Consider the following 114,544-nt stretch of genomic DNA (forward strand, 5'->3'; position numbering starts at 1 on the left):
GCGCCGCCGAACAATTTTTTGGAGGACCCTCGGTCCCAGCGTTCAGCTGGGGCTGAGGGTCCTTTTTTGTTTTTCCATTTTGTTTTGCCGCAGCGCGGGAACCCGGCTGCGCGACGATGATCAGCGGTACCGAAGACTAGGAGTCACCGATGTCCCCCAACTCTCCCGACGAGCGCCCGGAGCGCGAGCCACGCCGCCGGGACGGTGGCGACCGTGGTGACCGTGGCGGTTACCGCAGGGACGACCGTGGTTCGCGTCAGGGCGGCGGCGACCGCGGTGGCTTCGGCCGGCGTGACGACCGCGGCGGTGACCGCGGTGGTGACCGAGGCGGCTTCCGCCGGGACGACCGCGGTGACCGTGGCGGCTTCGACCGTCGTGACGACCGTGGTCCCCGCCGGGACGACCGTGGTGGGTTCGACCGTCGTGACGACCGTGGGCCGCGCCGTGACGACGACCGGGGCGGGTTCCGTCGGGACGACCGCGGTGGTGACCGCGGCGGTTTCCGTCGTGACGACCGCGGCGGTGAGCGTGGCGGGTTCCGTCGTGAGGGCGGCGACCGGCCTGGGTTTCGTCGGGACGACCGTAGTGGTGACCGCGGGGGCTTCCGCCGCGACGACCGCGGTGGCGAGCGCGGTGGTTTCCGTCGTGACGACCGCGGTGACCGCGGTGGGTTCGACCGTCGTGACGACCGTGGGCCGCGCCGTGACGACGACCGGGGCGGCTTCCGCCGGGACGACCGCGGTGGCGAGCGACGGGAGTTCGACCGTGGCGGGTACCGGGGTGGCCGGGACGAGCGTCGTTCCGACGACCGTGGTGACCGGGGCGGGTTCCGTCGGGACGACCGTGGTGGTGACCGCGGCGGGTTCCGCCGTGACGACCGTCGGGACGACCGCGGCGGTGACCGTGGTGGCGAGCGTGGCGGCTTCCGTCGTGACGACCGCGGGGGCGAGCGTGGCGGTTTCGAGCGCCGCGACGACCGCGGGGGCGAGCGCCGCGAGTTCGACCGTGGCGGGTACCGGGGTGGCCGGGACGACAGCCGTGGCGAGCGTCCGCAGCGGAGCGACTTCCGGGGCCGTGACGATCGTGGCGGTGACCGGGGCGGGTTCCGCCGCGACGACCGCCGCGACGACCGCCGCGACGACCGCCGCGACGACCGTGGCGGCGAGCGTGGTGGCTTCCGCCGCGACGACCGTGGGCCGCGTCGTGATGACGACCGGGGCGGGTTCCGTCGGGACGACCGCGGCGGGCGCCCTGGTGGTGACCGCGGTGGCTTCCGCCGTGACGACCGCGGTGGCGAGCGTGGCGGGTTCGACCGTGACCGTGGCCCGCGTCGGGACGACGACCGGGGTGGTGAGCGCGGCGGCTTCCGCCGCGACGACCGGGGCGGGCGCCCTGGTGGTGGCTTCCGGGGTGGACGTCGTGACGACGACCGCGGCGGTTACCGCGGACGGGACGACCGGCGCGGTGGCGGCGGTGGCGGTGGCGGACGGTTCCGTGAGGAGCGCGAGCGGGAGCGGGACCGCGAGCCCATCAAGCGGCTGCCGATCCCGGAGGACGTCACCGGCGACGAACTGGACAAGGACGTCAAGCAGGAGCTCCAGAGCCTGCCGAAGACGCTCGCCGAGGACGTCGCACGCAACCTGGTGATGGTCGCCCGGCTGCTCGACGAGGACCCCGAGGGTGCCTACGGCTACTCCCGGGTCGCCCTCCGGCTGGCGTCCCGTGTCGCCGCCGTGCGTGAGGCCGCCGGCTTCGCCGCGTACGCCAACCAGAAGTTCTCCGAGGCGCTGGCCGAGTTCCGTGCCGCGCGCCGGATGACCGGCACGGTGGACCTGTGGCCCGTGATGGCCGACTGTGAGCGCGGCCTCGGCCGCCCGGAGAAGGCGCTGGAGATGGCGGGCGCCCCCGAGGTGCACCGCCTGGACAAGGCCGGTCAGGTCGAGATGCGCCTGGTCGCGGCGGGTGCCCGCCGCGACATGGAGCAGCTCGACGCGGCGATCGTGACGCTGCAGAGCCCGGAGCTCGCCTCCAGCGCGGTGCACCCGTGGACCGCGCGCCTGCGGTACGCGTACGCCGACGCGCTGCTGGAGGCCGGTCGTGAGGCCGAGGCACGTGAGTGGTTCGCCAAGGCGGTCGAGTCGGACCGCGACGGCAGCACCGACGCCTCGGACCGGCTGGCCGAGCTGGACGGCGTGGAGTTCGTGGACGCGCTGGACGAGGACGCCGCCGACGAGGGCGAGCCGGTGATCGAGACCGCCCCCGAGTCCGCCTCCGAGACCGCCCCCCGGGCCGACGAGGACGCCGACGAGGACGACGACGTTCAGGCCGAGGAGGCCGAGGCGGAGGACGTCGAGGCCAAGGACACGCAGGACGGGGCCGGGCGGAAGAAGACCTCCGAGCCGGTCGAGGACGGCGACGAGGTCTGACGGCAGGTCACCGTGCGCCGACCGCACCGGTGAGGTGTGTGTGAGGCGCGGGTGAGAAGAGGAAAGGGCGGGGCCGGACGGCCCCGCCCTTTCTCATTCCCCGGCCCCTCTCACTCCCCGACCAGGCGCAGCACCAGCCCGGAGGCGGGCTTCGGGCCGAAGGAGGTGGACTTGCGGGGCATGGTCACGCCCTGCTCGGCCAGTTCGCGCACGACCTCCTCGCGCACCGGGTGCAGCAGCACGGCCGTGCCGCCCTCCCGTTCGGCCTGCCGCACGGTGGCCTCGGCGTCGTGGATGTAGGTGATCTGCTCCGGCGAGTCCTCCGGGACGTTCCACACGTCGTCCAGCAGCGCGCGGTGCAGGACGGTCGCGTCCAGCGAGCGCCACGCCTCGGGCGGGCCGGAGGGGACCGTGCGGGCCAGCAGGTCCGGGTCCGGGCGGTCGACCAGGTGGAAGGCGCCGTCGCCGGCCAGGAGGAAGGCGTTGCCCCGGCCGGCGGCGGTCGCGAGGTGCTCCAGGGCCTCCGGCAGGGCGGCGTCGAGACGGCGGACGCGGAAGAGGCCGGTGAGCGCCGCCAGGGCCTCGGGCACCGGCAGACGGCGTAGCAGACGGTGGATGGCGCGGACCCGCAGCGGATAGCGGGAGCTGTCCACCAGCAGCACCAGGCCGTGGTCCCACGGGCCGGGGGAGGGCCGCTTGGAGTCGCGCAGCAGCAGGTACGTCGCCCAGCGGTGGTGACCGTCGGCGATGAGGGCCCGGTGCCCGAGCAGGTCCTCCTGGGCGGCCGCCTGCTCGGCCGGATCGGTGACCGCCCAGAGGCGGTGGGCGACGCCGTCCTCGGAGACGGTGGACAGCAGCGGTTCACGGCCGGCCGCCGCCTCGACGACGGCCGCGGCGCCGGAGACGTCCCCGTCGCCGCGGTAGCTCAGCAGCAGCGGCTCCAGGTTGGCGGAGGTGGCCTGCATCAGGGCCGCCCGGTCGGCCACCACGTGGGGCATCACGTCCTCGTGGGGGAGGACGACCCCCTCGGCGGGGTCGGTGAGGCGCAGGGCGCCGATCAGGCCGCGCTGCAGGAGGCCGTCGACGCCCCGCTGTTCGTAGACGTAGAGCGCGGGCCGCTCCTCGACGGTGAGGACGCCCTCGGCGAGCCAGCCGCGCAGGGTCTCCGCGGCGCGGGCGTTGCGCTCGGCCGGGTCGAGGGCCTGCGGGAGGATCAGCCGGACGATGTTGTGCGGGTCCAGTGCCTCCAGGTGGTGCAGTCCGTCGGGGCGGACCACCACGTCGTAGGGCGGAGAGGTGACGGCGGCCAGGCAGCGGACCCGCTCGGCGGCGTAGCGCAGGCCGCGGAAGGGGCTGAGTTCGAGTCCGGGCCGCCCCTGCTCCCCGTGGTGACCTGCTGTGCTCATTAGGGCATCGTATGTGCGCGGCCCGGGTGAGGGATCATCGGGGGAACGGGGGATGCCCCGGTGGCGCAGGAGGAGCGATGCACATGAGTCAGACCGTCAGGACACGGCCGGACGGCAGCGGCGGGCAGGTGCTGCGCGAGGCGTACGACACGGCCCTGCTCGACCTGGACGGCGTGGTCTACGCCGGGGGCGAGGCCATCGCGCACGCCGTGGACTCGCTGGCCACGGCGAGGGAGGCCGGGATGCGGCTCGCCTACGTCACCAACAACGCGCTGCGCACGCCCGGCACGGTGGCCGAGCACCTGACGGAGCTGGGGATACCGACCGAGGCCGGTGAGGTGATCACCTCGGCGCAGGCGGTGTCGCGGCTGGTCGCCGAGGCGCTGCCGCCCGGCTCCCGGGTGCTGGTGGTCGGCGGCGAGGGACTGCGCGTGGCGCTGCGCGAACGCGGCCTGGTGCCGGTGGAGTCGTCGGACGACGACCCGGCCGCCGTGGTCCAGGGGTACGGGGGACCGGACATCACCTGGGGCAGGTTCGCCGAGGCCTGCTACGCCATCAGGCGCGGGCTGCCGTGGTTCGCGTCCAACACCGACCTGACGGTGCCGACGGCGCGGGGCATCGCGCCCGGGAACGGTGCGGCGGTCGAGGTGGTGCGGATCGCCACCGGGGCAGAGCCGCGGGTGGCGGGCAAGCCGTTGCCGCCGATGCACCGGGAGACCGTCCTGCGCACCGGGGCACGGCGGCCGCTGGTGGTGGGCGATCGGCTGGACACCGACATCGAGGGCGCGTTCAACGGCGAGGTGGACTCGCTGCTGGTGCTCACCGGGGTGACCGACGGCGTCCAGCTGCTGGCCGCGCTGCCGGAGCACCGGCCCACCTACGTCGACCTCGACCTGCGGGGCCTGCTCGCGCCGCAGCCCGAGGTGACGGCGGACGGCGACGGATTCCGCTGCGGCGGCTGGAAGGCCGTCGCGGGGCAGGAGGAGCTGTCGCTGAGCGGGGAGGGCGAGGCGCTGGACGGGCTGCGGGCGCTGTGCGCGGCGGCCTGGACGGCGGCCGGCGAGAACTCCTGCCGACTGGACGGCGGGAAGGCGTTGGCCCTGCTCGGGCTGTGACCGGGCGGGCGGCCCCGGGACCGAACCGTGAACAGGCGATCGAGCCGGCGAGTGGTTAGGTTAACCTAACCGGGTGTTCGTAGACACTCCCTCCAAGCAGCGTGTCGCGGAGTCGCCCGCCGGGCCCGCGCGGCAGCGGCGGCGCTCCGCCGTGAAGGCCGTCGGTCTGCTGGCCGCGCTCGCGCTGCTGGTCCTCGTCGCGACGGCGAGCATCGCGGTCGGCGCCAAACCCCTGACCATGGGCCAGGTCTGGCACGGCCTGTTCGCGGACACCGGAACCTACGGCGACGTCGTCGTGGGCGAGCGGCTGTCGCGGACCGTGCTGGGGCTGCTCGCCGGGGCCGCGCTCGGCCTGTCCGGAGCGGTGCTCCAGGCACTGACCCGCAACCCGCTCGCCGACCCCGGCCTGCTCGGCATCAACGCCGGGGCCTCGGCCGCGGTCGTCACCGCCATCACCTTCTTCGGGGTCACCTCCATCGGCGGCTACGTGTGGTTCGCCTTCGCCGGCGCCATGCTGGTCGGCGCGCTGGTGTGGTTCCTCGGTGGCAGCCGGGGCGCGACGCCCGTGCGTCTGGCGCTGGCGGGCATGGCGATCGCCGCGGCGCTCCAGGGCTACCTCCAGGCGATGATGATCCTCGACGAGGCGGCGCTGGGCCGGATGCGGTTCTGGACCGTCGGCTCGCTGAGCTCGGCGTCCTGGAGCAGCATCGGGCAGGTGCTGCCCTTCATGGTGACCGGCACCTTCCTGGCCCTGGCGCTGGCCCGGCCGCTCAACGCGATGGAGATGGGCGACGACACCGCCCGCGCGCTCGGCGCCCACCTCAACCGGACCCGGGCGCTGTCCATGCTGGCGGCGACCCTGCTGTGCGGGGCGGCCACCGCGGCGTGCGGGCCGATCGTCTTCGTCGGCCTGATGGTGCCGCACGTGGTGCGTTCCTTCACCGGCCCCGACCTGCGCTGGATCCTGCCCTACGCCACCGTGCTGTCGCCGGTGCTGCTGCTGGGCGCCGACGTGATCGGCCGCGTCGTGGTGCGGCCCTCGGAGCTCCAGGTCGGCGTCGTCACGGCGGTCATCGGCGGACCGCTCTTCATCTTCCTGGTCCGACGGCGGAGGACGGCGCAGCTGTGACAACCCCCAAGACCACCCGGCAGCCCGTGCTGCGGATCGGCGGGCGCCTCTCGCTGCGGATCCGGGTCCGCTCCGTGGCCGTGGTGCTGCTGCTCGCCGTCGTCGCCCTCGCCTCGGCGGTGGTGCTGATCGGCACCGGCGACTTCCCGATCTCCTTCGCCGACGTGCTCTCCGTGCTCCTCGGCTCGGGCCATCCGGCCGACGAACTGATCGTGCGGGAACTGCGGCTGCCGCGGGTCCTGGTGGGGCTGCTGGTCGGTGGCGCGTTCGGACTGGCCGGGGCGCTGTTCCAGGCGGTCTCCCGCAACCCCCTCGGCAGCCCCGACATCCTCGGCCTCGGCCAGGGGGCGACGGCGGGCGCGCTGACGATGATCGTGCTGTTCTCCGGCAGCGCCACCGCCGTCACGGCCGGCGCGCTGGTGGGCGGCCTGGTCACCGGCACGGCGATCTACGTGCTGGCGTGGAAGCGCGGCGTGCACGGATACCGGCTGGTGCTGGTCGGCATCGGCGTCAGCGCGGTGATGACCGCGGTCAACAGCTACCTGATCACCAAGGCCGACATGGTCGACGCCGCGCGGGCCGTGGTCTGGATGACCGGCTCGCTCAACGGCCGCGACTGGACGCAGGTGTGGCCGCTGCTGGCGCTGTGCGCGGTGCTGGTGCCGCTGGCGCTGGCCAACGAGCGGGGCCTGCGGATGACGGAGATGGGCGACGACGCCTCCTACGCGCTGGGGGTGCGCGTCGAGCGGCTCCGGCTGGTGCTGCTCGCCTGCGCGGTGCTGCTCGCCTCGGCGGCCACGGCGGCGGCCGGGCCGGTGGCCTTCGTGGCGCTGACCGCGCCGCAGCTCGCCCGGCGGCTCACCCGGTCGCCCGGGCCGAACCTGGTGCCGTCCATGGTCATGGGCGCGGCCCTGCTGATCGTCGCCGACGTGCTCTCCCAGCGGGCCTTCGGCTCCGACCAGCTGCCGGTCGGCGTGGTCACCGGCGCGCTGGGCGGCGTCTACCTGCTGTGGCTGCTGGTCACCGAGCGGAAGGCCGGGCGGGTATGAGCGCGCGCCCCGGCGTCGGAAGAAACGACACGTTGAAGCGAAAGAGGAGCACCGGCGCCGTGAACCGACTGTCGGCCGAGAACGTCACCCTCGCCTACGAGCAGCGCGTCATCGCGCGCGAGCTGTCGGTGGAGATACCCGACAACTCGTTCACCGTGATCGTCGGCCCGAACGCCTGCGGCAAGTCGACGCTGCTGCGGGCGCTGTCGCGGATGCTGCGGCCCAGCGAGGGGCGGGTGCTGCTGGACGGGCAGGTCATCCACTCGCTGCCGGCCAAGAAGGTGGCGCGGACGCTGGGGCTGCTGCCGCAGTCCTCGGTCGCGCCGGACGGCATCACGGTCGCCGACCTCGTCGCCCGCGGGCGCTACCCGCACCAGGGGCTGCTGCGGCAGTGGTCCCCCTCGGACGAGCGGGTCGTCCAGGAGTCCATGGAACGCACGGGGGTCGCCGAACTGGCAGACCGGTACGTCGACGAGCTCTCCGGCGGTCAGCGGCAGCGGGTGTGGATCGCGATGGCGCTCGCGCAGGAGACGCCGCTGCTGCTCCTCGACGAGCCGACCACCTACCTGGACATCCAGCACCAGCTCGACGTGCTGGACCTGTGCGCGGAGCTGCACGAGGAGCACGGGCGGACCCTGGTGGCGGTGCTGCACGACCTCAACCACGCGGCGCGGTACGCGACCCACCTGGTCGCGCTGCGGGGCGGTGAGGTCGTCGCCCAGGGGGCGCCGCGGGACGTGGTGACGGCGGAGCTGGTGGAGCGGGTGTTCGGGATCCGCTGCCAGGTGATCGAGGATCCGGAGACGGGGACGCCGCTGGTGGTGCCCGCCGCCCGCAAGGCCCGCGCGACCACCCCGTGACGCCGCGCCCCTCTCCGCCCCGCCCCTGAGTGGCACGGATGCCCGCAGGACGGGGCTGTCCGGCGGGTCAGAGGAGGGTGCGGAGGTGGAGGAGGTCGCGGAGGGGGGCGTCGAGTTTCAGGCGGCCGGTGGCCCAGGCGCGGGGGAAGGGGAGGGTCCCGGCGACCAGGGCGAGGAGGTCGTCGCCGGTGGTGGAGAGGCGGATCCGGAAGGATTCGGCGGGCCGCCCCCGCACCACGTCCAGAACCTCCAGACGGCCCCCGGCCAGCCGCCCCGTGAAGGTGACGTCCAGATCGGTGACGTGACAGCTGACGCTGCGCTCCTGCGCCGCCGCCTCGCGCACCGCGCCCGGCGCCGACGCCAGACGTCCGGCGAGCTCCTCCAGTGCCGCCCGGCACTCCTCGATCGTGGCCATCGCGACAGACGGTACCCCCGTTCCACGCGGTAGCGTCGTGCCATGAGCGACACACCACCCGGACCGGCGGCCGGGGAACCCGGCGCGGCGCAGGCGACGGCAGCCGAGGATCCGGCCGCCCCCGCCCCGCTCGGGGTTCCGCGCACGCCCACCGGCGACGCCCGGGTCGACACCGCGCTGGAGCGGCTCACCGACGCCGACCACCTCGCGGCCGACGGGCACGTCGAGGTGTACGAGGATGTACACCGGGCGCTGCGCGAGGCGCTCACCGCGCTGGACAACCCCATCGCGTCGACGCCGCACGACAACAGGAGCTGAACCGAACGTGGCAGGAGTGGCACGCCGCCGTCTCGACGCCGAACTGGTGCGCAGGAAGCTGGCCCGCTCGCGGGAGCACGCGAGCCAGCTGATCGCCGCCGGGCGGGTCACCGTCGGCAAGGCCGTGGCGACCAAACCCGCCACACAGGTGGAGACGGCCGCCGCGATCGTGGTCGCGCAGGACGACAGCGACCCCGAGTACGTGTCGCGGGGCGGCCACAAGCTGGCCGGCGCGCTCGCCGTGTTCGTGCCGCGGGGCCTCGAGGTGAAGGGGCGGCGGGCGCTGGACGCCGGCGCCTCCACCGGCGGGTTCACCGACGTGCTGCTGCGCTCCGGCGCCGGGCACGTGGTCGCCGTCGACGTCGGATACGGGCAGCTCGCCTGGTCGCTGCAGAGCGACGAACGGGTGACGGTGAAGGACCGCACGAACGTGCGCGAGCTGACGCTCGAGCAGATCGACGGCGTGCCGGTCGACCTGGTCGTCGGCGACCTGTCGTTCATCCCGCTCGGCCTGGTGCTGCCGGCGCTGGTGCGGTGCTCGGCGCCGGACGCCGACCTGGTGCTGATGGTGAAGCCGCAGTTCGAGGTGGGCAAGGAGCGCCTCGGCAGCGGAGGAGTGGTGCGCAGCCCCGAGCTGCGCGCCGAGGCGGTGCGGGAGGTGGCGCGGCGGGCGGGCGAGCTGGGGCTCGGAGTCCTCGGCGTCACCGCCAGCCCGCTGCCCGGACCGTCCGGGAACGTCGAATACTTCCTGTGGCTGCGTGCCGGGGCGCCCGCCCTGGACCCGGCCGACGTCGAACGCGCAGTGGCGGAGGGGCCGCGTTGACCACAGAAATCACCGACGGGGGGACGGGCGGAGCGGGCCGGACCCGTACGGTCTTCCTGCTCGCCCACACCGGGCGGCCCGCCGCCATCCGCAGCGCCGAACTGGTGGTCCGCGGGTTCCTCGACGCCGGGCTCGGCGTGCGGGTGCTGGAGTACGAGGCGCAGGACCTGCCGCTGCCGGACAGCGTCGAGCTGGTCGCCGAGGCCACGCCCGACTGCCTGGACGGGTGCGAGCTGCTGGTCGTGCTCGGCGGTGACGGGACGCTGCTGCGCGGCGCGGAGTTCGCCCGCGCCTCCGGGGTGCCGATGCTCGGCGTCAACCTGGGCCGCGTCGGGTTCCTCGCCGAGGCCGAGCGGGACGCCCTCGACCAAGTGGTCGAGCGGGTGGTCGCCCGCGACTACGAGGTCGAGGAGCGGATGACGGTCGACGTGGAGGTGCACCGCAACGGCAGCGTCGTGCACACCGACTGGGCGCTCAACGAGGCGGCCGTCCAGAAGGTCTCCGCCGAGAAGCTGCTCGAGGTCGTCCTGGAGATCGACGGGCGGCCGGTCACCGGCTTCGGCTGCGACGGGATCATCTGCGCCACGCCCACCGGATCCACGGCGTACGCGTTCTCGGCCGGCGGGCCGGTGGTGTGGCCCGAGGTCGAGGCGCTGCTGATGGTGCCGATCAGCGCCCACGCGCTGTTCGCCAAGCCGCTGGTCACGTCGCCGGACTCGGTGCTGGTGGTGGAGGTGCTGCCGCACATCCCGCCGGGAGTGCTCTGGTGCGACGGGCGGCGCACGGTGGAACTGCCGCCCGGGGCGCGCGTCGAGGTCCGCCGGGGAGCCGTCCCGGTGCGGCTGGCGCGGCTGCACCACGCGTCGTTCACCGACCGGCTGGTGGCCAAGTTCGCCCTCCCCGTCTCCGGCTGGCGGGGCGCGCCGCACTGACCGGAGCGGGTGCCGGACGGCACGCCCGGGGCGGGGGCGCGTCGCGATCATGGCCCGGGACCTCGTAAGGTCGGGGGCGTGTTGGAGGAGATGCGGATACGGTCGCTCGGGGTCATCGACGACGCGGTCGTGGAACTGTCACCAGGTTTCACCGCGGTCACCGGTGAGACCGGGGCGGGCAAGACGATGGTCGTCACCAGCCTCGGTCTGCTGCTCGGCGGCCGTGCCGACCCCGCCCTGGTGCGGATCGGCGCCAAGAACGCCGTGGTCGAGGGCCGCATCGCCCTGCCCGCCGACGCGCCCGTGGTCACCCGGGCCGAGGAGGCGGGCGCCGAGCTCGACGACGGCGCCCTGCTGATCAGCCGCACGGTCTCCGCCGAGGGCCGCTCCCGCGCCCACCTCGGCGGCCGCGGGGTGCCCGTCGGGCTCCTCGCCGAGCTGGCCGACGAACTGGTCGCCGTGCACGGGCAGACCGACCAGCAGGGCCTGCTCAAGCAGAACCGCCAGCGCCAGGCGCTCGACCGGTACGCCGGCGCGGCCGTGGCCGGCCCGCTGGAGAAGTACACGGACGCCTACCGGCGGCTGCGGACCGTCGCCGCGGAGCTGGAGGAGATCACCACCCGGGCCCGCGAGCGCGCCCAGGAGGCCGACCTGCTCCGGTACGGCCTGGAGGAGGTCAACGCCGTCGAACCGCGGCAGGGCGAGGACGTCGAGCTGGCCGCCGAGGCGCAGCGGCTCGGGCACGCCGAGGCGCTGGCGCAGGCGGCCACCGCCGCCCACGCCGCGCTGGCCGGCGACCCCGAGGACCCCGAGGGCGTCGACGCCGGTTCCCTCGTCTCGGGCGCCCAGCGCGCCCTGGAGGCGGTCCGCTCGCACGACCCGGCGCTGGCCGCGCTGGCCGACCGGGTCGGCGAGATCGGCATCCTGCTCGCCGACGTCTCCGGCGAGCTCGCCGGCTACGCCGACGGCCTCGACGCGGACCCGCTCCGGCTCGCCGCCGTGGAGGAGCGCCGGGCTGCGCTCACCCAGCTCACCCGCAAGTACGGCGAGGACGTCGACGCCGTGCTCGCCTGGGCCGAGCAGTCCGCCGCCCGGCTCATCGAGCTCGAGGGCGACGACGACCGGGTCGGCGACCTCACCGCCGAGCGCGACGCGCTGCGCGCGGAACTGGGCTCCCTGGCGCAGCAGTTGACCGACGCGCGGACGGAGGCCGCGGAGCGGTTCGCCGCCGCGGTCACCGAGGAGCTGGCCTCGCTGGCCATGCCGCACGCCCGGGTGTCGTTCGCGGTCCGGCAGACCGAGGATCCCGAGGGCGTCGAGGTGGGCGGGCGTACGGTCGCCTACGGGCCGGCCGGCGCGGACGAGGTCGAGCTGCTGCTCGCCCCGCACCCCGGGGCGCCGCCGCGGCCGATCGCCAAGGGCGCGTCCGGTGGTGAGCTGTCGCGGGTGATGCTCGCCGTCGAGGTGGTCTTCGCCGGTACCGACCCGGTCCCGACCTACCTGTTCGACGAGGTCGACGCGGGAGTCGGCGGCAAGGCCGCGGTCGAGATCGGGCGGCGCCTCGCCCGGCTCGCGCGGACCGCGCAGGTCGTGGTCGTCACCCATCTGCCGCAGGTCGCCGCCTTCGCCGACCGGCAGCTCCTGGTGGAGAAGACCAACGACGGGTCGGTCACCCGGTCGGGCGTCAAGGTGCTCGAGGGGGAGGACCGGATCCGTGAGCTGTCGCGGATGATGGCCGGGCAGGAGGACTCCGAGACCGCCCGGGCGCACGCCGAGGAGCTCCTCGGGACGGCGGCCGCGGCGCGCGCCGAACTCTGAGCCGGGCTCGGGCCGGGCATGGGCCGGGTACCGGCCGAGCGCCGGGCCGGGCACTGGGCCGAGCCGGGGATACCGGCGGGAGGGCGGTCGGCGGGCCGCCCGGGCTCTGGCATCCTAGGCGGCGACGAACGTGCCCGGACCGGGCGGCGGTACCCACGAGGCCCCGTCGTCCGGCACCGCGCCGCCCGGTGAACCGCACGAAGCCCGTACGCCGCCCCGACCAGGAACCCAGGCGCCCGTGACCCCTGTGAGCAGCCCCGCCTCGACCGGCCTCACGCCGCTGCGCACCGTCCAGGTGACCGGCGGCAGCGCGGTCGGGAGCACCCATGTGCGGTCGCTGACCGCCGGCCTGGTCGCCAGGGGCGTGCGGGTGACGGTGTGCGCCCCCAGTGACACCGAACACACCTATGGTTTCGCCGCGGTCGGGGCCCGGCACGTGCCGGTGGCGCGCAGCAGCGACCCGGCGTCGGTGGCCGCGCTGCGGGTCGCCTGCGCCGACGCCGACGTGGTGCACGCGCACGGGCTGCACGCCTCGTTCCGCACGGCGCTGGCCCTGGGCGGGCGGAGCACGCCGCTGGTGGTCACCTGGCACAACCGGACCCGCGCCGAGGGCGCGGCGCGGGCCGCGGTGCTGAAGGTGCTGGAGCGGCGGGTGGTCCGGGCGGCCGCGGTCGTCCTCGGCGTCTCGTCCTCCCTGGTGGACCGGGCGCGTCGCCGTGGCGCGCGGGACGCGCGGCTGTCCGCGGTGGGGCTGCCGCGGGCCCTTGCGGCGGGCGGGGCGGCGCGGGCCGTCACCGGTGCCGGCGGTGGTGACGGCGACCTCGACCGGCGGGCCAAGCTGCGGGCCGAACTCGGCTCCCTCGGGCGGCCGTTGATCCTCGCCGTGGGCGCGCTGGAGGAGGGCCGCGGGCATCGGCTGCTGCTGGACGCCGCGCGGCGGTGGCGGGACGAGGAGAACACGCCGCTGGTCGTGGTCGCCGGAGAAGGGGCGCTACGGGGCGAGTTGCAGCGGCGGATCGAGGACGAGGCGCTGCCGGTACGGCTGTTGGGGCGGCGGGAAGACCTCGGGTGCCTGCTGACGGCGGCGGACGTGGCGGTGGTCGCGGACTGCGCGGAAGGCCGCTCGCTGCTCGCGCAGGAGGCGCTGCACGCGGGGTTGCCGCTGGTCGCGGCGGACGTTCCGGGCATGGCGGAACTGGTCGGCGACGGCGCGGAGCTGGTGCCGGCGGGGGACGCGGCGAGGCTTGCCCACGCGGTGTCCGCGGTGCTGGCCGATCCGTCCCGGCGCGAGGGCCTGGTGCGGCGGGGGGCGTGGCAGGCGGGGGTGTGGCCCACGGAGGACGAGACGGTGGCGCAGGTGCTGAGCGTCTACGACGAGCTGACGCAGCCGCTGCCACTCGCCTGACCCCGGCTGCCACCGCCGCCGTGCCGCTTGGACGCCCTGCGCGGCCCTGGCCCGGCCCCACCCGTGCGGTCGTGCCGCCGCGCGGTGCGCAGACGAAGCCCTCCCCTCTGCGGGCAATCGTGCCGCTGGGGCGATGGGGGTGCCCCCTGCTCGAGCGAAGTCGAGAGCTTGGGGGAGGGTGGGCGCAGGCCTCACGTTCCCACGTGACGGCTCGCTCCGCGAAACGTAAGCCCCTCTGGGAAGGGGGCGGGTCGGGGGATGAACGGTGCTGTCCGCCGAGGCTCCGGCTTGTGCGCGCCGCAGTGAGGTCCCGTGCGTACGGTGCCGCAGGGCTTGCGCGTGGTGGAGCGGACCGCTCGCCGCGGAGGCTGGGGCCTGCGCCCGCCCTCCCCCAAGCTCTCGGCTTCGCTCGAGCAGGGGGTACCCCCATCGCCCCCTGGGCGGCCCAGCCGCCCGCAGCGGGGAGCGGGTAGGCGTTCGCAGGGACGGCGGGGCAGGCGCCTGAGGGGCGGGCGAGGCGCTCGCGGGGTGGTGGAGGGTCGCGCTGCGTGCCGCAAGGGGCGGCAGGTCGTGGGGTCCCGTCCGCCGGGGGTGGGGCCCCGGGGACGGGGTGGGGTCAGCCGCCGTAGGCGCCGGAGGCGGTGAGGCGGAGGGCGGTGTCGATCAGCGGGACGTGGCTGAAGGCCTGCGGGAAGTTGCCGACCTGCCGCTGGTGCTTGGAGTCCCACTCCTCCGCCAGCAGCCCCAGGTCGTTGCGGAGCGACAGCAGCTTCTCGAACAGCCGCCGCGCCTCGTCGACCCTGCCGATCATCGCGAGGTCGTCCGCCATCCAGAAGGAACAGGCGAGGAACGCCCCCTCGTCACCCGCCAGCCCGTCGACGTTGTCGTCGCCCGCATGGGTCGGGTAGCGCAGGATGAACCCGTCCGGGGTGGACAGCTCCCGCTGGATCGCCTCGATGGTGCCGATCACCCGCTTGTCGTCCGGCGGCAGGAAGCCCACCTGCGGGATCAGCAGCAGCGACGCGTCCAGCTCCTGGGAGCCGTACGACTGGGTGAAGGTGTTGCGCTCCGGGTCGTAGCCCTTCTCGCAGACGTCGCGGTGGATGTCCTCCCGCAGCTCCCGCCACCGCTCCAGCGGCCCCTCCGCGTCCCCGGACTCCACCAGCTTGATGGTGCGGTCCACCGCGACCCAGGCCATCACCTTGGAGTGCACGAAGTGGCGCCGCGGCCCGCGCACCTCCCAGATGCCCTCGTCCGGCTGGTTCCAGTGGTCCTCCAGGTAGCGGATCAGCTTCAGCTGGAGCTGCGAGGCGTAGTCGTTGCGGGACAGCCCCGTCATGTGGGCCAGGTGCAGCGCCTCGATGGTCTCGCCGTAGACGTCCAGCTGGAGCTGGTGCGCCGCGCCGTTGCCGACCCGGACCGGGGCGGAGTTCTCGTACCCCGGCAGCCAGTCCAGCTCCGCCTCGCCGAGCTCGCGCTCGCCGGCGATGCCGTACATGATCTGCAGGTTCTCCGGGTCGCCCGCCACCGCGCGCAGCAGCCACTCGCGCCAGGCACGGGCCTCCTCGCGGTAGCCGGTGCGCAGCAGCGAGGAGAGGGTGATCGCCGCGTCCCGCAGCCAGGTGTACCGGTAGTCCCAGTTGCGGACGCCGCCGATCTCCTCGGGCAGCGAGGTGGTCGGCGCGGCGACGATGCCGCCGGTCGGCGCGTAGGTGAGCGCCTTCAGCGTGATCAGCGAGCGGATCACGGCCTCCCGGTAGGGGCCGTGGTACGTACACAGGGCGACCCACTCGCTCCAGAAGTCGTCGGTCGCCGCCAGTGCCTGCTCCGGCTCCGGCAGCGACGGCGGCTCCTTGTGCGAGGGCTGCCAGGAGAGCGTGAAGGCGATCCGGTCACCCGCGGAGACGGTGAAGTCGGTGTAGGTGGTCAGATCCTTGCCGTAGGTGGTCAGCTCCTCCTCGCGGCCCAGCACGGCGGTGTCGTACCAGACCGAGTCCGGCCCGGCGATGCCGACCAGCCGGTCGTCGCGACGGTGCACCCAGGGCACGATCCGGCCGTAGGAGAACCGCATCCGCAGCGTGGAGCGCATCGGGACCTCGCCCGAGACGCCCTCCACGATCCGGATCACCTGCGGGGCGCCGTCACGCGGCGGCATGAAATCGGTCACCCGGACGGTGCCGTCCGGGGTGTCCCACTCCGACTCCAGGACGAGCGAGTCGCCCCGGTAGCGGCGGCGGGTGGCGTCGGGCGCTTCGGCCTCCGGCGCGTGGGCGGGCCCGACGCGCCAGAAGCCGTGATCCTCGGTGCCCAGCAGGCCGGCGAAGATGGCCTGAGAGTCGAAGCGGGGCAGGCACAGCCAGTCCACCGTGCCGTCCCGGCAGACCAGGGCGGCGGTCTGCATGTCTCCGATGAGTGCGTAGTCCTCGATACGCCCGGCCACGTGCAACTCCAGTCGAACGGCCACATCGTCCCGGCAGGGACGGTCGCTCTCTTGCGGTCAAGTCAAAGGGGAGTGAAGCGGAAAAAGACAGTTGTTCGCTTGAGTATGAGCTGACGCTCCCGTATGTCCGGTGTATCCGGGACACGGCCTGTGACACGGGCTTGGGTGGAGCCGTCCTGCCCGGCCGGGCTGTCAGCGAGTGTCCGAGCAGGATACGACGCGGGATGATGATGCGCGCGATGCTCGGGACAACAAGAGTGGTCCGAACGGGTGGGCGGCCGGTGACGGCGGGAAGTCGCAGGTCACAGCGGTGGGCCCGGTGCGCGGACGCCTTCGGTCCCGCGCGCTGATACCCTGGTAGCCCGTGGCCGGTGGGAGAAAAACCCCGGCACCGCAGCGACGGCCCCCCCGGCGAAACCGGGTCGGCAAGCCGCTCCGCATCCCCAGACACCGCCACCACGGGAGCCCCCCTTTGGCCATGCCCGCTGCTTTCCGAAACAGCAACGCCACGACGACCAAGCACATCTTCGTCACCGGGGGTGTCGCCTCCTCGCTCGGGAAGGGCCTGACGGCGTCCAGCCTCGGCATGCTGCTCAAGGCCCGTGGCCTGCGTGTCGTCATGCAGAAGCTCGACCCCTACCTGAACGTCGACCCCGGCACGATGAACCCCTTCCAGCACGGTGAGGTGTTCGTCACCAACGACGGCGCCGAGACCGACCTGGACATCGGCCACTACGAGCGCTTCCTCGACCGCGACCTCGACGGCTCGGCCAACGTCACCACCGGCCAGGTCTACTCCACGGTGATCGCCAAGGAGCGCCGCGGCGAGTACCTGGGCGACACCGTCCAGGTCATCCCGCACATCACCAACGAGATCAAGCACCGCATCCGCCGCATGGCGACGGACGAGGTCGACGTGGTGATCACCGAGGTCGGCGGCACCGTCGGCGACATCGAGTCGCTGCCCTTCCTGGAGACGGTCCGCCAGGTCCGCCACGAGGTCGGCCGCGACAACGTCTTCGTCGTGCACATCTCGCTGCTGCCCTACATCGGCCCCTCGGGCGAGCTGAAGACCAAGCCCACCCAGCACTCGGTGGCCGCCCTGCGCAACATCGGCCTCCAGCCGGACGCCATCGTGCTGCGCTGCGACCGTGAGGTCCCCACCGCCATCAAGCGCAAGATCTCGCTGATGTGCGACGTGGACGAGGACGCCGTGGTGGCCTGCCCGGACGCCCGGTCGATCTACGACATCCCCAAGACCATCCACGGCGAGGGCCTGGACGCCTACGCGGTGCGCAAGCTGGACCTGCCGTTCCGCGACGTCGACTGGACCACCTGGGACGACCTGCTGGACCGCGTCCACAACCCGGACCACGAGATCACCCTGGCGCTGGTCGGCAAGTACATCGACCTGCCCGACGCCTACCTGTCGGTGACCGAGGCGCTGCGGGCCGGCGGCTTCGCCAACAAGGCCCGCGTCAAGATCAAGTGGGTCACCTCCGACGACTGCCGTACCCCGGCCGGCGCCGCCCAGCAGCTCGCCGACGTCGACGGCATCTGCATCCCCGGCGGCTTCGGCGACCGCGGTGTCTCCGGCAAGGTCGGCGCCATCCAGTACGCCCGGGAGAACGGCGTCCCGCTGCTGGGCCTCTGCCTCGGCCTGCAGTGCATCGTGATCGAGGCCGCCCGCAACCTGGCCGGCATCCCCGACGCCAACTCCACCGAGTTCGAGCCGGCCACCGCCCACCCGGTGATCTCCACCATGGCCGAGCAGATGGACATCGTCTCCGGCGAGGGCGACATGGGCGGCACGATGCGCCTGGGCATGTACCCCGCCAAGCTGGCCGAGGGCTCCGTGGTCCGCGAGGTGTACGACGGCAAGGAGTACGTCGAGGAGCGCCACCGTCACCGCTACGAGGTGAACAACGCCTACCGCGCGGAGCTGGAGAAGAAGGCCGGCATCCTGTTCTCCGGCACCTCCCCGGACGGCAAGCTCGTCGAGTACGTGGAGTACCCGCGGGAGGTCCACCCCTACCTGGTGGCCACCCAGGCCCACCCGGAGCTGCGTTCCCGTCCGACCCGCCCGCACCCGCTCTTCGCCGGTCTGGTGAAGGCCGCGGTCGAGCGCCGGCAGAAGGCCGGCGCCGCCGGCGCCGAGTGACCGGCGGCACGGTGATCGGGTGACGATACGGTTGCCGGGGTACGCGCGTTTCGAGGCGCGTGCCCCGGCTTCGCCGTTTTCGCGCGCCGTCGTGTGCGGGGCGTTCCGGCGGTCCGGCGTTTCTCGCGTGTTCACGTGTTCCGCGCGCGCACGCGTGCCGAGTGTTTCGTTGTGTCGACCTGTGGAGAGGACTGCTGCCCGATGACCGACCCGGTGATCAAGGACGCCCCGGAGGAGTGGGAGATCCGCTCGTCGAGCACCCCGTTCACGGGCAACAAGACCTCCGTGCGGACCGACGAGGTGGTGATGCCCGACGGCAGCGTCGCGGGCCGCGACTACCAGGTCCACCCCGGTTCGGTGGCCGTCCTGGCGCTGGACGACGAGGACCGGGCCGTGGTGCTGCGCCAGTACCGGCACCCGGTGCGCCAGAAGCTGTGGGAGATCCCGGCCGGCCTGCTCGACGTGCCCGGCGAGAACCCGCTGCACGCCGCCCAGCGCGAGCTGTACGAGGAGGCCCACGCCAAGGCCGAGGACTGGCGGGTGCTGGCGGACGTCTACACCACCCCCGGCGGCTGCGACGAAGCGGTGCGGATCTTCCTGGCCCGCGGGCTGTCCGACGCCGAGGGCGACCGGTTCGAGGTCGAGCACGAGGAGTCCGACATGGAACTGGCCCGGGTCCCCGTCGCGGACCTGGTGCGCGGTGTCCTGGCGGGCGAGCTGCACAACAACTGCCTGGTCGTCGGCGTGCTGTCACTGGTGGCAGCCCGCGCCGGGGAGGGACTGGACGCCCTGCGGCCCGCCGAGGCGCCGTGGCCCGCCCGGCCGTTCGAGGCGTAGCTCCCTCGGGCCCACACCGCCCCGCGTCCGGTCGGGGGACCGGCCGGGTGTGGTCCCCGGTGGTGCCGGTCTCCCGTGAACTACGCTCGTGCAAGGCCCCGCTGACGGGGTGGTGCGCGCGTGCAGGACGGGAGTGTGGCCCGTGACGGACCAGGCGGTGGACACCGGGACCCGGGTGCCGGAAGCGGAGCGGACGCCCTCCGGCGAGCCACCCGCGCCGGCGCCGCGGTCCGCCCCGCCGCCGGCGTTCCTCGGGCGGACCCGGGAACTCAAGGAACTCCTCGCCGACATCGAACGGGCCGGGCTCAACACCATCGCCGGCCGCAAGGCCCCCCGCGCCCGGGTGCTGCTCGTCGCCGGCCGCCCCGGCTCCGGCCGCACCGCGCTCGCCGGTGAACTGGTCCGGCGGATCGCCGGCCGCTACCCCGGCGGCGTGCTGCGTGCCCGGCTCGGCGAACCCGGCGGCGACCCGGTCCCCGCCGGGACCGCGGCCCGGCGCCTGCTGGAGAGCCTGCCGGGCGCCGGGGCGCCGCCCGGCGCGGGGCGGGACGAGCTGGCCGAGGCGCTGCGCGACGCCCTTGCCTCCCGGCGGGCCCTCCTGCTGCTCGACGACGCCAAGGACGCCGAACAGGTCGACGAACTGGTCCCCGACTCCCCCGACTGCCTGGTCGTGGCCGTCTCCCGCGGCCCGCTCACCGGCATCCCCGACGTGCGGCCCTGCGTGGTCGGCGGTCTGGACGCCCGCTCCGCGGTGCAGCTGCTCATCCGCCGGATCGGCCCCGTCCGGGTCACCGTCGACCCCTGTGCCGCCCAGGAGCTCGCCGAGGAGTGCCACGGAGAACCGGCCACCCTGCTGCTGGCCGGCGGCTGGCTCGCCGACCGCCCCGAGGTGGCCGTCGCCGACCTGGTGGCGCAGCTGCGCGCCGACCCGGCGGCCGACCCGCTCGAGCGGATGCTGGGGCTGGTCCACGACGGCCTCCCCGCCGCGGTCGCCAGGATGCTGCGGCTGTTCTCCCTCGCCCCCGCAGGGCTGGTCGACCCGCACACCGCCTCCGCCCTGGCCGGCTGCTCCCCGCAGGCCGCGGCCGAGGCCCTGGAGAGGTTCGAGGGCATGGCGCTGCTGCACCGGGTGCCCGCCTCCGAGCCGCTCCACGAGGTCCCCGGCTGCCTGCACCCCCTGCTGGCCGACCTCGCCGCCCGGCTGGACCGCCCGGCCGAGCTGCGGCTGGCGCGGGCCCGGATGCTGGAGCGGACCGTCCGCGTGCTGCACGCCTGCAGGATCGCCGCCGAGACCGGCGAGGCCGCCCGGACGCGGCAGCAGGCCCTGCCGCGCGCCCTGCGCTTCCCCGGGCCGGAGGAGGCCGCCACCTGGCTCGACGAGCGCCGGGCCGCCCTCCTGGCGGCCGCCCGGCTCGCCGTCGCCGACGGGGAGCTGGACACCCTGGCCCGGCGGCTGATGGCACAGCTGGTGCGGGCGCTGGTCGCGCACGTCGGCCCCGAGGGGGCGGCCGACGACCTCTACGCCGTCCACGGGCTGGTGCTGGACGTCGCAGAGCGGCGCGGCCTCGCCCGAGAGAAGGCGGCCGCCCTGCTCAACCTCGCCGACCTGGACGCCCGCACCGGGCGCACCGCCGAGGCACTGACCCGCTACCGTGCCGCCCTGGACGCCGGACGCCAGGCCGCGGACCCCTACGCCGTGGGCCGGGCCATGGAATCCCTGGGCGGCGCCCACCAGGAACTCGGCGACCTCGACCGGGCCGCCGACTGGTACGGCCGCGCCCTCGCCGAGCGCCTCGCCCGCGACCAGCGCGCCGACGCGGCCCGGCTCTACGGCCGCATCGCCGACGCCCACGCCCGCGCCGGCCGCCCCGAGGAGGCGCTGCGCCACTGGCGGGCCGCCTTCACCGAGCACCGGCGCGGCGGTGACGTGCCCGCCTGCGCCCGGGCGCTGGGCGAGCTGGCCCGCGCCCAGGAGGACACCGGGCGCCGGGAGGAGTCGCTGCGCACCTGCCGGGAGGCCGTCGCCTGGGCCCGCCGGGCCGGGGACGAACGGCTGGAGGCCGGCCTCCACCTGCGGCTGGCCGGCACCCTGGAGCGCCTGGGGGACCCGGCCGCCGCGCGCCTGCACCGCGAGACCGCCGGCCGGATGCTCGGCGACGAGCCGCCGCCGGGGCGGTCACCGCAGCGGTGACGGTCCGGAGCGGGCCATCACCGTATGCCTGCCGGAGCCTAAGAATTCAGTGGCGTATCCCGCAGATGCCGCTTGTTTTACAAGGCTAGACAGCGGGGATTCCTTCATTAGACTGGCTGCGTCGCCGGTTCTCCGGCGTGTATCCGGTGTGCTCACAAGTGACCGGGTATATCCGTGCATGCCCCGGTGTCACCACGCCGCCGTATGCGCTCTCAAGCCCCCGACTGCAAGGACCGTGATCGACGTGAAGGTCGGCATCCCCCGCGAGGTCAAGAACAACGAGTTCCGCGTGGCCATCACCCCCTCGGGCGTCCACGAACTGGTGCGCCACGGCCACGAGGTCGTCGTCGAGCGGAACGCGGGCCTCGGCTCGTCGATCACCGACGAGGAGTACACCGCGGCCGGCGCCCGGATCCTGGAGACCGCCGACGAGGTCTGGGCCGCCGCGGACATGATCCTCAAGGTCAAGGAGCCCGTCGCCGAGGAGTACCACCGCCTCCGCAAGGACCAGGTCCTCTTCACCTACCTGCACCTGGCCGCCGACCGCCCGGGCACCGAGGCGCTGATCGCCTCCGGCACCACCGCCATCGCCTACGAGACCGTCGAGATCGACCGCACGCTGCCGCTGCTCGCCCCGATGTCCGAGGTCGCCGGCCGGCTGGCCCCGCAGGTCGGCGCCTACCAGCTGATGCGCGCCAACGGCGGCCGCGGCGTGCTGCCGGGCGGCGTCCCGGGCGTCGCCCCGTCCAAGGCCGTCGTCCTCGGCGGCGGCGTCTCCGGCTGGAACGCCACCCAGATCGCCGTCGGCATGGGCTTCCAGGTCACGCTGCTCGACCTGAACATCAACAAGCTCCGCGAGGCCGACAAGGTCTTCGGCACGAAGGTGCAGGCCGTCGTCTCCAACTCCTTCGAGATCGAGAAGGCCCTCCTGGAGGCCGACCTGGTCGTCGGCGCGGTGCTGATCCCCGGCGCCAAGGCCCCCAAGCTGGTCACCAACGAGCTGGTCTCCCGGATGAAGCCGGGAAGTGTCCTTGTCGACATCGCGATCGACCAGGGCGGCTGCTTCGAGGACTCCCGCCCCACCACCCACGCCGATCCGACCTTCAAGGTCCACGACTCGGTCTTCTACTGCGTCGCCAACATGCCGGGCGCGGTGCCGAACACCTCCACCTACGCGCTGACCAACGCCACGCTGCCGTACGTCCTCCAGCTCGCCGACCGCGGCTGGGTCGAGGCGCTGCGCCGTGACCCGGCGCTCGCCAAGGGCCTCAACGTCCACGACGGACAGGTCGTGTACCGGCAGGTCGCCGAGGCGCACGGCATGGAGCACGTCGCTCTGGAGAGCGTGCTCGGCTGAACGAGCCGTAAACACGGCCGAGTCGACATTCCGACATGACGAGACGATCGCCATGGCCGTCAACCCGGCTGTCAACACCGCGAAACCGGCCGGACCTTGGGCGACCAGGTCCGGCCGGTGGCGTCCTCGCGGCCCGCTGAACGGGCGGTGCACGCCGCGGGCCGTCAACTCGACGTCGGATTTCGGTCGTTGTGTGCCCCGGTGAATCGCGCCGTGCGACGCGCGTACGCCCTTGACAACACGCACGTCCGGAAGGGACACGGCAGGCCGGGTCCGGCGGATTGTGTTGCTGCGAACGGCCGACACGCCATAGAGTCGCCCATCGTCGGCATGGTGCCACGCTGACCTGTCTAGAAGTTTCCTGGTCACCAAGGAGGTAAGACGACTTGTGAATGAGTCGACATTTACTCCCGGGGGTGGTCAGCCAGGAACGCCTGCGGGGGGCACCGGACCCGCCGGAATCGAGGCTGTCGGCTCCGTCGCGGTCCGTACCTTCGCAGCCCACCAGAGCCAGCGCCCCCACCTGGCTCCGACAGCACACCAGAGCATGGATGCCCATCACGTGAACGCCATGACCGGCGACGCAAGTGGCGCGCCCCACCACTTCGCCGAATACGACGAACTGCCCGAAGGTCACTTCTACGACCCCGACGCCGAATACGAGCCGGACCCCGAGTACGCGGCCACCCTCGCGCCCGACGCCGCCCGCCAGCGTCGTGAGCGCATCGGCCCGACCGGGCGTCCCCTGCCGTACTTCCCGATCCCCGGGCCGCTGACCGACCACGGCCCCGCGAAGATCATCGCGATGTGCAACCAGAAGGGCGGCGTCGGCAAGACGACGTCGACCATCAACCTGGGCGCGGCGCTGGCCGAGTACGGCCGGCGGGTGCTGCTGGTCGACTTCGACCCGCAGGGCGCGCTCTCGGTCGGCCTGGGCGTGAACCCGATGGAGCTCGACCTCACCGTCTACAACCTGCTCATGGAGCGGGGCATGGCGGCCGACGAGGTGCTGCTCAAGACGGCGGTCCCCAACATGGACCTGCTGCCGAGCAACATCGACCTCTCCGCGGCCGAGGTCCAGCTGGTCTCCGAGGTCGCCCGCGAGTCGACGCTGCAGCGCGCGCTCAAGCCGCTGATGTCCGAGTACGACTACATCGTGATCGACTGTCAGCCCTCCCTGGGCCTGCTGACGGTCAACGCGCTGACGGCCGCCCACAAGGTGATCGTGCCGCTGGAGTGCGAGTTCTTCGCGCTGCGCGGTGTGGCGCTGCTGACCGAGACCATCGAGAAGGTCCAGGAACGGCTCAACCCGGAGCTGGAACTCGACGGGATCCTGGCCACGATGTACGACTCCCGCACGGTGCACAGCCGGGAGGTGCTGGCGCGCGTGGTCGAGGCGTTCGACGACCACGTCTACCACACGGTGATCGGCCGGACCGTCCGGTTCCCGGAGACCACCGTGGCCGGTGAGCCGATCACCACGTACGCCTCCAACTCCGTCGGCGCCGCCGCCTACCGCCAGCTCGCCAGGGAGGTGCTCGCCCGGTGTCACGCCGAGTGAGTCTGCCCGGAGCCGACGAGTTGTTCCGCACCACCGGGGGCTCCGGCCTCCAGTCCTCCTCACCGCGCCGCCAGGCCACCACCGAGCGCGCGGAGGCGCGGGTGCCGGCGCCGGCCACCGAGGACGATCTCGCGCGGGACGGCGCCGAGGGCCTGCCGCCCTCGGTGCCCGCGCAGGCCGGCGACGCGCAGGCCGCCGAGCACGCCGTCGCCGAGGCGGGAGCCGGGGAGCCGGGCGAGACGCACAGCCGGGCCGGGGGCACGGACGGCGCCGCCGCCGCGGCCTCGGGCGTCACGCCGCGGCGCCGGGGGCGTCCCGCGCGCCGGCCCAGCGGGCGGGAGCGGCACGACGAGAAGATCACCGTGTACGTCTCCGCCGAGGAGCTGATGGACCTCGAGCACGCCCGGCTCGTCCTGCGGGGCGAGCACGGGCTGGCCGTGGACCGCGGACGCATCGTCCGCGAGGCGGTCGCGGTGGTCCTGGCCGATCTGGAGTCCCGGGGGGACGCGAGCATCCTGGTGCGGCGGCTGCGCGGACGGTAGGGGTAGCCTGCCACGGCCATGACCTCGAACGTTCCCGCCCGCAGACGCCCCCTCGGCCGCGGTCCCGGCCGCCCTCCGGCCCCGGCCGCCCCGGTGCCTGCCCCGGACGACGTTCCCGAGCCCCACGGCGACCCAGAGCCCGGCACCGCCCCGGAGCCCGGCACCGCCCCGGAGCCGGGCACCGGTCCCGAGCCCGTCGTCGCCCCGGAGTCCGGCACCGCTCCCGAGCCCGGCCCTGCCCCGGAGCCTGGCACCGGGTCCGGCCCCGGGTCCCACGACGGCCCTGGGGCCCGCTCACGCACCGGCACGTCCCCGGCCGCGGAACCGCCCCGCGCGGAGGAACGCGCGCCCGCGCACGCCGTGCCTCCCGCCCCGGCCCCGGAGCCCGGTGCCGCCGCGGACGCCCCGCCGCAGGCCCCCGCGAAGGCCCTCGCGAAGGCCGCCGAGCGCCCCGCCGCCGGCACGGCCGCCACCGTGGACGGGGAACCGGCGGACCCGGACACGTTCACCGTTCGGCTCACCAACTTCGAGGGCCCGTTCGACCTGCTCCTCCAGCTGATCTCCAGGCACAAGCTGGACGTCACCGAGGTCGCCCTCTCCCAGGTCACCGACGAGTTCATGGCCCACATCCGCTCCCGCGGCGACGACTGGGACCTGGACCGCACCACCGAGTTCCTCGTCGTCGCGGCCACCCTGCTCGACCTGAAGGCGGCCCGGCTGCTCCCCGCGGCCGAGGTGGAGGACGAGGCAGACCTCGCCCTCCTCGAGGCGCGCGACCTGCTCTTCGCCCGCCTGCTGCAGTACCGCGCGTACAAGCGGATCGCCGACATCTTCAGCGCCCGCCTGGACGACGAGTCCCGCCGCCACCCGCGCACCGTGGGCCTCGAACCGCACCACGCCGAGCTGCTGCCGGACGTCGTCCTCAGCATCGGCCCCGAGGGGTTCGCCCGGCTGGCCGTGAAGGCGATGCAGCCGAAGCCCCCGCCGCAGGTGTACGTCGACCACATCCACGCCCCGCTGGTGAGCGTCCGGGAGCAGGCGGCCGTCGTGCTGAGCCGGCTGCGCGAACTGGGCGAGACCACCTTCAGCGCCCTGGTGGCGGACACCGACGACACCCTCACCGTCGTCGCCCGCTTCCTGGCCCTGCTGGAGCTCTACCGGGAGAAGGCGGTCGCGCTGGAGCAGGAGACCGCCCTGGGCGAGCTGCTGGTCCGCCGGACCGGCGACGAGGACGGCCCCCGGCCGGTCGTCACCGACGAGTTCGACCGCCCGGCCGCCGACACGACGAAGGAGGAGCGCGCATGAGCACCGCCGGCACCCCCGAGGAGACCGCCGCCGGCCCGCACGGCCCGCAGGACGACGCCGTCGCGGCACTGGACCTCAAGCCCGCCCTGGAGGCCGTGCTGATGGTCGTCGACGAACCCGCCGCCGAGGAACACCTCGCCAGGGTGCTCCGGCGGCCACGCCGCGCCGTCGCCGACGCCCTGCGCGCACTGGCCGACGAGTACGCCGCCCAGCGCCGTGGCTTCGAGCTGCGCGAGGTCGCCGGCGGCTGGCGCTTCTACACCCGGCCCGAGTACTCCGCCGCCGTGGAGGCGCTGGTCCTCGACGGCCGGACGGCCCGCCTCACCCAGGCCGCGCTGGAGACCCTGGCCGTCGTCGCCTACCGCCAGCCGGTGAGCCGCTCGCGGGTCTCCGCGGTGCGCGGAGTGAACTGCGACGGCGTGATGCGCACCCTCCTCCAGCGGGGTCTCGTCGAGGAGGCGGGCACGGAACCCGAAACAGGTGCGATCCTGTACAGGACGACGAACTACTTCCTGGAGCGGATGGGCCTGCGCGGTCTGGACGAACTCCCCGAGCTCGCCCCCTTCGTCCCGGAGGCGGAGACGATCGAGGCCGAGAGCCAGGAAGGGGTTCCGTCGTTCGACCCGGACGCACCCGATGCGCCGGGAGCAGACGACGCAGACGACCAGACGGAACTTTGATGCGAAGCAGCGGCAGCGGCAAGAGCGGCGGGCGCGGGAACTACCGCGGCGCCGGCAACGACAGGGACCAGAAGCAGGGGCAGGGCCGCCCCCGCAAGCCCCGCCCCGAGGAGCGCCGCTACGACGTGGGTCCCGGGGCGACCAAGGACGGCCCGAAGGCCGGACGCGGCGGCGCGTCGGGCGCGCGCGGCGCGAAGCCGGGCGGCGGCGCGGGCGGCCGCGGCGGGCGCACGCAGCCCGGCACCTCCCGCGAGTACGACGCGCGGATGGAGGAGCGCAACCGGGAGCGGTACGCGGGCAGGAAGGACGTCAAGCTGCCCAAGGCCTTCCCCGGCGCCGAGCAGGAGGGCGAGCGCCTGCAGAAGGTGCTGGCCCGCGCCGGCTACGGCTCCCGCCGGGCCTGCGAGGAGCTGATCGAGCAGGCGCGCGTCGAGGTCAACGGCGAGATCGTCCTCGAGCAGGGCCTTCGCGTCGACCCCGAGAAGGACGAGATCCGCGTCGACGGCCTGACCGTGGCCACGCAGTCGTACCAGTTCTTCGCCCTCAACAAGCCGGCCGGTGTGGTCTCCACCATGGAGGACCCCGAAGGCCGCCAGTGTCTGGGCGACTACGTCACCAACCGGGAGACCCGGCTCTTCCACGTCGGGCGCCTGGACACCGAGACCGAGGGCATCATCCTGCTCACCAACCACGGCGAGCTGGCCCACCGGCTGACCCACCCGAAGTACGGCGTGCAGAAGGTCTACCTCGCGCACATCATCGGCCCCATCCCGCGTGACCTGGGCAAGCAGCTCAAGGACGGCATCCAGCTCGAGGACGGGTACGCCCGCGCCGACCACTTCCGCGTCGTCGAGCAGACCGGCAAGCACTACATGGTCGAGGTCACCCTGCACGAGGGCCGCAAGCACATCGTGCGGCGCATGCTGGCCGAGGCCGGGTTCCCGGTCGAGAGCCTGGTCCGCACCTCCTTCGGCCCGATCGCCCTGGGCGACCAGAAGTCCGGCTGGCTGCGGCGGCTGTCCAACACCGAGGTCGGCATGCTGATGCGCGAGGTCGAGCTCTAAACGCCTTGTGCCGCGGGACGAACCCCCTTATCGTCAAGCTGACGCATAAGGGGGTTCCTTCATGACCACGGCCAAGAACGCCGCCACCGGATCGCTGATCGGGCTGGCGCTGGGAGACGCGCTCGGCTTTCCGACCGAGTTCAGCAGCGTGCCCCGGATCCTCGAGAACTTCGGGCCGTGGCGGGAGATGGACCTGCCGGAGCGGGCGTTCGTCACCGACGACACCCAGATGACGCTGGCGCTCGGACGGGGGCTGCGCACGGCCATGGAGGGTGGGCGGCTCGGGCCGAAGCGGATGGAGCGGCCGGTCCGCGAGGAGTTCGTCGAGTGGAACCGGTCCCCGGAGAACAACCGGGCGCCCGGGCGGACCTGTGTCACCGCCTGCGGGCTCCTCGCGGCGGAGGGCCTGGCCTGGCAGGACGCCTCCCAGATCCACTCCAAGGGGTGCGGGGCCAACATGCGGGTCGCGCCGGTGGGACTCGTCCCCGGGCTCACCGACGAGGAGCGGGCCGGCGCGGCGCAGCTGCAGTCCGCCCTCACCCACGGCCACCCGACGGCGCTCGCCGCCTCCGACCTCACGGCGCACGCGGTGCGGCTGCTCGCCGAGGGCGCGGACCCGACGGCCCTGGTGGGGCTGCTGCGGTCCTACGCGCTCGACAACCGGGACGTCTACCACGAGCGGTGGCTGGGAGACCTGTGGCTGCGGTCCCAGGACCCCGACCCGGTGAGCTTCGTCCGACGGGGCTGGGACGACTGCCTCGCGGCGCTGGAGCGGGTCCGGGCGGCGGCCGGGTCCGTCTCGCCCGAGACCGACCCGTGCCTGGTCACCGGGGAGGGATGGATCGCGGAGGAGGCGCTGGCCACGGGGCTGCTGTGCTTCCTGCTCTTCCCCGACGAGCCGGTGACGGCGCTGCGGCGGGCCGCGTGCACGGCGGGGGACTCCGACTCCATCGCCTGCCTGGCCGGGGCGTTCGCGGGGGCGCACCTCGGGGCCGACGCCTGGCCCGCCGCCTGGGCGGAGCGGATCGAGTACCGCGAGGAGCTGCTGGCGCTGGGCGCGCTCTGGGACGCGTGACCAGGGCACCCGCGTCCCGTCACGGGGCGCGGGGAACCGTGCGGGCCGGGTCCGCACGGGCCGGGTCCGCACCGGCCCGGCCCGCAGGCCAGGGGCCCGGCCCGCAGGCCCGCACGGGGGCTGAGGGCCCCGCACGAGGACTGAGGGCCCGGCCGGTGCGGACCCGCGGGAGCTGAGGTCCTCGGCGTCGCGGCGCCGGCCGCCCCGGGGGAGGCGACGGGCCCCCGTCTCGCGGGGCGGTCGGCGGGGCGGCGCGGCCGGGCCGCTGGATAGGCTGGGCGGCGTCGTAGACGCAAGACCGAGACCGCGAGGAGTACCACGTGAGGACCGCCCTGGTGATCGGCGCAGGCCTGATCGGAACGTCGGCGGCCCTCTCGCTGACCTCCCGCGGCGTCACCGTCCACCTGGACGACCACGACACCGACCGCGCGCGGACAGCCGCCTCCCTCGGCGCCGGCACCGACGCCGCCCCCGACGGCCCCGTCGACCTGGTGATCGTCGCCGTGCCCCCCGCCCACGTGGCCGGCGCGCTCGCCGACGCCATGGACCGCGGCCTGGGCCGCGCCTACCTGGACGTCGCCAGCGTCAAGGGCGGACCCCGCCGCGAGCTGGAGGCCAGGGGCCTGGACCTCACCGCCTACCTCGGCACCCACCCCATGTCCGGCAAGGAGAAGTCCGGCCCCCTCGCCGCCACCGGAGACCTCTTCGAGGGCCGCCCCTGGGTCCTCACCCCCACCCCCGGCACCGACACCGAGGTGCTCAACCTCGCCCTGGAACTCGTGTCGTTCTGCCGCGCCGTGCCGATCGTGATGGACGCCGACGCCCACGACCGCGCCGTCGCCCTCGTCTCGCACATGCCGCACCTGATGGCCAGCATGGTCGCCGCCCGCCTGGAGCACGCCGACGAGTCCGCCGTCCGCCTCTGCGGCCCCGGCATCAGGGACGTGACCCGGATCGCCGCCTCCGACCCGCGGATGTGGATCGACATCCTCTCCGCCAACCCCGGCCCGGTCGCCGACCTGCTCGCCGACCTCTCCGCCGACCTGGACGAGACCGTCCGGGCGCTCCGCGCGCTCCAGTCCGAGGACGAGACCGCCCGCAAGGAGGGCACGAGCGGCGTCGAGGACGTGCTGCGCCGCGGGAACGCCGGCCGGACCCGGGTCCCCGGCAAGCACGGCAGCGCCCCCCGCGTCTACGAGGCCGTCGTGGTGCTCATCACCGACCAGCCCGGCCAGCTCGCCCGGATCTTCGCCGACGCCGAGCAGGCCGGCGTCAACATCGAGGACGTCCGGATCGAGCACGCCACCGGCCAGCAGGCGGGCCACGTGCAGCTCATGGTGGAGCCCCAGGGCGCCTCCCCGCTCACCCAGGCGCTGCGCGAGCGGGGCTGGGCCGTCCGGTCCTGAGCCGCCCGCCGCACCACGGGCGGAGCCGCGCGGCAGGTCACCCGTGAGGGTGACCTCCCGGGGGCCGGTAACCTTGTCCGGGGCGCGTTCGCGCCCGGTCAGTACCGCCCAGCCCCAGGAAGGTGTCCGCCACCGTGGAAAGCGCCGCCCGTACCGCACCGGCAGTGATCGTCGCCATCGACGGCCCCTCCGGCACGGGCAAGTCGAGCACGTCCAAGGCCGTCGCCGCCCAGCTCGGCCTCAGCTACCTGGACACCGGCGCCCAGTACCGGGCGATCACCTGGTGGATGGTGACCAACGAGATCGACGTCGACGACCCGGCCGCGATCGCCGCCGCCGCGTCCAAGCCGGAGATCGTCTCGGGCACCGACCCGCTGAACCCGACGATCCACGTCGACGGCACCGACGTCGCCGGGCCGATCCGCACCCAGGAGGTCACCTCCCAGGTGTCGGCGGTCTCCGCCGTGCCCGAGGTGCGCACCCGGATCACCGAGCTGCAGCGCTCCATCGCCGCCTCGGCCGAGCAGGGCATCGTCGTCGAGGGCCGCGACATCGGCACCACCGTGCTCCCGGACGCCGACCTGAAGATCTTCCTGACCGCCTCCCCGGAGGCCCGCGCGGCCCGCCGCAGCGGCGAGCTCAAGGGCGCCGACGTCAACGCCACCCGCGAGGCCCTGCTCAAGCGCGACGCCGCCGACTCCGGCCGCAAGACGTCCCCGCTGGCCAAGGCCGACGACGCCGTCGAGGTCGACACCACCGAGCTGACCCTCACCCAGGTCATCGAGTGCGTGGTCACCCTGGTCGAGGAGAAGCGAGCCGCCGAGTGAGCGGAGGGACCGGCTCCGGCAGGACCGGCGGGCCGTCGCCCCGCGGGGCCGAGGTCGGCCGGCGCATCGGTGTCGGCCTGATGAACGGTCTGTGGCGCCCCCGCGTGCTCGGCGCGGGCAAGGTGCCGCCCACCGGGGCGGCCATCCTCGCCGTCAACCACAGCCACATGCTCGACGGCCCCATGGTCATGGGCGTCTCGCCCCGGCCGACGCACTTCCTCATCAAGAAGGAGGCGTTCGTCGGCCCGCTGGACCCCTTCCTGCGGGGCATCGGCCAGGTCGCGGTCGACCGGGCCGGCACCGACCGCACCGCGGTCACCGACGCCCTCGGCGTGCTGGCCGCCGGCGGCGTGCTCGGCATCTTCCCCGAGGGCACCCGCGGCGAGGGCGACTTCGCCTCGCTGCGGGCCGGCCTCGCCTACTTCGCGGTCCGCACCGGCGCCCCGATCGTGCCGGTCGCCGTGCTGGGCAGCGCGGAGCGGCGCGGACGGCTCATATCCGGGCTGCCCCCGCTGCGCCACCGCATCGACGTCGTCTTCGGCGACCCGTTCGACGCGGGCGACGGCACGGGGCGGCGCACCCGCGCGGCGCTCGACGAGGCGACCGCACGCATCCAGGAACAACTGGCCGCGCACCTGGAAAAGGCCAGGCGTCTGACCGGACGCCGGGTCACACTTGAGTAGTGGCGCCCGCCCCGCGCGGCGCGCCACCGACCATTCGATGAGCAACGAGGTACCGACTTCATGAACGACCAGATCCAGCCCGACGGCTCGGCCGAGTACGAGCACGGGGCGCTTGGCGACGCCGAGTACGCGGCGTTCATGGAGCTCGCCGCGGAAGAGGGCTTCGACGCCGAGGAGGTCGAGGGCGCGATCGACGCGGCCGGACACGGCCCGCTCCCCGTCCTCGCCGTCGTCGGCCGCCCCAACGTCGGCAAGTCCACCCTGGTGAACCGCATCATCGGCCGTCGCGAGGCGGTCGTCGAGGACAAGCCCGGCGTCACCCGCGACCGCGTCACCTACGAGGCCGAGTGGGCCGGCCGCCGCTTCAAGGTCGTCGACACCGGCGGCTGGGAGCAGGACGTCCTCGGCATCGACGCCTCCGTCGCCGCCCAGGCCGAGTACGCCATCGACGCCGCCGACGCGGTCGTCTTCGTGGTCGACGCCAAGGTCGGCCCCACCGACACCGACGAGGCCGTCGTCCGCCTGCTCCGCAAGGCCGGCAAGCCCGTGGTGCTGTGCGCCAACAAGGTCGACGGCCCCAGCGGCGAGGCCGACGCCTCCTACCTGTGGAGCCTGGGCCTCGGCGAGCCCCACCCCGTCTCCGCGCTGCACGGCCGCGGCACCGGCGACATGCTGGACGCCGTCCTGGAGGCGCTGCCCGAGGCGCCCGAGCAGTCCTTCGGCACCGCCGTCGGCGGCCCCCGCCGCATCGCGCTGATCGGCCGCCCCAACGTCGGCAAGTCCTCCCTGCTCAACAAGGTGGCGGGCGAGGAGCGGGTCGTCGTCAACGAGCTGGCCGGCACCACCCGCGACCCGGTCGACGAACTCATCGAGCTGGGCGGCGTGACCTGGAAGTTCGTCGACACGGCGGGCATCCGCAAGCGGGTCCACCTCCAGCAGGGCGCCGACTACTACGCCTCGCTGCGCACCGCCGCCGCCGTCGAGAAGGCGGAGGTCGCGGTCATCCTGATCGACGCCTCCGAGTCCATCTCGGTGCAGGACCAGCGGATCGTCACCATGGCCGTCGAGGCCGGCCGCGCCGTGGTACTCGCCTTCAACAAGTGGGACACCCTCGACGAGGAGCGCCGCTACTACCTCGAGCGCGAGATCGACACCGAGCTCGGCCAGGTCGCCTGGGCGCCGCGGGTCAACGTCTCCGCGCGGACCGGCCGCCACATGGAGAAGCTGGTCCCGGCCATCGAGACCGCGCTGGCCGGCTGGGAGACCCGGGTGCCCACCGGCCGCCTCAACGCCTTCCTCGGCGAACTCGTGGCCGCCCACCCCCACCCCGTCCGGGGCGGCAAGCAGCCGCGCATCCTCTTCGGCACCCAGGCGGGCACCAAGCCGCCGCGGTTCGTGCTCTTCGCCTCCGGCTTCATCGAGGCCGGCTACCGCCGGTTCATCGAGCGCCGCCTGCGCGAGGAGTTCGGCTTCGAAGGCACCCCGATCCACATCTCGGTCCGGGTCCGCGAGAAGCGCGGCGCCAAGAAGAAGTGACGACGCCGGTGGACTGACGCCGTCACGAGGTGACGCCCCGGTGTCCCGGACGCCGGGGCGGCCCGCAGGTGACGGAACCGGTCACGACGCCCGAAGGGCGGCTCCCCTCAGGGGGAGCCGCCCTTCGCGTCGTCCGCGCGGGCCCGCCCGGCGCTCACTCTGCCGCGCGGGGGGCCGGTGGCAGCGCCACCTGGGGGGCCGTGTGCCGTCCCGCCCGCCCGCCGTGCGGGACGGACTGCCAGACGGCCGGGGCGGGACCGGCGGGATCCGCGGAACCCTGCGCCGGCTCCGCACCCCGCTCCGGCTCCGGCTCGGGACGCGCGCCGCCGGTGGCCAGCCTGCCGACCCGCTGCCAGGGGGAGGGCGCCGACTGCTCCGACGCGTGCCGCGCGGCGTACGCCCCGGCGGAATAGCCGCCGGTGAATCCGCCGCCGCTCCCGTGCCCGTACCGCCAAGGACCGCCGAACGCGAGACGCTCCTCGCCGCTGCGGTCGCCCGGCAGGGTACGGAAGGACCTCACGTACTCGGCGATCAGGGCGTCGTAGATCGGCGTCGCCGACGGACCGTACGCGGAGTGGGCCGGGCGGGCGGACGGAACGGACGGGAAAGGCTGACGGCGGGAGACTTCGTAAGCGTGCACATAACGACAAACGACCCCGCAGCCCAACGGATGCGGGCTGCGCCGGGAATTCGCAGGTCACCCGAGGGAGTGAAGTTCCACCGCAGCGCGTGCGCGCCGGAGGTCCGCGCGCTCCGCGCACGCCGGGCGGGGCCACGCCCAGGCGTACGACCGTGCCGCGGAGGACGTCAGATGCCCGCGAGGGGCAGTGCCGCACCCACCAGGACGCCGTTGGCCGCCGCGCGGTCCAGGGCGCCGCGGAGCAGGTCCTCGCGGGGCTGACGGCCGATCGAGCCGACCGGGGCCGCGAACATCAGGACCTGCTGGTTCTTGTTGGCCGCGGTCCGCCAGCCGTCGGTGGCCTGCAGCGGCCGGTGCGCCTGCCACCAGGCGACCGGGGCGCCGCCGCCCACGCCCGGCTGGAGCACCGCGTGGAGCTGGCCCATGGCGAGCAGCACCGACCAGCCGTGCAGCACCGGGGGAGCCTGGTTCAGGTCCGTCACCAGCTGGAAGCCCTGCTCGATCAGCAGCGGCAGGAACTCGTCACCGGGGCCGGTGTTGCCGGGCCGGGCGATGGCCGAGGTGGGCTCGACCACGATCGCGGCGTGCAGCTCGCCGTTGATCAGGACCAGGCCGCTGGTCACCCCGAGAACGGCCTGCTCCGGCGCGGCCCTGCGGACCCCGTCGCCGGCCGACGGGGCGGGGACGGTGGCGGCCGGGGCGGGCTCCTGCGCGACGCCCGCCTGGCGGACCGCGCCCTGCAACTGCTCGTCGCTCACCCGCACCACCTGGGACGGCAGGCAGCCGGCGTGGGCGAAGGCCAGCACGGCGGTCTCGTCGCCGACGAACAGGACGGTGCTGGTGTGCTCCTGGTCGGTGTCGCCCGGGGTGCGGCAGGAGGTGCAGTCGTAACTGCCGGGCGCGTTGTCTCCGGCAAGCAGCCGGTCGGCCTCTTCGTCACCGATCTCGGCGCGTACGTCATCGCTGACATCGAGCATGCGCGGCACGGGTGGCTCCCTAGGGAAGGACATGGGTGGGTGGACGGAAACGGGCCGGACATTCCGGCTCACTGTGAGAACAACGGGCCGCGCGGTGCGGGGGTAACGGCCGACGGCGAACGGGAATCCGAATCCGGGCCGCGACCGCCGCGCCGTGGCGTGCCCCGGAGGGCGTTCCGCGGCGGGGACGGGCGGGCCGTGGCGCTACCGCGTAACCGGGGAGGCGCGGGCCGGGGCACTACCGCGGAACCGGGGAGGTGTGGGCCGGACGGGTGAGGGGCGGTCCGCGGCGCGCGGCGCGGCCGGGCGGCGGGCCGGGGGCGGCCTAGCCTGGCCCGGTGCCCCGTGTGTCGCTCATCAGGCGGTCGCGGACGGCCGGGCCGGGCGCCTCCGCGACCTGCCCCGCCCTCCTGGCCGTGCCGGCCGTCCCGGCCGCCGTGCCGGCGCTGCCGGCCCTGCTGGCCGTGCTGGCCCTTCTGACGTCGTGCACGCCCTCCCGCCCTCCTGAGCCCGCGCCCGGCCCCCCGGCGCGGGCCCCGCGGGTCTGCCCGCCCGGCCAGTGGCCCTGGGAGTGTGTGGCCGAGTGCGAGAGCAGCGGCCGGTGGCACGTGAACACCGGCAACGGCTTCTACGGCGGCCTCCAGTTCAAGCACTCCACCTGGGTCGCCTTCGGCGGCCCTGCCCACGCCGCCCGGGCCGACCTGGCCACGAAGCGGCAGCAGATCCTGGTCGCCGAGAAGGTGCTCGCCTCCCAGGGCTGGGGCGCCTGGCCGGTCTGTTCCGCGCGCTACGGGCTCAAGGGCCGGATGCACGTGGTGAAACGCGGCGAGACGCTGGCGGCGCTGGCCCGGAAGTACCGGGTCACGGGCGGCTGGCGGACGCTGCACGGGCTCAACCGCTCCCTCCTCGGCGACGATCCCGGCAGGCTGGTCGCCGGGACCTTCCTGAGGCTTCCCGCCGCCGCGGGGCCCAAGAGCGCCGATGAGCTCTTCGGACCTCCGCTGGAAGAGGCGTGAGAGGGTGAACGGTCCTTTCCACGACACCGCGGAAGCCCCGCCGGGACGGTTTCGGAGGAAATTCCGCGCACGGTCCGGCGGATATGCGGAGGGCTACGGAACGGCGAGTTCCGAAAGGTCCGGAAAAAGCCTCCGGAAAAGCGTTTGATACCCGTCGGGAACCCTCGAACGGGTGACAGGTCGGGCCCTGTGGCCGATGGGGGATCCGTGACAGAAGTGTGACAGGACGCGATCCGGCCGAAGGCCGCGGCGGGCTTTCCCGAGCGGGTGCCCACCGCCTAGCGTGGCGGACATGGCATCGATTCCCACTCCGGACGAGGAGCCCCAGGACTCCACCGACGCCTATGTCGGCATGGACGCCGAGGAGGCCGAACGGCGCGCCGGCGGACGCGGTTGGTCCACGGTCCGCAGGCTGCCGCCCGGCGCGATCATCACGCTCGAGTACCGCGTCGGCCGGCTGAACTTCGAGGTCGACGGGGGGCGGGTGGTCCGCTGCTGGAAGGGCTGAGGACACGGCCGAGGCCCCGCTCCCGGAGGAGCGGGGCCTCGAGTGTGTTCGTGGGCGGGCCCGGAGGGGGCCCGAGGCATCTCCCGGTCTCCCGGTCCCTCGGCGGGTCTCCCGGGCCACTCCCGGCCGCCGGGTCGGGCGAGGCCGCGCAGGCGACAAGGGGCCGGGGCGGGCCGCTCGGGCGGCATCGGGCCGGGCCCGGCCCCTCAGGCGACCGGACGGGCGGAGGACGGCTTGGAACGGCCCGGCGCCTCCGTGTGCGGCGGACGGCTGCCGCCGGCCGGCGCGGCCCCCGGTCCCCGCTCCGGGCGCACGGCGTGCGGGCCGGAGGGCAGCAGCATCGGTCGCCGGGAGCGCCGGCCCGAGTCGCCGCCCGCAGCGACGGGGCGGCGGACCAGGGGAGCCAGGCCGCCGGAGGTGCCGGTCACCGGGACGGAGGCGTGGTCCTTGCCGAAGCGGCGGACCAGCCGGTCCCACACCGTGTCGCGCAGGTCCAGCAGCCACCGTTCGGCGCGGGCGCCCAGCGGCTCGAACAGGGGCAGCGCCAGCAGGACGAGGACACCGGCCACCCAGCCCAGCAGCACGTCGCTCAGCCAGTGGGTCCCGAGGTAGACGGTGGTCAGGCCGACGCCCAGGGACATCACCGCCGAGAGCGCGGAGAGCCAGCGCCGGGCACCCGGACCGGAGGCCAGGTAGGCGAGTATGCCCCAGGTCACGACCGCGTTCGCGGTGTGACCGCTCGGGAAGATGTCCCCGCCGAGCCACATCTCGTTCGAGCCTATGGTCGTGGCGTAGTGCGGCCCCAGACGGCCCATGCCGATCTTGGCGGCGCCGACGGTGACGTTCAGGAGCAGCAGGGCGATGGCGAAGGTGATCAGCGGGCGGAGGGTGTGCTGGCGCCAGGAGCGCCAGCCCAGCCAGGCCGCCACCATCACCGCCGTGGGGCCGCGCTGGCCCAGGACGACGTAGTAGTCGAGCCAGGCGTGGATCTCGGGCCACTGCTGGTAGGGGCGGAAGAACATGACCTGCCAGTCCAGGCGGACCAGCCAGGACGTGGTGATCACGGCCCACACGACGGCCGCGTAGCAGCCCAGGCAGGCGGCGACCAGTGCGTACCGGTGACGGCTCATCCGGGGCATGCCGAGTTGGACCGGCCGCTCGGGCTCCCGGTCCAGCCGCGCGAACACCCGGTCCAGACGGGTGAGGCTTCGTTCGGTACGCACCCAATCGACGTTACAGCGGGTGAGAGCACGACCCGGACGGATCAAGGGCTTTGTGATGACCATGTGATGTGGGGTTCCTCTCACACCACCGCTTGTCCGGGAATTCACCGGCCCGCCGTTTCCCGTTGTGTTGCGGGAGAATTGGACGCGCTTTCCGGGGAAAGGGATCCGGTTGGCCAATTCATTTCCGGCCGGTGCGGCGGAACGCAATTCACGGCGGCCCGGAGCCGGTCAGCCAGAGCCCGCCGTAGACCGCCGAGACCGCCGCCGCAAGACCCAGGAACGTGTGGGCCAGGACCGGCCGGGCCCGCGCCGCCGCGGCGGCGACCGGCAGCAGCAGCGGGAAGGCGGGGACCAGCAGGCGCGGCTTGGACCCGAAGTAGCTCGACGCGCAGAGGGCCAGCAGGGCGACCAGGCCGCCGTAGAGCAGCAGCGGCAGGGGCAGCCGGGCGCGGACCCCGGCCAGGAGCAGCCACCCCACCAGGAGCACCCCGGCGATCAGCGCCGTGCCGGCCAGCGCGCCGGGGACCGAGACGAAGAGGCCGGCCACGAAGCGGGCGAAGGCGACTCCGCCGTCGAAGCCGTTGCGCCAGCCGGCCTGGACGTCCAGGTAGCCGAAGGGCCCCTGCCCGGTGCGGTGGCCCACCCAGAGCACGTAGCCGGCCGCCCCCAGCGGCGCCAGCAGCATCCCCAGGGCGCGCGGCCAGGGACTCGCGCCCCTCGGGGAGCGCACGATCCCGGCGTGCGCGGCGTGCGGGTCTCGCGGCCCATTCCGCGCGCCGTCCGCCGCGGACGCGCTCCGCTGCCGCACGAAGGAGGCAACCGCCCCCGCCCAGACCGCCGCCGCGACGGCCAGGCCGACCGGGCGGGTCAGCCCGGCCAGCAGCGCCAGCCCGCCCGCGAGCGGCCAGCGTCCGGTCAGCACCGCGTACAGCGACCAGGCGGCCAGTGCGGTGAACAGCGACTCGCTGTACGCCATCGACTGCACGATCCCCACCGGCAGCGCCGCCCACAGCACCGCGGCGCACACCCCGGCCCGGCGGCCCAGCATCAGATCGGTGACGGCGAAGATCCCCCAGGCCGCGGCGAGCGAGGCCACCACGCTCACCAGGAGGCCGGCGTGCGCGTACGACAGCGGGCTCACCGCCGCGACGCCGCGCTCCAGCCACGGCAGCAGGGGGAAGAAGGCGAGGTCCGCGTGCACGTCCCCGTTCGGCAGGCGGACCGTGTAGCCGTAGCCCGACTCCGCGATCCGCGCGTACCAGAGCGAGTCCCAGCGCGCGGTGAGCCGTACCAGGGGGTCGGTGCCGCGCGCGGCGGCCCACAGGGCGAGCCCCGCCAGCCCCAGCAGGCGGACGGCGGCGTACCCGGCGAGGGCCGGCGCCGCACGGCGCAGGGCGGCGGCCGCCCCGACGGCACGTCCCCGCCCGGCCGCCGGACGCGCGGCGTGCGTGTCGAGATCGGTCACGGCCCGATTATCGGCCGCGGCGGGCCCCCGTCCGGCCGTTGCCGTTGAACATGCCCATGGCAGTGGCGCACGCCACAACCGGCCCGCGCCGGGGTGAGAACTCCACCACATGTCACCGGCGCGAACTCGCGTACGCTGGCGAACCACTCGTCTTCGTCGAGTGGGCCGGTCGAACGGCCCAGGGGGCCGCCGGACGCGAGCAATTCTGGGAGGTACGCACATGTCCGGACCGACCGCGTCCGGCACGGACGCCACGATGCGCCGTGCCCGCCGGGCGGCCGGGGCCGGCGCCAACCGCTGGCTCGTCCTCGTGGTCCTCTGCGTCAGCCTGCTGCTCGTCGCGGTGGACGCCACCGTGCTCCACGTCGCGGTGCCCGCGGTCACCGAGGACCTCAGGCCGAGCGCCACCGAACTGCTGTGGACCGTGGACGTCTATCCGCTGGTCTGCGCCTCGTTGCTGATCCTCTTCGGCACCCTGGGCGACCGGGTGGGACGCCGGCGGATCCTGCTCCTCGGCTACGCGCTGTTCGGCGTGGCCTCCGGCGTCGCGGCCTGCGCCGACAGCGCGCAGGTGCTGATCGCGGCGCGCGCGCTGCTCGGCGTCGGCGGCGCGATGATCATGCCCGCCACCCTGTCCGTGCTCCGCCAGGTCTTCCCGGACCGGAGGGAGCGGGCGCTCGCCATCGGCGTATGGAGCGCGGTCGCCGCGGTGGGCGCGGCGATCGGACCGCTGCTCGGCGGCTTCCTCCTGGAGCGGTTCTGGTGGGGGTCGGTCTTCCTGATCAACATCCCGCTGATGCTGGTCGCCCTGCCGGTCGGACGGCTGCTGCTGCCGGAGTCGCGGGGCGACCGCCAGGGCCCGTGGGACGTCATGGGCGCCCTCACCGCGGCGGCCGGCCTCTTCGGCGCGGTCTACGGCGTCAAGCGGCTGGGCGGCGGCGTCTCGCCCGAGTCGCCGCTGACCTGGGGCCCGCTGGTGGGGGGCGTGCTGCTGCTGGTGCTGTTCGCGCGGCGGCAGCGGCGGCGCGAGCACCCGCTGATCGACATGCGGCTGTTCGCACGGCCGGCCTTCGGGACATCCATCGGCTGCATCGTGCTGGCGATGCTGGCGCTGGTGGGCCTCGAGCTCATCGCGGCGCAGTACCTCCAGCTGGTGCTGGGACTCTCCCCGCTGGAGACCGGGCTGCGGATGCTCCCGCTGACGCTCGCCGCCATGGCGGCGGGCCTCGCCGGGGCGCGGCTGCTGCGCTCCCTGGGACCGCGGATCATGGTGGCGGCCGGTTTCGCGCTCACCGCGGCGGCCGTGCTGACGCTCCTGCCGATGGGGGCCGAGGACAACCCGGTGCTGCTGCTGTGCGGCTTCGTGCTGCTGGGACTCGGACTGGAGACGACGCTCTTCGGGGCGTACGAGTCGATGCTGAGCGAGGCGCCCGAACGGGAGGCCGGCGGCGCGGCGGCCATCGGCGAGACCTCCTACCAGCTCGGCGCAGGGCTGGGGATCGCCCTGCTGGGCAGCGTGATGAACGCGGCCTACGCGCCGGGGGTGACGTCGGTGCCGGGCGTGCCGGGACAGGCCTCGACGGCGGCCGGACACTCCATCGGGGAGGCCTACGAAGTCGCGCACGGGCTCGGCGGCGCGGTGGGGGAGACCCTGCGGACGGCGGCGCGGGACGCCTTCGTGCACGGCCTGCACGTGACGCTGGTGGTCAGCGCCGGGCTGCTGCTGCTGGGGGCGGTGGCGGCGCTGCGCCTGCCGCGGGAGATGCGCGACGACCACCTGGACCGCGACGAGCACCTCCGCGACGACCACCCGGACCGCGACGGTCACCTCGGCCGCGACGGTCACCTCGGCGAGGACGCCGGGGCCGTCCGGGAGGCGGAGGCCAGGGTGCCGTCGCCCCCGGAGAAGAAGAGCAAGGGGTCGGCTGCGCGGCGGCCGAGGGTCTCGGCCTGACGGCGGGGAGCCGGCCCGGCGCAACTCGGTCGGGAGCCGGCCCGGCGGAACCGCCGTGCTCGCGCCCGGGGCGGGAACGGAGCAGGGCGCTCACCGGTTCCCGGCCCCGGCCCGCCGGTGAGCGGCCCTGCCTCAGCTCTGGTTGAAGAAGGCGTCCCGGGAGCCCGGGGCGGCCTCGCCGCTGACGATCTCCGTGTTGGCGGGCGTGAGGAGGAAGACCCGGTTGGCCACGCGCTCGATGGAGCCGCGCAGGCCGAAGATCAGGCCGGCCGCGAAGTCCACCACCCGCTTGGCGTCCGTGGCGTCCATCGCGGTGAGGTTCATGACCACCGGCACGCCCTCGCGGAAGAGCTCGCCGATGGCGCGGGCGTCCCGGAAGCTGTCGGGGGTGATGGTGCCGATCCGCCGGCCTCTGGCCTCGGCCGGCTCGGCCGCGACCTTCACCCGCGGGTCGGTGACCCAGGCGTCCTCGGACTCCGGGCCCTCGGCGTAGTCGTCGTCTTCGTAGTAGCGCTCGTCATCGCTGTCGTCGACGAGGCCAAGCCAGGCACTCGCCTTGCGCACCGATCCCATGGACGCCTCCTCTCGCTGCGGTCTCTCTCGCTTCCGCTTCCCTATGGTCGTCCATGAGTCGGACATCGTGCCAAGTGGACGGACACCGCGCAGGGGGGTTGTGACGGTACCGGTGCCCGGTGGATACGTACAGAGTCCGTGTATCCCAAGGGACTTGTCCTACACGAGTGCTGATTGGGAGTGAAATAATATTCTTCGCGGCGAACGAGTGAGTTGTGGTGCCTCCGGGTGAACCACCTACCCCATTACGATCTCCGAAGTCGCCCGCAGATACAGGGGGCGCAGGAGACCCGCGCCACGTCGGCGGCGGGCGTCTGAGGGGGAGTCACGATGTTCGGAATGGTCAGGCCCTGCCGTCACCGGCTCGGGGAGCGGCTCGCCGCGGAGTGGATGGCGCACCTGTGCGGTCTGTGCCTGGCCCTGCGCGGGGACCACGGCCAGTTCGCCCGCGTCGTGACGAACTACGACGGCCTGCTGATATCCGTGCTGACGGAGGCTCAGGCGGCGCGCCCGGAGGGCGGGCGGCGCACCGCCGGCCCCTGCCCGCTGCGCGGGATGCGCACCGCCTCGGTGGCGCAGGGCGAGGGGGCCCGGCTCGCCGCGGCCGTCTCGCTGGTGCTGGCCGCGGCCAAGGTGCGCGACCACATGGCCGACGGCGACGGCCTGCTCGCCCGCCGCCCGGTGGCCCTCGCCGCCCGCCGGGTCGCCGCCAACTGGAGCGCCGCGGGGTCCCGCACGGCCTCCACGATCGGCTTCGACACCGCGGTGCTCCTGGACGCCGTGGACCGGCAGGCCGGACTGGAGCGCCTGGCCGGGCCCGGCACACCGATCCTCACCGTCACCGAGCCCACCGAGACGGCCACCGCCGCCGCCTTCGCCCATACCGCCGCGCTGGCCGGACGCCCCGCCAACGCGGCTCCGCTGGCCGAGGCCGGCCGGCTCTTCGGGCGGCTGGCCCACCTGCTGGACGCCGTGGAGGACCAGGCGGCCGACGCCGCCTCGGGCGCCTGGAACCCGCTCACCGCCACCGGCACCTCGCGCGAGGACGCCCGCCGCCTGGCCGACGACGCGCTGCGCGGTGTACGCCTCGCCCTGCGCGACGCCGAGTTCACCGACGGACGGCTCGTCCACCGGCTGCTCGCCCACGAACTGGAGCGCTCCGTCGACCGCGCCTTCGGCTCCCCGGCCTGCGCGCACACCGCGCCGGGCGGGGCCGAGGGGTACGGTCCGCCCCGGGGGCCCTACGGTCCGCCGCAGACCCCGCAGCAGCCCCAGGGCCCGTACGGCCCGTACACGCCGCCCGGGCCGCAGGGCCCGTTCGGACCCGGTGACCCGGCCGGCGGGAGGCCGCCGCACCGGCAGGGACGCGGCTTCTGGGCGGGCTGCGCGGCCGCTGTCGGTCTGCTGTGCACCTGCCAGGTGTGCTGCGCCGACGAGTTCGAGGGCCCGTGGTCACGCCAACGCCGCGAAGGCTGGTGCGGCCAGTGCGACTGCAGCTGCTGCGAGTGCTGCAACTGCTGCAACTGCTGTGGTGGGGAAGGCGGAGACGGCGGAGGGTGCGACGGCTGCGGCTGCGACTGCAACTGCTGATCCATCAAGGCGTGTTGACACGCACGTGACGCAGCGTCATCCGTGGATCGCCGCGCCCCCGGCAGGGCGGGCGCGGCCACCTGCGCTTTCCGCGGAGGGGCGGCCACGATGGGATAAAAACCCGGTGGGCCCGGTAACCCAGGGCCACCGGGGTCGTTGGGTCGGGGGCAGAACCTTTTCTCTTCCTCACCAACTCGCCTCCCACTTAAGGCACCTCAGTGGACGCAGTCACTCCGACATCGGCCGCCGCGCGTCTGCGCGCCGCCCGTGGCGGGACGGGCCGGAAGGCCCCCCGCTCCCTTCGCACCAGGCTCCTCAGGGTCCTGATCCTGGCCCTCGCCGTCCTGCTGGCCCTGCTCGGCACCGCCGCCGCCGAACAGATCGGGACCTTCCGCACGGCCTCCGCCACGGCGGACAACGCCCGCCTGGAGATCACCCTGCAGGGCCTGGTCCACGAGCTGCAGAAGGAGCGCAGTCTCACCGCCGGAAACCTGGGCGGCGTGGGGCAGTTCAGCGACCGGCTGCCCGCGCAGCGCAAGGCCACCGACACGGCGCGGGCCGTCCTCGACCAGGCGCTGCGGGGGCACAAGGACGAGCAGCGCGCGGCCTCGGTACGCGAGGTCCTGGGCCGGCTCGACGCGCTCGGCGGGATCCGTGCCAAGGCCGACGCACGGAGCGTCCGGGTGACGGAGGTGTTCGACTACTTCACCGCCGTCATCGCCGCGCTGGACGGGCTCGACCTCGGTCTCGACGAGGTCCGGGACCACACGCTGTACGACGCCGGACGTGCGCTTCAGATCCTCGGCGAGGCGAAGGAGTTCGCGGGCCAGGAGCGCGCGGTCCTGCTCGGTTCGGTGACCACGGGCCGGTTCCGCGGCGACGACCACGGCCGCTTCCTGGAGATCCGGGCCGGCCGGCTCGCCTCCCTGGCGGCCTTCCCCTCGGTGGCCACCACCACCCAGGAGCGCCGCCTCGACGCCGCCCTGGGCACCCCCGACGCCAAGCGCACCGAGTGGTACGAGCGGCGGGCGGTCCGGGGAGGCGGCCTGCTCGACGCCGCCGAGATCCCGCCCACGGCCTGGTGGACCAGCGCGACGTCCACCATCGACGGGCTGCGCGAGGTGCAGGTCTCCCTGGACCACGACGTGGAGAGCCGGGCCTCCGAACTGGAGAGCGACGCCGGTGAGGACCTGGTGCTCTTCGGCCTGCTGGCGCTCGCCACCGTCGCGGCGCTCGGCGCCCTCGCCCTCGACTGCGTCCGCACCGTCTCCGGCCCGCTCGCCGAACTCGCCCACCAGGCACGGGAGGTGGCGGGCAAGCGACTGCCGCTGGCGGTCGCCGCCATCCAGAACAGCAACCTGCGGGAGGCGCCCGAGCCGCCCGAGCCGCTCCGGGTCCCGGAGAAGGCCGGCGCCGAGGTGCTGGAGATGGCCGAGGCCTTCGACCGCGTCCAGCGGGCCGCCTTCGACCTGGCGACCGAGCAGGCCGTGCTGCGCCGCAACGCCACCGAGTCGCTGGTCAGCCTGGGCCGCCGCAACCAGAACCTGGTCCGCCGCCAGCTGAGCTTCATCAACAAGCTGGAGCACGAGGACGCCGACCCGGCGACCCTGGCCAACCTCTTCGAACTCGACCACCTGGCCACCCGGATGCGCCGCAACGCCGAGAGCCTGCTGGTGCTGGCCGGCGAGTCCAGCCCCCGCCCGTGGTCGACGCCGCTGCCCGTCACCGACGTGCTGCGCGCCGCGCTCTCCGAGGTCGAGGAGTACCGGCGGGTGGTGCTGCGCCGCATCGAGCCGGTCGGGGTGTCCGGCTCGGTGGTGGCCGAGATCGCCCACCTGCTCGCCGAACTCGTCGAGAACGCGCTGAACTTCTCGCCCCCGGAGTCGGAGGTCGAGGTCGAGGGCCGGCGCACCAGCGCGGGTTACCTGATCGCCATCGTCGACCACGGACTCGGCATGGACGCCCAGGCCCTCGCCGAGGCCAACGTCCGGCTCTCCGGGCGGGCCAGCTTCATGGCCGACCCGGGCCGCTTCCTCGGCCACTTCGTGGTCGGCGCGCTGGCCCGCAAGTGCGGGATCGAGGTGCGGGTGGGCGAGGCCCCGACGGCGGGAGTGGTGGCCCGGGTGCTGCTGCCCGCCACCCTCCTGGCCGAACCGAAGACGCCCGCCGGGAAGTCGGACGAGGACGTGCTGGTGGACAGCCGGCTCGACCAGAAGGCGATGCTGCCGGCTCCGCGCGCGGGAGTCGCCGCCTCCGGAGGTCCCAACCTGGTGCCGGTGACCGCCGACGGCCGCCCGGCGCCCTCCGCGTCCAGGCCGGCGCCCCCCGTGTCCAGGCCCGTGCCCGCCACCTCCCGGCAGGCGCCCCCCTCGCCCCGGCACGCGCGTCCGCAGATCGCGGCGTCCCAGGCCGCCGGCCCGGGGGAGCGGCGGCCCGAACCGGCCCGCGGCGCGGACGCGGCACGCACCCGCAACGGTCTGGTGAAGCGCCCGCGGCGCAGCGCCATCGGCGCCGCGGTCGACGAGACCGACCGGGCAGGGGCCCGGCCGCTGCCTCCCGCGCCGGAGCGGGAGCGCACCCCGGAGCAGGTCTCCGGGATGCTCTCCTCCCTGCGCAGCGCACACCTGCGCGGCGGGATCAGCGTCCAGAAGGAGAAGGAGAGGGACACGGAACGCGGCGCGGCCGCCGACGCCCGTGCGCCCCAGGATGCCGTGAGTGACGAGGGCGAGACGAAGTGACCACAGTTCCCACCCAGAACGCAGCGCCGACCCAACAGGACTCGCAGGCCTTCAACTGGCTGCTCGCTGCCTTCGTCCGCAACACCGACGGGGTGCGTGACGCGGTGGCGGTCTCCTCGGACGGACTGCTGATCGCGGTCTCCGAGGGGCTCGGGCGGACCGAGGCCGACCACCTGGCGGCCATCGTGTCGGGGCTGTCCAGCCTGGCGCGCAGCGCCTCGCGGCGGTACGGCTTCGACGGCGTGAAGCTGATCATGATCGAGATGGGGCGAGGATTCCTGCTGGTCTCGGCGATCCGGGACGGCAGCTGTCTCGGGGTGCTCGCCGACAGCAGCGGCGAACTCGGCCTGGTCGGCTACGAGATGGCCGTGCTCGCGGAACGGGCCGGCGACCTGCTCACCCCGGCCCTGATCGCCGACCTGCGCCAGTCCCTGCCCCGGTGAACGGTGAGCAGCCCATGGAAGAGGACGACAGTTTCGTCAGGCCGTTCATCATCACCGGTGGACGGGTGGAGCCGCTGCAGAGCGATCTGAGACTGGAGACGCTGGTGGTCGCAGTCCGTCCGCCGGACGAGTCGCTGACCTTCGAACGCAAGAGGGTGGCCGCGGTGTGCGAGAACCCGATGACGGTCGCCGAGGTGGCGCATCGGGTGGGGGTCCCGCTGGGGGTCGCCAGGGTGCTGATCTCCGACCTGGTCGACACCGGGCATCTCGCCTGCCGCCAACCCGCGGAGCTCTCGCTCCATACGCTGGAAAGGATCAGGGATCATGTCCGGGCGCTCTGACAAGATGGTTCCGCTGGCCGTGAAGATCGTGGTGAGCGGCGGGCTCGGGGTCGGCAAGACCACGTTCATCGGGGCCATCTCCGAGATCGAGCCGCTGGACACCGAGGCGGCGATCACGCAGGTGTCGGTGGGGGTCGACTCGCTGGACGGGGTGGAGTCCAAGACCACCACCACCGTGGCGCTCGACTTCGGCCGGATCACGCTGAACCCGGCGATCTCCCTCTACCTGTTCGGGACGCCCGGCCAGGACCGGTTCTCCTTCCTCTGGGACGACCTGGTGGAGGGGGCGCTGGGCACGGTGGTGCTGGTCGACACCCGGCGGATCGAGGACTGCTTCCCGGCGCTGGACTACTTCGAGGCGCAGCGTGCCCCGTTCGTGCTGGCGGTGAACCACTTCCCGGGAGCGCGGCGGTTCGAACTCGACGAGGTGCGCGAGGCGTTGGGGCTGCACGACGACGTGCCGGTGGTGGACTGCGACGCGCGGGACCGCCGGTCGGTGCGGGACGTCCTGGTGGTGCTGATGGACCGGGTCATCCGGGAGCGCACCGCCGGCCGGGAGCGTTCCGCGGCACTCGTGTGAGGTGACGTCGGCGCGAGGTGACGTGGGCGCGAGGCGACGTCGGTGTGAGGCGACGTCGGTGTGAGGCGACGTGGGCATGAGGTGACACCGGTGGGGTGACGTCGGTGCGAGGTGGCGGGCCGGCCGCCGTCCCGGAGGTGCCGGGGCGGCGGCCGGCCCGCGTCGGCGGGGTCTTCGGCGCTGTCCGGTGGGGGCCGTCGGGGTGGGTGTCCGAAACACGTGTCCGAAAACGGCGTGTGAAGTGACGGTGAGGAATTGCCGAGGTAGAGCCGTCGCGACGGAAGCGGACGGTCGTGTTCCGGCCAGGGGCGGAGGGGGCGGCAGGTGGGGTGGGAGGAGCGCGCGCACCCTCGTTGCTGCATCCGCGCGGTTTCGCTGAGCTGGGGGTCTGTGGCCCGGACGGGAGGGGAATGCGCTTGGCGACGCCGTCCTCGCCGGGCGGCCGAAAGGCACCCTTGCGCGGCTCGGTCGACCGGCCGAATACTCCCTGCAGCGCTTGTCAGGGGCACGGCGGGTCCGGCAATCCCGGTCGTCCGTGCCACCCGGCTGCGCCTCACGGGCCCGCGCCCCCACAAGCGGGCCCCCGACTTCCCAAGTGGAGGAACGAAGAGTGAGGATCAAGCGCACGACCCCCAACGGCGTCACGAGACGAACCCGTCTGCTCGCCGTGGCAACCGGCCTGGTGGCCGCCGCCGCGATCGCGGTGCCCTCCGCCAGTGCCGACGAAGTCGCCACCTTCAGCGCCGGCGAACTCACCGCGGCGGGTGACGCCGTCCTGGGCGCGGACGTCGCGGGCACCGCCTGGGCCGTCGACTCCAAGACCAACCGGGTGGTCGTCACCGTCGACAGCACGGTGTCCCAGGCCGAGATCAACAAGATCAAGAAGGAGGCCGGCGACAAGGCCGGCGCGCTGACCATCAAGCGCACCTCCGGGAAGTTCCAGAAGTACATCTCCGGCGGTGACGCCATCTACGCCAGCAGCTGGCGCTGCTCCCTCGGCTTCAACGTCAAGGACAGCGCGGGCAACGACTACTTCCTGACCGCCGGCCACTGCACCGACGGCGCGGGTTCCTGGTACTCGAACTCCGGCCGCACCACGGTCCTCGGGACCACCTCCGGCTCGAGCTTCCCGGGCAACGACTACGGCATCGTGCGCTACACCAACACCTCGGTGACCAAGTCGGGCACCGTGGGCAGCGTGGACATCACCAGCGCCGCCACGCCCAGCGTCGGCACCACCGTCACGCGGCGCGGCTCCACCACCGGCACCCACAGCGGCCGGGTCACCGCGCTGAACGCGACCGTGAACTACGGCGCCGACGGCATCGTCCGCGGCATGATCCAGACCACGGTCTGCGCCGAGCCCGGGGACTCCGGCGGTCCGCTGTACTCCACCAGCGGCATCGCCTACGGCCTGACCTCCGGCGGCAGCGGCAACTGCTCCTCCGGCGGCACGACGTTCTTCCAGCCGGTCGTCGAGGCCCTGAACGCCTACGGGGTCCGGGTCTTCTGACCGGTCGCTCTTCCGCATCTTCCCGGGGAACCCCCCGCACGCCCGGCGTGCGGGGGGTTTCCGCTGTTCGGGGCGGGTGGGCGGAGGGTGGGGCGGGGGTGGCCGAGGTCGCCTCGCGATTCGAACGTGGTCTATGGTGGAGAGGAGGGTGAACGTTTGTTCGATAGTTGTTTTCGACAGTCGTTCCGACCGGCAGGACGGGACGACAGGCAGGCCGGGAGGTGCGCATGCCGGGTTTCCCCCATCTGCACACCGCGTCCGGCTTCTCCGTCCGCCACGGTGCCTCGCACCCCGAACGGCTGGTGCGGCGCGCCGCGGAGCGGGGCCTGGACGCGCTCGCCCTCACCGACCGGGACACCGTGGCCGGAGCCGTCCGGTTCGCCAAGGCGTGTGCCGCGGAGGGTGTCCGCCCCCTGTTCGGCGTGGACCTCGCGGTGGAGCCGCCGGCCGGGGCGGAGCACCGGGACGGTTCGCCCCGGCGGCGCCGGGCACCGGTGCGCGGCGGCGCCTTCGTCGACGACTCGGCCCCCCGGGCGACCTTCCTGGCCCGGGACGGGGCCCGCGGCTGGGCCGGCGTGTGCGCGCTGATCACCGCCGCCCACGCGGGCGGCGGCGTCCCGCTGCTGCCCGCGGACGCGCTGTACGCCGACGGGGTGACCGTGCTGCTGGGCCCCGACTCCGACGTGGGCCGCGCCCTCGCCGCCGGACGCCCCGACCGGGCCGTGCCGCTGCTCGCCGCCTGGCGCGCGCGGTACGGGGACGCGCTGCGGCTGGAGGCCGTCTGGCACGGGCTCCAGGGCACCGGCCCCGGCTCGCTGCGACTGGCCGCCCGCACCCTCGGCCTCGCCGCCGAGCAGGGCGTGCGGCCGGTGCTGACCAACACCGTGCGGTACGCGGACCCCGGCATGGGCCCGGTCGCCGACGTGCTGGACTCCGCCCGCCGTCTGGTCCCCGTCGACCCGGCGAAAGGGCTCGACTCCGGCGAGGCGTGGCTCAAGGACGCCGACGCCATGGGGGAGGCCGCCGCACGGATCGCCGAGGCCGCCGGGCTGGGCCCGCGCTCGGCGGCGCGCCTGCTGGAGCACACCCGGGCCACCGCCGAGGAGTGCCGGGTCGACCCCGAGGAGCACCTGGGCATCGGCAGCGTCCACTTCCCCGAGCCGCACCTGGTCGGCGCCGAGCGGCGCACCGCGCAGCGGGTGCTGGCCTCCCGCGCGGCGGCCGGGATGGTGCTGCGCGGTTACGGCCGGCGCCGGGAGTACTGGGAGCGGATGCACCACGAGCTGGACATCATCGCCCACCACGGCTTCGCCACCTACTTCCTCACCGTCGCCCAGGTCGTCGACGACGTCCGCGCCATGGGCATCCGGGTCACCGCGCGCGGCTCCGGCGCCGGATCCCTGGTCAACCACCTGCTGGGCATCGCCCACGCCGACCCCGTCGAGCACGGGCTGCTGATGGAGCGGTTCCTCTCCAAGCGGCGCGCGGTGCTGCCCGACATCGACGTCGACGTGGAGTCCGCCCGCAGGCTGGAGGTCTACCGGAGGATCTTCGACCGGTTCGGCGGCGAGCGGGTGGCCACCGTCGCCATGCCGGAGACCTACCGGGTACGGCACGCGGTCCGCGACGTCGGGGCCGCGCTCGCCATGGACCCCGCGGAGATCGACCGGATCGCCAAGTCGTTCCCGCACATCCGCGCCCGCGACGCCCGCGCCGCCCTCGAGGAACTGCCCGAGCTGAAGGAACTGGCCGGGGAGAAGGAGCGGTACGGCAGGATGTGGGAGCTGGTCGAGGCGCTGGACGCGCTGCCCCGCGGGGTCGCCATGCACCCCTGCGGCGTGCTGCTCTCCGACGCCACGCTGCTGGGGCGCACCCCGGTGGTGCCCACCAGCGGCGAGGGCTTCCCGATGGCCCAGTTCGACAAGGACGACGTGGAGGACCTCGGCCTGCTCAAGCTGGACGTCCTCGGCGTGCGGATGCAGTCGGCGATGGCGCACGCGGTGGCCGAGGTGGAGCGCGCCTCGGGCGAGCGGGTCGACCTGGACGCGGTGCCGGAGGGCGACCCGCGGACGTACCGGCTGATCAAGTCCGCCGAGACGCTGGGCTGCTTCCAGATCGAGTCGCCCGGCCAGCGCGACCTGGTGGGGCGGCTCCAGCCGGAGACCTTCCACGACCTGGTCGTCGACATCTCGCTGTTCCGGCCGGGCCCGGTCGCCGCCGACATGGTGCGGCCCTTCATCGAGGCCCGGCACGGACGCAGACCCGCCCGCTACCCGCACCCGGACCTCGAGCCGGCGCTGCGTGACACCTACGGCGTGGTGGTCTTCCACGAGCAGCTGATCGACATCGTGGCGATCATGACCGGCTGCGGCCGGGGCGAGGCCGACCGGGTGCGGCGCGGACTCTCCGACCCCGACTCGCAGGCGCGGATCCGGACCTGGTTCGCCCAGCACGCGACGGCCCGCGGGTACGACGCGGAGACCGTGGCGCACGCCTGGGAGATCATCGAGGCCTTCGGCTCGTACGGCTTCTGCAAGGCGCACGCGGTGGCCTTCGCGGTGCCGACCTACCAGTCGGCCTGGCTGAAGGCGCACCATCCGGCGGCCTTCTACGCCGGGCTGCTCACCCACGACCCCGGGATGTACCCCAAGCGGCTGCTGCTGGCGGACGCGCGGCGGCGGGGCGTCCCGGTGCTGCCGCTGGACGTGAACCGGTCCGGCGTCACCCACCGTATCGAACTAGTGTCTGGTGGAAATCAGGGGGAATCAGACGTCTGGGGGCTGCGGCTCGCCCTCAGCGACGTGCACGGCATCAGTGAGGCAGAGGCGCGGCGGATCGCCGACGGGCAGCCGTACTCCTCGCTGCTGGACTTCTGGCAGCGGGCCCGCCCCAGCCGTCCGGTGGCCGACCGGCTGGCCCAGGTGGGCGCGCTGGACGCGTTCGGCGCCAACCGGCGTGACCTCAGGCTGCACGTCAGCGAGCTGCACCGGGGCGCCGCCCGGACCGCCGGCGCCGAACAGCTGCCGCTGACCGGCGGGGAGCGCACCGCCGCGGCGGGCCTGCCCGACCTGAGCGAGGGCGAGCGGCTCAGCGCCGAGCTGGGCGTGCTCTCCATGGACGCCTCGCGGAACCTGATGGACGACCACGCGGAGTTCCTCGCCGAACTGGGCGTCACCTCGGCGAAGCGGCTGCGCACCGCCCGGCACGGGGAGACGGTGCTGGTGGCCGGTTCCAAGGTGGCCACCCAGACCCCGCCCATCCGGTCCGGCAGGCGGGTGATCTTCACGACCCTGGACGACGGCACCGGCCTGGTCGACCTGGCCTTCTTCGACGACTCCCACGACGCCTGCGCGCACACCGTCTTCCACTCCTGGCTGCTGCTGGTGCGCGGCACGGTGCAGCGGCGCGGCGCGCGCAGCCTCAGCGTGGTGGGGGCCGTCGCCTGGAACCTGGCGGAGCTGGCCGGGCTGCGGGCCGAGGGAGGGCTGGAGCGGGTGGCGGCGCGGCTGGCCGAGACGCTGGCCGAGCAGAGCGCGCTGCGGGAGGGCGGCGGCGAGCGGCGGGACGAGGGCGGCCGGACCATCCGGATGCCCACCGGGTACGAGATGCACCCGTGGGCGGACCTCCGCCCCGCGGGGAACGGCGGGACGCCCACGGGGCGGAAGCTCTGGCACAGCAGTCCGGGCAGCGCCGGGTGAACGCCTCGGTCGCGGGGCGGGGGCCGCTGGCCAGGGACCGGGCGCCGGGGGCCGGTGCCCGGAGGCGGGTCGCGTCAGACGGCGGGGGCGGCGGGCGCCTCCTCGCGCTTGCGCCGCCGGGACTTCTTCCCGCGGGGGCCCTGCTCGGGCAGCCAGCCGAAGATCAGGGTCGAGCCCGTCACCCCGAGGATGGTGCCGATCATGAAGGCGCCCATGTTGGAGGTGACCCAGGCGCCCAGGGAGGACAGCAGGCCGACGATCGAGTAGAACACCCGCTGCGCGGGACTGAAGAGGGTCAGCACGCCGCAGATGATCATGAGCGCGGGCAGGATGTAGCCGACCACGCCGCGCGGGCCGGAGGCGAGGGCCACCTCCAGGGAGCCCTGCACCATCATGATCATGATCAGGGTGCCGGCCAGGGTGAGCAGCAGGCCGCCCCAGAAGGGCCGGCGCCACCGCCAGGCGGCGAACCGGGAGACCCGGCGCGGCTTCTCGGCGCCCGCGGCGGTGGAGTCCGCCGTGGTGGAGTGTGCCGTGGTGCCGGACGTGTCGTGAGCCTCGAGGGCCGCGGTGGACGCGGACGGGTCGGGCGTGTTCTCAGGTGTGCTGTCGCTGGCCACCGCCAGTTGCTCCTTCTCCGTGTCGCCGATCGGACGAAGCCCCGGCCGGGGCGTGGTTCCTCCCGGCCGGGGCGCAGGGGCCTGCGGGTCAGTTGCCCTCGCCCGGGCAGCCGTCGCGGGTGAGCTCGATCCTGAGGTCCGGCAGGGTCATCGCCCCCGCCGTGGTGGCCCAGTTGTGCTGGTACACGTTCTTGACCTCGATGGTGTCCGCCTGGAGGCCGAAGGTGCCGGCGGGGCCGGTGGAGAAGCTCTTGTTCAGCTCCGAGGCGTCCCGGCCCATCTCCAGGCCGGAGAAGGAGGCGCTCTTGCCGGTCAGCACGTCCGAGTCGGTCGCCAGGTTGGTGGCCGCGGCTGGCGTGCCCTTGCCGCCCGCGGTGATCTTCAGGTACGCCGCACCGATCTGCACCGCCTGGCACAGGTTGGTGATCTCGGCGTCCTTGATCGTGGTGATGAAGACGTTCTTGTAGACGCCCTTCTCGATCGGGTTGTTCGGGCTCGTGCGGTCCCGGCCGCCGTACTGGGCCAGACCGGTGCCGCTGAGCTTGTCCGCGTTGATGGTGTGCGCCATCGACGAGATGTTGAAGGAGACGGCGAGCGCTCCCTGGGCGGTGAGGACGGTCAGCGCGGCGGTGGCCACGACCCCCGGTACGCCGAGCACGGCCCAGCGGCGCAGCCGGACTCTGCCCTTGGCGGGCGTTACGGACTCTGTCATGAACGGCTCTCCTCGGATGACGGCATGGAAGGTGCGAACCGGGTGGGCAGATCCTGGCGCGGACTCCCCCTGTCGAACACCGCCGGGCTTCCCGTCCTGCTGGCGATGTGTGGAGATGTGGGGGGATTACCGCAAGTTACCCGTGAGTGTCGAACGCGGTCAATCGGCTTGCGGAGAAAGGGTGTTGATATCGAGGTCACCGGTGCTGAGGTTCTGCGCGAAGGCGGGTTCCGGGGCCGCCTCCCGGGCGTCCGGGGCCGGGTGGCGGAGTATGCGCTTCCGGCCAGGTGGCGGCCGGAAACCGCCCCCGACGTGCACTTACCTCGGGTAACAAAATTCCGTCCATCGCCTTGACCGCCCCAACTGGCAGGTATACAAACCCAATTGGGTTTCCCGGCGATGGCCGGCCCGCGCACCGTGGCGCCGGTGCGCCGGCCGGCCGTCGCACCGCTCTGTCGCACCCCCCTTCGCCACCTACGTCGAGGAGCTCGTGCACATGACCGGAACCGCCCGTACCGCCGAAAGAGCCCGCCCCGGACGCGGCGCGCTGCGCACCCTGGGAGCCGCGGCCGCCGGGGTGGCCGCCCTGCTGGCCCTGCAGACGACGCCCGCCGGGGCCGCCGAGGTCACCATGGCCGAGCCCTACACGGGCATGGACACCTGTCCCGTCGGCTCGGCGCTGCTGACCCAGGCGGACAACCGCCAGGTCGGCTGCGTCCACACCACCATCGGCTCCGGCTCCTTCTCGATCGGGGACTACACCGTGCCGGTGGGCTCCCCGATGGAGATCGACTTCGGGTTCCGCTGGTCGGCCGCGGGCCCGCGCGCCGACACCGGGACCAGCCGGCCCAACATCTACGACACCGCCCCGGCCACCGACGGCCTCCTGGAGGCCCCCGTCACCGAGGCACCGCTGCCCGGCCTGTCGAACTTCTGGCCCGGTGTCACCAGCGCCGACGTCAAGGTCGAACCGGCCGGCGACATCAAGAACTTCACGCCGCTCGCGGCCGGCAGCCAGTACCCGATCTTCGAGCTGCCGATCAAGCTGAAGATCGAGCACCCGCTGCTCGGTCCGAAGTGCTACGTCGGCACCAACAGCAACCCGATCGTCCTGCAGGCCATCGCGCCCAACCGGCCTCAGCTCAGCCAGGTGCTCGACCCGAACGGTCACCCCACCGTGACGCTCAGGATGCTGGACGGTCAGCTGACCGACTCGGACTTCGCGATCCCCGGCGCCAGCAGGTGCGGTCTGCTGGCCCTCGGCGAGTCCAACTGGATCGTCAACTCGCTGTTCGATCTTCCCTCGGCCTCCGGGAACTCGATCTCCTTCGACGACGTGGACGTCGCCATCTCGATCGACAGCAGCCTCCAGTCGCTCACCGCGGCCCTGAACGACGCCCGCGGCTGAGTGGGGCGGCGCCGACGGGCGCCGCCTTCGGCACCATCCTCAGCACCACCTCGTGCACGATGCCCTTCCCCCACACACCCTCGACGAAAGGGCTCCATCATGCGCAACAGGCGTTCCGCGTTACTGGCCGCAGCCGTCCTGGCCGGTGCCGCCTCCTTCGGCGGCATGACCTCGGCGACCGCCGCCCCGACCGCCAACAACGTCCTCACCTACGCCAGTCTGGGCGGCGCCGCGGTACCGGTCGGCGCCCAGCTGTCGGCCTCCGGGACGGTCTCGCTGAGCAGCACCGTCCCGGTCGGGTCGGTCAACTGTTCCTCCTCCAGCTTCGCGGCGAAGGTGGCGACCAACCCGGCCGCCCCGGGCACCGCCACGGAGAGCAACGTCGCCGTGGGCATCAGCGCCCCGTCCTGCACCATCTCGCTGCCCGGCGCCACGGGCGTCAACAGCATCGCCGTCGACCTGGCGAGCGCCACCGTCCACTCCAACAAGACGGTGACCGTCTCCCCGATCAGGGCGGTCAGCGAGCTGGACAGCCTGTTCGGTCCCGTGGAGTGCGTCTACGAGGCGGCCTCGATCACCGGCACCGCCAGCAACACGGACAACTCCATCACGTTCACCAACCAGCCGCTCAACCTGACCAACAGCGAGCCGACCTGCCCGCTGGTGACCAGGTTCAGCGCCACCTACAAGCCGGTCTCCGGCCCGGGTGGCAAGGTGTTCGTCAACTGAACGGCCACGCCCCGGGCCGGTGACCGGCCCTCAGGCGAGCAGTGAACCGAAGCCGTCCTCGCGAGCGAGCAGTTCCAGCTCGTCGAGGGCGGCCTCGGCGCGTTCGGCGGCGTGCGGGTCCCGCTCGCGCAGCCCGCTCGCCGCGAACTCGTCCTCGTCCAGCCGCAGCACCTGCCGGCCGTCGGCGGACCGCCACAGGTCCAGGTCCAGGTCCTCGACGACCACCTCGCCGCCGGTGCGCTCGGCGGGGCGGGTGACGTCGCAGTACCAGCCCTTGAGCGCGCCGGACGGGTCCCGGACCTCCTTCACCGCGTACCAGCGGTCCCGCCAGTACCACTCGGTGAACAGGTCGCCCGGCTCGAACCGCACGAAGCCGAAGTCCCGGACACCCTCGCTCGCCCACTCGGCGCGCACGACGACCCGGACGCCGTCGTCGGAGAGCAGCTCGGCCGGGTAACGGATCTTGAGGCGCCCCGCCTTGTGCAGCACCACGTCGACCCGCTCCGGGCCGGGCGCGGCCTCAGCCGAGTTCGCGGACATGGTGGACCTCCTGTGCGCAGACCTGGTAACCGAGCCACCGGTTGACGGCGAGCATGGGCTCGTTGCCGGCGTCGTTGCCGGTGTGCGCCTCGGTGAAGCCGGCCGCCCGGGCACGGTGCAGGGAATCCGCCTTCACCAGCTTGGCCAGGCCCCGGCCGCGGTGGGCGCGGGCCGTGCCAGTCATGCCGGTGCCGTAGCGGGTGCCGCCGTCCGTGCGGACCGCGGTGAACGCCACGGGGCGGCCGTCGACGACGGCGACGGTGGCCAGGTCGTGGCGCTGGAGCGGATGGTGCCAGGTCTCCTCGAGCCAGGTCTCGAAGTCGTCGAACACGTAGTCCACGTCACCGGGCTCGTCGGCGGTGCACTCCGCGTCCAGCAGGAAGACGGGCCGCGGGTCGTCCGCGAAGTCCGCGACGGTCCGCAGCTCGACGCCCGGCGGCGGGGCGGGCACCGGCGGCAGTTCTGCCCGGGCGAGGTCCAGGCGCAGGAACTGGGCGGTGCTGCCGGGCCGGTAGCCGCGGCGGTCCGCGAAGACGCGGTGGGCGGGCTCGTCGAGGACCCAGGAGAACACCTTGTGCGCGCCCAGTTCGGCGAGCCGCTTCTCACCGGCGTTCACCAGGGCGGTGCCCGCGCCGCGGCCGGTGCGGTCCGGGTGGACGTAGACGTTGAGCAGCGCCTGCCCGGGCTCGGGGCTCTCGTGGGCCAGGGAGAGCTGGGCGGTGCCGATCGCCTCGCCGTCCTCCTCCGCGAGCAGGGCCGTGTAGTGGCTGTCCGGATGGAGCCGGGCCAGCACGTGCTCGACCGAGTCGGCGGTGAAGAAGACGTACGGGAGCGCCAGCATCCGGATCCGGGCGAAGGCCTCGGCGTCGCCGCGGTTGCCCGGCCGGATGGCGCGTACGGAGACGGTCATGGCGGGGACGGTACGCGAGAGGGCGGTGGGCCGCCCTTCATTTTCCGGCCGTGGCCGGGTGCGGCAGAATCCGGGTGTGAGCAGCCTGAGGATCCGTATCGACGACCGAGCCGGCAGCCTTGCGCCCTACGAGCAGGTGCGGGCGCAGATCTCCGAACAGGCGCGCTCCGGCGCCCTTCCGGTGGGGCACCGGCTGCCGACCGTGCGCGGCCTGGCCGAGACGCTGGGGCTGGCGGCCAACACCGTGGCCAAGGCGTACCGGGCGCTGGAGGCGGACGGGGTGATCGAGACCCGGGGACGCAACGGCACCTTCGTGGCCGCGGCCGGGGCGGCGGCGGAGCGGGCGGTGGCCGCGGCGGCCCGGGAGTACGCGGAGCGGGCCCGGCGGCTCGGACTGGACGCGGAGGCGGCGCGCCGCGCGGCCGAGGAGGCGGTGCGCGCGGTCTACGACGGGACCGCGCACTGACCGCCACCGACGCCGCGTGCCGACCCTCACGGCCGGCGCCGCGTGCCCGACCGTCACGGCCGGCGCCGCACGCCGACGGCCGCGGCCGGCAAAGCGCGTTGACCGCCGTGACTGTCGCCGCCTGTCGACCGCCGCGCGCCGACCGCCGCGTGCCGATCCGCACGGCCGGTGCCGGGTGTCGACGGTCACGAGTGGTGCCGCGTGCCGACCGTCACGGCCGGCGCCGCGCGGTGGCCGTCACGGCACGGGCCGCGCGGGTCAGTCCCGCGCAGGGTCCCGCCGGGCCCCGGCGCGGGAGAAACCGTGGCTCCGCTCCACCTTCGCCACGTGCAGCGTGTAGCTCTCGTACCACTCGTCCCGTCCGCGCCGCTGCGCCGCGCGGTGCTCGGCGTCGGTCCGCCACCGGGTGAGGGCGTCCGCGTCGCGGAAATACCCGACGGTGATGGCCGGCCCGCCGGGGGTCTGCGCGTGGTCCATCCCGAGGTACCCGGGGACGTCCTTCACCAGCTCCTCCATCCGCGCGGCGGTCTCGCCGTAGCCGTCCTGCTCCTGGCTGCGCACGGAGGTGAACACCACCGCGTAGTAAGGGGGTTCGAAGGCCGGGACGGGCGCGGAGGACGCTGCGGAGTGATCGTTCATGGGGCCACGTTAGGGCGGACGCGCAGCGGCGCTCCACCGCTTTCCGGTGACTAGCGCGGCGTCCGGGTCACCTGCAGGCCCGCCGACCGGGCCGCCCGGGCGAAGCGGACGGCGTCGTGGACGGCGGCGCCGCCCGGGTCGTTGTTGAAGTAGACGTGGAGGTCGCCCGACGGATACGCGGAGGCGGCCCGTTCCGCCCAGGTGCGCAGGGCGCGGGCGCCGTAGCGCGGCCAGGGCCGGGCCCGGCCCTCGTGGAGCCGGAGGTAACCCCAGCCGGCGGTGCGCCACAGCGGGGTCACCGGCCGGGAACCGCGGTCCGCCCAGCACAGCGCGGCGCCCCGGTCCTCCAGCACCGCCCGCACCCGGTCCGTCCACCACGACTCGTGCCGCGGCTCCACCGCGACCCGCACCCCGGACGGGAAGCAGGCCAGGCAGGCGTCGAGCAGGCCGGCGTCGGCGCGCAGGGTCGGCGGCAGCTGGAGGAGCACCGGGCCGAGCCGGTCGCCGAGGCCGCCCGCGTGGCCGAGCAGGCGCTCCACCGGCTCGGCGGGATCCCTCAGCCGCTTGACGTGCGTCAGGAACCGGCTCGCCTTGACGGCGACCGTGAAGTCCCCGGGCGTCCGCTCCCGCCAGCCGGCGAAGGTCTCGCGGGAGGGCAGCCGGTAGAAGGCGTTGTTGCTCTCCACGGTGGCGAACCGTGCGGCGTACTCCTCCAGCCACCGCCGCACGGGCGTGCCCTCCGGGTAGAGCACGCCGCGCCAGTCCTTGTACTGCCAGCCCGAGGTGCCGACGTAGACGGTCATACCGCCATCAAAGCACTACAGGTAGAGCCCCGCGTCCTCCCCGGCCCGCGGCTCCGGCAGCGACGTCGGCGAGGTGCCGCGCCGCAGCGCGTACAGCTCCGCCAGGGTGGCGCCGTCCCGGCCGATGCCCTCCTCGGTGCCCAGCCACTCCACCGACTCCCGCCGGGTGAGCGGGCCGACCTCGATCCGCGCCAGACAGCGGCCGGGGCGCACCACGGCCGGGTGGAGACGCTCCAGGTCCTCGTTGGTGGTGATGCCGACCAGCACCTTGCGGCCCTGGCCCAGCAGACCGTCGGTCAGGTTGAGCAGCCGGGACAGCGCCTGGCCGGCCACGTGCTTGGCCTCGCCGCGGACCAGTTCGTCGCAGTCCTCCAGGAGGAGCAGCCGCCAGCGGCCCTCGCCGTCCTCGTCGTCGTCGTCCTCGCCGATGGCGATGTTCATCAGGTAACCGGCGTCGGAGAACAGCAGCTCCGGGTCGAGCACGCAGTCCACCTGGCACCAGTCCCGCCAGGAGCGGGCCAGGGTGCGCAGCGCGGTGGTCTTGCCGGTGCCGGGCGGGCCGTGCAGCAGCAGGAGGCGGCCGGCGATGTCCTCGGGGGTGGTCTTCATCAGCGAGTCCATCGCCTCGGCCACCGGGGCGGTGTAGTTGGCGCGGACCTCGTCCCAGGTGGCGGCGGAGATCTGCCGGGTGATGCGCAGCGGGCCGCGGCGCGGGGAGAGGTGCCAGAACCCCATGGTCACCTCCTCGGGGACCGGTTCCGGCTCCATCTCCACGCCGTCGGTGCAGCGGTGGACCACCGACTCCGCCAGTTCCTCGGTGGTCGCCGTCACCGAGACGTGGGTGCCGCTGCCCCACTGGGCGGTGGAGACCCGCAGGGTCCAGCCGTCGCCCTCGGCCAGGGTGGACCGCTGCTTGTCGCTGCTGGCCTGCCGCACGACACGGGCGTCGTCCGGCACCAGCTGGGCGCCGGGCCGGACCCGGTCGATGCTCACCGTGCGGGAGTACGGCTGCTCGCCGGTGGTGAAGCGCTGGAGGAACAGGGCGTCGATGACGTCGATCGGGGAGTCGCCGTCGTCGAGGGCGAGCCGGATGGGCACAGGGGCGTGAGGGTTCTCGGCCATGGGGTCCATGATCCGTGGGATCGGCCGCGGACGCACGGCCTTTCTCTCATCGGCGCCCGCAGGAGGCGCCCCGGCCGCCGTCGGAGACGCCCCGGCCGGTTCCGGGCGCCGCCGGAGACGCACGTGCCGGCTCCGGGCAGGCGGTCCGCGTGCCGGACGCCGGAACCGGCACGCGAACCCCTTGCCCGGGTCAGCCGGCGCGCGGGACGAGCCGCCGTGCCGCCCGCACCGCCGCGTAGCCCTTGGTGAGGGCCCGGTCGACGGCGAAGTTCCGCCCCAGGGCGTGCCCGTGGAGCAGCCGGAGGAACTCCCCGGCCCCCGTGCTCCGCCGCACGGTCACCCGGCGCAGGGCGTACGGTCCCTGCGCCCGCCGGGCCAGGCCGTTGCCGACGGCGAGGGCCTGGGCGAAGCCCGCCTCCCGGACCGCCCGGCGGACCCGGCGCGTGGAGTGGCCGTACGGGTAGGCGAACGACGCGGGCGCGGAGCCGAGTTGGCCGGCGACGACGGCCCGGCACAGGCCCAGCTCCCTGGCCAGCGCCTCCTCCCCGATCAGGTCGAGCGGCGGATGGGTGTGGCTGTGCCCGCCGATCTCCACGCCGAAGGCGGCGAGTTCGCGGACCTGGTCCCAGTCCAGCATGGCGTCCGGGGCGCCCCCGGCGTCGTGCTCCCCGCGCAGCCAGCCGGTGGTCACGAAGACGGTGGCCGGGAAGCCGTGCCGGGCCAGTTCCGGCAGCGCGTGGCGGTGGACCCCCTCGTACCCGTCGTCGAAGGTGATCAGCACCGGCCGCTCCGGCAGGGGCCCCCCGTGGCGCCAGGCGGCGGCCAGGGTGGCGGTGTCCACGGGGGTGAAGCCCTCGGCGGCGATCACCGACAGCTGGCCGGCGAACGCGGCCGGGGTGACCGACAGCCCCCGTGCGGCCGCGTTCGGCGCGTCGGCGACCGCGTGGTACATCAGTACCGGGACGGCCCGGCCGGCGCCCGGCCCGGGCGGGCCGGACCGCCCGGGGCCGTCCGCGTCCCGTCCGGCGCCTTCGCCGCCTTGGTGAAGGTCAGTCATGTCCGGCCGCCCCCTCGCCGGCCGGACCGTCACCCCGGCCCCGCGCCACGGGGGACGGAGGGACGGCGAACTTCGCGCCCTCCCGCCGGACGCGCACCGTGCCGGTCAGGTAGCCGGCCGCCGTGACCAGGGCCCCGGTCACGATCGCCCCGGCCCGGCCGGCCCCTCCCGGCCGGCCGCGCACCGCGTCCGCCAGGCCGCGGGCCACCCCGGCGGGCAGCACCCGGGTGGCGTACCGGCGTTCGGACTCCAGCCCCTTGTCCACGCCCACGCTCCGGGCGACCAGCGCCTTGGAGAGTCCTTCGGCATAGGTCCGGGTCCGGAAGTAGCCGAACCGCTCCCGCGCCGCGGGCACCCGGTGGTGGATGACCGCCCGGTCGTCGATCAGCAGCACCGCCCCGGGCAGCGCGCGGGCGAGGCGGATGCACAGCTCGGTCTCCTCGCAGCCCAGCGGCCGCCGGTCGCCGTCCCGTCCGATGCCCGTGGCGAAGCCGCCGGCCGCCTCGAAGGCGGTGCGCCGGAACGAGGCGTTGCCGCCCAGCACGTTGCGCACCCGCACCCGGCCGGGCGGCAGGCCGCGGTAGGTGCAGCCCACCACCCAGTCGAACTCCTCCGGGAACCAGGGAGGCCGGCGGCCCGACTCCCAGGCGGGCTCGGTGCGGCCCCCGACCGCCATCACCCGGGGGTCGTCGTACGCCTCGGCGAAGTGGCGCAGCCACCTCGGGTCGGCCACCGCGTCGTCGTCCAGGAAGGCGACCACCTCCCCCCGGGCCTCGGCGATGCCGGTGTTCCGCCCGGCGGACAGGCCGCGCGGGCCGGCGTTGGCGACCACCCGCACCGAGGGCTCGTCCTTGTACTCCCGCTCGAGCCTCTCCCGCAGCACCGGGTTGTGGTCGGCCACCAGCAGGGTCTCCAGGGCGGGCCGGGACTGCGCCCGCACCGATGCCACCGCGGCGAGGATGTCCGCCCAGCGGTCCTCGGTGTAGACGCAGATCACCACCGAGATCTCCGGCAGTGCCGGGCCGGCCGGCAGCCCGCTCCTGTCGTGTGCGGCGGGCCTCGTCACGACACCTCGCCGGGGGTCGCGCCGAGCATCGGCGACGGGCGCGAACGCCCGCGCAGGGCCCGGCGGTTGGACCGCTCCGCCAGGATCACCCGGAGCACCCGCAACCCGTCCCGGACCGCCCGCAGGTTGCTGACGCCGTGGATGCGCAGGTACTCGTGGCTGGGGATCTCCTGCACCTTGAGACCGGCCTTGACGACGCGGATGTTCATCAGGGTCTCGACCTCGAACCCGGTGCAGTCCAGGTCGATCCGGTCCAGGCAGTGACGCCAGAAGGCGTTGTAGCCGTAGCAGAGGTCGGTGTAGCGGGCGCCGAACTTCCGGTTGACGGCCGCGCACAGCATGCGGTTGCCCAGCTTGCGGACGAAGGTCATGTCGTCGGTGCCGCCGCCGTTGGCGAACCGTGACCCCTTGGCGAAGTCCGCGCCGGAGACCAGGGCCGAGACGTAGCTGACGATCTCGTTGCCGTCGGCGGAGCCGTCCGCGTCGATCATGACGACGATGTCGCCGGTGCAGGCCGCGAACCCGGCGATCAGGGCGTCCCCCTTGCCCTTGCCGGTCTGCCGCACCACCTTGACGTCCGGCCACAGCTCACAGGCCACGGCCACGGTGTCGTCGGTGGAGTCGCCGTCGACCAGGACCACCTCGTGGATCCAGTCCGGCAGGGTCTTGAAGACGTACGGAAGGTTCTCCGCCTCGTTCATGGCGGGGATCACCACGCTGACCGGTGGAGCGATGGCCAGGTGCGAGGTGATCGGCCGGTACCGGTCCGCCGCCGTGTAGATGTCGGGCCCCGGTGTGACCGGGGGCAGCACTGCGCTCATGGGTCTGGTCCCTCTCGTCCGGCGGACCGCCCACCCCCGGGCGGCCGCTGTGAGTCCGGTTCGAAAGGGGGGTTCTCACCTACGGCATGCAGGAAGGGATCTCCACGCGTGCCGGGTGAGCCGGCAGAACTGTCCGGGCCCCGTTGGCCGGAGCCCGGGCGCGCGGCACGACTCGAGGACCGGTCGTGTCATCGAGCACCCCCCTACCGCGCGACCGCCCCTGTCCGTCCTGGCTCCGAGCCCTCCCCCTGAACCGCACAACGACGGACCGGTGCGTATGAGATGTATGACGATATTGGCAATTGGTCGGTAATCGCAATACCTGAAAGGTGATCCGACGGTTTGCCGGGATGAGGCGTTCCGTCCGTTTACCGACCCGATCGCCGGATGACGGGCCCAATCTGACGCAATGACGGGACGGCGGTCAAGATGCCGAATTCGCACGTGACACGCGTTAACTGATGGTTCATCGGGGATTGGGTGGGGGATCACCGCCGTGACGAGACGTCGTCGCATGGTTTGTTGACATGCCCACTTCCTGTCAACGCGTGTAGCTGGTACCACAGTTCAGGCAGAGACAACTGCAGACCAGGGAGGCTCCACCCATGAGACGTTTCCGTACGTCCGCCGTCGTGAGCTCGTTCCTCCTCTCCGTAGGCCTCGCCTTCACGGGCGCGGCCGCGGCACAGGCGTCCGCCCAGGCGGCCGGAGCGTACGTCGCGCTCGGTGACTCGTACTCCTCCGGTGTGGGGGCCGGGAGTTACACGGCCGAGAGCGGCAACTGCAAGCGCAGCACCAACGCGTACCCGCAGCTCTGGGCCAACGCCAACTCGCCGTCCTCGTTCTCGTTCGTGGCCTGCGGGGGAGCCACGACGAGTTCGGTGCGCAGCTCGCAGATGGCCCCGCTCAACGCGAACACCGCCCTGGTCTCGGTGACCGCCGGCGGCAACGACGCCGGGTTCGCGGACGTCATGACGACCTGCGTCATCAGCTCGAACTCGGTGTGCGTCGACCGGATCAACTCGGCGCGGTCGTTCATCACCTCGACGCTGCCGGGGAACCTCGACTCCCTGTACGCCGACATCGAGAACCGCGCCCCCAACGCCCGGGTCGTCGTCCTGGGCTACCCCAAGTTCTACGACGTCGCGGCGGTCTGCGTCGGCCTCTCCGACACCAAGCGTTCGGCGATCAACGCGGCGGCCGACCACCTGAACTCCGTCATCGCCGGGCGTGCTTCGGCCCACGGGTTCGCCTTCGGGGATGTCCGCCCCACCTTCTCGGGGCACGAGATCTGCTCCGGCAGCTCCTGGCTGCACAGCGTGAACTGGACGAACATCGGTGAGTCCTACCACCCGAAGGCGGCCGGCCAGTCCGGCGGTTACCTCCCGGTCCTGAACGCCAACGACTGACGTCCCCGGCGAGCGGCCGCGCCCCCGTCGCCCGTTCAGGGCGCGGGGGCCGTGGCGTTCGGTCCGTTTCCCTCCGCCTGTGACCGATCGGCGGCGAATGCGCCGCGCCTGAGCATTCGTCGGGATTCGGTACGGGATCATCGTCCCGGCCGGTGTCATCCTTCCGTCCACGCGGAGAAAAGGCGGCTCCGGCAGATGAATTTTTTGACATGAGCACTTCCCGTCAACGCGCGTAGCTGTCACAGTTCCCGCAGGAATTTCGCAGACCATGGAGGCCCCCCCATGAGACGTGTTCGCGCGTCCGCAGTTGTGAGCTCTTTCCTTCTCGCCGTGGCCCTCGCCTTCACCGGTGCGGCGGCCGCACAGGCGTCCGCCCAGGCCGCCGGCGCGTACGTGGCGCTCGGCGACTCCTACTCCTCAGGAGTGGGAGCGGGCAGTTACCAGACGTCCAGCGGGAACTGCAAGCGCAGCAACCTCGCGTACCCGCAGCTGTGGGCCAACGCGAACCAGCCCTCGGCCTTCTCCTTCATGGCCTGTTCCGGCGCGACGACGAGTTCGGTGCGCAGCTCGCAGCTGGCCCCGCTCAACTCGAGCACCGCCCTGGTCTCCGTGAGCGCCGGCGGCAACGACGCCGGGTTCGCCGACGTCATGCAGACCTGTGTGATCAGCAGCGACACGACCTGCCTCAACCGGATCGCCACGGCGCGCAGCTACATCACGTCGACGCTGCCCGGGAACCTCAACGCGCTGTACGCCGACATCAAGAACCGCGCCCCCAACGCCCGGGTCGTCGTCCTGGGCTACCCGAAGTTCTACAACGTGGCGGCGATCTGCGCCGGTCTCTCCGACACCAAGCGCACGGCGATCAACCAGGCGGCCGACCTGCTCAACTCGACCACGTCGGGGCGTGCCTCGGCCTACGGGTTCCGCTTCGGTGACGTCCGGCCCACCTTCACCGGGCACGAGCTCTGCTCCGGCGACTCCTGGCTGCACAGCGTGAACATCACGTCCATCGGTGAGTCCTACCACCCGAAGGCGGCGGGCCAGTCGGGCGGTTACCTGCCCGTCCTGAACGCCAACGACTGACGCGGACGGCCGTGACCGCGCCCCCGTGCCCCGACCGGGCCCGGGGGCGCTGCCGTTCCCGGGCACCGGCCCCCGGGACCTGCCGCCCGGGACCGGTCCCCGGACCTGCCACCCGGGACCGGTCCCCGGACGGTCCCCGGACCGGTCTGCGGGATCAGTCCTCGCCCTCGTCAGGATCGGGGGAGGGCTCCTCCGAGTGGTCCGGGGGCTCGCACACCACGGCGACGGACACGGAGTTCGAGGTCGCCTCGAGCGGCTTGTCGACCTCGACGTGCACGGCCCCCTCCAGTGCCCCCTCCACGCCGTCCAGGTTCAGCTGGACCCGCTCCTCCCGGGCGGTCTCCCCGCCCTCAACGAAGGCCAGCGTCCGCCATCCCTCGTCCACCGCGTGGTCGAGCCCGTCGGACACCCAGCGGTAGCGCACCTCGGCCGGCAGCCGGCCCACCGTGAACGAGGCGGTCAGGGAGGGCCGTTGCTCCGCCGGAGGCGGGCAGGCGCCGCCGTACTCGGTGTGCGAGCCGGTCACCGTGACCCGCACCGACTGGGCCGGCTGCGTCGAGGGGGACGGGCTCGGGCTCGCCGACGTCGCGGAGGGGGAAGGGCTCGGCTCGTCACCCTTCCCGGAGGACGGCTCGGCGCTGCGTGTGCCGGCGCCCGAGGTCGCCGAGGCGCCGGGGTCGGAGGGATCGTCCCCGCGGTCCGCCAGCTTCCACGCCAGCCCCGCCACCAGCAGGGCCAGCACCAGCACACCCACCACCAGGGCGGTCCGCGCCCCGTCCCCGCCGCGGTCGTCGTCCGGGCGCCGTGTCTCGTCGAAGCGGCGCGGGGGAGGCGGCGGCGGTGGCGCGGCGACGTGGTGCCCGGTCCCGCGGCGCGGGCTGCCGTCGCCCGGCGGGAGGGGGACCGTCGCGGCGGTGGCGCCGGCGGACGCCGCCGGTCCGGGGTCGCCGCCCGCGGCCACCAGGCGCAGTTGCCGCTCGGCCGCCTCCCCGGTGATCCGCCGCGCCGGGTCCTTGCGCAGCAGCCCGTCGATCACCCCGGCCAGCGGTCCGGCCCAGCGGGGCGGCGCCTGCGGCTCGTCCACCACCGCCCGCAGCGTGGACAGCGGGGTGTCGAGCCGGAACGGGGAGCTGCCCTCGACCGCCGCGTAGAGCAGCACGCCCAGCGACCACAGGTCCGCCTCGGGGCCCGACGGGCGGCCGAGGGCACGTTCCGGCGCCAGGTACTCGGGGGAGCCGATCACCTCGCCGGTGCGGGTCAGCGCCGTGTCCCCGGCCAGGGTGGCGATGCCGAAGTCGGTGAGGACCACCCGGCCGTCGTTGGAGATCAGCACATTGGCCGGTTTCACGTCCCGGTGCAGCACCCCCACCTCGTGCGCGGCCCGCAGCGCGGCCAGCACGTCCGCCCCGACGGCCGCCGCCCGGGCCGGGGGCAGCGCGCCCTCGGCCTCCAGCACGTCGGACAGTGACAGGCCGCGGACCAGCTCCATCACGATCCAGGGGCGCCCGCCGTCGGTGACCACGTCGTAGACCGTCACCACCGAGCGGTGCGAGATGCGGGCCGCCGCCCAGGCCTCCCGCTCCAGCCGGGCGTACATGCGCTCGACCTCGTCGTCCGGCAGTCCGGCCGGCGCGCGGACCTCCTTGACGGCCACCTCGCGGCGCAGCACCTCGTCGCGGGCCCGCCACACCGTGCCCATCCCGCCGCTGCCGAGCGGGGACAGCAGGCGGTAACGGCCGGAGACGAGGCGTTCCGCGTCCGGTTCCTCCGTCATGGCTCACCTCTTCTCTCCAGGACCGGGTGACCGGGTGACCGGTTCACCCCGGGAACGCTTTTCGGAACGTTCCACGGGGGTACGGGGACTGCCGGGGCGTGGCCTCCCCGGTGTTCTGCCCGCCCGCGGGGCGGGGGATGCGCGACGGGCGTCACCCGCGGTGACCTGCGATCCTGGTGGCGAGGTCCGGCCGGCCGCTGTGCCGGGTGTCCAACTCGCCCTGAAACCTCATGCATCGGGTGAGGAGTTGTCAACCGTCTTGCGGAAAAGGTGAATTCTGTGATCGAGATGCGCCATCCCCCACCAAGGGCGATAGGGTTGCCCTGCCCGGGCCGGGTGGACTCGTACGGGTGGGGAGTGTCATGGAACAGATAACGATGCGTAACAGGGCGCGAGTCCCTGCGATCACCTGCGGAAGCAGCGCGAGCAGTTCGCGCCTCGACCGCCATCTGTCGGTGCTTTCGGGCCCCGCCATACCTCAGCGCGAGACGGTGGAGGCCACCTCGCTGATGCGCGAGCTGACGGCGCGTGACGTGCCGCGGGAGCGCGGCAAGGGGCACCGGGTCCAGCGGGTGTCGCTCTTCGCGCCGCTGCGCCGGCTGACCCGCTCGCTCTTCGGCGGGCGCTGAGCCGTCCGCCCCCACCGCCGGTTCTCCGCTGCGCACACGACACTCCCGTCGTCCCCTCGACCCGCAGCGGAGGCCGGCGCCGTCGTTCCCATGGTGCCGCCCGGGCGCTGTCGCCTCCGCCGGTCCGAAAGGACCGCACGGACCGCATGGACCGCCGCGCGGCGGTCTGTGCGGCCGCCGCCGATCGTGGTGTGAACCTTGTCTCTCCTCCCAGAGCGGCCCCGCTCGCTCTGGCGCGCCCAAGCGAGCGCTCGCTAACTTGAGCGGCGGACGACGCCCCCAAGCGCTCGGCATCCCCCCCGGCCCCCGGCTTCGCCCGGGCCGGGGGGCCCGTGAGCCGGGGCCCCAGCCCCGCCCTGGAGGACGCACTGATGAAGGCACACGACGGCATGTACATCGACGGGGCCTGGAGGGCGGCCGCCGGGCCCGACACGATCGCCGTCCTGAACCCCGCCGACGAGCAGGTCATCGCCCAGGTGCCGGCCGGTTCGGCCGAGGACGTGGACGCGGCGGTCCGGGCCGCCCGTGCCGCGCTGCCGGCCTGGGCGGCCACGCCGCCCTCCGAGCGCGCCGCCCGGCTGGCCGCCCTGCGCGACGTGCTGACCGCCCGCAAGGACGAGATCGCCGAGACCGTCACCGCGGAGCTGGGGGCACCGCTCGGGTTCTCGCAGAAGGTGCACGCCGCCTCGCCCATCGCGGTCTGCGGCTCCTACGCGGACCTGGCCGCCTCCTTCCCCTTCGAGGAGAAGGTCGGCAACTCCACGGTGTACCAGGAGCCGATCGGCGTGGTCGCCGCGATCACCCCGTGGAACTACCCGCTGCACCAGATCGTCGCCAAGGTGGCCCCCGCGCTGGCGGCGGGCTGCACGGTCGTCCTCAAGCCGGCCGAGGACACCCCGCTGACCGCTCAGCTCTTCGCCGAGGCGGTCGACGAGGCGGGGGTGCCGGCCGGTGTCTTCAACCTGGTCACCGGGCTGGGCCCGGTCACCGGGCAGGCGCTGGCCGAGCACGACGGCGTCGACATGGTGTCGTTCACCGGCTCCACCGCCGTCGGCCGCTCCATCGCCGCCACCGCCGGGGCCGGGCTGAAGAAGGTCTCCCTCGAGCTGGGCGGCAAGTCCGCCAACGTGATCCTGCCCAGCGCCGACCTCGGCAAGGCGGTCGCGGTGGGTGTGGCCAACGTGATGGCCAACTCGGGTCAGACCTGCAGCGCCTGGACCCGGATGCTGGTCGACGCCGACCGGTACGAGGAGGCCGTGGAGCTCGCCGCGCAGGCCGCCGCCAAGTACGGGGACCGGATCGGGCCGCTGGTCAACGCCAAGCAGCAGGCGCGGGTGCGCGGTTACATCGAGAAGGGCGTGGCCGAGGGCGCCCGCCTGGTGGCCGGCGGCCCCGAGGCCCCCGCCGGGAAGAAGGGCTTCCACGTCAGCCCCACCGTCTTCGCGGACGTCACCCCTGGGATGACCATCGCCCAGGAGGAGATCTTCGGGCCGGTGCTGACCGTCCTGAAGTACCAGGACGAGGACGACGCCGTGCGCATCGCCAACGGCACCGTGTACGGACTGGCGGGCGCGGTCTGGGCGGGCGACGAGGCGGAGGCCGTCGCCTTCGCGCGCCGCCTGGAGACCGGGCAGGTCGACATCAACGGCGGCCGGTTCAACCCGCTGGCCCCCTTCGGCGGCTACAAGCACTCCGGGGTGGGCCGGGAACTCGGCTCGCACGGGCTGGCCGAGTTCCTCCAGACCAAGTCCCTCCAGTTCTGAGCCCCGCTTCTGAGCCCTTCCGGTTCTGATCCCTACCGGTTCTGAGCCGTTCCAGTCCCAAGTCCCCCCATTTCCAGGAGCGTTCATCCCATGGTTCTCGCCGCCGTGGCGCCCGCGATCGGCGCGCCGCTGGAAGTCACCGAGATAGAACTTCCCCCGACCGGCCCCGGCCAGGTCCGGATCCGGCTCGTCGCCGCCGGGGTGTGCCACTCCGACCTCTCCATCGCCAACGGCACCATGCGGGTGCCGCTGCCGGCCGTCCTCGGGCACGAGGGCGCCGGTGTCGTGACCGAGGTGGGGGAGGGCGTCGGCCATGTCGCGGTGGGCGACCAGGTGGTGCTCAACTGGTCCCCGTCCTGCGGCAGCTGCCCGTCCTGCGACCTGGGCGAGGTCTGGCTGTGCGCCCGCTCGCTGGACGGGGCCACCGCCCCCTACGCCCGCCGGGCGTCGGACGGGCTGGATCTGTACCCCGGGCTGAACGTGGCCGCCTTCGCCGAGGAGGCGGTGGTCGCCGCCAACACCGTGCTGCCGCTGCCCGAGGGTGTTCCGCTGGCCGACGCGGCGCTGCTGGGGTGCGCGGTGCTCACCGGCTACGGCGCCGTGCACCACGCGGCGCGCGTGCGGGAGGGCGAGACGGTCGCCGTCCACGGCGTCGGCGGGGTGGGGCTGGCCACGGTCCAGGCGGCGCGGATCGCCGGGGCGTCGAAGATCATCGCGGTGGACGTCTCCCCGGCCAAGGAGGAACTGGCGCGGGCGGCGGGCGCGACGGACTACGTCGTCGCCTCCGAGCAGACGGCCCGGGAGATCCGCGGGCTCACCGGCAAGCAGGGCGTGGACGTCGCGGTGGAGTGCGCGGGGCGCGCCGTCACCATCCGCGCGGCCTGGGAGTCCACCCGGCGCGGCGGCCGCACGACGGTGGTGGGCATCGGGGGCAAGGACCAGCAGGTCACCTTCAACGCGCTGGAGATCTTCCACTGGGGGCGCACGCTGGCCGGCTGCGTCTACGGCAACTCCGACCCGGCGCGGGACCTGCCGGTGCTGGCGGAGCACGTCCGGGCGGGACGGCTGGACCTCGGCATGCTGGTCACCGACCGCATCGGCCTCGCCGACATCCCGTCCGCGTTCGACAACATGACCGCCGGAAAGGGTGGTCGCGCCCTGGTCGTCTTCTGACCGGGAGCCGCGCTCCGGGGCCGCCCCCGTACAGGGGCCGCTCCGTTCGCGGCGCCCCCCTCCCGCGGAGCCGCCCCTCCCGCGGAGCCGCCCCTTCTGGGGCCCGCCTCCTTCCAGGGCCCGCCTCCTTCCAGGGCCCCGCCTCCTTCCGGGGCCGGCGCCTCTGTTCCGGGCGCCCGTCTCCGGCCGCACGGGGTTCGTCCCGCGGTGACGTCGGCCGCCGCGGGGCGGGCCGGACCGCTCGAGGCGGAGGGCGCCGCCCTGCGCCCGCCTCCCCCAGACTTCGTCCGGGGGGACCCCCACCCCCAAGCTCTCGGCTTCGCTTGAGCAGGGGGCACCCCCATCGCCCCCTGGGCGGCCCAGCCGCCCGCAGAGGGGACCGGGCCAGGCCCCGCGAGGACGTGTCCGCTCCGCGAACCGGGGCCGGGGCCAGGGCCGGACCGGGCCCGGCAAGGAGGTGTCCGCTGCGCGGGCCGTGGCCGGGCCAGGCGGGTCAGGAAGGGCTCGCCCCCGCCGTCCCCGCCGCCGCGCGCCGGGGACGCGAGCGGGAGACCGCGACGCCCGCCAGGCACAGCGCGCCGCCCGCCAGCGTCACGAGCCCCGGCACCTCGCCGAGGAACACCCACGACATGGCGACCACCAGGGCGGGGACCGCGTACGTCGTCGCCCCCATCCGGCTCGCCGTGGTCCGCGCCAGCGCGTACGCCCACGTCGTGAACGCGACGGCGGTCGGGAACACCCCGAGGTACACCATGTTCAGCGTCGCCGACACCGGCGCGTCGGCGGCCTGCTCCACCAGCTGCCCCGCGAACGGCAGACACGCCGCCGCCCCGATCGCGCAGCCGAACGTCGTCACCTGCAGCGCGCTCCCGTGCGCCAGCGCCGGCTTCTGCGAGACCACCCCGCCCGCGTAGGCCACCGCCGCCAGCAGGCACAGGCCCATGCCCAGCACGGACGCCCCGCCGCCGTCCGACATGGACAGCCCCACCGTCACCGCGCCCGCGAAGGACACCGCCATGCCCGCCAGCAGACGCGGCGGCATCGGGTCGCCCAGCAGCCGCGCGCCGAGCAGCGCGGTCAGCAGCGGCCCCACGTTGACCACCAGCGCCGCCGTCCCGGCGTCCACCAGCTGCTCCCCCCAGTTGAGGACGACCATGTAGAAGCCGAACCACAGCAGGCCGGATATGACGATGCCCCGCCAGGCCCCGCGCGGCGGCAGCCCCTCCCGCCGGATCAGCAGGAGCACGCCCAGAGCCAGCGTCCCCGACAGGAGCCGGCCCAGGGCCAGCGCGCCCGGCGAGTACACCTCGCCCGCGCTGCGGATCGAGACGAAGGCGGAGGCCCAGAGCACCACCGTCACGGCGGCGGCCCCCGCGGCCAGCGGTTCGGCGCGCCGGAGCGGCGCGGAAACGGTCGTCATGGCCGCGAGCCTAGGCCGCGGGCGGCGGGCCGCGCTCTTCCTTATTCCGCCGCGTCCGGCTCCCCGGGCGTCCGGGGTGCGTCGCCCGTCCCGGAGAGTTCCCCGTACTGCCGCTCCAGTCCGTCCAGCAGTGCCCGCAGGCCCGTCCGGAAGGCCCGCTCGTCGATCTCCTCCTGCCGCCCGGCCAGCAGGTGCGCCTGGCCGAGGTGCGGGTAGTCGGCCGGGTCGTAGGCGGACTCCTCGCCGACGAAGCCGCCCGCGAACGAGCCCAGCGCGGAGCCCATGACGAAGTACCGCATCAGCGCGCCGACCGAGGTGGCGTGGGCCGGCGGCCAGCCTGCCTCGACCATCGCCCCGTACACCGCGTCCGCCAGCCGCAGCGCCGCCGGACGGCGGCCCGGCCCGCGCGCCAGCACCGGGACGATGTGCGGGTGCCGGCGCAGGGCGGACCGGTAGGAGAGCGCCCAGTCGTGCAACGCGTCCCGCCAGGCGGCGCCCCGCTCGAACACCGACAGGTCGACCTGCGCGCTCACCGCGTCGGCGACCGCCTCCAGGATGTCGTCCCGGCTGCGGAAGTGGTTGTACAGGGAGGGCCCGCTCACCCCCAGTTCGGCCGCGAGCCGCCGGGTGGAGACCGCGGCCAGTCCCTCGGCGTCGACCAGGGAGAGAGCGGTCTCGACGATCCGGCCGGTGGAGAGCAGCGGGGTGCGCGGGCGTGGCATGGCGCACATGGTAGAGGCTCGCCGCGGAGGCTCGACCGATTTAACTAGCAGTGCTAATTTAAGCCCCGGACAGACGGCACAGGAACCGACCGTGGGGTGGCACACCGTGAATCTGGGGCTCAGCGAGGAGCAGGCGGCCGTACGGGAACTCGCCCGGGACTTCGTGACGCGGGAGATCGCACCGCACGTCGTCGACTGGGACCGCTCGGAGGAGGTCGACCGGGGCATCGTGAAGAAGCTCGGCGAGGTCGGCTTCCTGGGGCTGACCATCGACGAGGAGTACGGTGGCTCCGGGGGTGACCACCTGGCCTACTGCCTGGTCACCGAGGAGCTGGGGCGCGGCGACTCCTCGGTGCGCGGCATCGTCTCGGTCTCCCTCGGCCTGGTCGCCAAGACCGTGCAGAGCTGGGGCACCGAGGAGCAGAAGCGCGCGTGGCTGCCCCGGCTCACCTCCGGCGAGGCGCTGGGATGCTTCGGCCTCACCGAGCCGGGCACCGGATCCGACGCCGGCAACCTCGTCACCCGCGCGGTGCGCGACGGCGGCGACTACGTCCTCAACGGCACCAAGATGTTCATCACCAACGGCACCTGGGCCGACGTGGCGATCGTCTTCGCCCGCTCCACCGACGCGCCGGGCCACAAGGGTGTCTCCGCCTTCCTGGTCCCCACCGACACCCCCGGCCTGACCCGCAACACCATCCACGGCAAGCTCGGCCTGCGCGGCCAGGCCACCGCCGAACTGGTCCTCCAGGACGTGCGGGTGCCCGCCTCCGCCCTGCTCGGCCCCGAGGGCAAGGGCTTCGCCATCGCCATGTCCACCCTGGCCAAGGGCCGGATGTCGGTCGCCGCCGGCTGCGTCGGCATCGCCCAGGCGGCGCTGGACTGCGCGGTCGCGTACGCGGGTCAGCGCGAGCAGTTCGGGAGGACCATCGCCCACCACCAGCTGGTGCAGGAACTGCTCGCCGACATCGCGCTCGACGTGGACGCCGCCCGGCTGCTGGTGTGGCGGGTCGCCGACCTCGTCGACCGCGGGCTGCCGTTCGCCGTCGAGGCGTCCAAGGCCAAGCTGTTCGCCTCCGAGGCGGCCGTGCGCTGCGCCAACAACGCGTTGCAGGTGTTCGGCGGGTACGGGTTCATCGACGAGTACCCGGCCGGCAAGCTGGTCCGGGACGCCCGGGTGATGACCCTCTACGAGGGCACCAGCCAGATACAGAAGCTGCTCATCGGCCGCGCGCTCACGGGGGTGTCGGCGTTCTGAGCGGCTCCTCGTGAGTACGCCGGACCACCGGCGCATGAGTACGCGGGCGGATGTGCCGGGTGGCGCGTCCGCCCGATGCTTTCCCCATGACCGAGACACCCGTCAAGCAGCAGAACACCGTGGCCTTCTACGGCCAGGCGGTGGCATCGTTCGTCATCGCGCTGAGCGCGACCTGTGTCGGCATCGTGCGGATGGAGGCGAGCGCCTGGGTGCGCGGCTTCTTCGCGGTGGCCGTCCTCTACCTGGTGACCTCCAGCTTCACGCTGGCCAAGGTGATCCGGGACCGCCAGGAGGCGGGAGCCATCGTCAGCCGGGTGGACCAGGCCCGCCTGGAGAAGCTCCTGGCCGAGCACGATCCCTTCCAGAAGCTCTGAGGAAGTCGGGACGCACACTCTAAGCGCCCGCTCAGGCTCCGGCGGTATGGTGGTCCCCCCGCACCTACGGCGTGCGGTCCGGAGGGTCTCCGTCCAGGGTGGGTGAGGACGGGGAACGAGAGAGGCGAGGGCGAGCGATGAGTACGGCGGAGGAGACGACGGCCGGCAGCGGCGGCGAGCGGCAGCCCTGGGCCGAGGTCACACCCGAGGCCGCCCGGCGTCTGCTGGTGGCCGCGGTGGACGCCTTCGCCGAGCGGGGCTACCACGCCACCACGACCCGCGACATCGCGGGCCGCGCGGGGATGAGTCCGGCCGCGCTCTACATCCACTACAAGACCAAGGAAGAACTGCTGGCCCGGATCAGCCGGATCGGTCACGAGAAGGCCCTCGCCATCCTGCGTGACGCCGCCGACGGCGAGGGCACGGCGGCCGAGCGGCTCGCCGAGGCGGTCAGCTCCTTCGTCCGGTGGCACGCCGCCCAGCACACCACCGCGCGGGTCGTGCAGTACGAGCTGGAGGCGCTCGGCGAGGACACCCGCGCCGAGATCGTGGGGCTGCGCAAGCAGGTTGACGCGCAGGTGCGCCGGCTCATCCAGGAGGGCGTCGAGGCGGGCGAGTTCGAGGTGCCGGACGCGCAGGGCGCCACGCTGGCCATCATGTCCCTCTGCATCGACGTCGCCCGGTGGTTCCGGGTGGACGGCCGCTGGACGCCCGACGAGGTCGGCGCGCTCTACGCCGACCTCGTGCTCAGCATGGTGGGCGCCAAGCGGTAGCGGGCCGCGGCGTCCGGGCCGCGGCGTTCAGAGGTAGTACCGGGACACCGACTCGGCGACGCAGACCGGCTTGTCGCCGCCCTCGCGCTCGACGGTGAACGCCAGCGTGAGCTGGACGCCGCCCGTCACGTCCTCCACGGCGGTGATCCTCCCGGTGGAACGCAGCCGCGAGCCCACCGGCACGGGGGAGGGGAAACGCACCTTGTTCGTGCCGTAGTTGACGCCCATCTTCACGCCCTCGACGGTGATCAGCTGCGGGCCGAAGAGCGGCAGCAGCGACAGGGTCAGGTAGCCGTGCGCGATGGTGGTGCCGAACGGGCCCTGGGCGGCCTTCTCCGGGTCGACGTGGATCCACTGGTGGTCGCCGGTGGCCTCCGCGAACAGGTCGATCCGCTTCTGGTCGACCTCGAGCCAGTCGGTGTACCCGAGCTGCTCGCCCACGGCGGCCTTCAGCTCGTCGGGGGAGGTGAAGATCCTCGGCTCTGCCATGTCGCTGTCCCTGGCCTCTCGCGTCTGCGGTGCGCAATCTCTAAGCGACTGCTTAGCATGGTCGGGGGCCACGCATCGTGTCAATGCGTGTGCCGGGGCGGGGTCCGGCCGGTTAGGGTCCGGGCGTGCCTCAGATCCCCGTGAAGGTCCAGGAACTCACCGTCGGCCAGCTCTCGGCCCGCAGCGGGGTGGCCGTCTCCGCGCTGCACTTCTACGAGGCCAAAGGGCTGATCAGCAGCCGGCGCACCCCCGGCAACCAGCGCCGCTACGGCCGCGACACCCTGCGGCGGGTGGCGTTCGTCCGCGCCTCGCAGCGGGTGGGGATGCCGCTCGCCGCGATCCGCGACGCGCTCGCGGAACTGCCGGACGGGCGGACGCCGACCCGCGAGGACTGGGCCCGGCTGTCCGAGAAGTGGCGCGCCGAACTGGACGAGCGGATCCGCCGCCTGGAGCGGCTGCGGGACCACCTCACCGACTGCATCGGGTGCGGGTGCCTCTCCATGACGACGTGCGGGCTGTCCAACCCGGACGACACCATCGGCGCCCGCCTGACCGGTTCCCGCCTCGCCCCGGAGTCCCGGGCGTAGGCGCCGAAGGCGCCGCGGGCGCCGTGCGCGCACGGGCGCCGGCACGGGCGTCGGCACGGTCGGACGGCGCGGGTGGGCGCGGTCGGGTGGTGGGCGTGGGCGCGGCCGGGGCGCGCGCACCTGACCGCGCCCGCCCCGCCCCGCCCCGCCGCTCCGTGCCGCGCGAGTCGCCGCTCCGTGCCGTGCCCGCGCCGCGCCCCGGCCACCCCGCGCCCGTGTCCGTGCTGCTCCGTGCCCCTGCCGCCCTGCCGCCCTGGCGCGCCGGCCGCCATGTGCCCGTGCCCGCCCCGCGGTACGGGGCCGTCGGGGCGGGCGCCCGCGGCCAGCCGCCCCGCGCCCGTGTCCGTGCCGCCGGCACCGCGCCGAGCCCGTGCCTGCGGTCACGCGGAGACCAGTTGCCGCCGCCCCCGCCGGGCCGTCTCGACCGCCTCCGGGGTGAGCACCGGCAACGGGACCAGGATCCCGCACCCCACGCACACCGGCCCGCTGGAGGGCTCGTGGCTCATCCCGTGACGCCAGGCCAGGTCCTCGTCGCCGCAGACCGGGCAGCTCCTCCCCGGCTGCCGCTCCAGCGCGCCGATCAGCCGGCGCAGCACCTCCGGCAGCGGGTCCGAGGGATGGACCCGCGGGTCGTCGCACCAGGCGATCCCGAACCCGCCCCAGGTCATGCGGTGCCAGTCGTCCACCGACCCCGGCCGCCGCAGCCCGTCGTGCTTCTCCCGCCGCCGGCGCTGCGCGAACGCCACCTCGTAGGCCAGCCAGATCTCCCGGGCCTGCTCCAACTCCGCCACCGCGCCCACCAGTCGGCGGGGATCGGGGGAGCGGTCCTCGGGACCGAACCCCCAGGTGACGCAGAGGTGGTCCCAGGTCGCCCGGTGGCCGTACGGCGCGAACCGCTCCAGGCACTTGCGCAGCGAATACCGCCGCAGCGCCAGATCGCACCGTTGGTCCCGTACTTGTCTCGCCAGACTCCGGAATCCCGCCATCGACCGTACCTCCGTCGCACGTGCACCTGATCCGCTGCCCAACTCGGCGTCGTCGTAAGGACGTCGCCGAATAGACGTGCCGACCGCCCAACCGGCTCCATCGGGTTGGCCGAGGTATGCCATAAGCCGGACGGCACACTCATGCGGGTTCCTGTTGGCGGCGGGACTATGCGCGACAACAGGAACAGAACGGGCGGGACGCGTCGTTACGCGTCCCGCCCGTCCCACCCTTCCCGTCCGGCTCAGCGGTAGAGCAGGTACTGCCTCCGCGTGGCACGGAAGCCGGCCAGCTCGTCCTTCCAGCCGGCCACCACCTCGTCCAGACCGGCGCCCGCGTCGATGCGGGTGCGCACGCCGGTCGAACCGGTCAGCTTGTCGATCCAGTTGTCCGCGCGCCAGGCGAACCCGCTCCACGTCGCCCTTGCGGTGATCAGCAGCCCGATGCCGGTGCGCACGGGGTCGAAGGCCGCGCGGTCGTCGACGTGCACCTGGACGCCGCCGACCGTCTGGCCGGAGAACTTGTTGAAGGTCGGCGCGAAGTACGCCTCCCTGAACCGCACGCCGGGCAGGCCGAGTTCGTTGGCGGCCGCGGCCCACGAGCCGTCGACGCCGGGCGCGCCGAGCAGTTCGAAGGGGCGGGTGGTGCCCCGCCCTTCGGAGAGGTTGGTGCCTTCGAAGAGACAGGTGCCGGGGTAGACCAGCGCGGTCTCCGGGGTGGGCATGTTGGGGCTCGGCGGCACCCAGGGCAGCCCGGAGGCGTCGTAGAACTCGTCGCGCCGCCAGCCGGTCATCCGCACCGTCTCCAGCTCCACGGGGGAGGCAAGGAACTCCCCGTTGAAGAGGAGGGCCAGTTCCGCCACCGTCATCCCGTGCTGCTGGGAGATCGGCTTGCGGCCGACGAAGGTGGCGAACTGCGGGTGCATGACGGGGCCTTCGGCCGAGCGGCCGGAAACGGGGTTGGGCCGGTCCAGCACCACGAACCGCTTGTCGGCCAGCTGGGCGGCCTCCATGCAGTCGTACAGCGTCCAGATGTAGGTGTAGAAGCGGGCGCCCGCGTCCTGGATGTCGAAGACGACGGTGTCCACGCCCGAGGCGGTGAAGACGTCCGCCAGCGGCTGTCCGCTCTTGAGATAGGTGTCGTAGACCGGCAGTCCGGTGGCCGGGTCCCGGTAGAAGCCCTCGGAGCCGCCCGCCTGCGCGGTGCCGCGGAAGCCGTGCTCCGGCCCGAAGACCGCCACCAGGTCGACCCGGTCGTCCGCGTGCATCACGTCGACGATGTGCGTCGTGTCGCGGGTGATGCCGGTCGGGTTGGTGACCACGCCGACCTTGTCGCCGTCCAGCAGCGCGTAGCCGTCCGCGGCGAGGCGCTCGAAGCCGGTCCGCAGCGGTCGCCCGCCCGACGGCGGGGTGGCCGGGACCGGCGGGCCCGGCGCCCCGGCCGCCTGCGCGGCGCCGGCCGCGGTGGCGGACAGGGCGGCGGTGGCCGCGGTGAGCAGGCCTCGTCTGGACACTCTCATCGTGCGTGACCTCCGTGCATCGTGGTGTGGTGCTGGCGGGTTTTCCTCGCTCCGGTGGTGCTCCGGCATCCCTGTGGGGCGGCCGGTGCCGTGTGTCATGCCCACGCGAGAGGCGCTCCACCCCCCGCCGTTCGGCCCGATCCCCGAACGGCCCTGTCCGAACCCCTTCCGCGCTACATACCGACCGGTTAGTCTGACGCCGCAGTCCAGCGGCGACAGCGCCGTGTCACGTCGTGTCGGAGGAGACCGATGGTGGAAGCCGTGCAGGATGCCCGGGTCGTCGTCACCGGGGCGGGAGGCGGCATCGGAGCCGCGATGGCCAGGCGATTCGCCGCCGAGGGGGCCCGGGTCGTGGTCAACGACCTGGACGCGGGGAAGGCGGAGGCCGTGGCCCGGGAGATCGGCGCCACCGCCGTCCCGGGAGACGCCTCGGAGACCCTCGGCGCGGCGCGTCAGGCGCTGGGCGGACGGATCGACGTCTTCTGCGCCAACGCCGGCATCGCGGGCAGCGACGGCAGCCTCACCCCGGACGACGACGCCTGGGAACGCGCCTGGGACGTCAACGTGATGGCGCACGTGCGGGCCGCCCGCGCGCTGCTGCCGGAGTGGCTGGAACGCGGCGACGGGCGCTTCGTCGCCACCGTCTCCGCGGCCGGACTGCTCACCATGATCGGCGCCGCCCCCTACAGCGCCACCAAGCACGCCGCCTACGCCCACGCGGAATGGCTCTCGCTCACCTACCGCCACCGCGGGGTCAAGGTGCACGCGATCTGCCCCCAGGGCGTGCGCACCGACATGCTGTCCGGCTCCGGCAGCGCGGGCGACCTGGTCCTCGCCCCCACCGCGATCGAGCCCGAGGACGTGGCGGACGCGCTGTTCAAGGGGATGGAGGAGGACCGCTTCCTGATCCTCCCGCACCCGGAGGTCGCCGAGTACTACGCGGCCAGGGCGGCCGACCCGGAGCGCTGGCTGACGCACATGAACCGTCTGCACCAGAAGTGGGAGAGCATCCGATGACGACCGAATCCCGGTACGCCGCCAAGCCGTGGCTCGCTCTGCTGAGTGACGCGCAGAAGGCGCCGCTCACGCCTCCGGCCGGCGCGGTGGACGCCCTGCGGCGCGCCCTCGCCACCCGCGCGGACGAGACCTTCCTCGCCTACTTCGACGGCCGCCTCACCTACCGGGAGGTGGACGCCCTCACCGACTCGGTGGCCGGCCGCCTCGCCGCACGCGGCGTCGCCAAGGGCGACCGGGTCGCCGTGCTGCTGCAGAACTCCCCGGCCTTCGCGCTCGCCGTCCTCGGCGCGTGGAAGGCGGGCGCGATCGTGCTGCCGGTGAACCCGATGTACAAGACCGGCGAGGTCAGGCACGTCCTCGAGGACGGCGGGGTCAAGGCGCTGGTCTGCTCCGACCGCGCCTGGGAGGCCTACCTGCGCGACGCCGCCGACGGCACCCCGGTCGAGTTCGCCCTCACCGCCTGCGAGCTGGACTTCCAGGGCCGCGACGACAAGCGCGTCCTGGACTTCGAACGCCTCCCGGTGGCCGCCGACGCCGAGGACCTCACCGAGGCCGCCCGGGCCGGCCACGCCGCCCCCGAGGGCCGGGAGACCGGCCCCGAGGACATCGCCCTGATCAGCTACACCTCGGGCACCAGCGGCACCCCCAAGGGCGCCACCAACACGCACGGCAACCTGATGTACAACGCCGAGCGGCAGGCCACCGGCCTCGGACTTCCGGCGCACGCCCGCTACTTCGCGCTGGCCCCGCTGTTCCACATCACCGGCATGGTCTGCCAGTTCCTGGCCGCCCTCAACAGCGCCGGCAGCCTGGTGCTCGCCTACCGGTTCGAGTCCGGCGTGGTCCTCGACGCCTTCCAGGAGCACCGCCCGGCCTACACCGTCGGCCCGTCCACCGCCTTCATGGCGCTGGCCGCCCACCCCGCCGTCAGCCGGCAGCACTTCCGTTCCTTCACCCAGATATCGTCCGGCGGCGCCCCGCTGCCGCCCGCGCTGGTGGAGAAGTTCGAAGCCGCCTTCGGCCCGTACATCCAGAACGGCTACGGGCTCACCGAGTGCAGCGCCCCCTGCGCCTCCGTCACCGGCGGCCTGCGCGCCCCCGTCGACCCCGTCTCCGGCACCCTCGCCGTCGGCCTGCCCGGCGCCGACACGGTGGTGCGCATACTCGACGACCGGGGCGAGGAGGTCCCCTTCGGCGAGCAGGGCGAGATCGTGGTGAAGGGCCCGCAGGTGGTCCCCGGCTACTGGCGGCGCCCGGAGGCCACCGCCGAGACCTTCCCCGACGGGGAGCTGCGCACCGGCGACATCGGCTTCATGGACGAACAGGGCTGGCTGTACGTCGTCGACCGCAAGAAGGACATGATCAACGCCTCCGGCTTCAAGGTGTGGCCGCGCGAGGTGGAGGACGTCCTCTACACCCACCCGGCGGTCCGCGAGGCGGCCGTGGTCGGCGTGCCCGACGGCTACCGGGGCGAGACCGTCAAGGCGTACATCTCGCTGCGTCCGGGAGCCGACGCCACCGGCGAGGAGCTCGCCGCATACTGCAAGGAACGGCTGGCCGCGTACAAGTATCCGCGGCTGGTGGAGATCCTGCCCGACCTGCCGAAGACGGCGACTGGCAAGATCCTGCGCAGGGAACTGCGCGGAACGAAGTAGTTCCCGGCGGCCGGGCGGCGTCCGGCGGCCGGACGGCTCCCCCATAGGCACGACGGCAGAAGAAGAACCGGAAGGACAGGTGGCGGCACGATGGCCAGGACGACGGACGGAGAGGGCACGCCCGTTCCCCAGCGGCTGCTGGCCGCCGCCACCCGTCTCTTCGCGGAGCGCGGCTACGACCGCACCTCCGTGCAGGAGATCGTGGAGGCGGCCGGCGTCACCAAGGGCGCGCTGTACCACTACTTCGGTTCCAAGGAGGACCTCCTCCACGAGGTCTACGCCCGGGTGCTGCGGCTCCAGCAGGAGCGGCTGGACCACTTCGCGCGGATGGACGCCCCGGTGGAGCGGCGGCTGCGGGACGCGGCGGCGGACGTGGTGGTCACCACCATCGACAACCTCGACGACGCGTCGATCTTCTTCCAGTCGATCCACCACCTCAGCCCGGAGAAGAACAAGCAGGTACGGGCCGAACGGCGGCGCTACCACGAGCAGTTCAAGGGGCTGATCGAGGAGGGACAGGAGTCCGGGGTCTTCTCCCGGGCCACGCCGGCCAGCCTGGTCGTCGACTACCACTTCGGCTCCATCCACCACCTGTCGACGTGGTACCGGCCCAACGGCCCGCTGAGCCCCCGCGAGGTCGCCGACCACCTCGCCGACCTGCTGCTGCGCGCGCTTCGGCCCTGACGCGGGCCGCACGGCGCGGGCGGGAGGCACGGCGCGGGGGCGGGACGGGTTCCGGACCCGTCCCGCCCCCGCGCCGTTCCGGCTAGAGGTACTTCTTCAGCTCACGCCGCGCCAGCGACCGCTGGTGGACCTCGTCCGGCCCGTCCGCCAGCCGCAGGGTCCGCGCCCCCGCGTACAGCTCCGCCAGCGGGAAGTCCTGCGACACACCGCCCGCCCCGTAGAGCTGGATGGCCTGGTCCAGGATCCCGCACACCGTCCGCGGCGTGGCGATCTTGATCGCCTGGATCTCGGTGTGGGCCCCCTTGTTGCCCACCGTGTCCATCATCCAGGCCGTCTTCAGCACCAGGAGCCGCAGCTGCTCCACCGCGACCCGGGCGTCGGCGATCCAGTTCTGCACCACGCCCTGCTGCGCCAGCGGCTTGCCGAAGGCGTCGCGCGACACCGCGCGGCGGCACATCAGCTCGATGGCCCGCTCCGCCATGCCGATCAGCCGCATGCAGTGGTGGATCCGGCCCGGGCCCAGCCGCGCCTGGGCGATGGCGAAGCCGCCGCCCTCCTCGCCGACCAGGTTCGACACCGGCACCCGGACGTCCTCGAAGACGACCTCGGCGTGCCCGCCGTGGTACTCGTCGCCGTACCCGAACACCGTCATGGCACGCTCGACGCGCAGCCCCGGGGTGTCCCGCGGAACCAGCACCATCGACTGCTGGCGGCGGATGTCCGCGCCGTCCGGGTCGGTCTTGCCCATCACGATGAAGATCTGGCACGCCGGGTTCATCGCCCCCGAGATGTACCACTTGCGCCCGTTGATCACGTATTCGTCGCCGACCCGCTCGATCCGGGTGGTGATGTTGGTGGCGTCCGAGGAGGCCACCTCCGGCTCGGTCATCGCGAAGGCGGACCGGATCTCACCGGCCAGCAGCGGCTCCAGCCACTGCTTCTTCTGCTCCTCGGTGGCGAACTGGTTCAGCAGCTCCATGTTCCCGGTGTCCGGCGCCGCGCAGTTGAGCGCGTCCGGGGCGAGCTGGGGGGAGCGGCCGGTGATCTCGGCGAGCGGCGCGTACTGGAGGTTGGTGAGCCCGGCGCCGTACTCGGCGTCCGGCAGGAACAGGTTCCACAGCCCCCGGCGGCGCGCCTCGGCCTGCAGGTCGTGCAGGACCGGCACGTGCTCCCACGGGTCGGCGAGGGCGGCGCGCTGCTCGCGGGCCACGGCCTCGGCCGGGTAGACGAACTCCTCCATGAAGTCCAGGAGGTCGGCGCGCAGTTCCTCGGTGCGTGCGTCGAACGCGAAGTCCATGATCAGCCTTCCTGAAGAGTGGTGAGGCCGTGCTCGATGAAGAGGGGCACCAGGTCGCCGATGCGGTCGAAGCCGCCGCCGACGGTCTGGCCGAGCGTGTAGCGGTAGTGGATGCCCTCGAGGATCACCGCGAGCTTGAACCAGGCGAAGGCGGTGTACCAGGAGACGGCCGAGACGTCACGGCCCGACAGTGCGGCGTACCGCTCGACCAGTTCGGCCGGGTCGGGGTGGCCGGCGGCCTCGGCGGTGGTGGAGACGGGGGAGCCCGGCAGACCGTGCGGGGTGCTGTACATGACCAGCAGGCCCAGGTCGGTCAGAGGGTCGCCCAGGGTCGACATCTCCCAGTCCAGGACGGCCTTGATCCGGTCGTCGTCGCCGATGAGCACGTTGTCCAGGCGGTAGTCGCCGTGCACCACGGCCGGCGCCGGGGAGTCCGGCAGCCTCCGGCCCAGCGCCGCGTGCAGCTCGTCGATGCCTGACAGCTCGCGGCTGCGGGAGGCGGCCAGCTGCTTGCCCCAGCGCCGCAGCTGGCGTTCCAGGAAGCCCTCCGGGCGGCCGAAGTCGCCCAGCCCGACCGTCTCCGGGTCCAGCGAGTGCAGTTCGACGAGGGTGTCGACCAGCCCCAGCACCGCCGCACGGGTGCGCTCCGGACCGAGCGGGGCGAGCTGCTCGGTGGTCCGGTAGGGCGTGCCGGCCACGAACTCCATCACGTAGAACGGCGCGCCCAGCACCTCCTCGTCCTCGCAGAGCAGCACCGGCGCCGGCACCGGCACGGCCGTCGGGTGCAGGGCGCTGATCACTCGGTGCTCGCGGCGCATGTCGTGCGCCGTGGCCAGCACGTGGCCCAGCGGCGGGCGGCGGACCACCCAGCGGCCGACGCCGTCGGTGACGTGGTAGGTGAGGTTCGACCGGCCGCCCTCGATGAGGCGGGCGGACAGCTCGCCCTGGAGCAGACCGGGCCGCTCGCGGTCGAACAGATCGCGCAGCCGGTCCAGGTCCAGGCCTGGCGGATGGTCGGGGCGGCTCATTCTCCAGCTCCTTCGGGCGACAACGAAGACACCCGATCATGATGCCGACCGGTCGGTATGCCGTCCATAGTCCGAACCTAACGTGACGGGAACAACCTTGGCGAGGGCCCTTTGGCCCCCGGACACTCCCCGGTTACGGCGCCAGCACGTCCAGCTCGCGCAGCGCGCCCACGGTGATCTCCCGCGTCAGCCGCTCCGCCTCCCCGGCGTCGCCCTCCCGGACCGCCTCCGCGACCCTGACGTGCAGCGTCACGGCCGCCGGGTCCGGGTCCTCGAACATCACCTCGTGGCGGGTGCGGCCGCTGAGGACCTCGGCCACCACGTCCCCGAGGCGGGCGAACATCTCGTTGCCCGAGGCTCCGAGGACGATCCGGTGGAAGCCGACGTCGTGCACCAGGTACTCGTCGAGGCGCCCCCCGCGTGAGGTGGCGACCATGCCGAGCGCGCACCGCGTCAGCTCCGCGCACTGCTCCGCGGAGGCGTGACGCGCGGCCAGCCCGGCCGCGACCGGCTCCACCGCCGAGCGCAGCACGGTGAGGGAGCGCAGCTGGCGGGGGCGGTCGGCGCCGGCCAGTCGCCAGCGGATGACCTGCGGGTCGTAGACGTTCCACTCCTCGACCGGCCGCACCGTCACGCCCACCCGGCGGCGGGAGGCGACCAGCTGCATCGACTCCAGCACCCGCACCACCTCGCGCATGACGGACCTCGACACCCCGAGGTCCTGGGCGAGCTCGTCGGTGCGCAGGACGCTTCCGGGCGGGTGGTCGCCGGCGGTGATCGCGTGCCCGAGGCGGTGGAGTACCTGTGCGTGCAGCCCGCGGGCCTGGACGGTCATGGGATCAGGGTATGGGATGCCGCACACCGCAAAAGTCAGACTTTTTATGGTCCAGGGCTTGAATTTGTCACATCACTTGGGTTTCAGTGTCCCCCGACAACCAGAAGTCGACGAGGACTGCGAGAACGCCATGGCCCCCACTCCCGCCATACCCGCCCCACCGGTCGTGGTGGTCATGGGGGTCGCCGGAACCGGCAAGACCACGATCGGCCGCCGCCTCGCCGAACTCCTCGGCGTCCCCTACGCCGAGGGCGACGACTTCCACCCGCCCGCCAACATCGCCAAGATGTCGGCCGGCACCCCGCTGGACGACGCCGACCGGGCCCCCTGGCTGGACCTGATCGGCGCCTGGGCCGACGAGCACCGCGCGAGCGGCGGCGTGGTCAGCTGCTCGGCGCTCAAGCGGGTCTACCGCGACCGCCTGCGCGCGGCCGCGCCCGGCCTGTTCTTCGTCCACCTGAGCGGCGAGCGGGAGCTCATCGAGGAGCGGATGTCCGGCCGCAAGGGCCACTTCATGCCGCGCTCGCTGCTCGACTCGCAGTTCGCCACGCTCGAGCCGCTCCGGCCGGACGAGGCCGGCGTTGTCGTGGACCTCTCCGCCGCCCCGGAGGAGATCGCCCGGACGGCCGAGGCCGCCCTGCGCGACCTGCCCTGACCACCCCCCTGCCCCCGGATTCCCCCCACATCCGACCCCCCACCCGCACCTCCCCCCGTACCCCCCGCAAGGAACCACCGTGACCAGACTCAGCGTCGAGACCCTGGCGGCGGACGCCGTCGAGCCGATCACCTCGGCCGGCCATGCCCACCTGGGCCTCGCCGTGCTCGCGGGCATCGCCGTCATCGTCGTGCTCATCACCAAGTTCAAGCTGCACGCCTTCCTGGCGCTGACCGTCGGCTCGCTGGCCCTCGGCGCCTTCGCGGGCGCGCCGCTGGACAAGACCATCACCAGCTTCACCACCGGTCTGGGCTCCACCGTCTCCGGCGTGGGCGTGCTCATCGCGCTCGGCGCCATCCTCGGCAAGCTGCTGGCGGACTCCGGCGGCGCCGACCGGATCGTGGACACCATCCTGGCCAGGGCCCGCGGCCGCGCCATGCCATGGGCGATGGTGCTGATCGCCTCGGTGATCGGTCTGCCGCTGTTCTTCGAGGTCGGCGTGGTCCTGCTGATCCCGGTGGTGCTGATGGTGGCCCGCCGCGGCAACTTCTCGCTGATGCGGATCGGCATCCCGGCCCTCGCCGGCCTCTCCGTGATGCACGGCCTGATCCCGCCGCACCCCGGCCCGCTGGCCGCCATCGACGCGGTCGACGCGGACCTCGGCCTCACCCTGGCCCTGGGCCTGGTCGTCGCGATCCCCACCGTGATCGTCGCCGGCCCGCTCTTCTCCCGCTACGCGGCCCGCTGGGTGGACGTCGCCGCCCCCGAGCGGATGGTCCCCGCCGTGGACGAGGACCAGGACCCCGAGAAGCGCCCGGGCTTCGCGCCCACCCTGGCCACCATGCTCCTGCCGGTCGTGCTGATGCTCGCCAAGGCGCTCGTCGACATCGTCGTCGACGACCCGGAGAACTCCGTCCAGCGCGTCTTCGACGTCATCGGCTCGCCGATGATCGCCCTGCTGGCGGCCGTGATCGTCGGTCTCTTCACGCTCGGCCGCGCGGCCGGGTTCACCAAGGCGCGGATCTCCGTCACGGTGGAGAAGTCCCTCGCCCCGATCGCCGGCATCCTGCTGATCGTCGGCGCGGGCGGCGGCTTCAAGCAGACGCTGATCGACTCCGGCGTCGGGCAGATGATCCTCGAGATATCCGACAACTGGTCGATCCCGGCCCTGCTGCTCGCCTGGCTCATCGCCGTGGTGATCCGCCTCGCCACGGGCTCGGCGACCGTCGCGACCATCTCCGCGGCCGGTCTGGTGGCCCCGCTCGCGGCCGGCATGTCCCCGGCCGAGACGGCGCTGCTGGTCCTCGCCATCGGCGCGGGTTCGGTCTTCTTCAGCCACGTCAACGACGCGGGATTCTGGCTGGTCAAGGAGTACTTCGGACTCTCCGTCGGCCAGACGATCAAGACCTGGTCGGTGATGGAGACGGTGATCTCGGTGGTCGCCGGCGCGATGGTCCTGCTGCTGTCGTTGTTCGTCTGACGACGCGACGGCGTCCGTCCAGCGACGCGGCGCCCCTTCCGACCGCCCGCGGTCCCGGGTTCTTGACGCCCCGGGCCCGCGGGCTTCGCGTCGTCCGTCCTTCCGTCCTTCCGTCTTTCCGTCCTTGCGTCCGCCCGTCCCGTCCCGCCGCGGCGGGGTGGGGTTGGATGGGGGCATGAGCGACACCGACCCCTCGCACGCGGCGCGTTCCGCGGAGGAGATCCTCGACATCGTCGACGAGCACGACCGCGTCGTCGACCGGCGGCCCCGCGGAGAGGCATACGCGCTGAACCTGCGGCACCGGTGCGTGTTCGTCGAGGCGCGGGACGCCTCGGGCCGCGTCTTCACCCACCGCAGGACGGCGGCCAAGCTGGTCTTCCCCTCCCTGTACGACACCTTCGTCGGCGGTGTGGTCGGCGCGGGGGAGTCCTACGACGAGGCCGCCCTGCGGGAGGCCGAGGAGGAGCTCGGGGTGAGCGGGCTGCCGCGGCCGGAGTTCCTCTTCAGGTTCCTCTACGACGACGGCGCCGGCCGCAGCTGGTGGTCCGCCGTCTACCAGGTCCGGTGCGACCTGCCGGTCCTGCCCCAGCCGGAGGAGGTCGCCTGGCACGGCTTCCTCACCGACGACGAGATCGAAGCCCGGCTGGACACCTGGGAGTGGGTCCCGGACGGCCTGGAGGCCCACCGCCGGCTGCGGGAGTTCCGCGGACGCGGCTGAACGCCGGGGCGCGGTCAGTCCGAGACGTCGCCGTCCACGTACAGCCAGCCCCCGGAGCCGGGCTCGCGCGTGAAGCGGCTGTGCTCCGTCATGGCGCCGCCACGGTAGGAGGCGCGGAAGGTGACCGTGCCGGTGGTGTGGAAGGCCGAGCCGCCCTCGGTGGCGAGGATCTCCAGGCCCGTCCAGCGGGTCCCGGGGTCCAGGCCGAGCTCCGCGGGGCGCGTCCGCGGATGCCAGGTCCGCAGCAGGTAGCCGGTTTCCAGCCGCACGAAGGCGCTGTACCGGGAGCGCATCAGCTGCGCGGCGGTGGCGGCGGAGGCGGCACCGGAGTGGAACCGCCCGCAGCAGGCGTCGTACGGCTGGGGCAGCCCGCAGGGGCAGGAACGCGCGGTGACCATACGGCCATTCTGCCCGCCGCGCGCGGCCTCGCGGCCCCGGCCCCCGCGCCCGGGCGCCCACCGCCCGCGCCGCCGGCCCCTGTGCCGTGGCCCGCGCCTGCCTCGCGCTGCCTCGCGCTGCCTCGCGCCGCCGCGTGCTGCTTCGCCCGGCTCCGCCGGGGCCGCGCCGCGCGTGGCCCCGCGTGGAGTCGCCCGGCTTCGTCCCGCTCAGGCGAACTCGGGCGCCGCGGTCGCGGGACCGCCCAGCGCGTCGCGCATCTCCGGCGCGGGCATCCGCAGGCTCACCATGCGACGCAGGCCGCCCGCCCGCTCGAACGCGTACGCCGCGTGGATCCCGCCGGTCAGCGCGGCCAGCTTCGGCCGGGACCAGCCGAGGATCCGGCCCATGCGCGTCATCACCGCGACGCTCACGTCCCGGTAGACGGCGATCTCGGCCAGCGCGGTCTCCCGCAGCGTCCGCCGGATCAGCGGCCCGTACCCGGCCGCCGACAGCCGCAGCAGCTCCTCGTGGCAGTAGGCCAGGTGGTTGTCCTCGTCGGCGGAGATCATCCGCACCGCCCGCCCGACATCCGGGTGCTCGCCGAAGTACCTGCACAGCAGCCGCATCTGCTCCGACGCCCGCTGCTCGGTGACCCGGCTGTGCGCCAGGTAGGTGACTAGGTCCCGGACCGTCAGGGTCTCCTCGCGGCGCAGCTTGTCGTGCGGGAGCCCGATGCCGTTGCGCTCCAGGAGCATCGTGTAGTCGGTGTCCGGCGGCACCTCCACCGGCTCCAGGCCGCGCTTGCGCATCAGCGCGTTGAAGATCCGCCCGTGCTTGTCCTCGTCCGCCCCGTGCCGGGCGATCCGCGGCGCCATGGCCTGTTCCTCCGCCGGCACCAGCGCCGCGATGCGGGCGTTCTCCCAGCCGCCCTGCGTCTCGCCGCCCGCGGCGACGGAGCAGAACAGGCGGAACGCCTCGTCGTTGTCGAAGATCTCCTGGAACAGACTCCTGGCCGAAAGCATGGACACCTCTTTCGAGGACACGGGCGGGGACTTCCGGAGAACGAGTCAACGGCCGCGACAGGGCGGGCGCAACAGCTCAGCTTCTCCGATCGGCCGACCGAAGGACCGACCCGGCCCGCCCCCGCACGTAACCGGCGGGCGGCGGGAGCGTTGTTCCCGGTGACGGCCGTGGCGGGGAGGACCCCCGAGCCCCCACCACGGCCGCAGGCCCCGGAAACCCGCAGGGGCCCGCCGCCCGGCCGGGCGGCGGGCCCCTGCGGGGCGTCGCCCCGTCAGGCCAGACCGGCGCGCTCCAGGGCCTCCATGCCCGCGCGCAGCGCGGTGATCCGCTCCTCGAGCGTGAAGCCGGCCGGGGCCAGGGTCAGCGTGGTGACACCGGCGGCGGCGTACGCCTTCATCCGGTCGGCGATCCGGTCCACGGACCCCAGCAGGGTGGTCTTGTCGATCAGGTCCTGCGGGACCGCGGCCGCCGCGCCGTCCTTGTCGCCGGCCAGGTACTTGTCCTGGATCTCGGCGGCGGCCTGCTCGTAGCCCATGCGCTGGGCCAGCTGGTTGTAGAAGTTCTGCTTCCGGCTGCCCATGCCGCCCACGTAGAGCGCGGTGTAGGGGCGGAAGGTGTCGGCCAGCGCCGGGACGTCCTTGTCCTCGCCCACGGCCAGCGGCACGGTCGGGACGATGTCGAAGCCCTCCAGCGTCCTGCCCGCCTTCTCGCGGCCCGCGCGGATGTGCTTCACCGCGGTCTCCTCGAGGTGCTCGGCCGACGGGAAGATCAGCAGGGCGCCGTCCGCGATCTCACCGGTCTGCTCGAGGTTCTTCGGACCGATCGCCGCGATGTAGACCGGGATGTGCTCGCGCTGCGGGTGCACGGTGAGCTTGAGCGGCTTGCCCGGGCCGCCCGGGAGCGGCAGCGTCCAGTGCTCACCCTCGTAGGACAGGCGCTCGCGGGTCATCGCCTTGCGGATGATCTCCACGTACTCACGCGTCCGGGCGAGCGGCTTGTCGAACTTGACGCCGTACCAGCCCTCGGAGACCTGCGGGCCGGACACGCCCAGCCCCAGCCGGAACCGGCCACCGGAGAGCGAGTCCAGGGTCGCGGCGGTCATCGCCGTCATGGCGGGCTGTCGGGCCGGGATCTGGAAGATGGCCGAGCCCACGTCGATCCGCTCGGTCTGGGCGGCGACCCAGCTGAGCACCGTGGCGGCGTCGGAGCCGTACGCCTCCGCGGCCCAGCACACCGAGTAGCCCAGACGGTCGGCCTCCTTGGCCACCTCCAGGTTGTCCTGGTCCATTCCGGCGCCCCAGTAGCCGAGATTGATCCCGAGCCGCATGCCGCTCCCCTTACTGATCAGTAACGTCCCTGTCCAGCAGGACCCTAGCGCGCCGGAGGCCTGGTGGGGAGCGGGGGACGACGCGATGCGGGTCACGTCCGGGGGTGACGGGCGGGGCGGCCCGCGCCCGGGTTGTCCACAGGGTGCCCCGGGAGCCGAATCCGGCCAGTAATGTGCGCGTTCATGAAGCAGAGGCATCTCGGCCGGACCGGCCTTCGCGTGTCCCGCATCGGACTCGGCACCCTCACCTGGGGCCGGGACACCGACGAGCACGACGCGGCCGAGTTGTTGAAGGCGTTCTGGGAGGCCGGCGGGAACCTGGTCGACACCGCCGACATATACGGCGGCGGGGAGGCCGAGTACCTGCTGGGCCGGCTGATCGCCGACCTGGTGCCGCGCGAGGACCTGGTCATCTCCACCAAGGCGGGCAGCGTGCCCGACCCGGAGCGCCGGGTCGACGGCTCGCGCGGCCACCTGCTCGCCGCCCTCGACGCCTCGCTGGCCCGCCTCGGCACCGACCACGTCGACCTGTGGCAGGTGCACGCCTACGACGAGGACACGCCGATCGAGGAGACCCTGCAGGCGCTGGACATCGCGGTGACCAGCGGTCGGGCCCGCTACGTCGGCGTGTCCAACTTCTGCGGCTGGCAGCTCGCCCGCGCGGCCACCTGGCAGCTTGCCGCGCCCGGGGCGCGGACCGCGCTGGCGGGCACCCAGCTGGAGTACTCGCTGCTCCAGCGCGGCGTCGAGCGCGAGGTGCTGCCCGCGGCCCGGGAGCTGGGGATCGGCCTGCTGCCCTCCTCGCCGCTGGGGCGCGGAGTGCTCACCGGCAAGTACCGCACCGGCACCCCCGCGGACTCGCGCGGCGCCTCGGAGCACCTCGCCCCGTTCGTCGCGCCCTACCTCGACGACGCCGCCGGGCGCATCGTGGACGCCGTGGCCACCGCCGCCGACGGGCTCGCCGTCACGCCGCTGCAGGTCTCGCTGGCCTGGATCCGCGACCGGCCCCAGGTCACCGCGCCGATCGTCGGCGCGCGCACCGCGCAGCAGCTGGAGGCGGCGCTGTCGGTGGAGACGCTTACCCTTCCAGACGAGATCTGCCGGGCCCTCGACGACGTGTCGGCGCCCGTGCACCGCTATCCCGATCACGACTGGAGCACGCTGTGACGACGGACCCCGAGACCACGGAGCAACCCGAGCCGGGGCCGCGGGAAGAGGCCGCGGCGGGCGACGGCACCGCCGTCGAGGGCGCCGGGAGCCCCGAGGGCGCGGATTCCCCGGCGGACACGGCACCCGCCGGGGGAGGGGCCGCCGAAGCCGCCGAAGGGGCCGCCGGTTCCGGTGCCGGTGCCGGTGCCGAGGTCGCTGGAGGCACGGGCTCGGAGGCGGACGGTGCGGCCGGTGCGGCCGGTGGCGCCGCCGAAGGCAAGGCGGCCGACGGCGCCGACGGCGGGACCGAAGGCGCCGACGGCGGTGACGGTGAGGCCGAAGGCGCCGACGTTGCCGCCGAGGGCGCCGGGGAGGCGTCCGCGGAGGCGCCGGAGGTCTCCGAGGCCGAGGCGGAGCTGCGCGCGCAGAAGCTGGAGCGGGAGCGGATCGAGCGCCGCAAGGCGGCCAAGCAGGGCCCCGTGGAGGCCGGTGGCAAGCTCTCCGGCACCGCCGCGGAACTGCTCGCCGCGGTCCGCGCCGTGGAGAGCGGCGAGAAGCCCGCCGGCAGCGTCTTCAGCGAGCCGCCCGCGCCGCGCCGCGTCGCCGTGCCGGAGCCCGAGCGTCCACGGCACCCGGTGACCCCGCCGCCCGCCGCCGTGGCCCCCGCCGGGCCCGCCCCGGCCGCCGTCGAGGCCGTCCGCGCCGTCCTGGCCGCCGGGGGAGCCCCGGAGGCGCTCGCCCCGGCCGCGGCCGCCGTCCTCGGCGAGGGCGCCGACGCCCTGCTCCGCGAGGACCCCTGGCAGCTGCTGCGCGTGGAGGGCGTCCGGCCCGAGCACGCCGACGCCTTCGCGCGCGCCCTGCCGGGCCCCGAGGTCCGCCCCGACGACGAACGGCGGGGCCGCGCCCTGACCGTTCATCTGCTGGAGCGCGCCGCCCTCTCCGGGCACACCGCGCTGGAGGCGCCCGCCCTCGCCACCGCCCTCGCCGGGCAGGGCGTGCCCGACCCGGAGGCCGCCGTGCAGAGCGCGGTCGCCGAGGGCGACGTACTGGTCTTCCAGGACGCCCTGGACGACGCCCCGTCCCCGTCCCCGGCCGCCGTGGCGGACGAGGCGGACGGGACCGGCGAACAGGACGGCGAGGGCGAACCCGCCCGCCCGGTGCGGGTGCTGATCGGACTCGAGCGGTACGCCCTGGCCGAGGAGAGCCTCGCCGACGGCCTGGCCCGCCTGGTCAACACCGCGCCCGCCGCCGAGGAGGCCGACTGGGAGGCGGCCGCCTCCCGGCTCGGCGGCTCCGCCGCGGAACTGGTCCGCGCGGTCGCCGGCCACGCCCTGGTGCTCCACACCGGCGGCGAGGCCGCCCGCGCCGAACCCGCCGCGCTGCTTGCCGCCGCGGCCACGCTGGGGCTGCGGGTCTGCGCCGTCACCCACACCGCGGACGGCCGCGGGCGCCTGCGTGCCGCGCTCGCCGGCGGGCCCGTCGGCGAACGCGCTGTGGTCACCGCGGCCGGGCTGCTGTCCGGCGCGCAGGGGCCCGGCCGGGACGCCGACGGGGCGCTCGACCTCGACCTGCTGGTCGTGCTGGACGCCCCGCAGCTCGGCGTGGAACACGCCGCCATGCTCGTGGAGTCGCTGCCCGACGGGGCCCGGCTGGTCCTCGGCGGCGACCCGGGCACGCTGTGGTCGGCGGGGGCCGGACGGGTCTTCGCCGACCTGCTGGCCGCGAAGGTCTGCCCACAGGTGGCCTCCCGGACGCCGGACCCGGGACCGGTCGGGGAACTGGTCTCCGCCGTCGGCGTCGGCGAGCTGATCTCCGTCGACTCGCCCGGTCACGAGGTCGCCGTCGTCCCGGTCCGCGACCCGCGCGAGGCGGTGCACCGGACGGTGCAGCTGATCGCGGACTCGGTACCGCGGGCGATCGGGGTGCCGTCCGAGCAGACCCAGGTGATCACCCCCGGGCACGGCGGCGCCGTCGGCACGCGGGTGCTGAACCCCGCGCTCAAGGAGCGGTTCAACCCCGGGCCCGGGCGGTTCGCCGGCTTCGACCCCGGGGACCGGGTGGCCTACTCGCCGGAGCCTGGGCGCACCGCGCTGGGGCGGGTCGTCACCGGGGACGCGCAGGGGCTCCACCTGGACCTCGGCGGCGCACCGGTCGTCGTCGCGCCGGACGACGTCGAGCGGACGCTGCGTCACGGGTGGGCGGTGACCGCGCACCAGGCGGTGGGGCACCGGTGGCCGGCCGTGGTCGCGGTGCTGCCGGGCGACGCGGGCGCGGCGCTCACCCGTGCCTGGGTCTACACCGCCTTCGGCCGCGCGGAGCGGCACCTCTCGGTGGTCCAGGGCGTCGGCCCCGCCCTCGCCGAAGCCGTCGCCTCCGCCCTGCCCAGGCCCCGCACCACCCGCCTGCCCGCCCTCCTCCGCGCGGCGGACCAGAACTGACGGCGGGCGGCGGGCCGCCCACCGCGGTGCTGCCGCGGGCGGTCCCGCCGCCCGCGGCGGCACCGGATCGGAGAGGAGGAGGAAGGGTCAGCCGAGGTCGTCGTCCGGCTCGTCGTCGAAGACGGCGGAGACGTCGAAGCGGCAGACGACTCGCGCGGGATCGGCCCCCTCGAAGGGGAGGGACAGCCAGTCACCCGGCTCCGCAGGCTCGTCCAGCGCCGTGACCCAGAGCGTCGAGTCCCCCTCCTCCAGGCCGAACTCCCGGTGCCGCGAGGCGATCTCGTCCGCCTCGTACTCGCCGAACAGCAGCCCCAGCGCCCCGTGCGCCGTCCGGGAGAACGCGTCGTCGCCGAGACCGCCGGCCTCGTCCTCGTCGGCCTCCTCGATCCGCCGTGCGGAGGCCAGCAGGCGCTGCGGGTCGGTCACCGTGTAGTCCCGGCGGATCAGCACGCTGACCGCCTCGGGTTCCGTCGGCCCCTCGTACGGCGGGAGCGACTCCTCGATCCCCGGGATCTCGAACGGCGTGACCTCGTCGTGCACCGTGTACAGCAGCTCGTCGTACACCTCGGCCGCCGCGGCCAACTGGTTGAACGCATCGTGGACGGCCGGGTCGTCCTCCCCCGAACGCTGTTCGACCGCCGCAAGGTGACGGTCGAGCGCGACCTTGACGGCCTCGACGGCGGCACGGACCTCGGCAGCGGTGGGCTGCGCAGCATCAGACATGGTGCAGACGCTATCCGTACCGGGGCGGTGCACGCACAATGGATGCGATGGCCGAATACGAATTTGTCAACGTGTACGTACCGCGGGGGGTCTCCCGCAAGGACGCCACACGCCTGCTGACGGACCACGCCGAGTACGGACACTGGGAGTTGGACCGGCTCACACTGATGCGGGACGGCAGCCGCAGGGTGCGGTTGCGCAGACGGATCATCCGCCAGGTACGCGCGACATGGTGAAAGACGGAAGCGGGTCCCGCCAGGCGGAGCCCGCTTCAGTCGTCCATCAGAAGGAGATCTGTGTCACGCCGCGGCGCGCGCCCGGCGGTAGAGCAGCGCACCGGCCAGCAACGCGCCCGCGCCGAGCGTCAGACCCGCGCCCGCCGGGAAGCCCGCGCCGGTCTCGGCGAGCTGCGGCGGGGTTCCGCCGTGCGGTGCCGGCCCGTCAGGAGTGCCGGGCGTGTCGGGGGTGCCCGGCGTGTCGGGCGTGTCAGGCGTGTCGGGAGTGTCGGGCGTCTCCGGGACGTCAGGCTTGCCCGGCTTGCCCGGCTCGTCGGGCCGCTCCGGCGTGACCGGAGGCTTGCGGTGACGCCCGCCGCCCTCGCTCACGCAGTCGTTGCCCACGGCGGGGTTGCCGAGCCCGATCACATTGACGCTGTTGCCGCAGAGGTTCACCGGAACGTCCACGGGCACCTGAACGGTGTTGCCGGACCCCACGCCGGGCGAGCCGGAGGTCCGGCCGTCGGCCCGCGCGCCGCCGCCGGCGGAGCTCCCCGAGCCCCCGTGGTCCGCACGGTGCTTGCCGCCGCCGTGGTCGCTCTTGCCGCCGCCGGTCCCGCAGCCGTTGCCGGCCGCCGGGTTGAGCAGCCCCACCACGTTCACGGTGTTGCCGCAGAGGTTCACGGAGACGTCCACCGGAACCTGGATCGTGTTGCCCGACAGAACGCCGGGCGAGTTGGCCGCCGAGCCGCCCGCGTTCGCGTCGGCGTGCGCGTGTCCGCCGGCCGCGGCGATGACACCGGTCGCCGCCGCCACGGTCATCAAGCCCTTGCGGGTGACGTGCCTCATGGAAAATTCCTGCCTTCGACCTTGTCCGATTACCTGAGAGAGGCGGCGGACCGGCCGGCCCCGGGGGAAACCCGGGGCCGGCCGTCACAGCGCCGCGTGGGGAGACGGGGCGCCGTGTCAGCCGTTGAAGCAGGCGTTGCCGAAGGCCGGGTTCAGCAGACCGATCACGCTGATGCTGTTGCCGCAGACGTTCACCGGCACGTGCACGGGGACCTGGATGACATTGCCGGAGACCACGCCGGGGGAGCCCGCCGCGGCACCCTGGGCCTCCGAGTCGGCGGCGGCCATGCCCGCACCGGCCAGCAGCAGACCACCGGTGGCAGCGGCGGCGGTGACGATCTTCTTGATCATGATTCCTCCCTGGAATGGCAAAGCGACCCAAGTGCGGTCGCATCACCTGTAACGAGGAAGGGCTAATAGGGCTACGAGCCTATGAGCGCATTCACCCGTCCCGGGAAGCTGCTGGACGCCTGATCGAATCTTTGGCTCAGGAAGCGTCCAGGAAACGGTCCAGGACCCGCACCCCGAACTTCAGTCCGTCCACCGGCACCCGCTCGTCCACACCGTGGAACATCCCGGCGAAGTCCAGCTCCGGCGGCAGCTTCAGCGGCGCGAAGCCGAAGCAGCGGATGCCCAGGTCGTCGAAGGACTTGGCGTCGGTGCCGCCGGAGAGCATGTACGGCACCGCCCGCGCGATCGGGTCCTCGGCCTGCAGCGAGCTCTGCATGGCGTCGACCAGCCGCCCGTCGAAGCCCGTCTCCAGGGCCTTGTCCGCGTGCACGTCCTCGCGCCGCACCCGGGGGCCGAGCAGGCGGTCCAGGTCGGCGAGGAACTCCTCCTCGTAGCCCGGCAGGAAGCGGCCGTCGACGTGGGCGGTCGCCTGGCCGGGGATGACGTTCACCTTGTAGCCGGCCCCGAGCATGGTGGGCGCGGCGGAGTTGCGCAGGGTGGCCCCGACCATCTTGGCGATGCCGCCCAGCTTGGCCAGCGTCTCCTCCATGTTCTCCGGGTCCAGCTCGGTGCCCAGGGCGTCGGAGAGCTCGTCCAGGAACGAGCGGACCGTCTTGGTCACCCGCACCGGCCACTGGTGGCGGCCCAGCCGCCCGACCGCCTCGCACAGCTCGGTGACGGCGTTGTCGTTGTTGGTCATCGAGCCGTGGCCCGCCGTGCCGTCCACGGTCAGCCGCATCCAGTGCATGCCCTTCTGGGCCGTCTCGACCAGGTAGAGCCGCAGCTTCTCGTTGACCGTGAAGGAGAACCCGCCGACCTCGCCGATCGCCTCCGTGACGCCCTCGAACAGGTCCCGGTGGTTGTCGACCAGGTGCCGCGCGCCGTAGGTGCCGCCGGCCTCCTCGTCGGCGAGGAACGCCAGCACCACGTCCCGCGGCGGCTTGCGGCCGCTGCGCAGGCGGTCGCGGACCACGGCGAGGGTCATCGCGTTCATGTCCTGCATGTCGACCGCGCCCCGCCCCCACACGCACCCGTCGGCGATCTCGCCGGCGAAGGGGTGGTGGGTCCAGTCGTCCGCGTTGGCGGGGACGACGTCGGTGTGCCCGTGGATCAGCAGCGCCGGCCGGGACGGGTCCTCGCCCTCGATCCGCGCCACGGTGGACGCCCGGCCGGGGTGCGACTCGATGATCTTCGGTTCCAGACCCACCTCGGCGAGCTTCTCCGCCACGTACTCGGCGGCCTTCCGCTCGCCGGGACCGGAGTGGTCGCCGTAGTTGCTGGTGTCGATCCGGATCAGCTCCCGGCAGAGGTCGACAACCTCGTCCTCCCCGGTGACCTTCTCGCTCACGCGCTACCTCCCGCTGTCGTCCGGCTGTGGTCCCCCCACATCCTCCCTCTCCCGGAGCGCGGGGACGAGAGGGGGCGTGATCAGGCACCCCGGAAAGCCTGGTAATGTTTTCCCTGTCGCCGCGAGGGGAACGGAAGAACCCCGCAGCGGTGGCAGACACCTTGTCCGGGTGGCGGAATGGCAGACGCGCTAGCTTGAGGTGCTAGTGCCCTTTATCGGGCGTGGGGGTTCAAGTCCCCCCTCGGACACCATGCGAAGGGCCGCGGTCGAAGACCGCGGCCCTTCGGCGTTTCCCTGCCCGTCGGCCCGGCGCCGCCCGGGGCGCGGCGCACGGGCCCGGACCCGCGCTGCGGGCGTCACAGCCAGTCGCGCCGTTTGAACGTCCGGTACAGCAGCACCTCCAGCAGCGCCATCACCGCGATCACCGCCGGGTAGGACCAGGTCCAGGTCAGCTCCGGCATGTGCTCGAAGTTCATGCCGTAGACGCCCGCGAGCATGGTCGGCACGGCCGCCATCGCCGCCCAGGCCGAGATCTTCCGCATGTCGTCGTTCTGCCGCACGCTCATCTGGGCGAGATGCGCCGAGAGGATGTCCGACACCAGCCGGTCGAGGGCCTCCACGGACTCGTTGACCCGGGTCAGGTGGTCGCCGACGTCACGGAAGAACGGCCGTGCCTCGTCGTCGACGAACGGCACCCGCGTGAGGCCGGAGCCGGTCTCCGCGAGCCGGGTCATCGGTGCGCTCAGGGGCCCGGTCGCCCGCCTGAACTCCAGGATCTGCCGCTTGAAGTCGTAGATCCGCGAGGCGGTGTTCTGCGAGCCCTCGGAGGAGGGGGAGAAGACCTCCGCCTCCAGTTCCTCCAGGTCCGTCTGGAGCTCGCGGGCCACCTCCAGGTAGTGGTCGACGGTCGCGTCGGCGACCGCGTAGAGGACGGCGGTGGGGCCGGTGGCCAGGGTCTCCGGCGCGTTCTCCAGCCTGTCCCGGACGGAGGCGAGCGGCGACGCCGCGCCGTGCCGCACCGTCACGATGAAGGAGTCGCCCAGGAAGACCATGATCTCGCCGGTCGACACCGTGTCGCCGTGGGGCTCGTAGAGGACGGGCTTGAGAACCAGGAACAGCGAGTCGTCGTACACCTCCAGCTTCGGCCGCTGATGGGCCTTGAGCGCGTCCTCCACCGCCAGCGGATGGAGCCCGAACTCCTCCGTGACCAGCTCGAACTCCTGCTCGGTGGGGCGGTGCAGCCCTATCCAGACGAACGCGCGGTCCCCGGCGGCGCGTGCCTCCGCCAGGGCGTCGGAGTAGTCGTCCGGCCCCGCGGTCCTGTGGCCGTCCCGGTACACGGCGCAGTCGACGATCACGGTGGTGCGCACTCTCCTCGTGGTTGCCGGTCCCCGGCGCCTGGTGGCGGCCGGGGGTGGGGACACCCGGTGCCGGGCCCCGTCCCCCCTTGTACCCCTACCCTGGGCGGCATGCCCACGCTGATCCTGGTCCGGCACGGACGCTCCACCGCCAACACCGCGGGAATCCTCGCCGGACGCATGCCCGGAGTGACCCTCGACGAACGCGGAGCCGCGCAGGCCGCCGCCCTTCCGGCCCGGCTCGAGGGGGTGCCGCTGGCCGCCGTGGTCAGCAGCCCGCTCCAGCGGTGCCAGGAGACCGTCCGGCCCCTGCTCGACGCCCGGCCGGGCCTGCGCCCGCACACCGAGGACGGGATCAACGAGTGCGACTACGGCGACTGGACGGGCCGCAAGCTCGACGAGCTGATCGACGAGCCGCTGATGGAGATCGTGCAGGCCCACCCCACCGCCGCGGCCTTCCCCGGAGGGGAGTCCATGCGCACCATGCAGCACCGGGCGGCCGAGGCGGTCAGGCGGTGGAACCGGCGGATCGAGGAGGAGCACGGGGCCGACGCGGTCTACCTGATGTGCTCGCACGGCGACATCATCAAGTCGCTGGCCGCCGACGCGCTCGGGCTGCACCTCGACCAGTTCCAGCGGATCTCCGTGGAGCCCTGCTCGGTCACCGTCGTCCGGTACACCCGGACCCGGCCCTTCCTGGTACGCCTCGGTGACACCGGGGACTTCGCCTCGCTGGTCCCCCGCCCGGACCGGGAGACCGAGGGGTCCGGCGGCGCCGCCACGGTCGGAGGCGGCGCCGGGGCACCGTGATCGTCGCCGCAGTAGGGTGAAGCGCGTCAGCCCGTACCGTCGTCGATTCCCCAGGAGACAGGACGTGTCACGTCAGGTGTTCCTCTACGATCCGCCGGACCGCTTCGTGGCCGGCACGGTCGGGCTGCCCGGGCGAAGGACGTTCTACCTCCAGGCCAGCACCGGGACCCGGGTGACCAGCGTGGCCCTGGAGAAGACCCAGGTCGCCGCGCTCGCCGAGCGGATGGACGAGCTGCTGGACGAGGTGGTGCGCCGCAGCGGGGGCAGCGCCTCGGTCCCCGCGGTCGCCCCCGCCGACATCGTGGACACCGAGCCGCTGCGGACGCCCGTGGAGGAGGAGTTCCGGGTCGGCACCATGGCCCTCGCCTGGGACAGCTCCGACCAGCGGATGATCGTCGAGGCGCAGGCGCTGGTGGAACTGGAGGCGGAGACCGAGGAGGACCTCGCCGCCGCCGAGGAGCAGATGCTCCAGGACGAGGAGAACGGTCCGCCCGTGCTGCGGGTGCGCCTCACCGGGACCCAGGCGAGATCGTTCGCCAAGCGCGCCCTGGAGGTCGTCGACGCCGGGCGCCCGCCGTGCCCGCTGTGCAGCCTGCCGCTCGACCCGGAGGGACACGTATGTCCGCGCCAGAACGGATACCGGCGCTGAGCCTGCCCGCCGGGGGAGCGGCCGCCGCGACCTCGGACCCGGCCGTCGCCGAACTGCTGGCCCGGGGCGAGCTGACCGTGCGCGGGCGGATCCCGGAGGCGTCCAACGCCGCGCTGTACTGCACCGTCTCGCTGGACGGGCGGGAGACGGCGTGCGTCTACAAGCCGGTCGCGGGGGAACGGCCGCTGTGGGACTTCCCCGACGGGAACCTGGCCCGCCGGGAGGTCGCCGCCTACGAGGTGTCGCAGGCCACCGGGTGGGGCCTGGTGCCGCCCACCGTGCTGCGCGACGGCCCGTACGGGGAGGGCATGTGCCAGCTGTGGATCGAGCCGGCCGGCGACGACGGGGCCGGCGGGGAACTGCTCGCCCTGGTCGACCCCGAGAACCCCGGCCCGGGCTGGAAGGAGATCGGCCTCGCGGAGGTGGGCGAAGGACGCACCGCGCTGCTGGTCCACGCCGACGACCCGCGGCTGCGGCGGCTGGCCGTGCTGGACGCCGTGATCAACAACGCCGACCGCAAGGGCGGGCACCTGCTGCCGGCGCCCGGCGGGCGGCTCCTCGGCATCGACCACGGGGTCACCTTCCACACCGACGACAAGCTGCGCACGCTGCTGTGGGGGTGGGCGGGGGAGCCGCTGCCCGAGGAGGCCGTCGTGGTCCTGCGGCGCCTCGCGGACGCGCTGGCGGAGGACGGGACGCTCGCCGCGCGGCTGCGTCCCCTGATCACCGGGGCCGAGCTGGACGCCACCCGCGCGCGGGTCGCCGCCCTCCTGGAGGCGGGGGTCCACCCCCGGCCGGGCGGCGACTGGCCCGCCCTGCCGTGGCCCCCGATCTGACGACCGCCGCCTTCCGCGCCACCTCCTCCGCGCCACCTCTTCCGCGCCACGCCTTCCGCGCCACGCCCGCCCTGCCGCACCGCGGCGCGGGTCGGCGCGGGAGGCCGGCGGCCCCGCAAGCACAGGCGGCGGGGGTGGCGCAAGAGCGCCTGTTCGGTCACATGGCGCTCGGCCGGCGCGGACCGGTTCGTGGCCGGAACATCTGTCCGGTTACGCTCATGACATGCATGCCTGGCCCGCTTCCGACGTCCCCGCCCTGCCCGGTCAGGGCCGCGACCTGAGGATCCACGACACCGCGACCAACGGTCCGGTCACCCTCACCCCTGGCCCCGTCGCCCGCATCTACGTCTGCGGCATCACGCCCTACGACGCCACCCACATGGGTCACGCGGCGACCTACAACGCGTTCGACCTCGTCCAGCGCGTCTGGCTGGACACCAAGCGCCAGGTCCACTACGTCCAGAACGTCACCGACGTGGACGACCCGCTGCTCGAGCGGGCCCAGCGCGACGACCTCGACTGGGTGGCGCTCGCCGAGCGTGAGACCGCCCTGTTCCGCGAGGACATGACCGCTCTGCGGATGCTCCCGCCGAAGGACTACATCGGCGCCGTCGAGGCCATCCCCGGCATCGTCCCGCTGGTCGAGCGCCTGCTCGCGGCCGGTGCCGCGTACGAGCTCGAGGGCGACGTCTACTTCTCCGTGGAGTCCGACCCGCACTTCGGTCAGGTGTCCCGCCTGGACGCCGCCGCGATGCGCCTGCTCTCGGCCGAGCGCGGTGGCGACCCGGAGCGCCCGGGCAAGAAGAACCCGCTCGACCCGATGCTGTGGATGGCCGCCCGCGAGGGCGAGCCGAGCTGGGACGGCGGCAGCCTCGGCCACGGCCGCCCGGGCTGGCACATCGAGTGCGTGGCCATCGCCCTGGACCACCTGGGCATGGGCTTCGACGTGCAGGGCGGCGGCTCCGACCTCGCCTTCCCGCACCACGAGATGGGGGCCTCGCACGCCCAGGTGCTGACCGGCGAGTTCCCGATGGCCAAGGCGTACGTGCACGCCGGCATGGTCGGCCTGGACGGCGAGAAGATGTCCAAGTCCAAGGGCAACCTGGTCTTCGTCTCCACGCTGCGCCAGGACGGCGTCGACCCGGCCGCCATCCGGCTGGCGCTCCACGCCCACCACTACCGCAGCGACTGGGAGTGGACCGACCAGGTCCTCCAGGACGCCGTCGCCCGTCTGCACCGCTGGCGCGCCGCCGTCTCCCGGCCCGACGGCCCGCCCGCCGAGGCGCTGGTCGAGGAGATCCGCGACGCCCTCGCGAACGACCTGGACGCCCCGGCCGCGCTGGCCGCGGTGGACCGCTGGGCCGCCGTCCAGGAGAGCACCGGCGGCACGGACATCGGCGCCCCCGGCGTCGTCACCCGCGCGGTGGACGCCCTGCTCGGCGTCGCGATCTGACCGGTCCGAAAGGGAAGCGCCCCGCGCCGGCAACGGCGCGGGGCGCTTCCCCGCCGGTCTCCGCCCGCTGTGCGGGCCCTGTGCTCCGCCGTGCGGGCTCAGTCCTCCGAACCCGGCCCTGAGCCCGATCCCGGTCCGGAACCCGGACCGGGCCCCTGCGGCGGTTCCTCGTCGTCCCCCGCCTTGGGCGGCCTGCCCGGACGGGACCGGCCCCCCGGAGTGTCACGGCGGCGCAGGTACCGCTCGAACTCGCGGGCGATCGCCTCGCCGGAGGCCTCCGGGAGGTCCGCGGTGTCCCGGGCCTCCTCCAGGGTCTGCACGTACTCGGCGACCTCGCTGTCCTCGGCGGCCAGCTGGTCCACGCCGACCTGCCAGGCCCGCGCGTCCTCCGGGAGCTCACCCAGCGGGACGCGGATGTCGATCAGGTCCTCCAGCCGGTTCAGCAGCGCCAGCGTGGCCTTCGGGTTCGGCGGCTGCGACACGTAGTGCGGCACCGCCGCCCACAGGCTCACCGCCGGCACCCCGGCATGCGTGCAGGCCTCCTGGAGCACGCCGACGATGCCGGTCGGACCCTCGTACTTGGTCTCCTCCAGGTCCATCCGCCGCGCCAGGTCGGCGTCGGAGGTGGTCCCGCTGATCGGCACCGGCCGGGTGTGGGGGGTGTCGCCGAGCAGCGCGCCCAGGATCACCACCAGCTCCACACCCAGCTCGTGGGCGAAGCCGAGCAGCTCGTTGCAGAACGTGCGCCAGCGCATGGACGGCTCGATGCCGCGGACCAGCACCAGGTCGCGCGGCTTGTCCCCGCCGACGCGCACCACCGAGAGCCGGGTCGTCGGCCAGGTGATCTTCCTGACCCCGTGGTCCAGCCAGACCGTGGGGCGGTTGACCTGGAAGTCGTAGTAGTCCTCGGCGTCGAGCGCCGCGAACACCTCGCCCTTCCACTCCTTCTCGAGATGCGCGACCGCGGCGGAGGCGGCGTCACCGGCATCGTTCCAGCCCTCGAACGCGGCCACCATGACCGGGTCGATCAGCTCGGGTACCCCCTCGAGCTCGATCACCCAGCGCCTCCTTCCGACGTGCCCTCGCGTACGCCCCAACCTTACGGCGTAGGAGGGGACTGCCCGCAGCCCCCTCGTACGGCCGGTGAGCGATCACTGCCCCGCCTCGTGCGGGCGCACACCCACAGCGCACACACGGCGCGCACACCCTGCCCGCACACCGCCGCGAGGACCCGCCGGGCGCGGCAGCGGGGGCGGCGGCCCCGGCGCCGGATCGTCCTCCCGGCGCCGGGGCCGCCGGCGCGTCACTCCTCGACCCAGTCCATCGTCCGCCGCACCGCCTTCAGCCAGTTCCGGTACTCGCGGTCCCGCACCTCGGCGTCCATCCGCGGCGTCCACTCGGCGTCCTGGCGCCAGTTGGCGCGCAGTTCGTCGACGCCCTTCCAGAAACCGACGGCCAGACCCGCCGCGTAGGCGGCGCCGAGGCAGGTCGTCTCGGACACCTCGGGGCGCACGACGGGGGCGTCGAGGCAGTCGGACAGGATCTGCATCAGCAGGTCGTTGCCGGTCATGCCGCCGTCCACCCGCAGGGTGGCGAGCTGCACGCCGGAGTCCTTGGCCATGGCGTCGGTGATCTCCCGGGTCTGCCAGGCCGTGGCCTCCAGGACGGCCCGCGCCAGGTGCGCCTTGGTGACGTACCGGGTGAGCCCGGCGATCACCCCGCGGGCGTCGGAGCGCCAGTACGGGGCGTACAGGCCGGAGAACGCGGGCACGAAGTAGGCGCCGCCGTTGTCCTCCACCGATGCGGCCAGCGGCTCGATCTCGGCGGCGTCGGCGATCAGCCCCATCTGGTCGCGCATCCACTGCACCAGCGAGCCGGTGACCGCGATGGAGCCCTCCAGCGCGTAGACCGGCTTCTGGTCGCCGATCCGGTAGCCCACCGTGGTGATCAGGCCGCTGTAGGAGTTGATGATCTTCTCGCCGGTGTTCATCAGCAGGAAGGTGCCGGTGCCGTAGGTCGACTTGCCCTCGCCCTCGGCGAAGCAGGTCTGGCCGAACAGCGCGGCCTGCTGGTCACCCAGCGCCGAGGCGACCGGGATCCCCTCCAGCAGCTCGCCGAGGTCCCCGCCGCCGACCTGCCCGTACACCTCGGCCGAGGAGCGGATCCGCGGCAGCATCGCGGTGGGCACGCCGATCGACTCGCAGATCCGCTCGTCCCAGTCCAGGGTGCGCAGGTTCATCAGCAGGGTGCGGGATGCGTTGGTGACGTCGGTGACGTGCCGGCCGCCGTTCACCCCGCCGGTCAGGTTCCAGATCACCCAGCTGTCCATGGTGCCGAAGAGGACGTCCCCGGCCTCCGCCCGCTCCCGCAGGCCGTCCACCCGGTCCAGCAGCCAGCGCGCCTTGGGACCGGCGAAGTAGGAGGCCAGCGGCAGGCCGGTCTCCCGGCGGAACCGGTCCTGGCCCACGTTGCGGCCCAGCTCCCGGCAGAGCGCGTCGGTGCGGGTGTCCTGCCAGACGATGGCGTTGTGCACCGGCAGGCCGGTGTGCCGGTCCCACAGCACGGTGGTCTCGCGCTGGTTGGTGATGCCGATGGCCACGATGTCCTTGCGGGTGACGCCCGCCGCCCTGATGGCCCCGGCGACCACCTCCTGGACGTTGGTCCAGATCTCCATCGCGTCGTGCTCCACCCAGCCCGGTTGGGGGAGGATCTGTTCGTGCTCCTTCTGGTCGACCGCGACGATCCGGCCGTCGCGGTCGAAGACGATGCAGCGGCTGGACGTCGTGCCCTGGTCGATGGCCGCGATGTACGGGCCGGAGCTCTTCTTGTCGGTCACTGGTCACTCCCCGAGGTGTGCGGACGGGTACGTGCGGGTGGGTGGTGCCTGCCTCACTGCGCTGCCTGCCTCACGGCGCTGCCTGACTCACCGCGCCGGATCTCCCCCGGGCGCATGCTCCCTCAAGCGAAGAGCGCCCGGTAGAGACCCGCCGCGACGACCGCGCCGATCAGCGGACCGACGACCGGCACCCACGCGTACCCCCAGTCGGAGCCGCCCTTGTTGGGCAGCGGGAGGAGGGCGTGCACCAGGCGCGGGCCGAGGTCACGGGCCGGGTTGATCGCGTATCCGGTGGGCCCGCCGAGCGACAGGCCGATCGAGACCACGAGCAGGGCGGTGATCAGTCCGCCCAGCGGGCCCAGGCCGTCGCCCTCGGCGTTGAGGCCCTGGGTGAGCACGCCCAGCAGCAGGACGACGGTGCCGATGACCTCCGTCGCCAGGTTCAGCAGCGGCCTGCGGATCTCCGGGCCGGTCGAGAAGACGCCCAGTACCGGTCCCGCGTCCGGTTCCCGCGCCTCCAGCGCCTTGCCGGTGGCGGTCGGTGTCTTCTGCGCACCGGGGCCGCCGACGGTCTCGTGGTCGGTCAGGTGGGCATGGAACTGTCCGTAGTAGGCGACCCAGACCAGGGTCGCCCCGATCATCGCGCCGGCCATCTGCCCGGCCCAGTACAGCGGCAGGTCCGCCCAGGACGTGCCGCCGTCCAGTGCCAGGGCCAGCGTGACCGCCGGATTGAGATGGGCCCCGGAGACGGGTCCCGTGGCGTAGACCGCGACCATCACGGCCAGGCCCCAGCCGAAGGCGATGGAGAGCCATCCGGCGTTTCGGGCCTTGGACGCCTTGAGTGTGACGGCGGCGCAGACGCCGGCGCCGAGGAGGATGAGAAGAGCCGTCCCTACTGTCTCGCCGATGAGGATCTGGGAGCTCGTCATCCTCCGCATGGTAATGACGAGACACGTGGGGCGACACCTGAGCGTGACGGCGCGATTACGCCATGATCCGGTCCGGGTGCGAGGTGCCCCCATCCGGAGTCCGCGAAGTGGACCGGGACGCCGCTTCGTGGACGGCCGGGCTAGGCTGATCCGGTGCGCACCCCGCGGAATCGGTCCGCGACAGCGCAAAGCCGACAGCCGTCGCATCCCAGGGAGCAGCTCCATGGCCTCGTCGCCGTCCCCGTCCGCAGCCGACGCCCGTGCCCGCGTCTCCGCCCTCCGAGAGGCCCTGGCCACCCGCGTGGTGGTCGCCGACGGGGCGATGGGCACGATGCTCCAGGCGCAGGACCCCACCCTGGAGGACTTCCAGGACCTCGAGGGATGCAACGAGATCCTGAACGTCACCCGCCCGGACATCGTCCGTTCGGTGCATGACGCCTACCTCGAGGTGGGGGTCGACTGCGTGGAGACCAACACCTTCGGCGCGAACCACACCGCCGCCGCCGAGTACGACATCGCCGACCGGGTCCACGAGCTCTCCGAGGCCGGTGCCCGGATCGCCCGTGAGGCGGCCGACGACTTCACCGCCCGCACCGGCGCGCAGCGCTGGGTGCTGGGTTCCATGGGCCCGGGCACCAAGCTGCCCACCCTGGGCCACATCGGCTACCCCGTGGTCCGCGACGGCTTCCAGGCCAACGCCGAGGGCCTGCTCGGCGGCGGCGCCGACGCCCTGATCGTGGAGACCACCCAGGACCTGCTGCAGACCAAGGCCGCCGTCGTCGGCGCCCGCCGCGCCATGGAGGCCACCGGCGTCCAGGTGCCGCTGCTGGTGTCGATGGCGTTCGAGACCACCGGCACCATGCTGCTCGGTTCCGAGATCGGCGCCGCGCTCACCGCGCTGGAGCCGCTCGGCATCGACATGATCGGCCTGAACTGCTCGACCGGCCCCGCCGAGATGACCGAGCACCTGCGCTACCTGGCCCGGCACGCCCGCATCCCGCTGCTGTGCATGCCCAACGCCGGCCTGCCCGTCCTCACCAAGGACGGGGCGCACTTCCCGCTGGACGCCGAGGGCCTGGCCGACGCCCAGCAGGACTTCGTCCGCGACTACGGCCTCTCCCTGGTCGGCGGCTGCTGCGGCACCACGCCGGAGCACCTGCGCCAGGTGGTCGAGCGCGTCCGGGGCGCCGCCCCCGCCGAGCGCGACCCGCGCCCCGAGCCCGGCGCCGCCTCGCTGTACCAGACGGTGCCCTTCCGCCAGGACACCTCGTACCTCGCCATCGGCGAGCGCACCAACGCCAACGGGTCGAAGAAGTTCCGCGAGGCCATGCTGGAGGGCCGCTGGGACGACTGCGTGGAGATGGCCCGCGAGCAGATCCGCGAGGGCGCGCACATGCTCGACCTGTGCGTGGACTACGTGGGCCGGGACGGCGTCGCCGACATGGCGGAGCTCGCCGGCCGCTTCGCGACCGCCTCCACCCTGCCGATCGTGCTCGACTCCACCGAGGTGGACGTGCTGCGGGCCGGCCTGGAGAAGCTGGGCGGGCGCGCCGTCATCAACTCCGTCAACTACGAGGACGGCGCCGGCCCCGAGTCGCGCTTCGCCAAGGTCACCGAACTCGCCCGGGAGCACGGCGCGGCGCTGATCGCGCTGACCATCGACGAGGTGGGCCAGGCCCGCACGGCCGAGAAGAAGGTCGAGATCGCCGAGCGGCTGATCGACGACCTGACGGGCAACTACGGCATCCAGGAGTCGGACATCCTGGTCGACTGCCTGACCTTCACCATCTGTACCGGCCAGGAGGAGTCCCGCAAGGACGGCGTCGCCACCATCGAGGCGATCCGCGAGCTCAAGCGCCGCCGCCCGGACGTGCAGACCACGCTCGGCCTGTCCAACATCTCCTTCGGCCTCAACCCGGCCGCCCGCATCCTGCTCAACTCCGTCTTCCTCGACGAGTGCGTGAAGGCGGGCCTGGACTCGGCGATCGTGCACGCCAGCAAGATCCTCCCGATCGCCCGGTTCAGCGAGGAGGAGGTCACCACCGCGCTGGACCTGGTGTACGACCGCCGCCGCGAGGGCTACGACCCGCTGCAGAAGCTCATGCAGCTGTTCGAGGGCGCCACCGCCAAGTCGCTCAAGGCCGGCAAGGCCGAGGAACTGGCGGCGCTGCCGCTGGAGGAGCGTCTCAAGCGGCGCATCATCGACGGCGAGCGCAACGGCCTGGAGGCCGACCTCGACGAGGCGCTGACCACCCGCAAGGCCCTCGATATCGTCAACGACACGCTGCTGGACGGCATGAAGGTGGTCGGCGAGCTGTTCGGCTCCGGCCAGATGCAGCTGCCGTTCGTCCTCCAGTCCGCCGAGGTGATGAAGAACGCGGTCGCCCACCTCGAGCCGCACATGGAGAAGACCGACGAGGCGGGCAAGGGCACCATCGTGCTGGCCACCGTCCGTGGCGACGTGCACGACATCGGCAAGAACCTCGTCGACATCATCCTCAGCAACAACGGCTACAACGTCGTCAACCTCGGCATCAAGCAGCCGGTCTCGGCGATCCTGGACGCGGCCGAGGAGCACAACGCGGACGTGGTCGGCATGTCCGGCCTGCTGGTGAAGTCCACGGTGATCATGAAGGAGAACCTGGAGGAGCTGAACCAGCGCGGCCTGGCCGCCCGCTTCCCGGTGATCCTCGGCGGCGCGGCCCTGACCCGCGCCTACGTCGAGCAGGACCTGCACGAGATCTACCAGGGCGAGGTCCGTTACGCCCGCGACGCCTTCGAGGGCCTGCGCCTGATGGACGCGCTGATCGGCATCAAGCGCGGCGTGCCCGGCGCCAAGCTGCCGGAGCTGCGGCAGCGGCGGGTGAAGGCGGCCCCCGCCCTCCAGGTGGAGGAGCGCGCGGAGGAGGGGCCGGTCCGCTCGGACGTGGCCACCGACAACCCGGTGCCCGCTCCGCCCTTCTGGGGGACCCGGGTGGTCAAGGGCGTGCAGCTCAAGGAGTACGCCTCCTGGCTCGACGAGGGCGCGCTGTTCAAGGGCCAGTGGGGCCTGAAGCAGGCCCGCACCGGCGACGGACCGACCTACGAGGAACTGGTCGAGACCGAGGGCCGCCCGCGGCTGCGCGGCCTGCTGGACCGGCTGCAGACGGAGAACCTGCTGGAGGCCGCCGTCGTGTACGGCTACTTCCCCTGTGTCTCCAAGGGCGACGACCTGATCCTGCTGGACGAGGACGGCGGCGAGCGCACCCGGTTCACCTTCCCCCGCCAGCGCCGCGGCCGCCGGCTCTGCCTGGCCGACTTCTTCCGCCCCCAGGAGTCCGGGGAGACCGACGTGGTCGGCCTCCAGGTCGTCACCGTCGGCTCGAGGATCGGCGAGGAGACCGCCCGGCTGTTCGCCGCCGACTCCTACCGCGAGTACCTGGAGCTCCACGGCCTGTCCGTGCAGCTCGCCGAGGCGCTCGCCGAGTACTGGCACGCCCGGGTCCGCTCCGAGCTCGGCTACGCCGGCGAGGACCCGGACGACATGGGCGGCATGTTCGAGCTCAAGTACCGCGGCGCCCGCTTCTCCCTGGGCTACGGGGCCTGCCCCGACCTGGAGGACCGGGCCAAGATCGCCGAGCTGCTGAGGCCCGAGCGCATCGGCGTCCACCTCTCCGAGGAGTTCCAGCTCCATCCGGAGCAGTCGACCGACGCCATCGTCATCCACCACCCGGAGGCGAAGTACTTCAACGCCCGCTGAGCGCCGTCCGCGATCCGACGTCCGCCGTTCGCCGCCCGTCATGGACGGGCGATCCGCCCGAACCGGTCGTACACTGGTCGATCCGCCGCAGGCCGGCCGCCCTCCCCGCGCGGGGAGGGCGGCCGGCCTGTCGGCCCCCGGCGTTCCTCAGCCCCTCTGCGCAAGGAGGTCTCCACGGATGACCAGTACGGTCCCCGCCACCACGACCCGGACGGCCGAGGAGTCCGGCCTCCAGGCGGTACTGCTCGACATGGACGGCACCCTGGTGGACACCGAGGGCTTCTGGTGGGACGTGGAGCGGGAGGTCTTCGCGGCCCTGGGCCACACCCTTCAGGAGTCCTGGCGTGAGGTGGTCGTGGGCGGGCCCATGAGCCGCAGCGCCGGGTTCCTGATCGAGGCCACCGGCGCCGACATCGCGCTCGAGGAGCTCTCCGTCCTGCTCAACCAGGGCTTCGAGGCGCGTATCGAGGAGCACCTGCCGCTGATGCCGGGCGCCGCCCGCCTGCTCGCCGAACTCCACGCCCACGACGTCCCCACCGCGCTCGTCTCCGCCTCGCACCGCCGGGTCATCGACCGGGTGCTCACCGCCCTGGGGGCCCACCACTTCCGCCTCACCGTGGCCGGTGACGAGGTCCCGCGCACCAAGCCGCACCCGGACCCCTACCTGCTCGCCGCGACCGGTCTCGGCGCCGACCCGGCCCGCTGCGCGGTCGTCGAGGACACCGCCACCGGTGTCGCCGCCGCCGAGGCGGCCGGCTGCCGGGTGGTCGTGGTGCCGTCCGTCGCCCCGCTGCGGCCGGGGCCCGGCCGCACCGTCGTGAAGTCGCTGGAAGAGGTCGACCTGCGTTTCCTGCGGTCGCTGATCCCCACTCATGAGGGCGTCCGGGGTATCCGGGGCGTCCTGGGCACGGAATAGGCGCATCGCGTACACCATTCGTTCACCCCGCTTCGGCGGGGCACTTACCCACCGTGTTTCCGGGAATACGAGAAAGGCGCACCGCCTCTCGATCACGGAGATAGCCGGGCCTGATTCCGGGTTTCTTTTCCGCCGATCAATCCTGTGACCTTCGCCACGTCGGAGGGGGTCGGTGGCGCCCGTGTTCCGTCGTGGAGCCCCCGTCGGTCCTTCCGGCGGGGGTTCTTTGTGCCCGGTTTGGGGAAATGCCGCACGAATCCTTCCGCGGCGGCGTTGCCGCTGCGTCCGCGGCCGGTTCCGAAGCGTGACGGCAAATCAGTTGCGGTCCGTTCCGGGCGTCCGGGCGGCGGCGGCTAATGTCGGCCGCGAGAAACATCCTTCGCGCCCGCGACCCGACGCGCACCACCCTCGTCCCGCCGGGTACGCGGAAATCGACAGCCTGGAGACGTCCGAGCATGAACCGCAAGACTCTGGCGCTGCCGGCCGTGATCGGCCTGGTGGCTCCCCTGATCGCCGCCTGCGGCGGATCCGACGGCGGTTCGGACGACACCTCGCTCAAGGTGGGCACCACCGACCGGATCTCCGCCTCGGCCGAGGCCCCCGCCCCGCTCGACCCCGCGTACGCGTACGACGTCGGGAGCTGGAACATCCTCCGGCAGTCGCTGCAGACCCTCCTGGTCCAGCCCCGCGGCGGCGGCGACCCGCAGCCCGAGGCGGCCGAGCACTGCGCGTTCACCGACACGGGCAACGAGCGGTACTCCTGCACCCTCCGCAAGGACCTGAAGTTCGCCGACGGGGACCCCGTCACCGCGGACGACGTGAAGTACTCGGTCGAGCGGGTCCTGCGCATCGACTCGGAGAGCAGCGTCGCCGGTCTGCTCTCCACCGTGGACACGGTGGAGACCCGTGGCGACCGCGAGGTGGTCTTCCACCTGAACTCCGCCGACGCGACCTTCCCGTACAAGCTCTCCACCCCGGTCGCCGCCATCGTCGACCCGGACGAGTACCCCGAGGACCGGCTCCTCGACGGCTTCTCGGTGCACGGCTCGGGTCCGTACACCATGGAGGCCCAGGTCGAGGACGGCACCCTGGCGAAGGCCGTCTTCACCAGGAACCCGGATTACCACGGCTCGTTGGACGTCCGCAACGCGCGGGCCGAGCTGGTGGCCTTCGAGTCCGCCGAGGCGATGGGCACGGCCATAGCCGGGGGCGACATCGACGTGATGTCGCGGACGCTGACACCCGACCAGGTCAACGAGCTGGACGCCGAGCCCGACGACGGCATCGAGGTGGTCGAGATGTCCGGTCTGGACATCCGCTACCTCGCCTTCGACACCGACGCCCCCGCCGTGCAGAACAAGGCGGTCCGCCAGGCGATCGCGCAGGTCGTCGACCGCAACGAGCTGGTCGCCCGGGTGTACGGCGCCCAGTCCGAGCCGCTCTACTCGCTCGTCCCGGCCTCCCTGCCCGGGCACTCCAACGCCTTCCTGAACAAGTACGGTGAGCCGAGCGCCGCCAAGGCGGCCAAGATCCTCGACGAGGCCGGCATCAGCACCCCGGTCCCGCTCGACCTGCACTTCACGCTCGACCACTACGGCTCCGCCACCGCGGAGGAGTTCGACGTGCTGGCCGACCAGCTCAACGCCAGCGGGCTGTTCACGGTGGGCGACCCCAAGGGCGCGCCGTGGAAGGAGTTCCGCCCGGCGTCCCTGAAGGGCAAGTACGAGGTCTGGGGCATGGGCTGGTTCCCCGACTTCCCGGACGCCGACAACTACCTGGCGCCGTTCCTCGACAAGAAGAACTTCCTCGGGTCCCCCTACGCCAACAGCAAGGTGCAGCAGATTCTGATCCCCCGTTCGCGGCGCGAGCCCGACCGGATGGACGCGGCGCCGAGCCTGACCGAGGTGCAGGACATCGTCGCCGAGGACGTACCGGTGCTGCCGCTGTGGCAGGGCAAGCAGTACATCGCCGCCCGCGACGACGTCACGGGCACCGCCTACGCGCTCAACTCCTCCTCCACGCTTCAGCTCTGGGAGCTGGGCAAGGGCGTCGGCTCCGAGTGACCCCCCACCCGCCGGTCCCGTCCCGCGGGCCGGTGGGGACACCCCCCACATCGCAGCCGGACTCGGCCGAGTCCGGTCTCCGTATCCAACGCACGACAAGGCTCATCACGTGAAGAGACATCATCGGTGGCCGGTTCTGCCCGCGCTCGCCGCCCTGTCCGCGGGTCTGCTCGCCGGCTGCGGCACGGGTGAGGAGGCGGGCGACAACGC

General features: G+C 73.6%; 101 protein-coding genes and 1 tRNA gene (1 of these 102 cut by a window edge). 64 read left to right on the forward strand and 38 right to left on the reverse strand.

Features of this window, described 5'->3' with window-relative positions:
* Positions 1-1,538 precede the first annotated feature (1,538 nt).
* The gene (locus tag GBN72_RS27285; RefSeq protein ID WP_246212981.1) at positions 1,539-2,426 is read left to right on the forward strand and encodes a tetratricopeptide repeat protein; all 888 of its coding nucleotides are present in this window, start codon (positions 1,539-1,541) and stop codon (positions 2,424-2,426) included.
* Positions 2,427-2,536: 110 nt separating this feature from the next.
* Here the strand turns inward: GBN72_RS27285 and GBN72_RS27290 are convergent, their stop codons facing one another.
* Complete coding sequence (locus GBN72_RS27290) at positions 2,537-3,832, reverse strand: DUF1015 family protein (RefSeq protein ID WP_151774613.1); 1,296 nt, start codon at positions 3,830-3,832, stop codon at positions 2,537-2,539.
* An 83-nt stretch (positions 3,833-3,915) separates the two neighbouring features.
* On the opposite strand from GBN72_RS27290, the gene GBN72_RS27295 reads away from it, so the two are divergent.
* The 4 genes from GBN72_RS27295 (at position 3,916) to GBN72_RS27310 (ending at position 7,985) form a co-directional block, all read left to right on the forward strand.
* On the forward strand, positions 3,916-4,947 hold the full coding sequence (locus GBN72_RS27295; protein ID WP_151774614.1) for an HAD hydrolase-like protein: 1,032 nt from the start codon (positions 3,916-3,918) through the stop codon (positions 4,945-4,947).
* 73 nt (positions 4,948-5,020) lie between these two features.
* Positions 5,021-6,076: a FecCD family ABC transporter permease gene (locus GBN72_RS27300; protein WP_151774615.1), complete on the forward strand. Its 1,056-nt coding sequence runs from the start codon at positions 5,021-5,023 to the stop codon at positions 6,074-6,076.
* Positions 6,073-7,125: a FecCD family ABC transporter permease gene (locus tag GBN72_RS27305; RefSeq protein ID WP_151774616.1), complete on the forward strand. Its 1,053-nt coding sequence runs from the start codon at positions 6,073-6,075 to the stop codon at positions 7,123-7,125. Before GBN72_RS27300 ends, GBN72_RS27305 begins: the two co-directional genes overlap by 4 nt.
* A 59-nt stretch (positions 7,126-7,184) precedes the next feature.
* Positions 7,185-7,985 carry an ABC transporter ATP-binding protein gene (locus tag GBN72_RS27310; protein ID WP_151774617.1) on the forward strand — a complete coding sequence of 267 codons (801 nt, stop codon included), beginning with the start codon at positions 7,185-7,187 and terminating at the stop codon, positions 7,983-7,985.
* A 67-nt stretch (positions 7,986-8,052) separates the two neighbouring features.
* Here the strand turns inward: GBN72_RS27310 and GBN72_RS27315 are convergent, their stop codons facing one another.
* Complete coding sequence (locus GBN72_RS27315) at positions 8,053-8,400, reverse strand: sterol-binding protein (protein ID WP_151774618.1); 348 nt, start codon at positions 8,398-8,400, stop codon at positions 8,053-8,055.
* Positions 8,401-8,442: 42 nt separating this feature from the next.
* Between GBN72_RS27315 and GBN72_RS27320 the strand changes: the two genes are divergently transcribed.
* From GBN72_RS27320 to GBN72_RS27340, 5 genes are all read left to right on the forward strand, one after another.
* Complete coding sequence (locus tag GBN72_RS27320; protein WP_151774619.1) at positions 8,443-8,718, forward strand: hypothetical protein; 276 nt, start codon at positions 8,443-8,445, stop codon at positions 8,716-8,718.
* Between the two features lie 7 nt (positions 8,719-8,725).
* A complete protein-coding gene (locus GBN72_RS27325) occupies positions 8,726-9,541 on the forward strand; it encodes a TlyA family RNA methyltransferase (protein WP_151774620.1) in 816 nt (271 codons plus the stop codon).
* 8 nt (positions 9,542-9,549) lie between these two features.
* Positions 9,550-10,473, forward strand: coding sequence for an NAD kinase (locus GBN72_RS27330; RefSeq protein WP_151774945.1), 924 nt, complete (start codon positions 9,550-9,552; stop codon positions 10,471-10,473).
* A gap of 90 nt (positions 10,474-10,563) precedes the next feature.
* Entirely contained in the window at positions 10,564-12,291 is a 1,728-nt protein-coding gene (recN, locus tag GBN72_RS27335) for a DNA repair protein RecN (RefSeq protein ID WP_151774946.1), read from the forward strand.
* Between the two features lie 238 nt (positions 12,292-12,529).
* On the forward strand, positions 12,530-13,696 hold the full coding sequence (locus GBN72_RS27340) for a glycosyltransferase family 4 protein (RefSeq protein ID WP_151774621.1): 1,167 nt from the start codon (positions 12,530-12,532) through the stop codon (positions 13,694-13,696).
* A gap of 616 nt (positions 13,697-14,312) precedes the next feature.
* Here the strand turns inward: GBN72_RS27340 and GBN72_RS27350 are convergent.
* Positions 14,313-16,160: a glycoside hydrolase family 15 protein gene (locus tag GBN72_RS27350; protein ID WP_174887217.1), complete on the reverse strand. Its 1,848-nt coding sequence runs from the start codon at positions 16,158-16,160 to the stop codon at positions 14,313-14,315.
* A gap of 454 nt (positions 16,161-16,614) precedes the next feature.
* On the opposite strand from GBN72_RS27350, the gene pyrG reads away from it, so the two are divergent.
* The 14 genes from pyrG to der all read left to right on the forward strand — a co-directional run bounded on the left by pyrG (position 16,615) and on the right by der (position 33,361).
* Entirely contained in the window at positions 16,615-18,297 is a 1,683-nt protein-coding gene (gene pyrG, locus GBN72_RS27355) for a CTP synthase (protein ID WP_151774623.1), read from the forward strand.
* Between the two features lie 201 nt (positions 18,298-18,498).
* Entirely contained in the window at positions 18,499-19,134 is a 636-nt protein-coding gene (locus GBN72_RS27360) for an NUDIX domain-containing protein (RefSeq protein ID WP_151774624.1), read from the forward strand.
* Positions 19,135-19,276: 142 nt separating this feature from the next.
* Positions 19,277-21,325, forward strand: a complete 2,049-nt coding sequence (locus GBN72_RS27365) for a tetratricopeptide repeat protein (RefSeq protein WP_151774625.1) — start codon at positions 19,277-19,279, stop codon at positions 21,323-21,325.
* 244 nt (positions 21,326-21,569) lie between these two features.
* Positions 21,570-22,682 carry an alanine dehydrogenase gene (gene ald, locus GBN72_RS27370; RefSeq protein WP_151774948.1) on the forward strand — a complete coding sequence of 371 codons (1,113 nt, stop codon included), beginning with the start codon at positions 21,570-21,572 and terminating at the stop codon, positions 22,680-22,682.
* A gap of 388 nt (positions 22,683-23,070) precedes the next feature.
* A complete protein-coding gene (locus GBN72_RS27375) occupies positions 23,071-24,243 on the forward strand; it encodes a ParA family protein (protein ID WP_151774626.1) in 1,173 nt (390 codons plus the stop codon).
* Positions 24,228-24,785, forward strand: a complete 558-nt coding sequence (locus GBN72_RS27380) for a hypothetical protein (RefSeq protein ID WP_164540913.1) — start codon at positions 24,228-24,230, stop codon at positions 24,783-24,785. Before GBN72_RS27375 ends, GBN72_RS27380 begins: the two co-directional genes overlap by 16 nt.
* An 18-nt stretch (positions 24,786-24,803) precedes the next feature.
* Entirely contained in the window at positions 24,804-26,090 is a 1,287-nt protein-coding gene (locus GBN72_RS27385) for a segregation and condensation protein A (protein WP_151774627.1), read from the forward strand.
* Positions 26,087-26,770 carry an SMC-Scp complex subunit ScpB gene (gene scpB / locus GBN72_RS27390; protein WP_151774628.1) on the forward strand — a complete coding sequence of 228 codons (684 nt, stop codon included), beginning with the start codon at positions 26,087-26,089 and terminating at the stop codon, positions 26,768-26,770. Before GBN72_RS27385 ends, scpB begins: the two co-directional genes overlap by 4 nt.
* Positions 26,770-27,834, forward strand: a complete 1,065-nt coding sequence (locus tag GBN72_RS27395) for a pseudouridine synthase (RefSeq protein WP_151774629.1) — start codon at positions 26,770-26,772, stop codon at positions 27,832-27,834. Before scpB ends, GBN72_RS27395 begins: the two co-directional genes overlap by 1 nt.
* A 61-nt stretch (positions 27,835-27,895) precedes the next feature.
* Positions 27,896-28,909: an ADP-ribosylglycohydrolase family protein gene (locus tag GBN72_RS27400; protein ID WP_151774630.1), complete on the forward strand. Its 1,014-nt coding sequence runs from the start codon at positions 27,896-27,898 to the stop codon at positions 28,907-28,909.
* 320 nt (positions 28,910-29,229) lie between these two features.
* Positions 29,230-30,315: a prephenate dehydrogenase gene (locus tag GBN72_RS27405; RefSeq protein WP_151774631.1), complete on the forward strand. Its 1,086-nt coding sequence runs from the start codon at positions 29,230-29,232 to the stop codon at positions 30,313-30,315.
* Between the two features lie 134 nt (positions 30,316-30,449).
* The gene (gene cmk, locus GBN72_RS27410) at positions 30,450-31,142 is read left to right on the forward strand and encodes a (d)CMP kinase (protein WP_151774632.1); all 693 of its coding nucleotides are present in this window, start codon (positions 30,450-30,452) and stop codon (positions 31,140-31,142) included.
* Positions 31,100-31,825 (forward strand): lysophospholipid acyltransferase family protein, encoded by a 726-nt coding sequence (locus GBN72_RS27415; protein WP_174887218.1) that lies wholly within the window; start codon positions 31,100-31,102, stop codon positions 31,823-31,825. The genes cmk and GBN72_RS27415 overlap by 43 nt, the downstream gene beginning before the upstream one ends.
* Before the next feature lie 60 nt (positions 31,826-31,885).
* Entirely contained in the window at positions 31,886-33,361 is a 1,476-nt protein-coding gene (gene der / locus GBN72_RS27420; protein WP_151774633.1) for a ribosome biogenesis GTPase Der, read from the forward strand.
* A 154-nt stretch (positions 33,362-33,515) separates the two neighbouring features.
* Here der and GBN72_RS27425 read toward each other — a convergent pair whose 3' ends face one another.
* Positions 33,516-34,001 (reverse strand): hypothetical protein, encoded by a 486-nt coding sequence (locus tag GBN72_RS27425; RefSeq protein ID WP_151774634.1) that lies wholly within the window; start codon positions 33,999-34,001, stop codon positions 33,516-33,518.
* Positions 34,002-34,168: 167 nt separating this feature from the next.
* Positions 34,169-34,987, reverse strand: a complete 819-nt coding sequence (locus GBN72_RS27430) for a DUF8842 C-terminal domain-containing protein (protein WP_151774635.1) — start codon at positions 34,985-34,987, stop codon at positions 34,169-34,171.
* A gap of 329 nt (positions 34,988-35,316) precedes the next feature.
* Between GBN72_RS27430 and GBN72_RS27435 the strand changes: the two genes are divergently transcribed.
* Together GBN72_RS27435 and GBN72_RS27440 are read left to right on the forward strand one after the other, a co-directional pair.
* Entirely contained in the window at positions 35,317-35,994 is a 678-nt protein-coding gene (locus GBN72_RS27435; protein WP_246212955.1) for a LysM peptidoglycan-binding domain-containing protein, read from the forward strand.
* Positions 35,995-36,286: 292 nt separating this feature from the next.
* Entirely contained in the window at positions 36,287-36,502 is a 216-nt protein-coding gene (locus GBN72_RS27440) for an I78 family peptidase inhibitor (RefSeq protein ID WP_151774636.1), read from the forward strand.
* Positions 36,503-36,708: 206 nt separating this feature from the next.
* On the opposite strand, the gene GBN72_RS27445 is transcribed toward GBN72_RS27440, so the two are convergent.
* The gene (locus GBN72_RS27445) at positions 36,709-37,725 is read right to left on the reverse strand and encodes a phosphatase PAP2 family protein (protein ID WP_151774637.1); all 1,017 of its coding nucleotides are present in this window, start codon (positions 37,723-37,725) and stop codon (positions 36,709-36,711) included.
* 211 nt (positions 37,726-37,936) lie between these two features.
* Positions 37,937-39,193: a putative hexosyltransferase gene (locus GBN72_RS27450; RefSeq protein WP_439959824.1), complete on the reverse strand. Its 1,257-nt coding sequence runs from the start codon at positions 39,191-39,193 to the stop codon at positions 37,937-37,939.
* Positions 39,194-39,413: 220 nt separating this feature from the next.
* On the opposite strand from GBN72_RS27450, the gene GBN72_RS27455 reads away from it, so the two are divergent.
* Positions 39,414-41,147, forward strand: coding sequence for an MFS transporter (locus GBN72_RS27455; RefSeq protein WP_151774638.1), 1,734 nt, complete (start codon positions 39,414-39,416; stop codon positions 41,145-41,147).
* Between the two features lie 132 nt (positions 41,148-41,279).
* Here the strand turns inward: GBN72_RS27455 and GBN72_RS27460 are convergent, their stop codons facing one another.
* Positions 41,280-41,720, reverse strand: a complete 441-nt coding sequence (locus tag GBN72_RS27460; RefSeq protein WP_151774639.1) for a cell division protein SepF — start codon at positions 41,718-41,720, stop codon at positions 41,280-41,282.
* Between the two features lie 330 nt (positions 41,721-42,050).
* Here GBN72_RS27460 and GBN72_RS27465 point away from each other — a divergent pair, with 330 nt between their 5' ends.
* The 7 genes from GBN72_RS27465 to GBN72_RS27495 all read left to right on the forward strand — a co-directional run bounded on the left by GBN72_RS27465 (position 42,051) and on the right by GBN72_RS27495 (position 52,623).
* A complete protein-coding gene (locus GBN72_RS27465; protein WP_151774640.1) occupies positions 42,051-43,310 on the forward strand; it encodes a DUF5685 family protein in 1,260 nt (419 codons plus the stop codon).
* 218 nt (positions 43,311-43,528) lie between these two features.
* Complete coding sequence (locus GBN72_RS27470; protein ID WP_246212957.1) at positions 43,529-46,048, forward strand: nitrate- and nitrite sensing domain-containing protein; 2,520 nt, start codon at positions 43,529-43,531, stop codon at positions 46,046-46,048.
* Positions 46,045-46,491 (forward strand): roadblock/LC7 domain-containing protein, encoded by a 447-nt coding sequence (locus GBN72_RS27475; RefSeq protein ID WP_151774641.1) that lies wholly within the window; start codon positions 46,045-46,047, stop codon positions 46,489-46,491. The genes GBN72_RS27470 and GBN72_RS27475 overlap by 4 nt, the downstream gene beginning before the upstream one ends.
* A 14-nt stretch (positions 46,492-46,505) precedes the next feature.
* Positions 46,506-46,832: a DUF742 domain-containing protein gene (locus GBN72_RS27480; protein ID WP_151774642.1), complete on the forward strand. Its 327-nt coding sequence runs from the start codon at positions 46,506-46,508 to the stop codon at positions 46,830-46,832.
* Positions 46,816-47,412, forward strand: a complete 597-nt coding sequence (locus GBN72_RS27485) for a GTP-binding protein (protein WP_151774643.1) — start codon at positions 46,816-46,818, stop codon at positions 47,410-47,412. The genes GBN72_RS27480 and GBN72_RS27485 overlap by 17 nt, the downstream gene beginning before the upstream one ends.
* A gap of 610 nt (positions 47,413-48,022) precedes the next feature.
* Positions 48,023-48,925: a S1 family peptidase gene (locus tag GBN72_RS27490; protein ID WP_151774644.1), complete on the forward strand. Its 903-nt coding sequence runs from the start codon at positions 48,023-48,025 to the stop codon at positions 48,923-48,925.
* Between the two features lie 227 nt (positions 48,926-49,152).
* Positions 49,153-52,623 carry a DNA polymerase III subunit alpha gene (locus tag GBN72_RS27495; RefSeq protein ID WP_151774645.1) on the forward strand — a complete coding sequence of 1,157 codons (3,471 nt, stop codon included), beginning with the start codon at positions 49,153-49,155 and terminating at the stop codon, positions 52,621-52,623.
* 74 nt (positions 52,624-52,697) lie between these two features.
* Here the strand turns inward: GBN72_RS27495 and GBN72_RS27500 are convergent, their stop codons facing one another.
* Positions 52,698-53,243: a DUF6114 domain-containing protein gene (locus tag GBN72_RS27500; protein WP_246212958.1), complete on the reverse strand. Its 546-nt coding sequence runs from the start codon at positions 53,241-53,243 to the stop codon at positions 52,698-52,700.
* A gap of 88 nt (positions 53,244-53,331) precedes the next feature.
* Positions 53,332-53,955 carry a DUF6230 family protein gene (locus GBN72_RS27505; RefSeq protein WP_151774646.1) on the reverse strand — a complete coding sequence of 208 codons (624 nt, stop codon included), beginning with the start codon at positions 53,953-53,955 and terminating at the stop codon, positions 53,332-53,334.
* Positions 53,956-54,451: 496 nt separating this feature from the next.
* Between GBN72_RS27505 and GBN72_RS27510 the strand changes: the two genes are divergently transcribed.
* Both GBN72_RS27510 and GBN72_RS27515 read left to right on the forward strand, forming a co-directional pair.
* Positions 54,452-55,363, forward strand: coding sequence for a hypothetical protein (locus GBN72_RS27510; RefSeq protein ID WP_151774647.1), 912 nt, complete (start codon positions 54,452-54,454; stop codon positions 55,361-55,363).
* Positions 55,364-55,462: 99 nt separating this feature from the next.
* Positions 55,463-56,092: a Tat pathway signal sequence domain protein gene (locus GBN72_RS27515; protein ID WP_151774648.1), complete on the forward strand. Its 630-nt coding sequence runs from the start codon at positions 55,463-55,465 to the stop codon at positions 56,090-56,092.
* A gap of 30 nt (positions 56,093-56,122) precedes the next feature.
* On the opposite strand, the gene GBN72_RS27520 is transcribed toward GBN72_RS27515, so the two are convergent.
* Together GBN72_RS27520 and GBN72_RS27525 are read right to left on the reverse strand one after the other, a co-directional pair.
* A complete protein-coding gene (locus tag GBN72_RS27520) occupies positions 56,123-56,632 on the reverse strand; it encodes a ribonuclease FAU-1 family protein (protein ID WP_151774649.1) in 510 nt (169 codons plus the stop codon).
* Entirely contained in the window at positions 56,613-57,542 is a 930-nt protein-coding gene (locus tag GBN72_RS27525) for a GNAT family N-acetyltransferase (protein ID WP_151774650.1), read from the reverse strand. The genes GBN72_RS27520 and GBN72_RS27525 overlap by 20 nt, the downstream gene beginning before the upstream one ends.
* 76 nt (positions 57,543-57,618) lie before the next feature.
* On the opposite strand from GBN72_RS27525, the gene GBN72_RS27530 reads away from it, so the two are divergent.
* Complete coding sequence (locus GBN72_RS27530; RefSeq protein ID WP_246212960.1) at positions 57,619-58,008, forward strand: GntR family transcriptional regulator; 390 nt, start codon at positions 57,619-57,621, stop codon at positions 58,006-58,008.
* 258 nt (positions 58,009-58,266) lie between these two features.
* Here the strand turns inward: GBN72_RS27530 and GBN72_RS27535 are convergent, their stop codons facing one another.
* From GBN72_RS27535 to GBN72_RS27560, 6 genes are all read right to left on the reverse strand, one after another.
* Entirely contained in the window at positions 58,267-58,647 is a 381-nt protein-coding gene (locus GBN72_RS27535; RefSeq protein WP_151774652.1) for an antibiotic biosynthesis monooxygenase family protein, read from the reverse strand.
* Positions 58,648-58,697: 50 nt separating this feature from the next.
* Positions 58,698-59,450, reverse strand: a complete 753-nt coding sequence (locus GBN72_RS27540) for a DUF72 domain-containing protein (protein WP_151774653.1) — start codon at positions 59,448-59,450, stop codon at positions 58,698-58,700.
* A gap of 15 nt (positions 59,451-59,465) precedes the next feature.
* Complete coding sequence (locus GBN72_RS27545; protein ID WP_151774654.1) at positions 59,466-60,572, reverse strand: DUF5925 domain-containing protein; 1,107 nt, start codon at positions 60,570-60,572, stop codon at positions 59,466-59,468.
* A 190-nt stretch (positions 60,573-60,762) separates the two neighbouring features.
* Positions 60,763-61,629: a polysaccharide deacetylase family protein gene (locus GBN72_RS27550; RefSeq protein WP_151774655.1), complete on the reverse strand. Its 867-nt coding sequence runs from the start codon at positions 61,627-61,629 to the stop codon at positions 60,763-60,765.
* The gene (locus GBN72_RS27555; RefSeq protein WP_281372000.1) at positions 61,622-62,644 is read right to left on the reverse strand and encodes a glycosyltransferase family 2 protein; all 1,023 of its coding nucleotides are present in this window, start codon (positions 62,642-62,644) and stop codon (positions 61,622-61,624) included. The genes GBN72_RS27550 and GBN72_RS27555 overlap by 8 nt, the downstream gene beginning before the upstream one ends.
* Before the next feature lie 47 nt (positions 62,645-62,691).
* The gene (locus GBN72_RS27560) at positions 62,692-63,516 is read right to left on the reverse strand and encodes a glycosyltransferase family 2 protein (protein ID WP_151774656.1); all 825 of its coding nucleotides are present in this window, start codon (positions 63,514-63,516) and stop codon (positions 62,692-62,694) included.
* A gap of 605 nt (positions 63,517-64,121) precedes the next feature.
* On the opposite strand from GBN72_RS27560, the gene GBN72_RS27565 reads away from it, so the two are divergent.
* Both GBN72_RS27565 and GBN72_RS27570 read left to right on the forward strand, forming a co-directional pair.
* The gene (locus tag GBN72_RS27565; RefSeq protein WP_151774657.1) at positions 64,122-64,925 is read left to right on the forward strand and encodes an SGNH/GDSL hydrolase family protein; all 804 of its coding nucleotides are present in this window, start codon (positions 64,122-64,124) and stop codon (positions 64,923-64,925) included.
* 282 nt (positions 64,926-65,207) lie between these two features.
* Positions 65,208-66,011, forward strand: coding sequence for an SGNH/GDSL hydrolase family protein (locus GBN72_RS27570; protein WP_151774658.1), 804 nt, complete (start codon positions 65,208-65,210; stop codon positions 66,009-66,011).
* 154 nt (positions 66,012-66,165) lie between these two features.
* Here the strand turns inward: GBN72_RS27570 and GBN72_RS27575 are convergent, their stop codons facing one another.
* Positions 66,166-67,785: a serine/threonine-protein kinase gene (locus GBN72_RS27575; RefSeq protein WP_151774659.1), complete on the reverse strand. Its 1,620-nt coding sequence runs from the start codon at positions 67,783-67,785 to the stop codon at positions 66,166-66,168.
* A 362-nt stretch (positions 67,786-68,147) separates the two neighbouring features.
* Between GBN72_RS27575 and GBN72_RS27580 the strand changes: the two genes are divergently transcribed.
* From GBN72_RS27580 to GBN72_RS27590, 3 genes are all read left to right on the forward strand, one after another.
* Positions 68,148-68,414 (forward strand): hypothetical protein, encoded by a 267-nt coding sequence (locus GBN72_RS27580; protein WP_151774660.1) that lies wholly within the window; start codon positions 68,148-68,150, stop codon positions 68,412-68,414.
* 371 nt (positions 68,415-68,785) lie between these two features.
* Positions 68,786-70,177 carry an aldehyde dehydrogenase family protein gene (locus GBN72_RS27585; RefSeq protein ID WP_151774661.1) on the forward strand — a complete coding sequence of 464 codons (1,392 nt, stop codon included), beginning with the start codon at positions 68,786-68,788 and terminating at the stop codon, positions 70,175-70,177.
* Positions 70,178-70,267: 90 nt separating this feature from the next.
* Entirely contained in the window at positions 70,268-71,350 is a 1,083-nt protein-coding gene (locus tag GBN72_RS27590; RefSeq protein WP_151774662.1) for a zinc-binding dehydrogenase, read from the forward strand.
* Positions 71,351-71,843: 493 nt separating this feature from the next.
* Here GBN72_RS27590 and GBN72_RS27595 read toward each other — a convergent pair whose 3' ends face one another.
* The gene (locus GBN72_RS27595) at positions 71,844-72,770 is read right to left on the reverse strand and encodes a DMT family transporter (RefSeq protein WP_151774663.1); all 927 of its coding nucleotides are present in this window, start codon (positions 72,768-72,770) and stop codon (positions 71,844-71,846) included.
* Between the two features lie 41 nt (positions 72,771-72,811).
* Positions 72,812-73,501: a TetR/AcrR family transcriptional regulator gene (locus tag GBN72_RS27600; RefSeq protein ID WP_174887219.1), complete on the reverse strand. Its 690-nt coding sequence runs from the start codon at positions 73,499-73,501 to the stop codon at positions 72,812-72,814.
* A 97-nt stretch (positions 73,502-73,598) separates the two neighbouring features.
* Here GBN72_RS27600 and GBN72_RS27605 point away from each other — a divergent pair, with 97 nt between their 5' ends.
* From GBN72_RS27605 to GBN72_RS27615, 3 genes are all read left to right on the forward strand, one after another.
* Entirely contained in the window at positions 73,599-74,750 is a 1,152-nt protein-coding gene (locus GBN72_RS27605) for an acyl-CoA dehydrogenase family protein (RefSeq protein ID WP_151774955.1), read from the forward strand.
* An 86-nt stretch (positions 74,751-74,836) separates the two neighbouring features.
* Positions 74,837-75,124, forward strand: a complete 288-nt coding sequence (locus tag GBN72_RS27610; RefSeq protein WP_151774665.1) for a YiaA/YiaB family inner membrane protein — start codon at positions 74,837-74,839, stop codon at positions 75,122-75,124.
* Between the two features lie 137 nt (positions 75,125-75,261).
* On the forward strand, positions 75,262-75,897 hold the full coding sequence (locus GBN72_RS27615) for a TetR/AcrR family transcriptional regulator (protein WP_151774666.1): 636 nt from the start codon (positions 75,262-75,264) through the stop codon (positions 75,895-75,897).
* 27 nt (positions 75,898-75,924) lie between these two features.
* Here GBN72_RS27615 and GBN72_RS27620 read toward each other — a convergent pair whose 3' ends face one another.
* Positions 75,925-76,386 carry a MaoC family dehydratase gene (locus GBN72_RS27620; protein WP_151774667.1) on the reverse strand — a complete coding sequence of 154 codons (462 nt, stop codon included), beginning with the start codon at positions 76,384-76,386 and terminating at the stop codon, positions 75,925-75,927.
* Positions 76,387-76,511: 125 nt separating this feature from the next.
* On the opposite strand from GBN72_RS27620, the gene soxR reads away from it, so the two are divergent.
* On the forward strand, positions 76,512-76,973 hold the full coding sequence (gene soxR, locus GBN72_RS27625; RefSeq protein ID WP_151774668.1) for a redox-sensitive transcriptional activator SoxR: 462 nt from the start codon (positions 76,512-76,514) through the stop codon (positions 76,971-76,973).
* A gap of 380 nt (positions 76,974-77,353) precedes the next feature.
* On the opposite strand, the gene GBN72_RS27630 is transcribed toward soxR, so the two are convergent.
* A complete protein-coding gene (locus tag GBN72_RS27630) occupies positions 77,354-77,959 on the reverse strand; it encodes a hypothetical protein (RefSeq protein ID WP_151774669.1) in 606 nt (201 codons plus the stop codon).
* Positions 77,960-78,201: 242 nt separating this feature from the next.
* A complete protein-coding gene (locus GBN72_RS27635) occupies positions 78,202-79,476 on the reverse strand; it encodes an exo-beta-N-acetylmuramidase NamZ family protein (protein WP_151774670.1) in 1,275 nt (424 codons plus the stop codon).
* Between the two features lie 249 nt (positions 79,477-79,725).
* On the opposite strand from GBN72_RS27635, the gene GBN72_RS27640 reads away from it, so the two are divergent.
* From GBN72_RS27640 to GBN72_RS27650, 3 genes are all read left to right on the forward strand, one after another.
* Positions 79,726-80,493 carry an SDR family oxidoreductase gene (locus GBN72_RS27640; protein WP_151774671.1) on the forward strand — a complete coding sequence of 256 codons (768 nt, stop codon included), beginning with the start codon at positions 79,726-79,728 and terminating at the stop codon, positions 80,491-80,493.
* Positions 80,490-82,148: an AMP-binding protein gene (locus GBN72_RS27645; RefSeq protein ID WP_151774672.1), complete on the forward strand. Its 1,659-nt coding sequence runs from the start codon at positions 80,490-80,492 to the stop codon at positions 82,146-82,148. The genes GBN72_RS27640 and GBN72_RS27645 overlap by 4 nt, the downstream gene beginning before the upstream one ends.
* Before the next feature lie 90 nt (positions 82,149-82,238).
* Entirely contained in the window at positions 82,239-82,832 is a 594-nt protein-coding gene (locus tag GBN72_RS27650) for a TetR/AcrR family transcriptional regulator (RefSeq protein WP_151774673.1), read from the forward strand.
* A gap of 82 nt (positions 82,833-82,914) precedes the next feature.
* On the opposite strand, the gene GBN72_RS27655 is transcribed toward GBN72_RS27650, so the two are convergent.
* From GBN72_RS27655 to GBN72_RS27665, 3 genes are all read right to left on the reverse strand, one after another.
* On the reverse strand, positions 82,915-84,129 hold the full coding sequence (locus GBN72_RS27655; RefSeq protein WP_151774674.1) for an acyl-CoA dehydrogenase family protein: 1,215 nt from the start codon (positions 84,127-84,129) through the stop codon (positions 82,915-82,917).
* Positions 84,130-84,131: 2 nt separating this feature from the next.
* The gene (locus GBN72_RS27660) at positions 84,132-85,157 is read right to left on the reverse strand and encodes a phosphotransferase family protein (RefSeq protein WP_151774675.1); all 1,026 of its coding nucleotides are present in this window, start codon (positions 85,155-85,157) and stop codon (positions 84,132-84,134) included.
* A 133-nt stretch (positions 85,158-85,290) separates the two neighbouring features.
* The gene (locus tag GBN72_RS27665) at positions 85,291-85,992 is read right to left on the reverse strand and encodes a FadR/GntR family transcriptional regulator (protein ID WP_151774676.1); all 702 of its coding nucleotides are present in this window, start codon (positions 85,990-85,992) and stop codon (positions 85,291-85,293) included.
* Between the two features lie 130 nt (positions 85,993-86,122).
* Here GBN72_RS27665 and GBN72_RS27670 point away from each other — a divergent pair, with 130 nt between their 5' ends.
* The 3 genes from GBN72_RS27670 to GBN72_RS27680 all read left to right on the forward strand — a co-directional run bounded on the left by GBN72_RS27670 (position 86,123) and on the right by GBN72_RS27680 (position 88,845).
* Entirely contained in the window at positions 86,123-86,647 is a 525-nt protein-coding gene (locus tag GBN72_RS27670) for a gluconokinase (protein ID WP_151774677.1), read from the forward strand.
* 79 nt (positions 86,648-86,726) lie between these two features.
* Positions 86,727-88,127, forward strand: a complete 1,401-nt coding sequence (locus GBN72_RS27675) for a GntP family permease (protein ID WP_151774678.1) — start codon at positions 86,727-86,729, stop codon at positions 88,125-88,127.
* 175 nt (positions 88,128-88,302) lie between these two features.
* A complete protein-coding gene (locus tag GBN72_RS27680) occupies positions 88,303-88,845 on the forward strand; it encodes an NUDIX domain-containing protein (protein WP_151774679.1) in 543 nt (180 codons plus the stop codon).
* A 14-nt stretch (positions 88,846-88,859) separates the two neighbouring features.
* On the opposite strand, the gene GBN72_RS27685 is transcribed toward GBN72_RS27680, so the two are convergent.
* The 3 genes from GBN72_RS27685 to GBN72_RS27695 form a co-directional block, all read right to left on the reverse strand.
* Complete coding sequence (locus GBN72_RS27685) at positions 88,860-89,243, reverse strand: YchJ family protein (RefSeq protein WP_151774680.1); 384 nt, start codon at positions 89,241-89,243, stop codon at positions 88,860-88,862.
* Between the two features lie 207 nt (positions 89,244-89,450).
* Entirely contained in the window at positions 89,451-90,245 is a 795-nt protein-coding gene (locus GBN72_RS27690) for a ferritin-like domain-containing protein (RefSeq protein WP_151774681.1), read from the reverse strand.
* Positions 90,246-90,517: 272 nt separating this feature from the next.
* Positions 90,518-91,573, reverse strand: a complete 1,056-nt coding sequence (locus tag GBN72_RS27695) for an LLM class F420-dependent oxidoreductase (protein ID WP_151774682.1) — start codon at positions 91,571-91,573, stop codon at positions 90,518-90,520.
* Between the two features lie 183 nt (positions 91,574-91,756).
* Between GBN72_RS27695 and GBN72_RS27700 the strand changes: the two genes are divergently transcribed.
* Entirely contained in the window at positions 91,757-92,740 is a 984-nt protein-coding gene (locus GBN72_RS27700) for an aldo/keto reductase (RefSeq protein WP_151774683.1), read from the forward strand.
* Positions 92,737-95,160 carry a helix-hairpin-helix domain-containing protein gene (locus GBN72_RS27705; RefSeq protein WP_151774684.1) on the forward strand — a complete coding sequence of 808 codons (2,424 nt, stop codon included), beginning with the start codon at positions 92,737-92,739 and terminating at the stop codon, positions 95,158-95,160. The genes GBN72_RS27700 and GBN72_RS27705 overlap by 4 nt, the downstream gene beginning before the upstream one ends.
* An 87-nt stretch (positions 95,161-95,247) precedes the next feature.
* Here GBN72_RS27705 and GBN72_RS27710 read toward each other — a convergent pair whose 3' ends face one another.
* Entirely contained in the window at positions 95,248-95,883 is a 636-nt protein-coding gene (locus GBN72_RS27710; protein WP_151774685.1) for a hypothetical protein, read from the reverse strand.
* 47 nt (positions 95,884-95,930) lie between these two features.
* On the opposite strand from GBN72_RS27710, the gene GBN72_RS27715 reads away from it, so the two are divergent.
* The gene (locus tag GBN72_RS27715) at positions 95,931-96,119 is read left to right on the forward strand and encodes a DUF5703 family protein (RefSeq protein ID WP_151774686.1); all 189 of its coding nucleotides are present in this window, start codon (positions 95,931-95,933) and stop codon (positions 96,117-96,119) included.
* 63 nt (positions 96,120-96,182) lie between these two features.
* Here GBN72_RS27715 and GBN72_RS34750 read toward each other — a convergent pair whose 3' ends face one another.
* From GBN72_RS34750 to GBN72_RS27730, 3 genes are all read right to left on the reverse strand, one after another.
* Complete coding sequence (locus GBN72_RS34750; protein WP_151774687.1) at positions 96,183-96,947, reverse strand: chaplin; 765 nt, start codon at positions 96,945-96,947, stop codon at positions 96,183-96,185.
* Between the two features lie 117 nt (positions 96,948-97,064).
* The gene (locus tag GBN72_RS27725) at positions 97,065-97,298 is read right to left on the reverse strand and encodes a chaplin (protein ID WP_151774688.1); all 234 of its coding nucleotides are present in this window, start codon (positions 97,296-97,298) and stop codon (positions 97,065-97,067) included.
* Positions 97,299-97,434: 136 nt separating this feature from the next.
* Positions 97,435-98,745 (reverse strand): M20/M25/M40 family metallo-hydrolase, encoded by a 1,311-nt coding sequence (locus tag GBN72_RS27730; RefSeq protein ID WP_151774689.1) that lies wholly within the window; start codon positions 98,743-98,745, stop codon positions 97,435-97,437.
* 163 nt (positions 98,746-98,908) lie between these two features.
* On the opposite strand from GBN72_RS27730, the gene GBN72_RS27735 reads away from it, so the two are divergent.
* Positions 98,909-98,996, forward strand: a tRNA-Leu gene (locus GBN72_RS27735).
* A gap of 105 nt (positions 98,997-99,101) precedes the next feature.
* Here GBN72_RS27735 and corA read toward each other — a convergent pair.
* The gene (gene corA / locus GBN72_RS27740) at positions 99,102-100,103 is read right to left on the reverse strand and encodes a magnesium/cobalt transporter CorA (RefSeq protein ID WP_151774956.1); all 1,002 of its coding nucleotides are present in this window, start codon (positions 100,101-100,103) and stop codon (positions 99,102-99,104) included.
* A gap of 111 nt (positions 100,104-100,214) precedes the next feature.
* On the opposite strand from corA, the gene GBN72_RS27745 reads away from it, so the two are divergent.
* The 4 genes from GBN72_RS27745 (at position 100,215) to mshC (ending at position 103,851) form a co-directional block, all read left to right on the forward strand.
* Complete coding sequence (locus GBN72_RS27745; RefSeq protein ID WP_151774690.1) at positions 100,215-100,913, forward strand: histidine phosphatase family protein; 699 nt, start codon at positions 100,215-100,217, stop codon at positions 100,911-100,913.
* A 64-nt stretch (positions 100,914-100,977) separates the two neighbouring features.
* Positions 100,978-101,562, forward strand: a complete 585-nt coding sequence (locus GBN72_RS27750; protein WP_151774691.1) for a DUF3090 domain-containing protein — start codon at positions 100,978-100,980, stop codon at positions 101,560-101,562.
* A complete protein-coding gene (locus GBN72_RS27755; protein WP_151774692.1) occupies positions 101,532-102,398 on the forward strand; it encodes an SCO1664 family protein in 867 nt (288 codons plus the stop codon). The genes GBN72_RS27750 and GBN72_RS27755 overlap by 31 nt, the downstream gene beginning before the upstream one ends.
* Positions 102,399-102,621: 223 nt before the next feature.
* Positions 102,622-103,851, forward strand: coding sequence for a cysteine--1-D-myo-inosityl 2-amino-2-deoxy-alpha-D-glucopyranoside ligase (gene mshC / locus GBN72_RS27760; RefSeq protein WP_151774693.1), 1,230 nt, complete (start codon positions 102,622-102,624; stop codon positions 103,849-103,851).
* A gap of 98 nt (positions 103,852-103,949) precedes the next feature.
* Here the strand turns inward: mshC and GBN72_RS27765 are convergent, their stop codons facing one another.
* From GBN72_RS27765 to GBN72_RS27775, 3 genes are all read right to left on the reverse strand, one after another.
* Complete coding sequence (locus GBN72_RS27765; RefSeq protein ID WP_151774694.1) at positions 103,950-104,909, reverse strand: PAC2 family protein; 960 nt, start codon at positions 104,907-104,909, stop codon at positions 103,950-103,952.
* 245 nt (positions 104,910-105,154) lie between these two features.
* On the reverse strand, positions 105,155-106,687 hold the full coding sequence (gene glpK / locus GBN72_RS27770) for a glycerol kinase GlpK (protein ID WP_151774695.1): 1,533 nt from the start codon (positions 106,685-106,687) through the stop codon (positions 105,155-105,157).
* 122 nt (positions 106,688-106,809) lie between these two features.
* On the reverse strand, positions 106,810-107,616 hold the full coding sequence (locus GBN72_RS27775) for an MIP/aquaporin family protein (protein WP_151774696.1): 807 nt from the start codon (positions 107,614-107,616) through the stop codon (positions 106,810-106,812).
* A gap of 223 nt (positions 107,617-107,839) precedes the next feature.
* On the opposite strand from GBN72_RS27775, the gene metH reads away from it, so the two are divergent.
* The 4 genes from metH to GBN72_RS27795 form a co-directional block, all read left to right on the forward strand.
* Positions 107,840-111,355 carry a methionine synthase gene (metH, locus tag GBN72_RS27780; protein WP_151774697.1) on the forward strand — a complete coding sequence of 1,172 codons (3,516 nt, stop codon included), beginning with the start codon at positions 107,840-107,842 and terminating at the stop codon, positions 111,353-111,355.
* 178 nt (positions 111,356-111,533) lie between these two features.
* Positions 111,534-112,271, forward strand: a complete 738-nt coding sequence (locus GBN72_RS27785; RefSeq protein ID WP_151774698.1) for an HAD family hydrolase — start codon at positions 111,534-111,536, stop codon at positions 112,269-112,271.
* Positions 112,272-112,726: 455 nt separating this feature from the next.
* Positions 112,727-114,334, forward strand: coding sequence for an ABC transporter substrate-binding protein (locus GBN72_RS27790; protein WP_151774699.1), 1,608 nt, complete (start codon positions 112,727-112,729; stop codon positions 114,332-114,334).
* A 109-nt stretch (positions 114,335-114,443) separates the two neighbouring features.
* Positions 114,444-114,544, forward strand: the start of a protein-coding gene (locus GBN72_RS27795) for an ABC transporter substrate-binding protein (protein WP_151774700.1). 1,486 nt of this gene lie beyond the right edge of the window; the window shows 101 of its 1,587 coding nt (coding positions 1-101); the start codon lies at positions 114,444-114,446; its stop codon lies off the right edge, out of view.

It is taken from the genome of Streptomyces abyssomicinicus (genome assembly GCF_008974245.1).
Taxonomy (GTDB): domain Bacteria; phylum Actinomycetota; class Actinomycetes; order Streptomycetales; family Streptomycetaceae; genus Streptomyces; species Streptomyces abyssomicinicus.

Bases quoted from the DNA above. Each gene is read 5' to 3' on its own strand.
- GBN72_RS27385 (WP_151774627.1), top strand. From the start codon at position 24,804: ATGACCTCGAACGTTCCCGCCCGCAGACGCCCCCTCGGCCGCGGTCCC.
- GBN72_RS27775 (WP_151774696.1), bottom strand. From the start codon at position 107,616: ATGACGAGCTCCCAGATCCTCATCGGCGAGACAGTAGGGACGGCTCTT.
- GBN72_RS27290 (WP_151774613.1), bottom strand. From the start codon at position 3,832: ATGAGCACAGCAGGTCACCACGGGGAGCAGGGGCGGCCCGGACTCGAA.
- GBN72_RS27570 (WP_151774658.1), top strand. From the start codon at position 65,208: ATGAGACGTGTTCGCGCGTCCGCAGTTGTGAGCTCTTTCCTTCTCGCC.
- GBN72_RS27615 (WP_151774666.1), top strand. From the start codon at position 75,262: ATGAGTACGGCGGAGGAGACGACGGCCGGCAGCGGCGGCGAGCGGCAG.
- GBN72_RS27700 (WP_151774683.1), top strand. From the start codon at position 91,757: ATGAAGCAGAGGCATCTCGGCCGGACCGGCCTTCGCGTGTCCCGCATC.
- pyrG (WP_151774623.1), top strand. From the start codon at position 16,615: ATGCCCGCTGCTTTCCGAAACAGCAACGCCACGACGACCAAGCACATC.
- GBN72_RS27295 (WP_151774614.1), top strand. From the start codon at position 3,916: ATGAGTCAGACCGTCAGGACACGGCCGGACGGCAGCGGCGGGCAGGTG.
- GBN72_RS27655 (WP_151774674.1), bottom strand. From the start codon at position 84,129: ATGGACTTCGCGTTCGACGCACGCACCGAGGAACTGCGCGCCGACCTC.
- GBN72_RS27565 (WP_151774657.1), top strand. From the start codon at position 64,122: ATGAGACGTTTCCGTACGTCCGCCGTCGTGAGCTCGTTCCTCCTCTCC.
- GBN72_RS27480 (WP_151774642.1), top strand. From the start codon at position 46,506: ATGGAAGAGGACGACAGTTTCGTCAGGCCGTTCATCATCACCGGTGGA.
- GBN72_RS27540 (WP_151774653.1), bottom strand. From the start codon at position 59,450: ATGACCGTCTACGTCGGCACCTCGGGCTGGCAGTACAAGGACTGGCGC.
- GBN72_RS27745 (WP_151774690.1), top strand. From the start codon at position 100,215: ATGCCCACGCTGATCCTGGTCCGGCACGGACGCTCCACCGCCAACACC.
- GBN72_RS27645 (WP_151774672.1), top strand. From the start codon at position 80,490: ATGACGACCGAATCCCGGTACGCCGCCAAGCCGTGGCTCGCTCTGCTG.
- GBN72_RS27580 (WP_151774660.1), top strand. From the start codon at position 68,148: ATGGAACAGATAACGATGCGTAACAGGGCGCGAGTCCCTGCGATCACC.
- GBN72_RS27620 (WP_151774667.1), bottom strand. From the start codon at position 76,386: ATGGCAGAGCCGAGGATCTTCACCTCCCCCGACGAGCTGAAGGCCGCC.
- GBN72_RS27590 (WP_151774662.1), top strand. From the start codon at position 70,268: ATGGTTCTCGCCGCCGTGGCGCCCGCGATCGGCGCGCCGCTGGAAGTC.
- GBN72_RS27510 (WP_151774647.1), top strand. From the start codon at position 54,452: ATGACCGGAACCGCCCGTACCGCCGAAAGAGCCCGCCCCGGACGCGGC.
- GBN72_RS27710 (WP_151774685.1), bottom strand. From the start codon at position 95,883: ATGTCTGATGCTGCGCAGCCCACCGCTGCCGAGGTCCGTGCCGCCGTC.
- GBN72_RS27715 (WP_151774686.1), top strand. From the start codon at position 95,931: ATGGCCGAATACGAATTTGTCAACGTGTACGTACCGCGGGGGGTCTCC.
- GBN72_RS27635 (WP_151774670.1), bottom strand. From the start codon at position 79,476: ATGAGAGTGTCCAGACGAGGCCTGCTCACCGCGGCCACCGCCGCCCTG.
- recN (WP_151774946.1), top strand. From the start codon at position 10,564: ATGCGGATACGGTCGCTCGGGGTCATCGACGACGCGGTCGTGGAACTG.
- GBN72_RS27610 (WP_151774665.1), top strand. From the start codon at position 74,837: ATGACCGAGACACCCGTCAAGCAGCAGAACACCGTGGCCTTCTACGGC.
- GBN72_RS27320 (WP_151774619.1), top strand. From the start codon at position 8,443: ATGAGCGACACACCACCCGGACCGGCGGCCGGGGAACCCGGCGCGGCG.
- GBN72_RS27395 (WP_151774629.1), top strand. From the start codon at position 26,770: ATGCGAAGCAGCGGCAGCGGCAAGAGCGGCGGGCGCGGGAACTACCGC.
- GBN72_RS27600 (WP_174887219.1), bottom strand. From the start codon at position 73,501: ATGTGCGCCATGCCACGCCCGCGCACCCCGCTGCTCTCCACCGGCCGG.
- GBN72_RS27665 (WP_151774676.1), bottom strand. From the start codon at position 85,992: ATGACCGTCCAGGCCCGCGGGCTGCACGCACAGGTACTCCACCGCCTC.
- GBN72_RS27455 (WP_151774638.1), top strand. From the start codon at position 39,414: ATGTCCGGACCGACCGCGTCCGGCACGGACGCCACGATGCGCCGTGCC.
- GBN72_RS27685 (WP_151774680.1), bottom strand. From the start codon at position 89,243: ATGGTCACCGCGCGTTCCTGCCCCTGCGGGCTGCCCCAGCCGTACGAC.
- GBN72_RS27535 (WP_151774652.1), bottom strand. From the start codon at position 58,647: ATGAACGATCACTCCGCAGCGTCCTCCGCGCCCGTCCCGGCCTTCGAA.
- GBN72_RS27545 (WP_151774654.1), bottom strand. From the start codon at position 60,572: ATGGCCGAGAACCCTCACGCCCCTGTGCCCATCCGGCTCGCCCTCGAC.
- GBN72_RS27550 (WP_151774655.1), bottom strand. From the start codon at position 61,629: ATGACTGACCTTCACCAAGGCGGCGAAGGCGCCGGACGGGACGCGGAC.
- GBN72_RS27650 (WP_151774673.1), top strand. From the start codon at position 82,239: ATGGCCAGGACGACGGACGGAGAGGGCACGCCCGTTCCCCAGCGGCTG.
- GBN72_RS34750 (WP_151774687.1), bottom strand. From the start codon at position 96,947: ATGAGGCACGTCACCCGCAAGGGCTTGATGACCGTGGCGGCGGCGACC.
- GBN72_RS27525 (WP_151774650.1), bottom strand. From the start codon at position 57,542: ATGACCGTCTCCGTACGCGCCATCCGGCCGGGCAACCGCGGCGACGCC.
- der (WP_151774633.1), top strand. From the start codon at position 31,886: ATGAACGACCAGATCCAGCCCGACGGCTCGGCCGAGTACGAGCACGGG.
- GBN72_RS27485 (WP_151774643.1), top strand. From the start codon at position 46,816: ATGTCCGGGCGCTCTGACAAGATGGTTCCGCTGGCCGTGAAGATCGTG.
- GBN72_RS27315 (WP_151774618.1), bottom strand. From the start codon at position 8,400: ATGGCCACGATCGAGGAGTGCCGGGCGGCACTGGAGGAGCTCGCCGGA.
- GBN72_RS27595 (WP_151774663.1), bottom strand. From the start codon at position 72,770: ATGACGACCGTTTCCGCGCCGCTCCGGCGCGCCGAACCGCTGGCCGCG.
- GBN72_RS27515 (WP_151774648.1), top strand. From the start codon at position 55,463: ATGCGCAACAGGCGTTCCGCGTTACTGGCCGCAGCCGTCCTGGCCGGT.
- GBN72_RS27465 (WP_151774640.1), top strand. From the start codon at position 42,051: ATGTTCGGAATGGTCAGGCCCTGCCGTCACCGGCTCGGGGAGCGGCTC.
- mshC (WP_151774693.1), top strand. From the start codon at position 102,622: ATGCATGCCTGGCCCGCTTCCGACGTCCCCGCCCTGCCCGGTCAGGGC.
- GBN72_RS27785 (WP_151774698.1), top strand. From the start codon at position 111,534: ATGACCAGTACGGTCCCCGCCACCACGACCCGGACGGCCGAGGAGTCC.
- GBN72_RS27520 (WP_151774649.1), bottom strand. From the start codon at position 56,632: ATGTCCGCGAACTCGGCTGAGGCCGCGCCCGGCCCGGAGCGGGTCGAC.
- GBN72_RS27495 (WP_151774645.1), top strand. From the start codon at position 49,153: ATGCCGGGTTTCCCCCATCTGCACACCGCGTCCGGCTTCTCCGTCCGC.
- GBN72_RS27640 (WP_151774671.1), top strand. From the start codon at position 79,726: ATGGTGGAAGCCGTGCAGGATGCCCGGGTCGTCGTCACCGGGGCGGGA.
- GBN72_RS27695 (WP_151774682.1), bottom strand. From the start codon at position 91,573: ATGCGGCTCGGGATCAATCTCGGCTACTGGGGCGCCGGAATGGACCAG.
- metH (WP_151774697.1), top strand. From the start codon at position 107,840: ATGGCCTCGTCGCCGTCCCCGTCCGCAGCCGACGCCCGTGCCCGCGTC.
- GBN72_RS27560 (WP_151774656.1), bottom strand. From the start codon at position 63,516: ATGAGCGCAGTGCTGCCCCCGGTCACACCGGGGCCCGACATCTACACG.
- GBN72_RS27690 (WP_151774681.1), bottom strand. From the start codon at position 90,245: ATGCTTTCGGCCAGGAGTCTGTTCCAGGAGATCTTCGACAACGACGAG.
- GBN72_RS27505 (WP_151774646.1), bottom strand. From the start codon at position 53,955: ATGACAGAGTCCGTAACGCCCGCCAAGGGCAGAGTCCGGCTGCGCCGC.
- GBN72_RS27630 (WP_151774669.1), bottom strand. From the start codon at position 77,959: ATGGCGGGATTCCGGAGTCTGGCGAGACAAGTACGGGACCAACGGTGC.
- GBN72_RS27790 (WP_151774699.1), top strand. From the start codon at position 112,727: ATGAACCGCAAGACTCTGGCGCTGCCGGCCGTGATCGGCCTGGTGGCT.
- GBN72_RS27585 (WP_151774661.1), top strand. From the start codon at position 68,786: ATGAAGGCACACGACGGCATGTACATCGACGGGGCCTGGAGGGCGGCC.
- GBN72_RS27460 (WP_151774639.1), bottom strand. From the start codon at position 41,720: ATGGGATCGGTGCGCAAGGCGAGTGCCTGGCTTGGCCTCGTCGACGAC.
- GBN72_RS27575 (WP_151774659.1), bottom strand. From the start codon at position 67,785: ATGACGGAGGAACCGGACGCGGAACGCCTCGTCTCCGGCCGTTACCGC.
- GBN72_RS27670 (WP_151774677.1), top strand. From the start codon at position 86,123: ATGGCCCCCACTCCCGCCATACCCGCCCCACCGGTCGTGGTGGTCATG.
- GBN72_RS27440 (WP_151774636.1), top strand. From the start codon at position 36,287: ATGGCATCGATTCCCACTCCGGACGAGGAGCCCCAGGACTCCACCGAC.
- GBN72_RS27725 (WP_151774688.1), bottom strand. From the start codon at position 97,298: ATGATCAAGAAGATCGTCACCGCCGCCGCTGCCACCGGTGGTCTGCTG.
- GBN72_RS27400 (WP_151774630.1), top strand. From the start codon at position 27,896: ATGACCACGGCCAAGAACGCCGCCACCGGATCGCTGATCGGGCTGGCG.
- scpB (WP_151774628.1), top strand. From the start codon at position 26,087: ATGAGCACCGCCGGCACCCCCGAGGAGACCGCCGCCGGCCCGCACGGC.
- GBN72_RS27680 (WP_151774679.1), top strand. From the start codon at position 88,303: ATGAGCGACACCGACCCCTCGCACGCGGCGCGTTCCGCGGAGGAGATC.
- GBN72_RS27755 (WP_151774692.1), top strand. From the start codon at position 101,532: ATGTCCGCGCCAGAACGGATACCGGCGCTGAGCCTGCCCGCCGGGGGA.
- GBN72_RS27360 (WP_151774624.1), top strand. From the start codon at position 18,499: ATGACCGACCCGGTGATCAAGGACGCCCCGGAGGAGTGGGAGATCCGC.
- GBN72_RS27660 (WP_151774675.1), bottom strand. From the start codon at position 85,157: ATGAGCCGCCCCGACCATCCGCCAGGCCTGGACCTGGACCGGCTGCGC.